This is a genomic window from Actinoplanes xinjiangensis, from assembly GCF_003148685.1.
GTDB lineage: Bacteria > Actinomycetota > Actinomycetes > Mycobacteriales > Micromonosporaceae > Actinoplanes > Actinoplanes xinjiangensis.
On record NZ_QGGR01000011.1, the window covers coordinates 1 to 111,814 of the forward strand.

Below are 111,814 nucleotides of genomic sequence, written 5' to 3' on the forward strand. Positions count from 1 at the left end.
GCCGCCGACACCGATCTCTGGTTCGACAACGTCTGGGTCACCGACTCCACCCCCGTCGAGTGCGGCCGGTCAAGACCGACCGTGAAACGCTCCGACCTGGCTGGCTGGGCCGTCTACGGCTACTGCTCGTCACACTCACGCTTCTTCTGGGGCCTGCGGCTCCACCTGATCTGCACGCCCGCGGGCTTACCGACCTCCTGGTCACTCGCCGATGCGAAGGCCGACAAACGGCAGGTCCTGGCCGCTGCTCTGGAAGAAGATCCCGGCCTGCTCGCCGCCCGCCCCGGTCAGCTGATCATCGCGGACAAGGGATACGTCTCCGCCGAACTCGACCGCTGGCTCGCCGAACGCGGCGCCCGGTTGCTACGGCCGTCCTACCGCAACCGCACCCCACGACCCGGCGAGCACCTACTCAAACCCGTACGCCAGCTGATCGAGTCGGTCAACGACACCTTGAAAAGCCAACTCGACCTGGAACTGCACGGCGGCCGCAGCATCGAAGGCGTCGGTGCCCGCGTCGCCCAAAGACTGCTCGCCATGACCGCCGCGATCTGGCACAACCGCGCCACCGGCCAACCCTTGACCAGGTCATTGATCGCCTACGACCACTGACTTGGGTTAGGACTTACTCGTCTAGGGTCGATGGCATGACGTCAACTCTTGCCACCAGTGCCTTTGAGTCGCTGCGCCTCGATGCCGTGGCTGATCAGGAGGCGCTGCGCCGGGTCTACGCGCTTCCCAGCGAAGCGGCTGTGCGGAAGCAGATGACCGAACTCACCGACCAGACCCGGCAGTTGATCGCCTGCTCTTCGCTGGTTCTGGTCGCGAGTGTCGACGCCGAGGGCAACTGTGACGTCTCTCCGCGCGGGGGTCCCGCAGGGTTCGTCGCGGTGCTGGACTCACGGACGGTGGCGATTCCGGACGCGACTGGTAACAAGCGTCTCGACACCCTGCAGAATGTCATCGCCACCGGGCGGGCCGGGTTGCTGTTCGTCATTCCGGGGCGCACCACGACGCTCAGGATGAACGGCCGGGCCTGCGTCTCCACCCGTCCCGACCTGCTGTCGCAACTGACCGCTGTGGGCAAGCCGCCGGCCAGTGCGCTGGTGCTGGGTATCGAGGAGGTCTACCCGCACTGTCCCAAGTCGCTGATGCGCGGTGGGGCGTGGAAGCCCGAGGAGTGGCTGCCGGCGGATGCGCAGCCGACCTCGGCCGAGGTGACGCTGGCTCAACTGCGGATACCGGACCTGACGATCGCTGACATCGAGCAGGTGGAGGCGGACGCGCTGAAATACCGGTACGAATAGCTGCCCGCCCGGCGGCGACGCCGACACCGCGGTCGCCCGCGGGGGCCGCTACCGTAGTTATGCTGCCGGACGCTACAGGATGTGATTCGCGGCTAGCGGTAGCGTGTGGTGAAGCGAGCCGCGGAAGTCCGCGACGAATTCCCGCGAAAGCGAGCACAACCTGCAATAACTCCGGTGATCGGCTCTTCCCTCAGCCGACGGAGTAGCGAAGACGAACCACGCCACCCGGCCAGATCTGCGACTCGGTCAGGCTCAGCGGCAGCGGGGCCGCCCCCGGCGCCAGCAACGGCGTACCCGCGCCGAGAGCGACCGGCGCCACCAGTAACTCCAGCTCGTCCACTTCACCGGCGGCCAGCAGGGCACGCATGACGCTGACGCTGCCCCAGAGAATGATCCGGCTACCGGCGTCGCGCCGGCTGCGGACGTGGTCGACCGGGTCGGGTACGACACGGGCCGGAGCGTGCCCGCCCCACGTCGCCGCCATCAGGGTGGTCGAGCACACCACTTTGGGTAGCGCGTTGACCTGCCGGGCCATCGGCTCGTCGTCGGCGGTCGGCCAGTATGCGGCGAACGACTCGTACGTGCGCCGGCCCAGCAGCACCTCGTCGATGTCGCCGAGCAGGGCGGCATTGTGGGTCTCCGAGGCGGTGAAGTCGGAGACGGCGGCGAACACGTCTGCCTCGCCGTTCACCCCGGCGAGGAAACCATCGACGGAAATCCACTGTTGGACGAGCAGTCCGCTCACGTGACATCACCTCCACCCGGGTCAACGCCGACGATAATCGTGATCGGGTCCGCCGGCATCCGGAGCGGGCCGAACTGGAATGATCCGAAGATGACCGCCTACATCTCCCACACCACGGTGGACTGCACCGACGCGTTCACTCTGTCCCGCTGGTGGCAGACCGTCCTCGACTACACCGAGGACCCCGACGACCCGAACGAGCCCGGCCACGAGGAATGCCTGATCTCCTCCCGCGACGGCCACCACCGTCTGCTGTTCATCGAGGTCCCGGACACCAAGCAGGTCAAGAACCGCATCCACCTCGACCTGCGCCCGGTCGCCGGAACCCGTGACACCGAACTCGCCCGTCTGCTCTCGCTCGGCGCCACCGAGGTCACCGACCTCCGCAAACCGAACGGCGGCGGATGGGTGGTCCTGGCGGACCCGGAGGGCAACGAGTTCTGCATCCTGCGCAGCGAGGCCGAGCAGGCCGGATAGCCCGACGAGCCCGAGATCTCCGGATGAGTCCGGCATCCGAGAGGCCCGGAGTAAGGGCGGAGAACTGAGACGGGCTGAGGGCGCAGCAGGGCCGACACGACCGGGCGGTCCGGTAGGGCAGAGACGGCCGGACGGCCGGGCCGGGCGGAATTGCCGGACAGCCCGGCCAAGCTGAACTGCCGGACAGCGAAACAAGCCGCGCCGACCGGATGGACGAGCAGACCGGCACCAGCGATCACCACCGGTGATCGCTGGTATGCCGACGACGAGGCATCCCTCCCGAACGCGGCGATGCTTGGCTGGACCGCATTGATCAATTGAGGCAGGACGTCCGGTAGGGACTGGGCCTCTGCCGTCACGGCAGCACCGGTCGGCGTCGGCGACTCGACCGGGCACTTGCCACCCAGGTCACGCCGGCGGTGCTGATTCAGCGGCCGCACAGGCGCGATATCGCGTCGAGCAGATCGGCCCCGGCCAGCGGCTTCTTCAGCAGCACGGCGCCATGATCAAGCCGTACCCGATCATCCATCGGCCTCGGCAGGTGCCCCGACATGTAGACGACCGGCAACGCGGGCGCGGACTCACGTATCCGCTCCACCAGATCCGGGCCACTCATCCCCGGCATCATCACGTCGGTGATCAGCAGGTCGACGGAGGGTTCCCGGTCCAGCGCCTCCGCGGGGGAGCACGCGACGCTCACGTCGAAGCCGCGGTTACGCAACATCTCGCCGGTGACCTCAGCCAGATCGGTGCAGTCGTCCACGACCAGGATCCGTAACCCGGCCGGCGGCGCGGCGTGCGGCGCCACCGGCGAACCGGGGTCGGCGGACAAGACCGGTGAGGCCTCCTCGGGCAGGTACACGTTCACGGTCGTACCCTGGCCCGGCACGGATTCCAGGCGTACGTGCCCGCCCGCGTCGCGGATGACGGCGAAGACGCTGGCCAGCCCCAGCCCGGTGCCCTTGCCGACGGGTTTGGTGGTGTAGAAGGGCTCGAACGCCCGTTTGAGGGTTTCCCGGTCCATCCCGACGCCGGAGTCGCTGACCGCCAGGCGCACGAACGGGCCGTCCAGCCTGCAGCGGGTGACGTCGACGTGCAGTTCCCCGCCGCCGGGCATCGCGTCGCGGGCGTTCGCGGCCAGGTTGACGACGACCTGTTCGAGCCGGCCGCGGTCGACGCGGGTCAGGCAGAACGGCGCGGCCGTGACGCGGAGGGTGATGTGGTCGCCGAGAGTGCGGTGCAGCATCGGCTCGAGTTCGGTGAGCACCTCGGCCAGGTCGTGTACCTGGGCGTCGCCGGTCTGGCCACGCCCGAACGACAGCAGTTGCTGGGTCAGTCCCGTGCCCTTGTCCACCGCCGATCCGATCTGGTTGGCCAGCCGCAGGGCCGGCGAGCCGTCGGGCAGCTCGTCGCGGAGGAGTTCGGTGAAGCCGATGATGATGCCGAGCACGTTGTTGAAGTCGTGGGCGATACCGCCGGCCAGCTGACCGAGGCTGTCGAGCCGTTGCATCCGGTCCACCTGGGTTCCCAGATCGCGTACGTGCCCGGTCAGGTCGGCGGCCCGGGCGGTCTCCAGCGCGGCGGCGATGTGGGTGGCGAGCGCGGCCAGTACCCCGGCGTCCGACGACGTGAAGATCCCCTCCGCGACCCGGCTGTCCAGGTACAGCACGCCGAGTATCCGGTCGCCGCGCAGCAGGGGCGACACCAGGATGCTGCGCAGCCCGTGTACGACGCTGCTCTGCGATCCCAGGACGGCCGCTTCGTCGGTGCTGGCGACGATGACGGGCTCGCGGCTGTACCGGGCCTGCTCCACGAGGGTGGAGCCGAACGCGACGAGTTCGTCCAGGTCGGTTCCGGCGGCGTCGCGGCCCCGGTACGGCACCAGTCTGTCGTCGTCGTCGGTGAGGAACAGGTAGGCACGTTCGGCGTGCAGGATCCGGATCGTCTCGTCGAGGATGACCTGGGTGAGTTCTCCCTGGTCGGTGATCCGGGAGGCGGCCAGGCCGAGGGTGCTGACGGCTTCGAGGCGCTGTTGGTGGCCGGTGTCGTCACGGGGTGTCGCGAGCCCTTCGGCCGGCAGCAGTTCGCCGAACTCGTCGCGGATCCACTGCGCCCGGTGCGGCCAGCCGTTGCGGGCGGCGAGGGCGAGCGCACCCGCGGCGGCCACGGCGGCGTCGTCCGGCCGGCCCAGCGTCTGCAGGGCGCGGGCCCGCAGCCGTTGTGCCTCGAAGGTGGCCAGCGGCGCGTCGGCCTCGCGCAGGGGCAGGCGGGCGGCGTCGAGCGCGTCGAGGGCCGGGCCGGGTCCCGTGCCGAGCAGCCGCAGGTGGGCCTCGGCGACCAGGGCATGTGCCCGCAGAAGCGTGGAGGCGGCGGCGCTGCGCAACACCGCGACGGCCCGGCGGGCACCGGCGAGAGCTTCGTCGCGCCGGTCCGGCTCGGCGGTGCGGCACTGTTCCAGCCTGCCGTACGCGACATAGGCGTACACCGATCGCAGCGGCATCAGCAGCATCCTCGGGTTGAGGTGCAGCTCGCCGAGGTCGTCGACGACCCGGTCGAAGCCGTCGCCGAGATCGCGCTGCTCGACGGCGACCTGGGCGCGGGCGAGCAGCAGCGTGACCCTGGGGCTGGGATGGCCGAACGCGGGCAGCCCGTCGTCGACGCCACGCAGCAGGGTGCCGGCCTCACCGGCGCGGCCCTGTCCCGCGGCTACGGCGGCGCCCGCCAGGATCAGGGCGTGTTCGGGCAGATCGGCGGCGGCCAGCCGGTTACGTCCTTCCCGGTAGAGGGTGTCCGCGTCGGCGGTCAGCCCGGCGAGCAGCAGCAACCACAGGGTGCCGCCGAGCATGGTGACGAATGTGGCGGCGTCGAGTCTGCGCTGCGGGTCGACGGTGTCGGCGAGGATGTCGCGGGCACGGCCCCGGCCACCGATGTGACGGCAGCTGGCTTCGGTGAGCGCCACGTACGCGATCACCGACTCCTCGCCCAGCAGCGCGGCCGCCCGCGCCGGACGGCGATAGCCGCCGAAGAGTCCGTGCAACGGGCCCAGGCTGAGGACCCCGGCGACGTCGGCACGGACCCGGACGTAGTCCTCGCACAGCCCGAGCCGCGCCACCGGGTACAGCGAGCGCAGCAGGTAGTTGAGCGCGAACACCGGGTCGAGGCCGAGGCTGGCCACGGTGCCGGCACAACGGTAGAGCTGTGCTTCGAGCCGGCACCGGGTGGCGTTCTCGCCGGTGGCGGTGCCGAAGCCGACGCCGGTGCGTTCGATCGCGAGGCCGGCGAAGAACCGCAGCAGCGTGCCGGCCACCAGCCGGGCCCTGCCCCGCGGCAGTCGCCGGCCCAGTTCGGTGAGGGCCCGGTGCACGGCCGCGAGGCCCGCCCCGGTGTCCCAGGTGTCCTGATGGACACGGCTGAGCTGCAACAGGATCCGGGCGCGGGCGACCGGACCGGACGCGCCCGGCAGCGCGGCGGTCAGCACACGTACCGCGTCGCTGAGGCGCCCCACCCGGTAGTAGGCACTGCCCAGCAGTTCGCCCACCGTGCTCGATCCGGGCGCCAGCCGGTAGGCGGGTTCGAGCAGGGTCATCGCCTGGGCCGGCGCGTTGTCGGCCAGGGCCAGCTCCCCGGCGGCGTGGCAGGCCCGTACCACCTGGTCCGGGTTCCGGGCGGGATGTCCGTCCAGGTGGTGGCGGGCGATCGCGAAGGCGTCGCCACCGGTCCGGTCGAGATGTTCGGCGACCCGCTGGTGGGCGTCGCGCAGCTGCCGCGGATCCGCGGATCGCAGCAGTGACAGGCGCAGGTGGTCATGGGCGAAGGCGTAGCCGTCGGCCTGGCGGCACACGGCGCGCTCGGTGACGGCCTCGGCCAGGCGCCGGTCGCAGGTGACCGGATCGACGCCGGCCGCGACGGCGGCCAGCTCGGCCGGAAAATGGGTGCCGATCACGGCGGCTGCGGCGAGCACGGTCCGGCACGGCACGCCGAGGCCTTCGACCCTGCGCATGACCAGGGCTTGGAGGTCGCCACCCAGGGCGATCCCGTCCAGGCCGTCGGTGTCCAGACGCCAGCCTCCCCAGTACGGGACGAGCACGCCCGAGTCGACAACCGCGTTGACGTACTCCCGCGTCTCGAGGGGGGTCGTCCCGGCGTGGGCGGCGAGCTGACCGACCAGGTCCGCGCCGAGGTCGTGCCCGGCGGTGAACGCGGTGACCAGACCGACCGGGTCGAGCGGGCCGAGCTCGATCCGGTCGGCCCGGCCGGACACCACGGCCGGCAGCATGTCGGCACCGGGTTGATCGACGGTGAGCAGCACCCGCAGCGGCACGTCGTCGATGCCCACGGTCAGTTGCCGCAGCACCGCGAGGGTGGCCTCGTCGGCGCGGTGCGCGTCGTCGAGGCACAGCAGCGCCCGGCCGGCGCCCAGCAACTGGTCGGCCGTGGTCGCACCGGCCTCGTGCAGCGGCGCGAGCGGCAGCGGATCCTCGGGGCAGGTGCCGAACAGCACCCGTACGCCGTCCTTGCGGGCCTGGTCGGCGGCCGCACGCAGCAGGCGGCTCTTGCCGGTGCCGCGGCCGCCGGCGATGACCGCGAACCCGGCGGTCCCGGCGTGCAGCGCGGTCAGTTCCCGGCGACGGCCGACCAGAGGCGCCGGGTGCGGCCCGTCTCCGGCCGGGCCGCCCAGGGCGGCGAGGAGGTCCGTGCCGCTCTGGTAGCGGTCGTCGGGGTTCTTGGCCAGGAGCCTGGCCACCGTCTCGGCCAGCGCGGCGGGCACGTCGGGATGCGACTCGCGGACGTCCGGCGGGACGGTGGTGGCATGGGCGCGCAGCAGTTCGCCGGCATCGGTGGCCGGGAACGGTGGCCGTCCGGTGAGACATTCGAACAGCACGCCGCCGAGGGCGTACAGGTCGCTGCGGGCGTCGACCGGCCGGTCCAGCGTGCCCGCCTGCTCCGGAGCGCAGTACCGCAACGTGCCGGCGTTGGTGCCGGCGGATGCGGTGGTGGCCCGTACGGCCATGCCGAGGTCGATGAGGCGGGCGGCGCCGTCCTGCTGGATCATGATGTTGCGGGGTTTGACGTCACGGTGCACGAGGCCTGCCGCGTGCAGCGCGGTGAGCGCCCCGGCGACGCTGATCCCGAGCCGGACCGTCCGGTCGGCGTCGAGTGGCCGGGCCCTCAGGACGTCAGCCAGGCTGGTCCCCTCGATCAGCTCCATGATCAGGTATGGCCGGCGGTCGGCGACACCGACCTCCTGCACCCGGGGCAGCACCGGATGATCGATCCAGGCGATCACGGCGGCTTCCCGGCGCAGGGCCGCGAACTCGTCGTCGCCGCCACCCGGGAACACCTTCATGGCCCAGACACGGCCGTCACGGCGCACCCGATAAACGATCGTACGGCCGCCTCTGTCCAGCTCTCCCAGTGTGGTCACGTCCGGTGGAGTGAGGCGGTTCATACCAGAAGCATCCGCCGTCCGGATCGGGTCCGGTGCAGAAACCGCGAACGAGGCGCCGCCTCGCCGCCTCGCCGCCGAGCGGGCGGGCCGGCTTCGGCTGGACGCCGAGGCCCGCCGGATCTACCACGAGGAGATGCGCGCGGCCGCCGAGGACGTGAACCGGCACCATCACTACGCGACCCTGGCCGGCCCGCCACGGGACTGACCACCAGCCGGCGCCGGTGTGGGGCAACCGGTATCAAGCGTCGCCGAGGGTGCTGAACTGGACACCCGCAAGTCGCCAGCCGTCGGCCTGCTCGATCCACGTCTGACTGACCCGGGACGTCGACGCCATCGCCTGACCGCGCCAGACGGAAGCGCTGTGCTGGACGTACCGGATGATCACAGCATGGTCGTAGGAGCTCACCTCGACGTCGGTGCTCCGCAGGTCGGTGTAGGCGAAGTCGACGAACTTGCCGAGCCACTGAGCCTTGTCGAGCACGTACCCCTGATCTCCGATGGATCGGAAGTCGTCCGCCAGCAACGCGTGCAGCGCACTGGTGTCGGCGTGGAACTCGGCCTGGGCGAAGGCCCGCTGCAACGTGAGGGCATCGAAGGTCACGGGGAGATTCTGTCCGACCGCGTGCTCGTACGGAATCGGGTCAGTGCGACGACGGTTTCAGGGTGAGGTACGCGAACCCAGGAACCCGCGGTGGCCTCTCAACCACATCCGGCGCTGCCGGTCGAGCGTGTCACGTACCGACGCCGCTTCGGGGTGATCCGCGTGGGACGCGAGCCACCGTTCGCCGTCCGCGGCGAGGCCCGACTCGAACTCCTCCCATTCCTGCGTGGTCGCCGTTTCGATGCGGAGGGGCCGCCCGCACCACGACAAGTCGATTCCCGGCGAAGATGCTCCTCGAAGGCGGCCGGTCTCGTGCCCGGCCCGGACGAATTCCGCCGGAGGTGTCGGATCAGGTGGATCCCGTTCGTAGCGTAGGCGGGAACGGACACCGGGTCCGGATGAACAGTGGGAGCGAACATGCCCGAGTACCTCATCTACTTCAACCAGCAGTGGGTGGGCGACCACACCGAGGAATGGTTCCGCGGGCGCGGTCCACTCGCCTCGGCGGTCGTCGACGAGATCAAGGCCGCCGGAGCGTACGTCTACGCCGGAGGGCTGGAGGAAGAGGACGGCCCGGTCTTCAGCGCGGACGCCACGAGCGGTGCGGTGATCTTCACCGATGGGCCCTACGTCGAGACCAAGGAGTTCCTGGGCGGGCTGACCATCGTGGACGTACCCGACGAGGAGACGGCCCGAATGTGGGCCGGGAAGATCGCGGAGGCGTGCGGCTGGCCCCAGGAGGTTCGCCGCTTCAAGCCCCGGCGCGGATCCCTGTGAGCTCGTCGCCCGCCGAGCCGCGCCCGGATCGAGGCGCGGCCGACGGGGCTTCGGTGGCCGCCACGGGATGACCTGCCCATCGGGCATCGCGAGGACGCCGGCGTGACGGCTCCGGGCGAGGCGCCCGGAGCCTCACTTCGCCATGTTCGCGACGGCTGCGTGCAGCCAGACCGAGGCCGGCGCGCCGGGCGTGTGCGGCTGTGGAACGCCGTTGACCGTGGCGGTCAGCGAGCTGTACCGGCCGAGCAGTTCGACGTGCCGGGCCACGTGCGGCCCTGGATCGGCATCGACGAGCCGGCGTCGGACGTCGGCGGTGTTCGGGTCGCCGGCCCGCGCTGCCATCCACGTCACCCACCGGCCTGCCAGCTCCCGGGCCCGGGGCGAGCCGGCCGGCACTCCGGCTTCGGCGGCGGCCTTGGCTTCGGTGAGGAAGGCGACCTGTTGCTCAACGTCGTCATCCGTCGGCGTGGTCTGCGGCCCGCGGGCCGCTGCCGGGGCGAAGGTCTCGGCGAAGAATCGGCGGACCGCCTCCCGGAACTCGGCGTCCTGCACCATGTCCGCGAGTTCGATCCATGCCTCGAGCTGCTCCGCGGTCGGCTCTGTCGGCAGGGTGGGCCACCACGGGCGCAGGTAGTCGACGAAGAAGCCCTGAACGTCGAGGCCGTCGGTGACATCGGTCCAGAACTCCTCGATGAGCTGGGCACGGTCGTCATCCGACATGGACACCAGCTTGTGCATCAGACTCACCTGTGCGGTCGTACTGCGTTGCCTCACGATGGTCCGCAGCACGGCCCGCCGAGCCTGGAAGCGGCTGAGCTGGTGTTCGACGAGTGCCAGGTGAGCCGTCGCGAGATCCGGCAGGGTGATCTGCTCTGCCAGCAACTGACGGATGTCGTCGAGACTCGCGCCCAGCTCCCGGAGAGTACGGACCAGCTCGAGCCCCGCGACGGCACGGATGTCGTAGTGCCGGTATCCCGCGCCGGTGCGGCCGGTGGGGCTGATGATCCCCGCGTCGGAGTAGAACCGGATCGCACTGACACTGAGGCCGGTACGCCGGGCGACATCCCCGATCGAATACATGTCCTCCATGGCAGGAACTATCGCGTCTCCAGCGACTTGAGAGTCAAGGCCGAGAACCCGTCGCGAGTCACCGGCATCGGATATCTGATGGACCGGCCGTCGATCACGGAGCAGCATGACGCGCATGTCGCTTCCCACCCCGACGTTGCACACCGCTCGGCTTCGGCTGCGTCCCTTCCACGACGGGGATGCGGACGCCCTCTTCGCGCTGCACAGCAGCGCCTACGTGCTCCGGTACTGGGACGCGCCGCCCTGGACCGAACGGGCACGCGCCCAGCGGTTCATCGCAGCCTGCCGACGGATGACAGACGAGAGCACCGGGGTACGGCTGGCCGTGGACCGTGTCTCCGACGGGGCTTTCATCGGCTGGTGCAGCCTCTCCCGCTGGAATCCGGACTACCGCAGCGCGGCGCTGGGCTACTGCTTCGACGACTCGGCATGGGGTCAGGGCTACGCGACGGAGACCGCGCGCGCCGTGCTGGAGTGGGCGTTCGACACGCTGAATCTGAATCGGGTCCAGGCCGAGACCGATACGCGCAACGTGGCCTCTGCTCGCGTGCTGGAGAAGCTCGGGTTCGTTCGCGAAGGGACGTTGCGGGAAGACTGCGTCGTCAACGGCGAGGTCTCGGACTCGTGGGTGTTCGGGCTGATCAGGCGCGAATGGCGGCCCTCGCGATGACACAGCTGAGCCGCTCCGGCTCCCCGTGGCATGACGAGGAGCCGGAGCGGCGTTGACTACTGCTAGGTGACGGTCAGCGTCACGGACCGGGAGACACCGGCAACGTTGGTGTTGCCGCCGCTGGTCACCACCCGCAGGTTCCAGCTACCGCGGGTGAAGGCCCGGCGAATCGAATAGGACCCGTTGGCCGCAATCGTGGCGCTCTGCAGGGTCACCCACCCACCGTTGGTGAAATGCTGCAGGTTCGCCTTCACCCCGGCTGTCGCCGGCGTGACCGTCCCGGTGAAGGTGACATTGGCGCCGGCCCTGGCGGACAGGGTGCTGGGCGTGAGCGTGACGGCATGACGCACCGTGATCGTCGAGACGGCCGACGTCGCGGGCCACCAGCCGACCGCCCCCGCCGGGTACGACACCCGGTAGGCCGTCGTCACGGTGGGGTTCACCGTGAGGCTCCACGCCCCCGTCGCGTCCGCCGTGATCGTGGAGACCCGCGTCCAGGTCGTCGCCGTGGGGGCCTTCTGCTCCACGTAGGCCCGCCCGGTCGCGAGCGGACCCGTGACCTGGCCGGTCAGTGTGACCGGGGCACCGTGATCGACGGTCGCTGCCGGCGGCGACAGCGTCAGCCCGGTCGGCTTGATCGTCACCGTCTTCTCGGCACCGTCGATCACCGTGCCGCGAGCACGAATACCGATCTCGTACGCCCGCGTCGGGTCCAGACCGGTCAGGGTGACCGAACGGGCCGTCGCCGGCAGCACCTGCTCCGAACCGGGAGTGACCCTGACGACGTAGCCGGCGACCGGAGGGCTGCCTGCGGTCGGATCGGTCCAGAACACGGTCGCACTGCCGCTGGCTTCACCGCCGTACACGTAGCCGACAGGCGTCGCGGGTACCAGCGGCGGCCCGACGGTGTACGGCAGGGCGAACGTCGCCGTCTCCCCATCGGGATCGGTCGCCGTGAACCGGATCGTCCCGGTGCCGGCAGTGCTCGGCGTGCCCCGCACGGTCACCCGGGTCGCCCAGTCGAAGTCGTCGTCGACGGCGGCGGTGGCGGTCAGGCCGTCGGGCAGCCCGGTGGTCTCCACGGTCACCAACTGGGTCTGGCCCAGAGCGTGATGGTCGGGGTAGTCCTCGAAGCGCAGCAGGAACGAGGTCTCGGCGCCGACGTTGAAGGTTCGCGGGGCGGGCAACAACCCGAACAGGGCCGGCGGTCCCGTGACGTACCAGGACGTCGCCTTCGGGCTGGTCCGGTTACCGTCCGGGTCGGTGGCGTGGATCTGGACCACGGTGGAGCCCTTGGTCGTCGGCACGCCGCTGATCAGGCCCTGCGGCGTGATCGTCAGGCCGGGCGGCAGCTCCTCCGCCGTCCAGACGATGGCCTGTCCCTGCGGGTCGGTGCCGGTCAGCTGACGCTGCACCGGCGTGCCGAGGTGCACCGGCGCGAGCGGGAGCGGGTCGACCACGGGCGCGGTGCCCGACGGCGGCACGGTGCCCGAGCCGTCCACCCCGACGGCGAGCCACGCGGCCTGCACCGCGGACCGCTCGGCACTGTCCGAGCCGTACAGGTCGGCCGCCGCCTGCAACGTGGCCTGACGCGCACCGACGAAATCGGTCGTCGACACCATGTAGGTGCTCAGGGCGCGGTACCAGATGGCGCCTGCCGCATCGTTGCCGATGCCGGTCACCGGGGCCGCACCGCCGCAGGGGGTGCTGCTGCCCCACCGCGTCGAGCCGCTGCCCACGGCCAGGTTGTAGAAGAACTTGTTGGCCACACCGGACGAGCGGTGCACGTCCAGGTCCTTGACTGAAGGACTCCAGCACGACGCCGACTTGAGGTTGCGGGTGGGCTCGTCCATCCAGCGTATCGGTTGCGGACCGGTCTTCTCACCGACCAGGTAATCGGGCTCGTCGGCCGGGTTGTTCGCCGCGAACTCGACGAGTGTGCCGAAGATGTCGCTGGTGGCCTCGTTGAGCGCCCCCGACTCGCCCTCGTAGACGAGGTCGGCGGTGCGGAAGGTGAGCCCGTGCGCCATCTCGTGTCCGACGACGTCGAGCGACGTGAACGCCGTCCTGCTGCCGTCACCGTCGCCGAACGCCATGCAGAGGCAGGTGTCGTTCCAGGATGCGTTCGCCAGGTCGACCTCGTCGTGGACGTACGCGGTGACGCCCTTGCCGTCGTTGTTGATGCCCTCGCGGCCGAAGGCGTCCTTCAAGTAGTCCCAGGTCCGCGCCATGCCGTAGTGCACGTCGACGCCCACGGTCGCCCGGTCGGCCATCGTGCCGTCGCCCCACACGTCGTCGGCATCGGTGAACGCCCGGGAGGTGGCCTCCGACGTCCCGGAGGCGCTGTTCAGCGCGTCCCGGGTCCGGTTGCCGCCCCGGTCCGGGTCGATCAGGGTGAAGGCGCCCTCCGCGGTACGCGTGGTGGACAGCTTGACCTCACCGCTGTGCAGTCCGTGCCCGGTCGCGGTGTCGCCACCCTTGGTCAGGTCGTACGTGCGCCGGGTACGGCCCGTGGTGGCGTCCACGATCACGACGAGATGGCCCGCGATCGTCACCTGCCATGCCAGCGCCGGCTCACCCCGGTGTGCGTCGACGACCAGCTGCGCCTGCGCCGGCCCGGTCGACTTCTTACCGGCCGTGGCGATCGCGTCGTTCTTCGCCACCGCAGGCGTACGGGAGACATCGACGGCCGCGTCCTGGCCCACCGTGGCTCCGGCGAACCGGCCCGCGCGGGTGGTGTGCACGACGAAGTCACCACCGAGCACGCGAAGGCCGTTCCAGGTGCGGTCGAAGCGGACGTGCCGGCCACCGTCGCTGTCGACGACGATGTCCTTGGCCTGGTAATCCTCACCCGCGACGGAGTGCACGGCCTTCTTGTTGCCCCGGACCACGTCGCGTGCGGCCGCGACGAATGCGGGCTTCGCGGCGGGCGGGACGGACCGGCCGACCCGGGCGGCGCGTCGCGGCCTGTGGTCATCCCGCACCGCGTCCCGCTGACCTGCCGGCGACGGCGCGGCCGACTCGGGCGCCGGGCCGGCCTCGACCGTTGCGGAACCGCCGGACGGCGAGGAGGCCGCGGCATGGGCTCCCACCCCGACCAGAGCCACCGCGGCAACCGTCGCTACTAACTTACGGACATGGCTTCGCCTGACCGTCACTGATTCTGTCCCCCGTCGTGATCGATGAAGGCGAATAGTAGGCGCTTCGGGGGGATCCTCGCGCGCCCGTTGGCCACATCGACGGGGCGGCTGCCTTGCCGAAAAATGAAGCTACCGGTAACGATCGGGGATGGTGAGTCCCGTCCGTTCGTCGTCCCAGGCCATGGAGATCAACTTCCAGCCTTCCGGTGTACGGACGAACTGCGTCGAGATCATGCCGCGGCCCGTGAACGGAGTACCGCCGAGCACACCGTGCTTGGTGTAAATGCTGAAGCGGTGCGCCACGTCACCGAATACCTCGGTGATCTCGGCGGTCTCCGACTCGTGGAATGCGCTGAGCTCACCCGAGTCGACGGACCGCTGCCTCGGCTCGATGAAATGTTGCACCGTCGTGATCTCGGGTCGAGCACCGCCGGCCTTGATGAGCTTGCCGTCCTCGATGAACAGCTCGTGGAGCACCTCGTATGTGGGGCGCTGCCCGGACTCGAACGACACCGCCGCGAAGAACCGGCGGATCAGGGTCTCGAGCACCGCCCGTACGGCTTGCGGGTCCTCGCCCTCGGCAGTCACGGGAACCCTCCAGAATGGGGGCCGGCACCGCGCAGCCCGGGTACCTCCAACGCGCGCACGGTGTAGTTCACCCCGGTCCACTCAGCATCGAAGCGTTGTGTCCCGCGGCCCAGCCGAGCTGAATGACCTGGCAAGATGTGTGGCGTGACGTATCAGGTACGGCCGCTCGAGCCGGGGGAGAAGCAGCTCGCGTGGGCCCTCGGGAGCCTCGCGTTCGGGTACCACGAGCAGCCCATGCCGGAGGACTGGGCCGCCGATTCCCCCGGCCGTCGGACGCTCGGCGTCTTCGATCCGGCCGGACGGTTGGTCGCCAAGGCGGTGGACCGCGAGCAGGGCCAATGGTTCGGCGGCCGGGTCGTGCCGACGAGCGGCGTCGCCGGCGTGGCGACCGCGGCCGAGTTGCGCGGGCGCGGCCTGGGCCGGCTCGTGCTGACCCGGCTGCTCCAGGGCGCCCGGGACCGCGGGGCGGTGATCAGCACGCTGTTCGACACGACGCCGGGGCCGTACCGGGCGCTGGGCTGGGAGGAGGTCGGCGCGCTGGTCTACTACACGGTGCCGACCCGGGTGCTGGCCGAGATCCGCCTCGATCCCGCGACGACACTGCGACCGGCGACCGAGGCCGACATCCCGGCCGTCGACGACATCTACCGCGCGGTGGCCCGGACGGGCACCGCCATGATGGAACGTTCCGGGCCCGCCTTCGCCGGGACCCCCGAGCAGCTGCTGGCCGACTACCACGGCTTCACCGTCGCCGTCGACGACACCGGCACCATCACCGGGTACGCCAGGTGGGATCGCGGCCCCGGCTACGACGCGAGCGGCAAGCTCAGCGTGGACGAAGTGGTCGGGCTGACACCGGAGGCGACACGCACGTTGCTGGCGATGCTCGGCGGCTGGGCTAGCGTCGCGCCGACGACCCTGATCCGGCTGGGCACCGCCGACCCGGTCTGGTCGCTGCTGGCGCGCGGCGACGCCAAACCTGAGTCCACACAACCGTGGATGCTGCGTGTCGTCGACGCCCCCGGCGCGATCGCCGCCCGCGGCTGGCCGCGCCACCTGACCGGCGAGGTCGACCTGGAACTGACCGACGACGTCTGCCCGTGGCATCAGGGCCGCCACCGGCTGGTGCTCTCCGGCGGCAACGCTCGGCTGGAACCGGGCGGCACAGGCGCTGTCCGGCTGACACCACGCGGCCTGGCCTCCTGGTACGCGGGCGCGGCTACGCCGCAGCAGCTACGCCGCAGCGGCTTCCTGACCGGCGGCGACGCCGACACCGACGAGCTGCTGCGCACCGCGACCGCCGGCCCGGCGCCGACTCTGCACGACTACTTCTGAGGGTCGGTACGGCTCGGTCGCCGACCACACACTCACACGGGCGACCCCGGCTGCTCCCTTCGAGCAGCCGGTGCGCCCGGACGCGCCGATGTGAGTTCATCCGCCCGGTCCTGGCCACCGAGATTGGACTCCGTGGACGGTGTCGGCGACCATCGGCCTGTGAACGCCGACCGGAGTCTTGTAGAACTGCAGATCAACGAGGTTCGGAACTCTCAGTGGACTGAAGCGACGGTGACCGTGCGAAACCTCGGCGGCCCGGTTTTTCGCGGAGCCAGATTCCACCGGGTCAACGACTCGGCAGAGCTGATCGACCTGGAGCTGACCCGAATCGTCTGGTACCAGAGAACGGTCGACGAGATCCCGGGCGGCCACACGGCCCTGATCACGCTCAGTGGCTCCGGCGCGCGCGTCCTTCGGTCGGGCACGCAGGCCGACGGCTGGCAGAGCATCGAGGGCCGCAACGGTTCCAGGCCTGGTGCGCCTGATCAGTGGCTGGGATGAGACCGGAACCGAAGGAAGCTCAGGTCAGGCTAGGCCTCGCGCTCCAAAGGTGGAACCGGCCGAGGATCTGGTGCCGTCTCAAGGACATGAAGGTCGCAAGTAGGTTGGCTTCGGTCCTGCTGCTCGCCACGCTCGCGTCGGCGTGCGGAGCCGGCCCCGAACCGTCTCCGGCTCAACCCGGCTCGAACACGGAGGTCGAACGCCGCGCCTCCCCGACGACGGGGGCCGGTGGCGATGCGGCCGTCTGGGTTCTCCAGGAGGGCTCGTCTCTCCAGAAGTCGTCCACCAGGTTCACGGCACTCGTCTCCCGTCTAGGTTGCAACGACGGCGTCACGGGCGAGGTCCTGGCACCGCAGATCCGGCCTGGTAAGTCCGAGATCATCGTGACTTTCACCGTCGTGCCGAAGGCGCCTGGACCCGCCAGTTGCCCCAGCAACAATCAAGTCGCCTACGAAGTCGATCTCCCCGAGGCGCTGGGGGACAGGGCGCTCATAGACGGAGAGTGCCTGCCGGGCAGGGAGGGGGCGACCACGTCTTTCTGTACCGCGGAAGCGACGCGATTCAAGCCACGATGAAAGTGTGGAGATCGACCCGCAGCTCGACGCACTGACACGCCGCCGATGGTCACCGAGGCCGGCGCACGTTCGGCCGAGCGTGCCTGCCTGTGCCCGCGCCGGAACATCTGGCGTTGCCGGTGTTCAATGGGTGCATGGAGTGGGCCGTACCGTTCGCCGTGATGTTGCCGTTGGTGCTGCTGGTTCTGGTGGTCGCCGGCGGCCGCCGCGGCACTGTCGATCGCCAGGCGCAGAAGCTGGCGGCAGTTGAACGCAAGCTGGACCTGATCATGGCACACCTGGGTATCCGCGAACCCGAGCCCGACGTTCCGGGGGCAGTCCTGCAGGAACTGCTCGCCGGCCGCAAGATCCAGGCGATCAAGGAATACCGGGATGCGACTGGTGTCGGCCTGAAGGAGGCCAAAGACGCCGTCGAGTTCCTCGCCAGGCAGCGTGGCCTCGGATGACAATCGCGGCAGCGCGAACGTCGCAGCCGTACATCCCGCCGGTTCCCACGCGTCAAGCGCGATCGGAGTCAGGACCGGATGCTGAGAGTGGTGCGAGTGATGAGCGGACGGTTCCACCGGGCCAGCAACTCGTTCGACAGGTCCGCGACCGCGAGCAGGCCCTGGTTCCTCGTTCGGACACCGGCGGCGAACAGGTTCTGCGGAACGGCGTCGGCGTCCAGAAGTACCCGCCAATCGTCCAGGTCGATTTCCAGGTATTCCAGACCGGTCAGCAACGCGACCTCACGCGGGTCGGCGAGACTGCCGGCACTGGCCGTCAGAGTCCGCAGCCGGGGTAATCCGACCAGGGGCGCGAGGCGGAACGGTCCAGCATTCGACGATCCTAGGCTGAGCACCTCCAGTTCGGAGTGAACGGGCAGATTCCCGTCCGTGGCGTGGACGAACACCGGGATCTGCTCATCGATGGAGCCGGGGTAGTCGTACTCACGCCCGCGCACCACCAGATCGGTGAGGGATTCCGCGATCGGTACGGCGCCGACGCTCTCCTCATGGCTGATCAGGATCACCTGTCCCCGGTAGCCGCGTGGGCCTGGGGTGAGGTCGATGGCGTACCAGTCGCCTCCACCGTTCCCGGCGAACACGATCCAGCCGGGTGAGCCGACCAGACCCTGCACCAGGTCGTCAGGTGAAGTGACAACGGCTTCCATGGCCGCGAACTCCCACCAGTGCGGCCGGGACACGGCGTCGGCGACGAAGACGCCGTCCAGCCCCAGCAACTCGAAGCCGAGCGCCTCGGACACACCCTCCAGGCGATCCTCCCGGCCGGCCCGGACCACGCGGTAGAGCGCCTTGAGCTCCTCGGGCAGGTCGACACCGAGCCGTGCACCGGCCGCGGCGATTTCCGCCTCGGTGGCACCCCGGACCGCCGGCAGCCGCTCTCGCAGGTGCCGTTCCAGCAACGCCGGATCGGCCGATGGAGACACCGCAGCCCCCGGTGTCGGCGATGGCTGGCGACGCCAAGGCTCCGCAACCGCGCCCTCGACCAGCAAGAGCGACCCCCCGTTGATGGCGAGACCGTCCACGGCAGGACCGTCCTCAATCAGATGCAGGTCAGACCCGTCCAGTACGAAAGAGACGTCCTCCCGACCGGCCTCAGCCAAGGCGCCACACACACGATCGACAGCCGCACGCTCGGTGTTCCAGTCGTGATGGGGCCCCGGGACGCTCCACCCATTCGAGCTGACATGGCCGCTCACCGGGCTGCCGGTGCCCTTGCGGGCCCGGATCAGCTGGATCAGCGGTTCCCACGTGGTCACGTCGTAGATCGAGGACATCGACCGATTATCCGGTACGGGTACAGACCCTCGACAGGGTGGCCGGCGTCCGGTCGTGGCCGATGAGAGGGTGCTGTCCGCGAGGGAACCGGCCGCTGCGACAATCGCGACGGTGGATACGATCGCGTTGCGAATGTCTGTTCACAACGGCAGTGAAGAGTTGCTCGAAGTGGTGTTGGAACCCTACGGCCGGGACTACTGGCTCCAACCTGGCGAGTCGTTGCTGGTTCACACCGCTCCTTGTGATGACCACGGAGCAGTCTGGCCAGGGACGGCCAAGGGTAACGAGCCCTTCGAGGTCGATTACCATCCCGGCCTCATCCGAGTGCACTTCAACGGTACCCACGGATGGGTCACCGACCTTGCCGACAACGAACTCGACTGCGGCCATCAGCGGCCATAGGGAAAAATGCGACGGGGCGACTCGCGAGTCGACTCCTCGTTAAGACGAATTGTCACCCATGGGATACTCCGTCAGTAAGGTGAACCGGTCTAAAAGGAGCGTCGCGAATATAGTGGAGCACTGGCGGATTCTATGGCATCACGATGATCCCGCCTGCCCGGTCGAGGTGTTTTCCGAGCTAGGCAACGATGGCTATGAGACGCGGAAGGTGCACATCTTCCGGGACGGCCGCCATGACTACGCAGATGAAACGCGTTGGACTAAAGATACCGAGCTGGGCGATCAACGAGTTGAAGAGGAAGACAAAGAGAGTACGCCGGAACTCGAAATGATGCGCGTCTCCAGCGAGCAATTCAACACTGCGTGGTGCCGTGCGCGCGAATGGAGTCAATAACCACAACGCGTGAAAGCTTGTGTGCTGCGGTCTCTTTGGGTGTGAACCCAACGGCACGGCTCGCATGAAGCTTGACTCATCGCGGCGATCCCCGGGACGACGTCCGAATCTGCCGCAAGTAGCTCGGGAGGCTCCATCGCGGCTGTCACGGACAGTAACCGATGTCGCAGCGGCGCTCGCAGGGCTGGCTACTCCGCAATGGCGATTCGGAGCCGGTCGAGTTCTGCTTCCGTGCCGATGGCCGTTCGATGCTCAGGGTTACTGGCGTACTCCTGGATGGCCCGGGCCAAGAAGGCGCCGTCAACGTTCCACGCTGTTATCTCGGGCCTTCGGCGGAGAAGGCCACGGCATTGAACCAATTCGGGATGGCGGTAGGTGAGCTTCACCTCTATCGGGTGAGAGGTCGTGGGTGGTTCCTCGGCATCCAGCGCTTCCCAGGGGACGAACAGCGATCCGGCGATTCTTCGATCATGTACTCCGTCCGGGCGTAGGTGTACTCCGGCGCCACGCCAGACAAGGCGGGCGACCAGCATGAGCGCGAGAACCCACAGCGTCGAAGTGAGGACGTCGAGCCACCACGGGTCGGTCTGCTGCGCAACGCGGTCGATGGTGGTGCTGAGCTTCTCGGTGACGAACGGTGCCACCGTCGTGAAGGCGAGGACCGGAACAGGTCCTGGGGGAGCCTCGAAGGCCCGCCTGTTCGCTGCCTGCACCAGGGCCGCCGGACGGTGTCGCATGCCGATCCACCACAGGAGGCCGGCGACCAGCGATAACGCCAAGGTGAAGGGAAACAAGGTCTTGCCGACCTCTCCGCCACGCGGAACGTCGACGGCGATGTAAACGGCGGCCAGCGCAAGTTCGGCGAGCACGATCCCCTTCTGCGCGCGTGCCAGCAGCGTGAACAGCGAGTTCAGCACGGTACGAGCCCTCCCGCGACGTCGCCACGGTAAGCCGCCGCCTCGGCATAGTTGATCAACACGGCGGAAGGGTAGCGGCTGGAGGGGGTGCGCAGAAGCCAGCCGCCAGCGGCCGGAGCAAGGGGCCTCATTGGATCGGAGCTGAAGGGATCCCGAATTCCCGGGGTTCGTCCAGCAGAATGACCGGTGTGGATGAGCAACGTGCGACGGCGTGGTCCGCTGACTCGGCCGCCCCCACCCCAGGCATCATGACCGGCCTGGGTGCCATAGGCCTGTCCGCGTCGCCCGGCGTACTCCTGCTCGCCTCGCTCTTCACGAGTTTCGCGTCGAGAATGTCCCGGGGCATGTTCCTGAGCCTTCTCTTCGTGGACGTCATTCTGGTGGCCGTACCCGCCGGCCTGGCGGTGTTGATGTGGTTCGGCCACCGCCGGAAACGGCGAGAAGTGATCAGGCTTCGGCTGAGTCATGCCGAGATTGCCGTGACCCGGGCGGACGGCACCACGGGCCGCTACCCCACCTCGGCGCTGACCGGAGTCCTGGCCGACCGCGAGCAGTGGACCGACGCCGTGTACATGACCACCACCGTGCTGGAGTTCCGTCGCCTGACGCTGACTTTCGGCGACGTGGCGGAGCAGACCCGGCCGGGCCGTGCCGAGGACGACAAATCCTTCGGCGCGATCCTCGCCGGACTGGGAGTGCCGATCGAGCGCGGCCTCTACATTGACTACGACACCACCGCCTGACGGTCACCGAGTCGTCGATCAGCCGACGTGGTGAGTCCACGACCACATCGCGGCGCGAACGAGACCACCGGCCAACACGGGCATGAGAAAGCCGAAGACGCCGGGTCCAGGCATGTGTACTGCCGGAGGAGGAGCGGCACCGGTCAGCCGATTGCCTCGACCGCCGGACCATGGGCGTCGGCTCGACGAACCCTGGAGCGGCGCAGCACCGCCGCCACGCCGTTGATGGCGGCGGCGTTGATCAAGGCTCCTATGGCAACGGACAGGACAAGCGGCAACCACCAAGGATCCTGCGTCGTCATGAGCACTGGCAGCGTCAGGATCACCCCCTCCATCGCATAAGTCCGGCGCTTCCATGAGGGTTCGCAGGCCGTCGGGATGACGGCTCGACCCGAGCGGTCGTTGACCGAATCCGGGTGACCGAGGCACTCATCCGCCGTACGGAGACCCAACCCGACCAGCCGGCGGGCCCTCAAGGCTGATTCGTCCCAGGGAAGGGGCAGTCGCCGTACCAGCTCACTTGATCGGTCCCGGCGGCAGCTGGGGCCCGGTTCCGGTGGTACCTGGACGGGGTTGTTGCACATGCCGTAGCGGCATGTGGTGAGGTCGGGGCACCACAGCACGAAAGGCCCTGTCTGCGATGTACCCCTCCTTCACGCCTCCCCGGCAGGTCAAGATCGGTGATGCCGCTGCGTTCGCCGGGATCACCCCACGCGCCATCCGCCACTACCACGAGATCGGTCTGCTGCCGGAGCCCGAGCGCGGCGGGGACGGCCGCCGCCGTTACGGCTATGACGACATGATCCGCCTGCTGTGGATCCGCAAGATGGCTGATGCCGGTATCAGCCTGGACGACATGCGGACCGCCTTCGGCGAAGCCCGGGGCGAAGCTGGAGACGAAACCCTGGACCAGGCCCCGGATATCGGGTCGGTCCTGAGCAGGCTGGAGGAGACCCTGGCGGCGCAGGAGGCCGCCATCAAACGCCGGCGCGCGGCTGTCCAGCGTCTGCAGGCGGTGGGTAGTCCGCTGGGGCTGCTCTCCGAATTGGTCACGGACCGGCTCAGTCACCTGCCCCCGGGCGCGTTGCGCCCCTCCGATCTGGACGCTCTGCTGGTCACAGAACGGATCTTCGGGCCGCTGGGCGCCGCCATCCAGGCGGGCACGTTCATCGTGCTGGCCACCCACCCCGACCTGCGGGCGGAGGAGGACCGTCTTGAGGCGGCCGAGGCCGCCCTCGACGACGGCGTCGAACTCGACGATCCGCGCGTCGAAGAGCTCGCCGTACAGCGATGCGCTCATCAGATGGCCCTGAATCGGGCCAGCGAGGCAGCTGGTCTCGACGCGGCCGAGGAGGAGATCTTCGAGGCCTACGACGCCGACCTGAAAGGGGAGGAGGGCACACTCATGAGCGCGGCCACAGCGATCACCAAGATGCCTTACGACTTCTCTCCTGCCCGGATGCGCTGCCTGGAACTCGCCGGACGGCTCTTCGGCGAGGCCCTTGCCGGCGCCCACTGCGCGGACAGCTGATCGCCTGTGCCCGGCACCGACTCGTACGTCGGGATTCCGGACTGGCCGCTGACAGCCGGCGCCGTTCCAGTGCTCGGCGTTTTGTCAGTCGCCTGGGTGTTCAGGGGCGGCGCTGTTGTTGAGCGTCGCCGCCTTCAGGATCAGCTGTGCTGTTGTACGGGTGCTCCACTCGAGGAGGCCGATCACCAACGCGATGCCGCCCCCGAGCACAAGGATCAAGAAGAGGATGTCGTCCTCCGGAACAAAGGCGGCTCCAGAGCCCAGCCACCATCCGGTCAGCATCAACGCCGCGCAGGCAGCGGGCTGTACCCAACCTGGCAACCTGTTCCACCAAGCGCGACGCAGGACAGCGCGTGACCATTGGCGAGTGACCTCGTCCACGGTCGGGTCCGGATGCCGCTGCCCCTGGTTTGCCCTACGAACAACTTCCCGTCGTGCTTCCAGCGGTAGCCGGCGGAACGCCTTCACCGCAGCCCGCCGTTCATCCCTGGTCAAGTCGTAGAGCGTGTCCGGCACCACGCCATGATGACAGCCTTGTCGCCGTCACATTCTCCCCGGCCAGGCAATGGCGGATCCACAAGGTCCACGCAGCGGTTCGATTCGTAGTGGCGACCGATGTTCGACCCACTGCGCCGTGGGGGGAGTGGTGACGAGGGATACGACGTACTACAGGGGATGGCTCCAGGACTGGTTCGGGCCGGGAATGCAGTCCCACACCTGCAGCCGTCGGCCGTTGGCCGCATCTCCGTGCGCGACGTCCAGGCAGCGACCGGAGAACGCGTTGCGGTAGCCGCCACCGACGCGCGTCCAGCGTTGTTGGGCCGCGCCGTTGCAGGCCCATACCTGCAGCTGGGCTCCGTTCCCGATGACCTCGGCCGGCTGGTCGAGACACATTCCGCCGATGCTCAGGGATCCGTCGGCGTTGTGGGTCCACTGCTGATTCGGTCCGTTCCAGCAGTCCCAGACCCGAACGGCGGCGGCGTTGCCGGCCGCGGGGTCCATGTCCACGCATTTGCCACCGCCGTTCCAGCGGATCTCACCGGATCCTCCGGCCGCGGGGCTCCAGGCTTTGTCGAGACGGTGGAAGGTCAGTGACACCAACCTGACGCTGCCGCCGGCCGCGTAGGCGGCGATGCCCAGACTGTCGGCCGCCGAGTTGAAGTCGGTGTTCTCGGTGTACGACAGCCGTCCGTCGTTGCCGAAGGCCTCGACCTGTCCGCGGTCGACCAGCACCCGCATCTTGATCCTGTTGCCGACGGGGGCGAGTGGCTTCCATTCCATCTGTTGCGCAACGCGGTGGTAGGCGATGGTCCGGTCGCTCGATCCGTCCGGGCGCTGGTGCAGCCGGAATCCGAACTCGGTGGCCGCGGCGCCGGTGAGGTCCCATTCCGAGATCAGTTCGTAGGTGTCCGCGGTGATGCCGTTCAACGGATCGGTGCTGTCGTTCGTCGTGATCGTCCGTGACCCCCAGGTCTGGGCGGGCCGGCGGATCGTGGCGATCTCGTCGACGGGAAGTCGGGTCACCCGGAGGCCTTCCGGGAAGGTGCGCAGCGACAGTTGTGCCGGGAACGACGCGTTACCGGTCCAGGTGGAGCCCCGGTTGCCGGGCTGCCAGAACATCTGAACCACCCGGTTCGTCGGAAGGTTCGTGAAGGTGAGCCCGGCATAGAAGGAGCCGTCGAATCCACCGCGTCCCTCGTCCATCCGCTGCGGCGTCGCGAATCCCGGGTCGGCAACGAATACGCCGTTGCCGTCGAGCGTGCCGACCACGTACTCGCCCTGAGCGTCGGTGAGAACCCATTTCTGGTTGCCGGCGTCGCCGTCGACCGGCAGGGGGAAGAGGTCCGGGCACTCGAACAGCCAGCCGGCACGGTATTCGCCGCGATATGTCCACGACAGCAGGTTGGTCGAGCTGTAGAACTTGCCGGTGTTGCCGCCGTCGTCGGCCCAGAAGACCATGCCCCAGCGGTTGCGGGCGGCATCCCAGAACACCTTGGGGTCGCGGCTCTCGTACGACGTCGAGATGACCTTCGCTCCGCTGTCGTACATCTGGAAGCGGTTGCCGCCGTCGGTGCTGTAGGCGATGGAGACGCCGTTGGTGTTGGTGTACAACAGGATGGGGTCGTGGTCGCCGCTTTTCAGGCCGGTCACGTTGCGGGTGTCGACCCAGCCGCCGCCGGAGAAGAGGGTGGCGTTGTGGACGCCCGGTTCGAGGGCGATCGGCTTCTGGGTCCAGTGCACCAGATCGGGGCTCGTGGCATGCCCCCAGTGCATGGTGTCCCAGTTCAGGCCGTGCGGGTTGTGCTGGTAGAACAGGTGGTAGGTGCCGCGGTAGTACAGCGGCGCGTTCACGTCGTTCATCCAGCCGCCTTGCGAGCTGAAGTGGAACTGGCCGCGTCGCGGTTCGTTGTAGTCGGTGGGGGCGTACGGGTACTCCGGATAGTCGCCGGGCAGCCCGGCCTGTGCCCGGGTGGCCGGGCTCGCGGCAACGCCGGCGAGCGCCGTGAGGGTGCAGAGGAGCGCGGAGATGAGGCGCCGCGCGATCCGGGGAGATTTGCGCATCGGGCTACACACCTTTGTTGAGCGAAGGGGACGGCACTTGCTCGTGGCGTTCAGGGCGGCCGGGCAGGGTGACATGTGGAGGCCGTCAACCTGCGCAGTCGAGGGGACGGCGCCCAGCTTCGCCGGGGCGAGACAACGTTATCTCGAAGTACACCGTCATCGTGCCGCAGAGTCAATGAGGAGTTTCCGCCGTGTTAACGCGGCGCAGGCGTGCGGGCGGTCACGATGGAGTCGTTCTCACGGGCACCCTCGAAGGCAACGTTGTCAGAGGGGCCGGTCCGACCGGCCGTGCAGCAGCTGCGGGCTCGGCGGTAGTTCACCGGAACCGCGGCGGATGAGGTCGGTGGGGATCCAGAACGTTCCGGGCTCGCCGGTGTGGCCGTCGAGGCGGCGGAACAGCGCCGCGGCGGCGGTACGGCCCATCAGCGCCGGATTCTGGGCGACCACGGTGACGGCGGGCTCGAGCAGGTCGGCGAGCGGGAAGTCGTCGAAGCCGATGAGCGCGACGGCGCGGTGCAGCCCGAGCCGGCGCAGGGCCCGTACGGCTCCGATGGTGACCAGGTTCTGGCTGCTGAACAGGGCGGTGGGCGGCGCGGGCCGGTGGAACAGGCTCATCACGGCGGTTTCGGCGAGGGCTGTCGTGTGCAGTCCGTGGGCGACGAGCGCCGGGTCGGCCTGGAGACCCGCCTCGGTCAAGGCGGCGACGTAGCCCTCGTAGCGGTGCTGTGCAGTCGATATGTGGTAGTGGTCGCCGAGGTAGGCGATGCTCCGGTGACCGTGGGCGAGCAGGTGCCGGGTGGCCTCGGCCGCTCCGGTGACGTTGGTGGCCAGCACGGTGTCGGCGGCGAAACCCTGCCCGGGCCGGTCGACGAAGACCACGGGCGTCCCCGGGGGGAGCTCGGCGGTCAGGTAGCTGTGGTCGCTGCTGACCGGCGCGATGATCACCCCGTCGGCGCGGCGCATGGTGAAGGTCCGGATGAGTTCGCGTTCCCGCTCCGGGTCTTCGTCGACGCTGCCGGTCAGGACCTGCAGTCTCCGGGCCCGCGCCTCGTCCTCGATGACCCGGTGCAGGGCCGAGGAGAACGGGTTGCTCACGTCCTCCAGCAGCAGGGCGATCATGTCGGTGCGGCGATCGCTGCGCCGTAGCGTGCTGGCGCCGATGTCGTGGCGGTAGTTGAGCGCCGCGATGGCGGACTGCACCTGAGCCGCGAGCTCGGGGTTGACGGTCTGTTCACCGTTGACGACCCGCGAGACGGTTTTGAGGCTGACTCCCGCGGTACGTGCGACGTCGTTCATGGTCGGCCGGGTTCTGCCTGGTCGTTCACCGTTGGGAGCCGACTCGCGGGGGGCTTGCACGTTGTTCCTCCTTGACGGCCACGGCCGATGACGAAGCCTAACCAAGTCTCCAAAAATGACAACGTTGCCCCGGCGTGATTCGGACTCGTGCGCGGGGGAAGGCAGGCGAACCCGCCCCTCGAAGCGGCTCGAGCTGGACTTCGGTGGCACGTACGCGCGTTAGTCAATCGAACCGACGTGTGGTGTTGACAACGTTGGAACTCATGACGTGTACTCCCAGACAACGTTGTCTCGGCTCTTGAACCGGGCCGGACGACACCCTCCCCGTCTCCCCTCTCCGAACCAGGAGCTGTCATGACTCATGCCCACACCAGCGGACGCAAGCGCACCGTCGCCGCTGCCGCCGCGGTCGCCCTCGCACTGACCACCGCGGCATGCGGCGAACCGCAGAGCGCGGGAGCCGGTGGGAAACCGGTCATCGGGCTGATCACCAAGACCGACACCAACCCGTTCTTCGTGAAGATGAAGCAGGGCGCCCAGGAAGCCGCCGGTCAGCAGACCGTCGACCTGCAGTCCTTCGCCGGCAAGCAGGACGGCGACAACGAGGCCCAGGTCCAGGCGATCGAGAACCTGATCTCCGCGGGCGCCAAGGGCTTCCTGATCACCCCCAACGACTCGAAGGCGATCGTCCCCTCGATCGACAAGGCCCGGCAGGCCGGCATGCTGGTGATCGCCCTGGACACGCCCACGGATCCGGCCTCCGCCGTCGACGCGACGTACGCGACGGACAACTACCAGGCCGGCCTGCTCATCGGCCGATGGGCCAAGGCGAAGTTCGCCAAGGAGGGCAAGCAGGCCAGGATCGCGCTCCTGGACCTCAACGCCAATCAGATCTCCGTCGACGTGCAACGCGACCAGGGATTCCTGGAGGGCTTCGGTGTCGACGTGAAGGACAAGACGAAGATCGGCGACGAGGACGACCCGCGCATCGTCGGCCACGATGTCACCGACGGCGCCGAAGAGGGCGGGCGCACCGCGATGGAGACCCTTCTCCAGAAGGATCCGTCCATCAACCTCGTCTACACCATCAACGAGCCCGCCGCCGCCGGCGCCTATCAGGCACTCAAAGCCGCGGGCCGGGACAAGGACGTGACCATCGTGTCCGTCGACGGCGGATGCCCGGGTGTGGACAACGTCGGAGCCGGCGTCATCGGCGCCACCTCCATGCAGTTCCCGCTCAAGATGGCGTCGATGGGCGTGGAAGCCATCACCAAGTTCGCCGCGGACGGTACGAAACCGGCGGCGACCGCCGGCAAGGACTTCGTCGACACCGGGGTCCAGCTCATCACCGACCAGCCGCAGAGCGGTGTCGACGCCAAGGACTCCGCCTGGGGCAAGCAGAACTGCTGGGGCTGATCCGCCGACCCGCTCCCGGATCGTCTTCCGTCCCCACAAGGCATGAGGAGTGCCGAGGATGACCACCTCGTCCACCGATAGCGCATCCACGTCCGTACCCGCGGCGAGCAGCACAACGCCCGGGCCGGCGTCCCTCCCCGACTTCGACGATCACCGCACGGCCTCGCCGCGGATACGCATCCAGCAGCTGCTGCACGCCAACCCGACACTGGGCCCACTGGCCGTACTCGTCCTGGCGATCGTCGCCTTCACCTTCTCGAACCCGCGTTTCTTCTCCGCCCCGAACCTGTCGCTGGTCCTGGCCCAGGTCACCGTGATCGCCGTCCTGGCACTCGGGCAGACCCTGATCATCCTCACCGCTGGCATCGACCTGTCGGTCGGCGCCATCGCGGTCTTCTCCTCCATCCTCATGGCGTCTCTGGCGGTCAAGGCAGGGCTGCCCGGCCCGGCCGCCCTGGCAACCGGCCTCATCCTGGGTACGGCGATGGGCGCACTCAACGGCTTCCTGGTCACCCGGATCAAACTTCCACCGTTCATCGTCACCCTGGGCACGCTGACCATCTTCTTCTCGCTCAACTCCGTGGTCAGCAACAGCGAGACCATCCGCGGCGCCGACATGCCCGCCCTGCTGACCTGGACCGGCACGGCCATTCCGATCGGGACGTTCCGCCTCACGTACGGCTCGATCATCATGCTGCTGCTGTTCGCTCTCGTACTGTTCGCGCTGCGCAACACCGCCTGGGGCCGGCACGTGTACGCCACCGGCGACGACGCCGAAGCCGCCCGGCTCGCCGGCATCCGCACCGGCCGCGTCCTGCTGTCGGTGTACACCGCAGCCGGCGCCCTGTACGCGATCGGCGCCTGGATCCTGATCGGGCGACTGGCCTCCGCCAGCCCGAACGTCGGCACCGACTACAACCTCGACTCCATCACGGCGGTCGTACTCGGCGGCGCCAGCCTGTTCGGCGGCCGCGGGGGAGTACTCGGCACCCTGATCGGCGCGCTCATCGTCGGCGTGTTCCGCAACGGCCTGCAACTGGCCGGCGTCGAGGTGGTCTGGCAGGGCTTCGCCATCGGTCTGCTCGTGCTGGTGGCGGTATCCCTCGACCAGTGGATCAGAAAGGTCAGGACGTGACCGGGACTCCCGCCACCGAGCCGGCCGTCACGACAGCAGAACCAGGAGGAACACGATGACCGCCGCCGACACCGCCGAGGCGCACCAGTCACCCGGTCCCACCACCGTCCCCGTTCTCCAGGCCAAGGGCCTGACCAAGAGGTACGGCCGGGTCGTCGCTCTCGGAGGCAGCGACCTCGAGTTGTACCCCGGAGAGATCCTCGCCGTCATCGGTGACAACGGCGCCGGCAAATCCAGCCTGATCAAGGCCCTCTCCGGCGCACTGGTCCCGGACGAGGGCGAAATCCACCTCGACGGACAGCGCGTGCACTTCCGCAACCCGATGGACGCCCGCAAGGCCGGCATCGAAACGGTCTACCAGACTCTCGCCGTCGCCCCCGGACTGGACATCGCCGACAACCTGTTCCTCGGCCGCGAACGACGTCGCCCCGGACCGCTCGGCTCGATCCTGCGGATGCTCGACCACAAGCACATGCGTTCCGAGGCCCGGCGGCACATGAACGAACTCGGCGTGGCCACCCTCCAGAACATCGGCCAGCCGGTCGAGTCGTTGTCCGGCGGTCAGCGCCAGGCCGTCGCGGTGGCCCGTGCCGCCGCCTTCGGCAGCAGAGTGGTCATCCTCGACGAACCCACGGCCGCGCTGGGCGTCAAAGAAGGCAACCGCGTGCTCCAGCTGATCCGCGACGTGCGCGACCGTGGTCTGCCCGTCATCCTGATCAGCCACAACATGCCGCACGTCTTCGAGGTGGCCGACCGGATCCACATCCAGCGGCTCGGCCGTCGCGCCACCGTGATCACCCCGCGGTCCCACTCGATGTCCGAAGCCGTCGCCATCATGACCGGCGCCACCGAACCACCACCGCCGGTCGCATGAGCGGCCCCGTCGGATACGCCGCCATCCTGGGCGAGGCACTGGTCGACCTGCTCGACAGCACCGTCGAAGGCGAACACGTCTATCGCCCGGCGATCGGCGGCGGCCCGCTCAACGTGGCCGTCGGCGTGACCCGCCTCGGCGGTGCCGCACAGTTCGTCGGCAGTCTCAGCGATGACGTGTGGGGCGACCGGATCAGCGCGTTCCTCACCGGCGCCGGCGTCGGAACCCAGGGGGTACGCAGGGTGCCGGCGCCGAGCAGCCTGGCGGTCACCACCCACACCGGAGCGGAGCCGGAGTTCCGGTTCTACGGCACACCCCCGTCGTACGCCCTTCTGCACCCCGGCGACCTGGACCTGCCACTGCTGCACGGCGCCGCCGTCCTCTACGCCGGCTCGATCAGCCTGCTCAGCGAACCCTTCCTCGACACCGCCAGGAAGGCCTGGGCGGTACCCGGCCCGCTGAAGGTCTTCGACCCGAACGTACGCCCGGCACTGGTGCCCGACCGCCCGGCCCTCGCCGCGCTCCGTGACCTCGTCGAGCAGTTCGCGGCCACCGCGGACCTGGTGAAGCTGAGCGAGGCCGACGGGCGGCTGCTGTACGACGGCGCCCCCGTCAGCGAGACCGCCGATCGGCTCCGCGCCGCCGGTGCCGCTGTGGTGGTCGTGACCCGTGGACCGCACGGCGCCGTGGTCGTCACCGACGCCGGCACTGTCGCCGTTCCCGCGCCGGTGGTGACGGCCGTCGACGCCACCGGCGCCGGCGACTCGGTCATGGCCGCCCTCATCGCGCACCTCCTCGCCGACGGGCCCGGCACCGGCCCGGCCCGTTGGGCGGACGCCGTCACCTTCGCCCTCACGGTCGCCGCACTGGTCTGCGAGCGACCGGGCGGCGCCGCAGCGATGCCCACCCGCGACGAAGTCGCCGCCCGCTGGGGCGCGGTGGTTTCAGGGCCGCCCGTGGTGCTGCAGTGACCGGATGAGCCAGTCGAAGACCGGTGCGATCGAGGGTGGGGCCGGCCATCCGTTGATGGTGGAGATGAGATGCCAGTACTGCTCGACCCGCGGGTCGTTGGCGACCTCCATCCGGGTCAGCAGGTCGGTACGGTACTCGGCGCTGTCGGTCTTCCCGAACGTGCCGGCGTAGCGGGCGACGAGTTCAGCGACGATCTCGGCGGCCGCTGCCGACGGTGGCTGGATCCCGGCCGTGACGGCTGCCGTCACCCGCTCGATGACGTGGTCGGTCAGCTCACGGTGCAGGCCGGTCCGGTCGCCATCGGCGCGTTCGGCGGCCTGGTGCTCGGCCATCCGGCGGATTCCGGCGCGGAAGTCGGTGTCCTGGACGAGCCGAGCGAGTTCGATCCACGCTTCGACCTGCTCGGCGGTGGGTTCGTCGGGCAGGTTCGGCATGGTGGAGCGCAGCAGGTCGACCAGCGCGGGGTTGGCGTCGACTGCACCGAAGGTGCTCTCGATGAAGTCGTGGACGAGCCGGTGCCGTTCGGCTTCGGACAGTTGCACGATGCGGTGCATCAGTTCGGTCTCCTTCGTACTGGAGTCCCGCTTCGCCACCAGGCGCAGAACCGCCCGGCGTACCTGCAGCACCTGAATCTGCACGTCGAGCGCAGAGGCATGGACGGCGGCCGCCTGCGACAGGGTGATGTCCTCGGCGAGGACCCGGCGGATGGTGGCCAGGTCGAGGTCCAGCTCAGTGGCTTGTCACTCGCGGCACTCCGGCAGGCCCCGAACGGGATCGGTGCCGGTGTCATGATCCGGATGCTCGTATGGTGGATCGATGGAGCATGTCGACGCCGGAGCATTGTCCGTCGCCTGTCTGCGCGACGGTCCGCGAGACGGTTGGCCGGTCATCCTGTCGCACGGATTCCCGTACGACGTCCACGCCTACGACGACGTGGTGCCCGCGCTGACCGCCCGTGGCGCCCACGTGATCCGTCCCTACCTGCGAGGCTTCGGGGCGACCCGTTTCCGGTCCGCCGACACCGTGCGCAGCGGGCAGCAGGCCGCGCTCGGCTCGGACCTGATCGCGCTGGTCGAGGCGTTGCACCTGGACGGCGTCATCCTGGCCGGGTACGACTGGGGTGGCCTGGCGTCCTGCGTCGCGGCGGCCCTGTGGCCGCGGCGGGTGGCCGGGCTGGTCTCGTTGGCCGGCTACGACATCATCGACATCGAACGGCAACGGCACACGTTCGACCCGGCCATCGAGTACGCGGTCTGGTATCAGCACCTGTTCCAGACCGAACGCGGTCGCGAGACTCTGACGGAACACCGCCGCGATCTGTGCCGGATGCTGTGGCGCCAGTGGTCGCCCCGATGGGATTTCGACGAGGACACCTTCACGCGTACGGCCGCATCCTTCGACAACCCGGACTTCGTCGACGTCGCCGTCCACGCCTACCGCCACGCGCTCGGACAGGCTCCCGGGGATCAGGCTCTCGACGACCTCGAACGCCGTCTCGCGGCCCGGCCGGAGATCGTCGTGCCCGCGGTGACGTTGGACGGTGCCACCGACACGCTCAAACCGGGCGGGACCGCCGACCACGCCCGCATGTTCCGCGCCCGTCACGAGCACCGGACGATCGACGCCGGCCACAACCTTCCCCAGGAAGCACCCGCGGCGTTCGCGGACGCGGTGCTGACCGTGCGGGACTGGCTGCAATGATCTCGGCAGGGCGGATCGGAGCGGTCCCGAATTGCGGGCGCACGGCATGGGACCATGATCCGAGTCGCCCAGGGCTGGAGGATGTGTGCCGTATTCGCCTGATCTCGCCGCGATCCTGAAGGAGGGAGCGCGGTTCGAGGCCGACGGTATCGCCTACGTCATCGAGCGCCTGCCGGTCGGCACGGTCGTCGCCCCGACCGGGGAGATCACCGCGTGCGACCCGCTGACCTGCGCGAACGGGGCCGAGGCGTTCACCGCCACGATCGCCCCGGGCAGGTACCCGTTGACCGCCTGGGTGGCCGTGGTCAGCCAGGACGGCGGCACGCCTGACCAGCGTACCGCCGCGTTGGAATTGACCGTCAGCGATCAGGCAGCGGTGCGCTGGGAGATGGCCCTCAACGAGGGCCAGGACGTCGGCGTCCTCGACGCCGACGGCTATTTCGGCTATCCGGTCGACGCCGGTGTCGGCACCCTCGCTGACCTGTCCGCCGTCGCCGCCCTGGCCGAATGGGATTACGACCAGCTGGAGGACGTCTACATCCCGGCGCAGATCCCGCCGGGCCCGGCGCCGATCGACGGCCTCGTCGACGAGGCCACCGGCGCGAACGTCATCACCGTCGCCTCCGGCTGGGGCGACGGCGTCTATCCGACGTTCGTCGGCTTCGCCGCCGACGGCACGGTCTGCGGTTTCGTCACCGATTTCCTCGTGGTCCCGGGCCTTTAGGGGTACGGACCACTGCCGCTCGTGCCGGGCCGGCCCGGCACGAGCGGCGCCGAGGGTCAGCCGACGGCGGTCGCCTCCAGTTCGATCATCTGTCCGGGGACCGCCAGCCGGTTCACACCCAGCATCGTCGTCGCCGGCGCCACCCCGGCGGCACCCAGTCGGGCGGCCAGCACGCCGTAGTGCGGAAACAGCGCGTCGACATCGGTGGTGTAGACGTTGAGGCGTACCACGTTCGCCAGGGACATGCCGGCCTCGCCGAGTACGGCCTCCACGTTGGCGAGACTCAGCGCCAGCTGTGCGGCCATGTCGCCGTCGTGCTGCGGCTTGCCGTCGGCGTCCATGGCGGTCTGGCCCGAGCAGTACAGGGTCCGGGTGTGCCCGGAGACCACCTCACCCTGGTGGAATCCCAGTTCCACCGACCACGGCCACGGGTTGATCGCCTCTCGTTGCACTGACACGTGCGCTCCGTTCGTTGGTTGACCTCGTGTGGCACCGAGCCTGGCGACAAATCACGACATCCTCTGTCGGGTATTCCGATACCGTTCGCGAATGCGTGCCGATCGGCTGGTCTCCCTGGTGCTGCTACTGCGCCAGCGGGGCCGGCTGACCGCGGACGTGCTGGCCCGGGAGCTGGAGGTGTCCACCCGCACCGTGCTGCGCGACATCGAGGCACTGTCCGCCGCCGGTGTCCCCGTCTACGCCGAGCGCGGCCGGCACGGCGGGTTCGCCCTGCTGCCGGGCTTCCGGACCGAGCTGACCGGACTCAACCACGACGAGGCCCTCGCCCTGCTGACCGCCGGATCCGGACCCGGCGGCCGGGTGCTCGGCCTCGGGCCGGCGTTCAGCTCGGCCCTGCGCAAGGTCGTCGACGCGCTGCCGGAGAACCACCGGGCCACCGCGAGCGACGCCGCCCAGCGGTTCCTCGTCGAACCGGAGACCGACCTGCTGTCACGCCGCCCGGCCGTCGAGGAGGTGCCGGGCACCACGATGAGCGAGGTCCGTCGGGCGGTGCTCGCCGGGCACCGGCTGCGTATCCACTACGCGGCGACCGGCCGGGCGGCACAGTGGCGCACGGTGGACCCGATCGGGCTGGTCACCGTTCGCGATCGGGCGTACCTGCTGGCCACCAGGGCGGGGGAGGACCGTACCTACCGGCTGTCGCGGGTGCTCGCCGCCGAGGATCTCCCGGAACCGGCCCGGCGGCCGGCCGACGTCGACCTCGACCGGGCCTGGCGGGACCGCTGCGCACAGTTCCTGTCCGACGGCCACATCAGCGTGCAGGTCCGCGTCGAACCGGCACGCCGCGAGGAACTGTTGACCAGCGCGGTCGCGGTCCGCGCCGAAGAGCCCGGCGCCGACGGCCGGCTGCGGCTGGAGGTGACGTTCCAGGACCTACGGCATGCGGTGTGGGCACTGTGGCAACTCGGGCCGGATGCGGAGGCCCTCGCCCCGCCGTCGCTGCGGGCCGCCCTGCGCGACCGTGCCGCCGCGATCGTCGCCCGCTACCGCGATCCCGCCTGATTCCGCCGGGCGTGCCTTCGGAGAGCAACCGGTTGCGTACCGAGGAGACGAGCGATCCCAGCTGATCGAACTTCCGTTTATGTCGATGAGCGGTCGTCGGAAGGGGTCAGTTCCCGGACCCGAGCGCTTCGGCTATCAGCACATGACGATCCGCTGGCGCATCCACGTTGCGAGGACTGTGCAAGCCGACACAGACGTAGCGACCTCCGTACTCGACCCAGGTGGGGGAACCCCAGAAACGACGGCTCGCGGTCAGTAGCTCGCCGGCGACCTCATGCCGATACTCCGGTCGGCCACCGACCTCGGTGAAGGCCGTGGCGACCGATTCCTCGGCGTCGAGCGGCAGGTCGGCATCGCCGACTGCGGGCAATAACAGCAGGAGGCGTTCTGCCTGCGTCCGTACGGAGTCCAGTTGAGCAGCGACCACGAGAAGCTCTCGCCATGAGAGGCCCGGTCCTTGGAAGCCCCCCTCCAGCGCGGCGAACGTGATGACCGAGTCGGAATCCGCAGGTTCAAGGAGGTAATCCCACCCCGAGTCACCCTCGAAGTTGCGAAAGAGAAGGTGCAAGCGGTGCCCGTGGGCGAGCTGCACCACCAAGAATGGCCAGCAGTCCGGACGGTGTAGTTCTTCTGCATACTCTTCGACGTCAGCGGGATCGACGTCGAAGGCCGTGGCGGCCGTGAAGGAACCACCGAACGTGAGCAGGAAAGCCGGCCAGAACAGGTCGTCATCCGGCTGCGGTCCGAGCTCGCTCAGCACTGCTTCGTCAGCCGGTGGCTGAAAGCTGCTCAGGTAACGCCGGAGAAACACTGCGACAGTCTCCCAGGCGCGTCCTACGACGCGTATCCGGATCTGCCGCTGCTAGCCGCTCGCGCCGACCGCCACCGACACTCCCGGCGGTGGGCCGTGACGGCCTCGACGATCCCGGCTGCACCGATGATTTCCGAAGGGATTCGCGGTCCATACGTTGACCGCGGGAGCAGATGATCTCGCCGGACCGCAGAGGAGATCCCAGACATGACGAGACCGCTTCGCTTCGGGGTCGTTGCCCCGCTCAGAACTGACCTGCCGACGTGGCTGGCCCAGGTGCGCCGCATCGCCGACAGCGGCTACTCGACGTTGCTGATGCCGGATTTCCCGCTGCTGCAACCGGCGCCGGGTCCCACGTTGGCCACCGCCGCGGCGCTGACCGACTTGCGAGTGGGCACATGGGTGTACGCCTCCCCGCTACGCCCGGCCTGGCTGACGGCGTGGGAGGCGCACTCGCTGTCGCAGCTCACCGACGGACGCTTCGAGCTGGGCATCGGCACCGGCCGGCCAGGAATCGACGACGAGCTCCGCGACAAGGGAATGCCTGCCGTCCCGCCGCGCGAGCGGCTGGCCCGGATACGCGAGACCGTCCGGAGGCTACGAGATTTCGACGGCCCCGACCGGCACACACCGGTGGCGATGGCCGTCCGCGGGCCGAAGGCTCGGGCGCTGGCGGCCGAGGCCGCCGACACGGTCACCTTCGTGCAAGCGCCGGATGAGTCCCGGACCGAGGTCACGCGACTGGCGCGCGACCTGCGCGCCGTCCGCGACGTCGAGCTCGCGAATGCCGTGTCGGTCATCGGCGACCGGGTCGCACCGCACATGGCGCCTCCCGACACCGACACTGCCGCAGCTCGCGCGGCGGACTCGTTGGTCACGCTTCCGGAGGATCCGGCGGCCGCCGCCGAGGAGATTCAGCGGCGACGGGAAGAGATCGGCTTCTCCTACTTCGTCATCGGCGCCGACTTCGCCGACACGTTCGCTCCGGTCGTGGCCAAGCTAGGCGGACGGTAGTTCACCGCTGAGGAATGATGGCGGCGAATACGCCGGTCCGGAGAGCCGACACCTGAACGCAGTTCCTTGTCGATGACGCAAAGGTCACGTACTCCGTCGTGCACGGCCCCCGCGCATACGACGTCCCCGACCAGAGTCTCGGCGCGTTCGGCACGGATGTTCAGAACGCTGTACTCGCCCCCTTCGCGGCCGTCGTCCTGCTGCCTGTCGTCCCCTGCATTCCTGCGAATGCAGCCGATGGTCATCGGCTGACGAGGGGACTCAGAAAGTAACGCTGTGTGGGCCCTTCACTGGCTGGGACGTCGCAGGCGTGAAGGACCACAGCTGGTTCATGACGTTCGGGTCGGTGTCGGCGGTGAGACAGTTTCGCACCTGGAGGACCACTCGCCAGGGAGGCGGGCCGGCGGCGTCGTTCCGTGCATCCAGGCACAGACCGGAATCCCGATTCCGGATCAGCATTTTAGTCGGTCCGAAGCTACCGGGATGAGAGAGCGTATCCCGGACATAGGACAGGGACCACTCGGCCGGCGAATACCCTTGCGAGCAACTCCACCACTGGATGATCGGCGTTCCGTTGGTCACGGTTCCTTCGCGCCAGTCGGTCCTCAAGCACTGCCCGGAATGCTGCGCCTTCAACCGGAAGAATCCATCCCCGCTATCGATTTTCTCGAACTCCTGGGAGGTGCCGGCGTTGTCCGGCCACAAGAAGACACCAGCACCGGCCTCGATGGAACCCCACATGACGTCAAGGCGAAGGTTGGGGCTGTACAGATTGGTGATCTCGACGAGAGTGGCCGTTTCGTGGTCCGTTCTGGCACTGGTGGCATGTGCCGGTGGTGCTGCGGTCGCCGCGATGAAAACGGCTCCGGCCGCAGCCAGCGCCACGGTCATCGTTCTCGTCGCCCGCTCGCCGAGCGGTTCGCACGTCCCGATCTCGCTATGCCGACGATCCGGGCGCATGGGCTGTGATTCCACGGTTCTCTCTCCAGCTCAGAGCAGGGCGGACGTCTTCACATCGTGCTCAGTCGGCGATCGCGCAGAGTTGACGGCGCCTATTTACCGTGTTTCCCCGCGCGTCGGTCTGCGCCACGGTAAGGCTTGGCCGGCACCCGTGTCCCGGAATCGGGTGCGTCATGGTGCGAACGACCTACCCAGCCCGGCTGGACTGCTCTCCGCGGTGACCGTCCGGGCAGGTTGCACCAACGCGAAAGTCACGCTCTCCTCCCGCGCCAACAGCTAGGCTCGAAGCATGCACTTGCGGCCCGCCGTCGCGCATCCTTGCAGGTAGAGGACGACGGCCCAGGGGACATGTGGAGCACCGATGCCCCAAACGCTCGAGATCGGATTGGTCGCGCGCAACGACCGGTATGACGACGACGATCAACGCTGGCTCGCGCAGACCGCGGCCCTCGTCCAGGACCTCCGCCGCGACACCGGCTCGGTGCGCCTGGACCGAACGCCGGTGCCCGGCATGAAGGGCGCCGCGGCCGATCAGGTCATCCTGGCCCTGGGCTCGGCCGGGGCGTTCAGCGTCGCCGTCCAGCTGATCAGCACCTGGCTGGGCCGGGACCGGCACCGCTCCGTGGAGTTGACCTTCACGGACGCCGAGGGCACGCCGAAGACCGTACGTGTCTCGGCCGAGAATGCCGGGTCCGACGCCATGGCACCGCTCATCATGGCCGCCTCGGAGCTCGCCAAGGAGCGGTGATGACGTACCGGGCGCTGCTCATCGGCAACAGTGTGTTCGAGGAGGACGCCGGCCTCAACCCGCTCAACGCCCCGACGAAGGACGTCGCCCGTCTGCACCGGGCGCTCGTGGACTCCGTGACCGGGCTCTTCGCCGAGGAGAACGTCCGGCTGGTGATCGAACGCAGCTCGCACGACCTGCTCGACGAGATCGACACGTTCTTCTCCTCGGCGCACCGGGACGATCTGCTGCTGTTCTACTACAGCGGGCACGGGCTGATCGACGAGCGTAACCAGCTTTTCCTGTGCGGGCGGAACACCCGGTCGGACAAGCTGTTGCGGACGGCGGTCAGCAACGTACGGGTCAACGAGTTCGTCGAGCAGTCGGTGGCCCGATGCACCGTGATCATCCTGGACTGCTGCAGTAGCGGCATGTTCAAGGGCGGCGATGTGTCCGCACCGCTCGCGGGTCCGGGCCGCTACGTGATCTCCAGCACGCGGGGCGCGGCGTTGGCCAACGACGCCGCCACCGCCACCGGTACAAGCTTGTTCACCGAACATCTCGTCACCGGTCTCCTCGGTGCCGCCGACGACCGGGACGGCGACGGCTACCTGGATCTGCGGGAGGTCTTCGACTACGTACGGGCGAGGCTGACCGCCACCACGAAACAGATTCCACATTGCCGGTTCGATGGCGACGCGGCGGTCATGCTGGCCAAACGGCCCGCCGCACCGGTTCCCGCCGACGCCGCCACCCCGCGGGCCAGTGATCCGACGTTCGTCCTGTCCGAGAACACCATCACGTTGCGCGATGTCGGCCCGGACGAGTGGCTCAGCCCGGAGACCATCGAGATCTACCCGCTCACCGAGGCCGAGCTGGACTGCACGGCCGAGAGCGATGCCACCTGGCTGAACACCGAGGTGTGCGGCGGGCGGCTGACGATCGAGCTGCACCCCGGCCCGGGTTACAACCGTGGCAAGATCCTCGTGCGGGACCGGAGGTCGGGTGCAACGCAAGTGGTGCGGGTGCACGTAGCCGTCGACCGGCGGAGCCCGGTGGCACCACCGCCGATGACGGACGAGCCGATCGCCCCGATGCCTCGTCCGTCGATGCCGGGTCCACCGGGCACGGACCTACCGCCTCGCATCCTGGCCCGGGTCCCGATGTCCCACGCCATCGAACCGCCGCACTCGCCCGCCGTCCACGCCACCCCCGAGCCGTACCCCGAGCATGGCGGACGGAAGAAGCGGTGGCTCGTCGCCGTCGCCGCCGCAGTCCTGCTGACCGTCGGCATGGTGGGGCTGCTGACGCTTCTGCACGACCCACCACAGGAAGGCACCATGTCGGTCCCCGATCTGTCCGGCCTGCCCCGGGCCAGCGCCGAGGCGGCGCTCCGGGAGGAAGGTCTGGAACCGAGCGTCGTCGTCGCCTCGTCGAGCTCCGCCTGCTCCCCGGGCACGGTCATCGCGCAAGACCCGTTGCCCGGTCAGCCGGCCGGCCGCGGAGCGCAGGTCAGCATCACCGTGTGCAAGGCGCCGATGACGCCGGTGCCCCCTCTCGGTCGCGACCGCTCGTCCGCCAGAGATGCGCTGCAGGCGGTCGGGTTGCACGCCGAATTCGAGTTCCAAGACAGCCCCAAGAAGGAAGGACAGGTGCTCTGGTCCCAGCCCGGCTCCGGCGTCAAGGTACAGGAGGGATCCACCGTCACCGTCTTTTTGTCCGATGGTGGAAAGACGTGCCGGAGAGTGGTTCCAAACGTAAAGGGAATGATGGCCGAGCACGCTGACGCGGCGTTGAGTGGCGCCAAGTTTGTTCCTCAGATTGAAGAGCGGACATCCGATGAGCCAGTCGGCACTGTCTTAGAGCAGAAAGCACCCGCTGGCGAAGAAGCCAAATGCGGCGCGACAGTGACTCTCATAGTGTCGGCTGGACCGGAAACGGCATCGTCCATACCGTTTTCTCCGTCCGGATAGCAGGGGTGGCTGAGTCCGATCGCTGCCACACTCTGGCCGCTCGTGGACCCGCCGACCAATCCGGACATCGGTGAGCGACAGACGCTGCCTCGGAACGGCCGTTCCCGCCGGAGGAGGCGAGCCGTGATCATCTTTGTCGTACCCCTGCCCTAGCATCCCGGTCATGGCAATTCCCGACCGCGTTCCCATCGCCTATGAGCCGGACTACCGCACCAGCTCGATCGGCACGTATGAGAACGGACAGTTCTTCGGCTCCGTCACGGCCACCCTCGAAGAGGGCACCGGGGCGACCGACTCGTGGCCTCACTACAAGCGGTGGTACGCCGTGCTGCACCGGTTCGACCCGGACGGTGCCCATACCGGTTCGCAGATCTGGTGCGCCGGCACCAGCGAAGACGAGGACGCCTCGATCGATCGCGCTCAGGCGCGTCTCGCCGGCTGGCTGGACGCCCTGCCCGGGCGCGTCTTCAGCGACATCGCCATCAAGCTGTTCCACGTCGACTTCGAAGGCCACACCTTCGGGCTGGTTGACCAGTCCGAAGACTATGACGGAGAAGATCACGCGGAGTTCGTACCTGACGACTTGGGCTTCGACCCGCCCTGGGACGGCTGCTACGACACCTGATGTCTTCCTCGATGGCGAGGTGCGCCGGGTTCGGTTGACGTCGGGTGACCTGGCATCCTGAATCGATGTCGGAATCTGCGCAACGGCAGGATGTCATCGGCCAGGTCGCGCGCCGGATTCCCGTACGCCGAGGTGGTGCCTGCCTTCGGGTCGCCGTCGACGGCCCGGACGGCTCCGGCAAGACCACCTTCGCGGATGAACTCGCCGCAGCGGTGCGTACGCTCGGCCGGCCGGCCGTTCGGGTGTCGCTCGACGACTTCCACAACGTCCGGGCCGTGCGCTACCGGCAGGGCCGCGAATCTCCGGAGGGCTTCTGGCAGGATTCGTACGACTATCAGCGGTTCCGGAGCGACGTTCTTGATCCCTTCGCTCCTGACGGTGCGCGACGCTATCGGCCGGCCGCGCACGATCTCGTCACCGATGCGGTTCTCGACCCGCCGCCGCGGACCGCGGTGCCCGGGAGCGTCCTGATCGTCGACGGGCTGTTTCTTCACCGCGACGAGATCGGCAGCGTGTGGGACCTGTCAGTGTTCCTTGAGGTCCCGTTCGACGTGACGGCGAAGCGGATGGCGCACCGCGACGGCACGAGCCCCGATCCCGGTCATCCGGGAATGCGACGCTATGTCGAGGCGCAACGCATCTACTTCGCCAGTTGTTCGCCGCAGCAACGGGCCGACATCCTGATCGACAACGAGGATCTCGGGGCGCCTCGCATCGTCCGGACGACGAACTGATCCTGCCGCCGGCAGCGATCGCGCCTTCGCCTCTGCAGGTAATGTTCGGCGTCGTGTGGAACGAGAAAGTGCTTGCCGGGCGGCCGGCCTGGCAGCACATCCCTTCAGGCGTGATCTTTCGGCAGGTTCCGGGCGGGACCTATCGCATGGGCCTGTCCGAGGCGGAACTGGCGGCGGTGCGCGCCATCGCGAGTGACGGAGGGGTCGAGGACACTCTCGAACCGTTCTTCGCCGAGGCCTGGCATTCCCAGCCGGTACGCGAGGTGCGCGTCGCATCGTTCCTGATCGCCCGGCACCCGTTGACGGTCGCTCAGGTTCGGCATTGGATGCCGGACTACGAGGACGACTACGCCGAGGCGGAGACCGGCACGGCGCGGCTCGAGGACGACCTGGACGACCTGCTCGAAGCCCTGCCGTTCCGGCTGCCCAGCGAAGCCGAATGGGAGTACGCGGCAAGGGCCGGCACCACCACCCTGACCTTCCGCGGAGACGGCAAACCCGGCGAGGAACAACTGCTCGACGACTTCGGCGATGAGCAGGTGACCGCGGCGTCGGAGAACGCTTTCGGTCTGGCGGCCATGGGATCGGCCGGCGAACTCTGCGCCGACGTGTGGATTCCCGGGTTCGCGGGCGCACCGGATGACGGCCGCCCCCGCACCGGGGACGGTCCTCGAGTGGTCCGTGGTGGTGCCGCCGACCTCTACCCGTGGCAGGGCTGTGACGAATGGCTGCTGCTCCTCGCCTCCACCCGGTATGAACAAGCTGACTTCACAGCGATCCGCCCGGTCGCACCACTGCCACCGCAGAAATAGATGAGAGCACCACGCCACGCCGAAGCCGGCCCCGTACGGCCCGGGATTCGCGGTCGAGGCTGCCGGTGCAGCACTACACTCCAGCCGTGCGTACAGTTTTCGCGTTCCCGGCGGGCAGTCGTGAGGAGACCATCGCACTGCTCACGAATTCTCTGCCACAGCAAAGTAATCCGTGGGTGATGAACGGTGCCTTGTACATCGACATCGAGGACGAAGGAAACGGGACTCTCTACGTCGACTGGGAAGCGGATGAACTCGCAGTACTCGATGCTGCCGTGGGGCACCGTCCGAGCTGGGCGGTACAGATCGACATCTCCGGGCGCGTGGACGGAACCACTGAGGTCCACCAGCTACTCACGAAACTTCTCGCCCGTGGTGGGGTCGCATTCGACGACTACACCATCCACGCCTGGAGCCTGCACGAGATAGAGAACGGATCCACCGTCGACGGTCTGCGCTTCTTCGACTTCAAAAAGCATCATGCCCGGACCCGCTCAGTCGACTGAGGCGCCCCGCTTCAACCGTCGCCTATGGGTTATGGCTGCTTCCCCAGGCCGGGAGACAGCCATAAACCACAGGTGGCCTCCCAGATCGGCCGAAGATGATCGCCCAGGTGTGCGAAAGTGCTCTAACGGCGTGGCGCGGAGGAGGTTCGACCGGTGAAACGGCGGCCCAGGCTCCACCGGCCAGGCGCCGCCAACTGAACCGGCTGAACGCGGCCCTGCCAACCGGCTGGACGTGTGGGCCGGCCAGCCCGCTGGACGTGTGGGCCGGCCAGCCCGCTGGACGTGTGGGCCGGCTCAACCCGCTGAACGTGGCCCCGCCTCAATCTGCCCGGTGCGGCGTCGGCGGCACCGGCCCGCCACCGGGCAGGACGGCGATGGTCACCGGGAGGCAGGCGGTCAGGGCGGCCAGCACCAGAAAGCCCGCCGACCAGCCATGACGTTCGACCACGACGCCGATCAGCGGCGCCGACGCCGCGATCCCGAGCGCGCTCGCCGAGTTGATCCACGTCATCGCCTGGGTGTAGACGTCCGGCACCGCAGCCCGTTGCAGAAGGATCGACCCGGGGATCAGCACCAGCGCCACACACCCACCCACCACCGCGTACCCGGCGAACATGACCGCGACGGCCGGCGTCAGGGACAGCATCGCGCAGCCCGCGACGAGAACCAGTCCGGCGGCGAGCATCACCCGCGCCGGCCGGGCCGGGGCCACCGCGCCGTAGATCAGGCCCGCGACCAGACTGACCGCCCCGGCAGCCGCGGTGACGAGACCGGACAGTGCCTCGGCCTGATGCGCGAACGCGAACGCGGTGATCGCCACCCCGATGCCACCGAAGAAGAACCCCAGGGCCAGGTTCGCCGCGAACAGGGCGGCGAAACCGCGGTTCAGTAGCCGGCGATCCACCAGGACCCCGCGCGACACCCCGCCCGGCACCGGTTCGGACCCGGAGTCGAGCAGCAGGCCGGTCATGCCGGCGACCAGCAGTGATACGGCCAGCGCCAGCCCGGACCACGGTGCCAGAACGGTACCGAGCGTCGTCACCAGCACCGGCCCGGCCAGGAACGCGGCATCGTTGACCGCGCCCTCCAACGACAGGGCCACCGTCAGGATCCCGGCCGTGCCGTCCCCGTCGCGCCGGGCGGCGACCCGCCGCCACCGAGCCGCGGACAGCGCCCCGACCGCCGGGACGGTCGCGCCCACCACCGCCGCCAGCGCGACCATCGACCAGGCCGGCCACGGACCCGCACACGCTACGATCAGCAGCGACGCGGCGACGGCGAACAACGCCGTCGTCACCGGCATCACCCGTCGTTGCCCCCACCGGTCGACCAGCCGAGCGATCTGCGGCCCGACCAGAGCTTCGGCGACGGCGAAAGCACCGGTCGCGGCGCCCGCCCGTCCGAACGAACCGGACGCGCCCTGCACCGCCCAGAACACGGCCAGCCCGGACATCGCCACACCGAGGCGGGCGACCGCGGCGGCGGCGAAGAACGGGCGGCCCAGCGACAGCGCCCCGCGATAGCGGGCCAACGGGGTGGCGGAGATTTCGACACGACGACGAACATGACCTGTACGCACAGCGGAACTCCAGCGGCATCACACCGCGAGCCGCCAGACAGGTCGGACTGGAACGTCAACTCGCACCGCGACCATACCCGGCCACCGTGGCTGATGTACCGATCGGCCCGGCCGCCGAACCGTGCAGTCAGATCAGCCGGAGCAGACCGGCCCTGGTCGGCCGGAAGCCGCAACCGTCGAGGTAGAACTTCTCCAGGTGCGGCTCGAAGTCGACATGCAGCCACTCGCAGCCGGCGGCGCGGGCCTCCGCCGCGGCGGCCGCGACCAGGCGGGCGCCGAGACCGTGGCGCTGCCGGTCCGGGTCCACCGCCGTGTCCAGGATGAACGCGTGACTCCCGCCGTCCCAGCAGACCTGCACGAACCCGGCCAGCCGGCCGTCCTCGAAAGCCCCCACCCAGGTCAGCGCGTGCCGTTCCAGCCGCTGCGACCAGGGTTGCACCACGGCCGGATCGGCGCCGAACGCCCGCGCATGCAGCACGCTCAACTCACGGTCGTCGACGGGGAACCGGCAAATCAGCTCGATCGGCATCACGCCACGGTAGAGGCGTTGCCGCCGACAGGCTCACACTCCGCACGACATTTGCGGCAAGGTATATGAATGACGTCCACGTTTCCCGGGCAGGTCGCCCGGACCCAGGGGTTCACACTCGGTCTCGCCCGTAACTTCGCCATCTCCCCGGACGGCTCGCGGGTCGTCTTCCTGCGGTCCGCCGGCGGCGAGGATCCGGTCGCCGGCCTGTGGATCCTCGACGTCGCCACCGGCGAGGAGCGTCTGCTGGCCGATCCGGCGGCGCTCGGCGCCACCGGCGCCGGACCGATGTCCGAGCGCGAACGGGCGCGGCGTGAGCGGGCCCGCGACAGGTCCGCGGGGATCAGCGCCTTCACCACCGATGCGGGGGTACGCACGATCGCGTTCACCCTCGACATGAGGCTGTATGTGGCCGACGTGTCCTCCGGCGAGGTCACCGAGGTCGGCGCGCGGGAGCCGGTCGCCGAGGCACGCATCGACCCGACCGGCACCTGGATCGCCTACGTCCACGAGGACGAGTTGCGGGTGGTCGGCCGGGACGGCAAGGACGACCGTCCGCTCGCCGAACCCGACGGCCCCGAGGTCACCTGGGGTCTGCCGGAACACGAGGCGTCCGAGTCGATGGACCGGTTCCAGGGCTACTGGTGGGCTCCGGACGGGCGGTCGCTGGTCGCCGCCCGGGTCGACAACTCGCCGGTGCAGGTGTGGTACATCAGCGACCCGGCCCACCCGGAGAAGCCGCCGACCGCGCTGCGCTACCCGGCGGCCGGTACCCCGAACGCCGACGTCAGCCTGCACGTCCTGGGCCTGGACGGCAGCCGTGTCGAGATCGACTGGGACCGCCGGGCGTTCGAGTACGTCACCCGGGTCACCTGGGACGCCACCGCCCTGCTGATCGCGGTCCAGAACCGTCCGCAGACCGTGATGCGGATCCTCACCGCCGACCCCGCCACCGGGCGGACCACGGTGCTGCGCGAGGACACCGACCCGCACTGGACCACGATCGTCTCCGGTCTGCCCGCCCACACCGCGTCCGGCGCCCTGCTGTGGACGGTCGAGGACGGCGACACCCGCCGGCTGACCGTCGACGGCGTGCCGGTGACCCCACCCGGCCTTCAGATCGACCGGGTGCTGTCGGTCGACGGCGACACCGTCCTGTTTGCGGCCTTCCAGGACCCGTCCTCCCGCGACCTGTGGACCTGGTCACCGGCATCGTTGCAGCAGGTCACCACGGTTCCCGGCCTGCACGAGGGCCGCCGCCGCGGCGGTGTCACCGTCGTGGAGGCACGCACCCTCGACGCGGAGACCGTCACCGTCGACGGCCGTCCCCTGCGCAGCGTGGCCGCCGTACCGTCGCTGGTCCCGCGGCCGCGGCTGCACTGGCTGGGTGAGCGCCGGCTGCGGACCGCGGTGCTGCTGCCGACCGGCTACACCGGCGGCACCCTGCCGGTGCTAATGGACCCCTACGGGGGCCGGGCCGCCCAGCGTGCCGTCGCCGCCCGGTCCCGCTACTGGGCGTCGCAGTGGTTCGCCGACCAGGGGTTCGCCGTCGTCATCGCCGACGGCCGCGGCACCCCCGGCCGTGGCCCCACCTGGGACCGGGCCCGCGGCGACGACCACCCGGCGCCCCGGCTCCAGGACCAGGTCGACGCCCTGCACGCCGCCGCCGGCCACTACGACCTCGACCTCAACCGGGTCGCCATCCGCGGCTGGTCGGCCGGCGGCTACCTGGCCGCCCTCGCCGTGCTGCGCCGTCCCGACGTCTTCCACGCCGGCATCGCCGGGGCCCCGGTCACCGACATGCTGCTCTACAGCTCCCACTGGCAGGAACGCACCCTGGGCCTGCCGGCCGAGAACCCCGGCATGTACGCCCAGTCGTCGCTGATCGACGACGCCCCGAACCTGCGCCGCCCGCTGCTGCTGATCCACGGCCTGGTCGACGACAACGTCCTGCCCGTACACACCATGAAACTGTCGGCGGCGCTGCTGGCCGCCGGTCGCCCGCACACCGTCCTGCCGCTGCCCGGCGCCTCCCATATGGGCGTCGTCGACGGCCTGTGGGAGTACGAGCTGGCGTTCCTGCGCCAGTCGCTGGGCCTGTCGTAATTGCGGTGCCCGCGGGGGAGTGCGGCGGTAGCGTGCCACGGCATGAACGTGACGCGGCTGCGGTGGACCGATATCCCGGACTCCCTCCGGAGCCGCGCCGAGGCAGCCGCCGCCACCCCGCTGCGCGAGATCGCCAGCGCACCCGGCGGATTCACCCCCGGCGTGGCCTCGGCGGTGGCCGGCGAGTCGGGTGCCCGGTTCTTCGTCAAGGCGATCTCGCGGGAGACGTCCGGCGTGGCCGGGTCCTACCGGCGTGAGGCGCTGCTCGCCGAGGCGCTGCCCCCGCAGGTGCCCAGCCCACGGCTGCTCTGGTGGCACGACGACGGCACCTGGATCGTCATGCTCTTCGAGTACGTCGACGGCCGTACCCCGCAGATCGCCGACCTCAGCCTGGTCATGGAGGCCGTCGCCGCGCTGGGCGTGACACCCGGCCCGCCCGCGCTGCCCAGGGTCGCCGACGAATACGCCGACGACTTCCACGGCTGGCGGGGCATCGCCGCGGACGGGTCGTGGCGGTCCGTCGTCACCGCCTACCCGGAACTCGCCGGCGCCTCGATCGAGGTGCTGGCCGCCCGGGAGGAACACTGGTCGCGGGCCGCCGCCGGTACCGCTCTCGTCCACGGCGACCTGCGGCTGGACAACATGATCCTCACCGACGACGGGGTACGCATCGTCGACTGGCCCAACGCGTGCACCGGCGCCGGCTGGTTCGACCTGGCGATGATGACCGCGAGCCTCGCGATGCACGGTGTCGACGTCGAAGCCCTGGTGGGCGGGCACCCGCTGACCCGTGACGTCGACCGGGAGGACCTGGACACCGTGCTGGTCGCCGCCGCCGGGCTGTTCGTCAGCCGTTCCCTGCTGCCGCCACCACCGACGGCACCGACCCTCCGCGACTTCCAGCGGGCCCAGGCGGAAGCCCTCCTGACCTGGCTGGCGGACCGCCGCCCGGACATCCTCAGCGATCGGACGTGACCATGACCCTCGACCTGTACGCGCTCTGCATCGACGCACGGGAACCCGCCCGGCTCGCCGGGTTCTGGGCCGCGATGCTCGGCTACCGGCCGGTGGACGACCCGTTCGACGGGGTGGTGATCGGCGCTGACGACGGGTTCCGGCTGCGGTTCCGTCCCGAGCAGGCACCGAAGACGGCCGCGAACCTGATGCACTTCGACCTGACCAGCACGTCGATCGACGACCAGGAACGAACCGTCGCGAAGGCCCTCACGCTCGGCGCCCGGCATCTCGACATCGGGCAGGGCGACGTCGACCACGTGGTGCTCGGCGATCCGGAGGGCAACGAGTTCGACGTGATCGAGCCGGGCAACAACTTCCTCGCCGGGTGCGGGTTCATCGGGGCGCTGGCCAGTGACGGCAGTCAGGCGGTCGGCTACTTCTGGGCGCGGGCGCTGGGGTGGCCGCTGGTCTGGGACGAGAACGAGGAGACCGCGATCCAGTCCCCGAAGGGCGGCACCAAGATCACGTGGGGCGGCCCGCCGCTGGATCCGCGTACCGGGAAGAACCGTCTGTCGTACGACCTGACCGGTTCTGACGACGGGGAGATCCGCCGCCTGATCGCCCTCGGCGCCACCCACCTGGAGGAGGGTCCCGGCTGGATCCGGCTTGCCGATCCGGACGGCAACGACTTCCGGGTCCTGGCCGGTCTGCACCGATGATCGCATCCGATTAGGATTCGCGTTCGATCGCGTGTCGCATCGGACGGGGGCGTCTTTCTTGAATTCCGCTTTGGAGCTGGCCGGGCTCGCCAAACACTTCGGTCCCAAGACCGCGGTCCACGACGTGACGCTGACCGTTCCGGCCGGCTCCTTCTACGGCCTGGTCGGACCGAACGGCGCCGGGAAGACCACCTCACTGTCGATGGCCGTCGGCCTGCTGCGCCCCGACGCCGGGCGCGCCCGGATCTTCGGCGCCGACGTGTGGGCCGACCCGGTCAAGGCCCGCGCCCAGGTCGGCGTGCTGCCCGACGGCCTGGCCCTGCCGGAACGGCTCACCGGCCGTGAGCTGCTGGTCTTCCAGGCCCGGCTGCGCGGCTTCGACAAGGCCACCTCCGCGAGCCGGGCCCACGAGCTGCTCGACGTCCTGGACCTGCTCGACGCCGAACGCACCCTGGTCAACGACTACTCGACCGGCATGCGCAAGAAGATCGGCCTGGCCACGGCGCTGCTGCACGGCCCGCGCCTGCTCGTGCTGGACGAACCGTTCGAGGCCGTCGACCCGGTGTCGGCACTGACCATCCGCGGAATCCTCCAGACGTTCGTCGCCGGCGGCGGCTCGGTCGTGCTGTCCAGCCACGTGATGGCCCTGGTCGAGCAGGTCTGCGACCACGTGGCGGTGATCGACAACGGCCGCGTCGTCGCCGCCGGCAGCCTGGCGGACGTGCGGGCCGGCGCGACCCTCGAGGACCGGTTCGTCGAACTGGTCGGCGCCGGCGCCGCCACCCGGAAGGCACCGTCGTGGCTGGCGTCCTGATCGCGATGCGCCTGCGGGTGCTCGCGCACACCCTCACCGGCTCCCGCGCCGCCGCCATGATCAGCGGCGGCATCGCCGGCCTGCTGCTGGCCGCCGGTACGATCGCGCTGGCCGGCAGCGACCTGGCCCCCGGACAGGTCCGCGGCGACCTGCTCGCCATCGTGCTGGCCTGCTGGATGTTCGGCTGGATCCTCGGCCCGGTCTACACCGGCGGTGGCGACGACAGCCTGCGCCCCGAACAGTTCTCCCTCCTGCCGCTGCGCCCGTTGCCGCTGGCGTTCGGGCTGCTCACCGCCGGGTTCGTCGGCATCGCCCCGGCGGTCAGCCTGATCGCGTTCACCGCCCTCATCGCCCACGCCCAGGGCATCGCCGCCGTCGCCGTCGCGGTGATCGCGGTCGTCCTCCAGCTGATCCTGGTCCTGATGCTGTCCCGCCTGGTCGTCGGCGTGCTCGCGGTCGCCGTCCGGTCCCGGCTCGGCGCGATCCTGGCCGCGCTCGTCAACGCCTCGATGGCCGTCCTGCTCAACCAGTCGTGGGTGCTGATCTGGGCGGCCGTCGACTCCGACCTGCTCACCTACGGTTTCCCGCCCCGGTTCTCGACGGTCCTGCACTGGCTGCCGTCGTCGTGGGGGATGGTGGCGATCGACGCGGCCGGCCGCGGTGACTGGCTGCTCGCCGCGGCTGCCGTCGGCGGCCTCGCGGCGCTGATCGGCGCGGCGCTGGCGGTCTGGGCCCGGTTGCTGGCCCGGCGCACCACGACCCGCGCCGGCATGTCGGCCGGTCGCGGTTCGCTTCTCGACAGATTCACCGACGGGGGTACGATCCGCGCCGTCGCGGTGAAGGAACTCCGCACCTGGTCGCGTGACCTGATGCGGATCCACTTCTTCTACTACTCGGTGTTCTTCGGGGTGCTCTACACCCTCGTCCCGCTGATCATCGACTGGCGCGGCATGCTGCCCTGGACCGGCGTGATCATCGTGGCGATGGCCGCCGCCACCTCGGCGAACCTGTTCGGCCTCGACGGCACCGCCCTGTGGCTGAACCTGGTCAACCCCGGCGGCGAACTGGCCGAGGTCCGCGGCCGCCAGCTGGCCTGGCTGCTACAGACCGCCCCGGTCACCCTGCTGATCACCGTGGTCGGCACGATCGTCGCCGGCGGTGACCCGCAGACGTGGGCGTGGGCGCTGGCCCTGCTGTTCGCCGCCCTCGGTGGCGGTGCCGGCCTGATCGTCCTGGTGTCGGTGTTCGCCCTGGTTCCGGTCCTGGAACCGAAGCGCCGCAGCGGCAATCCGCTGGAGGCCGGGCCGGTCTTCGGTCAGATCATCGGCACCCTGCTGCTGGTGTGCGTGACCACCGTCCCCGCCGTCGTGGTGGCGTGGGCCGGCACCCGATCCGGCCAGCCGCTGCTGACCTGGGCCGCGGTCCCGGCAGCCCTGGCCACCGGCGCCTGGTTCACCTGGTGGTGCGGCCGGGCGGCCGCCCGGCGTCTGCGCGCCACCGGCCCGGAACTGCTGGCCACCATGCGTTCCGGCGGCACGGTCACCGCCGTGGCCGTCCGGCCCGGCGCCGCCAAACTGCCGCCCCGGCTGTCCGCCCTGGTCACCACGATGTGGATCGCCTGCTGGGTCCCGCTGTTCCCGCAGGGCATCATCCCGCTGTGGATGATCTTCTCCGGTAGCGAGAACCGCCTGTGGTTCCTCGCCCTCTACCTCGACGACCCGTGGCGCATCCCGGTCGCGGCGGCGTTCATGCTGCTCGGGCTCGCCATGCTCACCGTCGGCACGGTCATCCCACTGCGATACGGCCGCCTTCAGAAGAGCGCCGCCCGGTGACGCCACCCCCGTCCGCCGTCCCGACCCGGTTCCGGCGATGACGTTCTCGCTGGCGGTGCCGCCCCTGTTCGCCGCCCTGGCACCGGCCCGCCGGGTCCTGATCGCGGGCGCCGGCGGCGGCTTCGACGTGTATGCCGGGCTGCCCCTGGCCCTCGCCCTGCGCGCGAACGGCGCCGAGGTCCACCTGGCCAGCCTGTCGTTCTCCCAGCTGGAACTCATCGACCAGGAATCGTGGGCGGACCGGGATGTCGCCGCGATCACCCCCGACACGGCCAGCCCCGACTGGTACTTCCCGGAACGCACCCTGGCCCGCTGGCTCGCCGCCCACGACATGCCGTCGACCGTCTACGCGTTCCCGCCGCTGGGCGTCCGGACCCTGCGGGCGGCGTACCAGATCCTGATCGAACGTCTGGACATCGACGCCGTGGTGCTGGTCGACGGCGGCACCGACATCCTGATGCGCGGCGACGAGAACGCCCTGGGCACTCCCGTCGAGGACATCACCAGCATCGCCGCGGTCACCGCCCTCGACGTGCCGATCAAACTGGTCACCTGCCTGGGCTTCGGTATCGACGCCTACCACGGCGTCAACCACGTCCAGGTCCTGGAGAACATCGCCGCCCTCGACCGTGACGGCGGTTACCTGGGTGCGCTGTCCATCCCCGGTGCCAGCCGCGAGGCCGTCCTCTACCGGGAGGCGGTCGCCGACGCGCAGGCCGCCACCCCGGAGCGCCCGAGCATCGTCAACGGCCAGATAGCGGCCGCCGTCGGCGGCGCCTTCGGCGACGTCCAGTTCACCCGCCGTACCAGCGGCAGCACCCTGTTCGTGAACCCGCTGATGGCCATCTACTTCACCGTCGACCTGGACAGACTGGCGGCCCGCTGCCTCTATCTCGACCGCCTCGAGAACACCATCAGCCGCCGCCAGGTGATCACCCGCATCGAGGCGTTCCGCAACGAGATCCCCACCACCCGCGTTCCGCGCGCCTACCCCCACTGACGGCACGCCAGGTCCCAGGCCCGTCCCGTCCGGCCCGATACCCGGCGCCACCGCGTTCGCGGACCTTAGAGTCGTTGACGTGAACGTGCGCGAGGCGAGGATCAACGCTGCTCGGATCCTGGGCAATGCCGCACTCGCCCTCGGTTTCGCAGTCGCTCTGGTGGCGTCCGTCTATGCGGGGGCACTGCCGTTGACGGAGTATTTCTTCGCCGTCCTGCTCGTGCACGTCGGGCTGGGGCTGCGCCTCGAGGCAGCGATCATGTATCGCCCCTGACAGATCCGACGGCGGTGTTGTCCGGAGTCAGTGGCGGACGAGCCCCTCCACGATGCGGACGCTCTCGGCGACGATCATCATCGGAACGGTCCCGGTGGCCGTCTCGGCGTCCCACGCGAACAGGTGATGGGCCTCGTCGTTCGTGACCTGGCGTGCGAACGCGTATTCCGCCGCCGTCGGGGTGCGGAAGACCGGGTGGTGGAACAGATCGGTGCAGGACACCCAGACGACGTCGGTGAACGTGACCTCGACGCTGTGGTGATAGGTCAGGTCGTTGTCCGCAACGAGGAGAAGGCCGGACACATCCCACCGGTCCACCTGCCAGTCCCACCACCGGTCGTTCAACGTCATCAGATCGTGCACTCCGAGATCATGCCGCACGGGCGCCGGTCCGGCCGGCGCCCGCTGGTGTGCCGCTGTCCGCGAGCGACCTCACCCATGATCGGCGGGCTGGTCCCGGCCCGCGGCGTTGTCGATGTTCAGCGCGCCGGCCGCGACGACCGCGCGGCTCATCGGACGGGTCAGTTCGGCGAGGCGGGCGCAGCCGTCGGCGCCGAGCACCTCGTACGCGGGGGTGGCCAGCCGATCGGTGGTCGCCTCGATCCACACCCGCTGTGCCCGGCCGGAGTCGGTGAGGGTCGGCACGTCACCGGTGATCAACCCGCGTTCCCGGAGCCGGTCGGTGGTCTGCTCCCACTGCTCGTCGCTCCATCCGCGGCTACGGCGCAGGAAGTCGACCGGCACCTCACCGGAGGCGGCGTGCAGGATCAGCGCCTCCAACCCGGTCAGGCCGGCGATCACCAGGGTGGCGACGTGCCCGTCGCCGCGGAACTCGCGCAACAGGGTCTGTGCGTGCCAGAGAACCAGGTGCGGCTCGTCCGGCCAGGGCAGGGTGGCGTGCGCGGCGAACAGCGGCCGGCCCTCGGGATGCGCGGTGGCGGCCTCGGCGGCGCGCCGGGCCGTCTCCGCGGCTTCGCGCATCTGCGGCGAGTGCACCGTCTCGCCCAGCGCCTGGCGCAGGGCCGCACCGGCGGCCTCCAACCGTGCCGCGAGTACGGCCGCCGGCGTCACCAGCTCCCACACGGCCGGCAACGCGCGGGCGACGAGGTCCGGGTTGAAGTTGAAGAATCCGGCTACGACGGGTCCGGGTCCGACGGGGCCCATGGCCGCCGCCCGGGAGGCGAAGTAACCGGCACGCCGGTCGATGCCCAGAGCCGCATAACGCTGATGGGCCTCGGGGGCGAAGTAGATCAGCCCGTGGAGCGGCTCCGCGGCCCGCCAGGCGCCGCGCACGACGGCCGGGTCCAGCGCGGACGACTCCTGCCAGCGGAGATCCGTCGTATCCGTCATGGCGCCACCTTTCGCCGACACTGTTACCGACGGGTAGCGTCGCACGCCGGCAACAACCCTGTCACGCATCGCGATCCCTCGATCGCCGCTACGGGAGCAATGGCAGATCCACGCAGGTCTCCGGAAGACCCGCGGCCGGCCAGGAGATCAGCAGCCGTAGGACGTCGCCGGCCGGGCGGGCCACGGTGTATTCGGCGAGGGACTCGAAGAAGTCGTCGCCGCCGGACGCCGCGGCCCCCTGCGAACGCACCCACACGGCCTCGCCGTCGTGCAGGACCGCGACGGATGCGCCGGGGATCGTGAATATCTCGTGCGGGATGCCGACGGTCGCGAGGCAGCCGAGTTCGAAGGACAGGGTGTCGCCGATCGCGGTGAGGCGGGTCAGCACGACGACCGCGTCCGCGCCGCGACTCAGGACCTGAGGCGGCGCGACGATCCGGCCGGTCTCGTCGTCCGGCTCGGCGGACGGGACGTCGTCGTCGCGGTAGCGCAGACCCGCCGGTGGCGGCGTGGTCCGTACCGGTGCGTCCCAGATGGAGACGGTGCCGCGGTCCACGGTGGCGCGGTCGGGCAGCGGCAGTTCGACGACGGTCTCCGGGAAACCGATCTCCGGCCAGGCGAGCACCAGCGACAACGCATCGAACACCGGCGGCAGCCGCACCGTCATCTGGAGGCTGGGGCCGTGCACCCCGCCCGCAGGGTCGCCGCTGGCCGATGAGGATCTGGTGGCGAACTCCCAATGGGCTCGGCCGTCGCCGTCGAGCCGGCCGACCCGCAGGTCCAGGCCCTCGTCATACTGCGGCAGCAGCCGGCGCGGAGAGGGCGGGCTTCCGGCGCGGATGTCGGCCTGGCGTTCGGCGGCGGTACGCCGGTCCAGTGAACGGCGGGCCATCAGCTCGAGCTCCAGGCCGGTGGGCCGGGAGATCGCGAGCAGGATGCCGACGGTCAGTTCAGGGCGTTGCACGATCAGCCCGCCGTGATGGGCGAGCACGCCCAGCGTCTCGTCCATCAGATCGCCTCCGGGAAGCGTGGCGCGGACCGGCCCGGCTCCGGGCGGAAACCGGTGTACGTGTCGTCGAACGGGAACGCGGCCGCCTCGATCGACTTGATCAGCCGCTCGCCTTCGGCACGCATCGGCGGGGCCTCGTCGGCGTCGAGGATCCGACCGGCGAACTCGTCGTCATCCTTCCACGTCCACGACCGCTGCGGTGTGGCGACGATGTCGAGGACGCGATCGGTGGTCTCCCGGTAACCGTTCGAGGCGGTAACGGTTCGAGGCGGTAACGGTTCGAGGCGGTAACCGTTTGAGGCCCGTCAGGCGGTGGCCAGTGCCTCGGTGGGGGTGAGCCGGGCCGCCCGCCGGGCCGGGTAGAGCCCGGCCAGCGCGCCGATCACCACGGCGGCCCCCGCGCCACCGGCCACACTCGGCAGGGGCAGCACCATCGGCCAGCCCATGACCAGCGCATATCCGGCGCCGACGGCGAGCCCGACGGCGACACCGGCCAGCCCGCCGAGCGTCGACAGGGTCACCGACTCGGTGAGGAACTGCATCCGGATCTGTCGTCGGGTGGCGCCGAGGGAGCGGCGCAGCCCGATCTCCTGGCGGCGTTCCAGCACCGAGATGACCATCACGTTGGCGACACCGACCCCGCCGGCCAGCAGCGCGACGGCTCCCAGCGCCAGGAACAGTGCGTCGAAGGTCTCCTCGGCGGCGGCCTCGGCCTCCAGTTCCCGGGCGGGGGAACTGACCTCCACCTCGGCCGGGTTGCGCGGGTTGATCGTGGCGGCCAGTCGGTCGTACACCTGGGAGATCTGGTTTTGGACCGTGCGGGTGTAGAGGGTGCTCGGGTGGCCGCGGAAGCCGAGATCAGCGGCGTAGGACCAGCCGATCAGCGCGGACCGGTCGATCTCCGGAGCCAGCGGCAGCGTGTCGAGGACACCGATGACCAGGAATGACCGCCCGGAGATCCAGACGTGCGCGCCGGCCGTGGCGATGCCGAGCCGGTCGGCGGCGACCGACCCGAGGACGACCGCCGGATAGCGGCCGGTGGCGGCGTTGAGGAACGTACCGGAGCGGACCGTGCCCTGCAGGGTGCCGAGCAGGTCGTCCCGGGCCGCGTGGACGGCGATGCCGCTGGTGTCGGCCGGGTTGATCCGGTCGTTGCGGCGTACCGTCGCATCGCTGACCAGGCCGATCGCCGACACGTCGGTGACACCGGGGATCCGGCCGACCATGCCCTCGGCGGTGCCAGGCAGGTCGGCGTCCTGCCCGGTGAGGCTGCGGCCGGGGGAGGCGGCGAGCAGGTTCGAGCCCAGCGCCCGGATGTCGGCGATCAGCCCGGCCCGGCTGACCGTGCTGATCCCGGCCAGACCGACCATGGCGGCCACGCCGATGGTGATGCCGAGCGCCGAGAGGACGGCCCGCAGCGGGCGGCCGCGCAGCCCTTCGAAGCCGGTGCGGGCCAGGTCGCGGGTGTGCAGCCGGGCGGGTTCGGGCAGGGCGACGCTCATGGGCGGTCTCCGGGGTCGGGGCGGCCGGTGTCGCGGTGGACGCGGCCGTCGCGGATCTCGAGGCGGCGCGGCAGGGCGGCGGCGACGTCCCGGTCGTGGGTGATGACGACGACGGCGGTCCCGTCGCGGTGCACGCCGGTCAGCAGGTCGAGGATGCCGGTGCCGGTGGTGGAGTCCAGGTTGCCGGTGGGCTCGTCGGCCAGCAGCAGCGCCGGTTCGCCGACGACGGCGCGGGCGATCGCGACGCGCTGCTTCTCCCCGCCGGACAGCTGGTGAGGCCGGTGATCCATCCGGTGGCCCAGGCCGACCCGCTCCAGGGCGGCCCGCGCCAGCAGGCGCCGCCGGTGCCGGGAACAGCCGTGATAGAGCAGGCCGGTGGCCACGTCGTCCAGGGCGGACAGGTGCGCGGTGAGGAAGAACTGCTGGAACACGAAGCCGATCCACCGGGCCCGGACCGCGGCGATCCGCCGGTCCGGCAGCAGGGCCACGTCGTGCCCGTGGATCCGCACCCACCCGCTGGTCGGGGTGTCCAGGGTGCCCATCAGCTGCAGTAATGTGGACTTGCCGGACCCGGACGGCCCGACGATCGCGACCAGCTCCCCGGCGTTCACCGCCAGTGACGCTCCGTGCAGGGCGCGGACCCCGCCGGGATAGGTGCGACCGGCGTTCTCGACCTCGACGACCGGTGTGCTCACGAGACCGGCACCCGCACCTTCGCGCCCTCGGCCAGCGCGCCGGTCACCTCGACCAGATCACCGTCGAAGATGCCCAGCGTCACCGGTACCGCGGTGACCGTGCCGTCGTCGGCGACCACGTCGACGGTGTAGGTCCGGTCGGCCGCGGCGAGCAGCGCGTTCACCGGGACGGCCAGGACATTCCGGTGCTCCTCGCTGGTGAACGCGACGGTCACCGGTGCGCCGTCCAGCCGGCCGGCATCGGCCGGATCGTCCAGGCTGATCAGGACGGTGACGGTGGCCGACTCGGTGCCCTGGCCGGTCTGGGACTGGGCGTTCGTCCGCTCGGCGGTCGCGACCGTGCCCACCTCGCTCACCCGGCCGGTCGTCGACGTGCCGCCGGGCAGCTCGATCCGGACCGGCGCGTTGCGCTCGGCCAGCTGCTGCGAGGCGACCGGCAGTTTCACCGTCACCTGACGGCCGGTTCCGGACGCGGTCAGCACCCGGCCGGCCGCCGGCGCGCTCGGGACGGTGTCGACCGAGGTGATCCGGATCGGACCCGGCATGACCACCACGTCATCCGGCGACACCGTGCCGGTCACGGTCACGCCGAGGTCGTCCTGCCAGCGCCTGATCGCCGCCCGGGTGGCCGGCGTGAACCTGGTGTCGACGGTGAGGTGTGCGGCGTACCCCAGGGACTCGAGGTTCTGTTCGAGGGTCCGCACATCGCTGCCGCGAGAGACCCCCATGCCGAGGGTACGAAAGAACGGCGCCCCACCCAGCAACAGCGGCACCGCCCGCCCGTCCACCCGGAACACCGCCCGGCCCCGCCCGACGACGTCGCCGGGCCCCGGCAGCCAGGTGATCCGCCCGGTGCCCGGCCCCAGCACCGTGAACGAGCCGGCATACCCGAGCGACCCGTCGGCCCGGGTCGCGGCGGACAGGTTCGTGCGCTGAACGGAAACGGTCGGCAGGGTCGTCGGTTCCTCGCCCGGCGGAGCGCTGCCGCACGCGCTCAGGGACAGGACCGCCGCTATCAGGTGAAAACGGTGAGACATGCCGCCGAGCGTGGTCGTCCACAGGTTTCGCGGCGGTGACCGCGACGAAACCCCCGGTCCTGTGAGAATCGAACGATGCGGATACTCGTGGCCGAGGACGAGCGGTTCCTCGCCGATCTGGTCGCCGACGGCCTGCGCGCCCAGGCGTGGGCCGTCGACGTCGCCCACGACGGTGCCGCCGCCCTGGAGCGGCTCGCCGTCAACGACTACGACGTGCTCGTCCTCGACCGTGACCTGCCCCGCGTGCACGGTGACGACGTGTGCCGCCGGGTGACCGGCCGCGGCGGCCCGGTGCGGATCCTGATGCTCACCGCCTCCGGCGAGCTCCACGACCGGGTCGGCGGCCTCAACCTCGGCGCCGACGACTACCTGGCCAAACCCTTCGCCTTCGAGGAGCTGGTCGCCCGGATCCGGGCGCTCGGCCGCCGCAGCGGCCGGCCCCTGCCGCCGACCCTGCGCCGCCACGGCATCACCATGGACACCGCCGTCCGTGAGGCGTCCCGTGACGGCCGGCCGCTGCGCCTCGCCCTCAAGGAGTATGCGGTCCTGGAGGTTCTGCTGCGCGCCGAAGGTGCCCTCGTCAGCACCGAGGAGCTGCTGGAACGCGCCTGGGACGAGCACATCGACCCGTTCACCACCGCGGTGAAGGTCACCATGAGCAAACTGCGCCACAAACTCGGCGACCCACCGGTCATCGTGACCGTCCCCGGCAGCGGCTACCGCCTGTGAGCGGCTCGGTCCGGACCAGGATCACCGTGCTCTACGGCGGCCTCTTCACCATCATCACGGCCGCGGTGCTGCTCCTGGCCCTCGGCTTCCAGGGCTGGGCGACAGCGATCGCGCTCGGGCGCGGCGGCGCGGTCTGCCAGGGCGCGGCCTGCGGCGCGCCACCGGCCGGGCCGTCGGCCGAGGACATCCAGGAGGGCGTCCGGGCGGGCCAGCGCCTGGTCATCCTGGCCGCCATCGCCGTCATCGCCGTGCTCGGGTTCGCCGTGTGCTGGTGGCTGACCGGCCGGCTGCTGCGGCCCCTGCACCGGATCACCGCGACCGCCCGGCGGCTGTCGCTGTCCACCCTGCACGAGCGCATCGCCCTCGACGGCCCCGACGACGAGTTGCGCCGGCTCGCCGACACCTTCGACGCCATGCTGGACCGGCTCGAAGATGCCGTCGACAGCCAGCGCCGGTTCATCGCCAACGCCTCGCACGAGCTGCGCACCCCGCTCGCCGTGCAGCGCACCGCCATCGAGGTCGGGCTCGCCGACCCGACACCCGCCCGGCTCGCCCTGATCCGCGCCGAGCTGCTGCGCAACACCCTGCGCTCGGAACGTCTGATCGCCGGGCTGCTGCTGCTCGCCCGGGGGGAGCGGGGGCCCGACGTGCGTACCTCCGTGGACCTGACCGCCGTCGTGGCCGAGGTCGTCGCCCAGAACCGGGGCGAGGTCACCGTGACGTTCCCGCCGCCCGGCCCGGTCGTCGTGCCCGGTGACGAGGTGATGCTCGCCCAACTGGTCACCAACCTGGTGCAGAACGCGGTCCGCTACAACGTGCCCGGCGGGACCGTCACGGTCACCCTGACCTCGGCCGCCCGGCTGACCGTCACCAACACCGGCCCGCTGATCCCGGTCGACCGGGCCGGCGAGCTGTTCGAGCCGTTCCGCCGTCTCGACGCCGACCGCACCGCGGGGTCCGCGTCGGCCGGGCTGGGTCTGTCCATCGTCGCCGCCATCGCCCGCTCCCACGGCGGGGCGGCCGCCCTGACGCCCAACCCGGACGGTGGCCTCACCGTCCGGGTCGATCTGCCGGCTCACCCGCCGGCCTTCTCCTCACAGTCGGCCTGAAGCTCCTTCAGATTCGCCGGTGCCTGCTGGTCGATCTGCAGCTGAGGGCGCTCCATCGTCGGATCGTCGACCTTGATCCCCTTGTCGCGCAGGCACTGGGCGACCTTGACGTACCTGTCCAGCTCCTCGGTGGACGGCTTGTCGTACATGCCGGGCGGCGCCACGTTGCGGCAGGCCGCCTCCGCCGCGGCGATCTTCGACCGATCGGTTCCCAGCGGCATGGTGTAGCCGTCGCCGGGGTTGATCTGGACAGGCAGGCCCTCCTTCTGGAGGCACTCCGCATAGGCGACCACCTTGGTGAACGGATCCGCCACCCCCGAGGGCGGCGTGTCCCCGGGCCCGTCGGGTTCTCCGGTGGCGGCACATCCGGACAGCGCGAACCCCAGTACAGCGACCACACCCACGAATCTCCTCATGCCGTCAGGGTGGGACGCCGCCGGTTTCGGCCCGGTGACCGCCGCGGGCGAAAACTCGATGGCTGCGCCGCGACACGGCGTGGCAAGATCTGCGGCGGGTCGCTAGCTCAATTGGCTAGAGCATTCGGCTGGTAGCACGTCCGCCCTCCGCCTCGTGCGGGTATGGGAGTGCTTCCTTCTCCTGATGGATCGAAGGGTTCGGGGTTCGAGTCCCCGGCGGCCCACTTCGAAAGCGGAACCACCGCCGGCGGGGGAGGGGCGACAACATGCACGAGAAGACGATCATCCACAAGACGCTCCGCGTGCCGGCCGGTACCGGGGCGGCCGGGGACGGTACGGCGGTGGCGCGGCAGCTCGACGCCGCTCTGCTCGACGTCGGGTTCGCGGCGTCCCGGGCGCTGCTCGACCACGTCGGCGGGCTCGCTCCGGCGCCGGCCATGGAACTCGCCGCGACCGTCGTGTCGGCGGTCCGGGAACTGGTCGGCGACCACGTCGCGCACAACACCTACTTCATCGGCTTCCCGGACGGGGTGCCGGACACCCTCGAATTCTGGACCGAGCGGCTGCAGGCCGCGGTGCTCGCCGGCGGCGGCGACGTCACGGTTCTCCCGGGGTGGCTCAACCTGCTGGACCTTCCGGGGTACGGCTCCTACCAGCACTCGTACGCCGAGATGCTGGCCGTCCACGACGAGCTGATCGCCTCGGTGGGCGACCGGCTGACCGTCCTGCACCTCGGCGACACCGCCGAGCGGGAGGCCCAGCGGCTGTACCTGGCGCTGGCCGGCAGTGTCACACCCCTCGGCGAGGCGGACCTCGCGATCCTCAGCGAACTGGCCGTGACCTGTGCCGACGGGCCGCAGCCGGAGGTGATCCCGGTGCGGGAGAACCGTGCCGTGCTCAACGGCATCCGGCTGGTCCTCGGCCGGCCGCTGGTCGCCGTCGACACCACCACCGACGTGCTGCGCCTGGCCTGCCAGGTGTCCGGCGGTGACGTGTCGCTGGCGGAGCCGACCCGGTTCCGTGCGTTCCGCCGCCCGGAGCGGCGGATCCTGCTGGCCGCCCTGGACACGGTGATCGGCGCGAGCCCGGCCAAGCTCGCCGACGTCGCCCGCTACGCGGAGCGGTGGAAGCGGCTCGGCGAACGGCTCCACCCGCACGAGTACGGCCAGTGGCCGCAGGCCCAGGCGGTGTTCGCGGTCGCGCGCGGCGAACGGCGGGTGCCGACGCTCGCCGGCCGGGCGGAGACCGCCATCCGCGACGGCCGGGTCGGCCGGGCCGCGACGGTGCTGTCGGCCGCTCCGGGTCTGCTGCTGCGCTCGGCCGACCGGCTGCTGCGCATCGCGCCGGAGTCCGAGCGTGCCGCGGTGATCGACACGGTGACCGGTGCTCTCGGATCGGCGTCGGGGCGGGTGCTGCTGTCGCTGCGCGAGCACGTCGGCAACCGGCGGACCCCCGACACCGCCCGGATGTACGTGAACCGGTTCCGCCGTTCCTGGGTCGGCCCGGACACCCGTGCCCCTCTGCCGGCGGAGCTGGTGGAGGAGCTGTCGGCGCTGCTCGACGACGAGATCAGCGCCCGGCTGCCGGAGTGGGAGCATCCGCTGCTGGTCGACCCGGACGTGCTGGACGTGGCCCTGCCGCTGTCCGGCAAGGCGTCCGAGAGCGGCTTCGCGGTGCTGCCACGAGGCTCGCGGGCGCCGGTCTCCGGTGAGCTGCTGCGGTTCTTCATGTACTGGCGGCAGACCGCCCGGCACACCGACTACGACCTGTCGATGCTGCTGCTCGACGAGGGCTTCCACAGCGCCGGCCAGGTGTCGTGGACGAATCTGCGGGGCAGCGGCATGGTGCACTCCGGTGACATCACCTCCGCCGAGAACGGTGCGACCGAGTTCATCGACGTGCCGCTGACGATCGAGGCGCCGTACGTGGTGCCGCAGGTCAACATCTACTCCGGTGAGTCGTTCGAGGAGGTGGCCGAGTCGATGTTCGGCTACCAGACACGCACGAAGGAGCAGAAGGGTGCCCCGTTCGAGCCACGGGCGGTGCGGGCGCGGTCGCAGATGCGCGGCCGGGGCCGGGTCGCTCTGCCGGTGGTGTTCGTCAAGGGCGAGACCGGTTGGCAGGCGTTGTGGCTGCACCTGTACCTGCACGGCCACCCGGCTTTCAACCGGGTGGAGGACAACACGTTCACCACGGCGCACCGGGTGCGTGCCCTGGTGGAGCGGCAGTACCTGACCGTGTCCTACCTGGTCGACCGGTGGCGGGCACGGACCGGCGTGACGGTGTGGGACGGAGCGCTGCCGGACGAGCCGGTCACGTTCGTCGGCGTCGAGGCGCCGGACGGTCTGCCGGAAGGGTCGGAGATCTACACGCTGGACCGGCTCAGCGAACTGATCCCCGGCTGATCACCGACCACCGAGGTCATGCGGGCGCTTCCTTCTATTTCCGTTCAAATCGGGAACCTCCGCCATGCGGGGGATCTGGCATACAGTGCCCGCGCTTCCCTCGGCCCGTGGCCGGCGGCTCATCGAGCCGCCGGCCACGACCTTCTCACGGCACCGGGACCGCCCGCCGGACGGTGAGCGCCCGGCCCAGCTGCCCGACGGCGTTGTCACCCCAGCACCACAGACTCCGATCGGTACGGATCCCGCAGGTGTGCGATCCACCCGGTGCCACGGTGCGCCAGGACGCCCTACCCGACCGGACCGGCTCGTCCCGGTCGGTGGCCGTGCCGTCGCCGAGCTGGCCCGCGTTGTTGCCGCCCCAGCACCACAGGCTCGCGTCGGTACGGATGCCGCAGTCCACCGAGGAGCTGACGGCGATGTCCGCCCAGTCCCGGTCGGCGGTGATCGGCCGCGGCGCGGCGAAGAGCGGGGTGACGCCGCCGCCCCAGCACCACAGCCGGTGATCGGTGTCGACGGCGCAGGACCTGACGTATCCGGCGTCGAGCGAGACGACACCGGCCAGGCCGACCGGCCCACCAGCCGTGGTGGCGGCGCCGTCCCCACGCTGCCCGAGGAAGTCCTCGCCCCAGCACCACACCTTCCCGGCCGTGTCGCGACCGCAGGTGTGCCGGTCGGCGGCGGTCACCTCCACCCAGGTCGTGGCGAGGCCGGTACGGACCCGGGTGAGCGGCAGGTCCCCTCGCGACAACCCGTCGGCGATCTGACCGTAGGTGTTGTCCCCCCAGCACCGGAGAGTGCCGTCGGTGCGGACGGCACACGCGTGCGACCCACCGACCGTGACACCCGTCCACCCGGCGCGGTCACCGACCCGCCGGGGCCGGAGGGCGGGACCGTCGGTGGGCACGTCACCCCAGCACCACAGCGTCGCGCCGGCCCGGACGGCGCAGGTGGTCCCGTTGCCGGCCGCCACCGACCGCCACGTCCCGCCGACGGGAGCGGGCGTCGCCCGGGGAACCATCCGGCCGTCGCCGAGTTGACCGTGGGCGTTGCCGCCCCAGCACCACAGCGATCCGCTCGTCCGAACGGCGCAGGTGTGCCTCTCCCCGACGGCGACGTCCGCCCAGTCCGTGCCGTCGCCGACCCGGACCGCGGAGGGCATGCTGGTCGACGGCACGAACGTCCCGTCACCGAGGAGACCGCCGAGGTTGTCGCCCCAGCACCACAGGCGGCCGGCGGTGGTCAGCGCACACGAGTACCGGAGACCGGCGACGACCGTCCGTGTGGTCAGGTCGGCGTTCACCGTGACCGGGCCGGACGAGCTCACCGTCGTGCCGTCGCCGAGTTCACCGTTGTCGTTCTCGCCCCAGCAGCGGGTCCGGCCGTCGGTGGTCACCGCGCAGGTGTGGTTCATGCCGGCCGCGACGGAGGCCCACGACGTCCCGGCTCCGGCCCGCACCGGAACGTCCCGGTCGACGACGGTGCCGTCGCCGAGCCTGCCCGCCTCGTTGCCGCCCCAGCACCACAGTGCGTGTCCGGTGTCGACGGCGCACGTGTGATCCTGGGTCGTGGCCAGGGCGGTCCAGGTCGCCGCGGTGCCCACCTGCACCGGTACCGTCCGGCTGCGCTGGTTCGGGCCGATGCCGAGTTCCCCGCGCAGGCCGAATCCCCAGCACCACAGCGTGCGGTCGGTCCGGATGCCACAGGTGTGCGACGCGCCGAGGTCGACGGCGGCCCAGGTCTGCGTCCCGATCCGGGTCGGGCTCCAGCGGTCGGTGCCGGTGCCGTCGCCGAGCATGTGGTTGGCGTTGGATCCCCAGCACCACAGGCTCCGGTCGGTGCGGATCGCACACGACGCCTGCGACGACGTACTGACCGAGGCCCAGATCGTCGCGGTGCCGACCCGGGCCGGCCGCGGGGTCGACGTGCCGGCGTCACCGAGCCCGAGCTGACCATAGGTGTGCGAGCCCCAGCACCACAGGCTGCCGTCGGTGCGGGTGGCGCAGGTGTGGGTCGTGCCCGGCGACACCGACGCCCAGTTCCGGGCGTCGCCCACCCGGACCGGCGCGCCGCGGTGCACGTCCGTGCCGTCACCGAGCATGCCGCCGAAGTTGTGACCCCAGCACCACAGGGTGCCGTCGCTGCGGATGGCACAGGTCGCGTCGCCGCTGCCGGTGGACACCGACGACCAGGTCATCGGCGTCGCCGCCCGTGCGGGAACGGCCAGAACCGTGAGCAGGCACAGCACCACCGTCAGAACGTGACGTCGCGATACCGGCATCGTCTTCCTCCCGGAAGGACTAGTTGATCTTCCTGTCCGGCTCAACGAGGCGCCGCGAGAACCGTGATCACGGCGGCGGTGACCGACCGCTTCCGCCCGAAAGGCGCGGTGTCGGGCGTGACGACCCGCCTGCGTCGCGTGGTGGCCACGGCCGGGTGTAGCTTCCGGGGGCGGTCCACGGCGTACCAGATGAGGTGGTTGATCTCATGTCGTCCGATCTTCATGCGGCATCGTTCGGGAGTGCCGCGGAGGCCTACCAGCGGGGTCGCCCGCCCTATCCGGCGGAGGCGGTGGCGTGGGCGGTGCCGCCGCGGGCCCGGCGCGTGCTCGATCTCGGCGCCGGCACCGGGAAGCTCACCCGGGCGCTGCTGGACGCCGGATTCGACGTCGACGCCGTCGAGCCGTCGCCTCAAATGCGCGATCAACTCGCGGTTTCCGCTGGTCAGGCTTCCATCTTCGAGGGTACGGGGGAGAGCGTCCCGCTTCCTGACGCGTCCGTGGACGCCGTCGTGTGCGCGCAGGCCTGGCACTGGGTCGACCCCGCGCGGGCCGTCCCGGAGATGGCCCGGGTGCTGCGGCCCGGCGGCACCCTGAGCCTGATCTGGAACGTGCGCGACCACACCGAACCGTGGGTCGCCGCCCTCGACGACGTGCTGCACCGGCACACCCGCGACGAGATCGACACCGCCCCGCGGATCGGCGGCCCGTTCGGTGACCCGGAGCGTGCCGAGTTCCGCTGGCGGCACACCCTCGACCGCGCCGAACTGCAGGACATGGTCGCGTCCCGCAGCTACGTCATCCTGCTGTCCGAACCCGACCGGCGGGCCCTGCTCGACAGCATTCTCGACCTTCTCGACCGGCACGGCCTGGGCGAGCGGTTCGAGCTGCCCTACGTCACCCGCTGCACCCGGGCCCGGCTGCGCTGACCGGCGCCGCCGGTCAGCGGCCGACCAGCTCGCCCACCTCGGTACGCGACGACACACCCAGTTTCCGCAGAATGTTGGACACGTGCACCGCCGCCGTCTTCGGGGAGATGTAGAGCCGCTGCGCCAGTTCGGTATTGGTCAGCCCGTCACTGATCAGCACCGCCACCTCCCGCTCGCGCGGGGTGAGCGCGGCCGGCCCGGTGACCGCCGGCGGCGCGTCCACCGGCGCCATACCCAGCTGGGCGCGCACCCGGTCGAACTGCTCGACCCGCCAGCCCCGCCACGCCGCCAGCAGCGCGGCGGCCGCCTCGATCTGCTCCTGCGCCTCGGCGCGCCGGTCGGCCGCCAGCAGACAGCGGGCGGCGCCCACCCGGACGGTCCCGCGGACCGCCGGCCCCAACGGGTTCGCCTCGGTGATCGACAGGTAGCCGGTCAGCGCCTCGGCATGGCGCCCGTGGGCCTCGGCGACCTGCGCCTCCACCAGAACCCGGTGCGCGTCCCACACCTCGGAGTCCAGCAGGACGGCCGCCATCCGGTCCAGATCACCGGCCGGCAGCCCCAGCTCCAGGGCCGCCGAGATCAGGTCGTGGGCCTGCTCCCCGCTGCGCCACGTCTGCCCCTCCAACGCGGTGACCAGCTCACCGAGTGCGGCTTCGGCCCGTGGACGGTCGTGGCGACGGCACGCCAGATGGAACGTGAGCCCCGGAATCACCGTCGGTGGATTGTTCGGCAGAGCGGCCAGATCGGTGATGAGCTGCTCGACCTGGTCCAGCTCGCCGGCCTCCAGCGACAGCCCGGCCAAAAACACCCCGTGGTAGTCGGCCCACCGCCCGCGCCGGCGCAGACTGCGGTCCTGTGCCCGGCCCTCCTGCAGTGCCGCGACCGCCGCGCCCAGGTCACCGGCCCGCAACGCCAGCCGCGCCCGCCCCTGGAAATAGGCGGCCACCGCTAGCGACTCGAACCCGGCCCGTTCGGCGTTGACCCGCATCCGCTCCAGGATCTCGGCATGCTCGGCCGGTGACGGCGGTTCCCCGTGCACCAGCACGTTGAGCGCCCGCGCCGCGAGCACCCACTCACCGGCCTGCTCCGCCTCGTGGACCAGCGCCGACAGGATCTTGCCACCGGCGGCGGCGGTCTGCGGCCAGTCCGCCAGCGCCGAACCCTTCTCCAGCAGCGCCGTCAGCCGCACGCTCGGCAGGTCGAACTCGTCGGCCAGCGCCAGCGCCCGGTCCGCCCAGAGCAGCGCGGTGTCGGTGTCGTCGTACAGATACGCCGACTGGGCGATCGCCGTCATCGCCCGCGCCTGCCCGGCGCCCGGCGGAAGCTGCGCGATCAGGTTCTCGATGTCCGCGGTCAGCGCCCGCACCTCGGCCGCCTCCCGCGACTCCCACGCCAGCCGGACCAGCAGATACAGCGCCTCCGCCTGATCCGACGGGTCACCGGCCCGCTCCCGCCAGCGCCGCCCGTACCGCAGCGCGTCGTCGAGCAGCCCGGCCAGCCACGCCGCCCGCGCCGCCGCCCCGAGCAGCTCGGGATCCTCCGGAACCTCGTCCAGACCCATCTCGGCCAACTGCAGCGCCTGATACGCCGAGCCGATCGACAGATACAGCGCCGCACCGTGCCGGGCCGCCGCGATCATGTCCTCGTACCGCCCGGCGCCGCGGGCGTGGTGCGCGACCATCGCCGGATCGGAGCCGCCGCCGCGCAACAGCACGTCCAGCGCCGCCTCGTGCAGCCGCCGCCGCTGCCGGCCCAGCATCTGCCCGGCGATCGCCTCCCGCACCAGTGCGTGCCGGAACGCGAACTCGTCCTCACCCGACTCCACCAGCACACCGCGCGTCACCAGGGTGCGCAGCACGGCGATCAGCTCGTCCTCGCCGGTACCGGTGACGTCGGCCAGCAGGTCGAACAGGATGCGATGGCCGAGCACGGTGGCCGCCTCGACGATCCGGTGACTGACCGGATCGAGATCCTCCACCTGGCGCCGCAGCACATCGGCGAGACTCCACGGCAGCGGCTGGTCGACGAGCGCCTCCAGGTCGTAGCCGGGCAGGGCCCGCAGAAGCTCCTCGAGGAAGAACGGATTACCGCCGGTGCGCTGGTGCAGAGCCGTCGCGGCCCGCAACGGGGCCGGTCCGCCGATGGCCGCCGCGAGCAGGGCCGCGGTCTGCGCCGGCGACAACCGATCCAGCCGTACGTGGGTGACGGCATGCCGTCGTTCGAGCTGGGCGAGCAGCCCCGCCACCGGCTGGCGCCGGGTCACCTCGTCCGGCCGGTACGTCCCGATCAGCAGCCGCGGCCCGGGCTGGTCGGCGATCCGCTCGAACAGGGCGGCACTCTCCGAGTCGGCCCAGTGCAGATCCTCGAAGACGATCACCGCCGGGGACCCGCCGATCAGGTCGGCCAGAATCGCCAGGCCGGTGTGCAGCCGCTCGACCGGGCTGCGCTCGGCATCGGACAGGGCGGCCAGCCGGGCGCCGTCGACCTCGGGCCGGCCGTCGATCGCGTCGAGCAGCACCTCGTACGGCCGGGCCAGCGACCCGGGCTCGGCCTGCCCGACCAGGACGATCGTCCCCGCCGGCACGATGTCGATCAGCTCCTGAACCAGCCGTGTCTTACCGATGCCCGGCTCACCGGCGATGATCGCCACCGCCGGCTCACGGGACTTCGCCAGCTGCGCCAGCCGGCGCAGCTCACCGGCCCGGCCGATCATCACCGGGCTGGCACCACCGCGGTTGGTTCGCACGACGCCAGGGTACCGGCGGGCCGTCCGCGCGCTCGACGCTCAGGCGTGCCCGGCCGGCACCTATCTGGACATCCCGTCGCGCCGCCCCGCCCGGCTCTGCGCCGACCACGGGAGGTGAACATCCGGTCACCCAGGGGCTGACAGGGTATGTCGCCCGGTCGTGTCGTATCGTCGGGCCGTGCCCGAATCTTCAGTGAGCCGCGACAGCGCGGCCGTCAAACGTGCCGTCGCAGGTCCGCCGCGTAAGAACGCCGGTGGGCCGCCACTGAAGACGAAGGCGGAGAAGCGCGCCGAGGCCAAGGTCAACCGGGCGCGCGCCCGGGCGATGCAGAAACGCCGGCAGGCACTGTCCGTCGCGGGCGCCGCGCTGGCCGTGGTCGCCGTCGTCGTCGGGCTGGCCCTGTGGATCACCACCACACCCACGACGGAGCCGACCTCCACCACCCCGGCCGCGAGCACCGACGCCGGTGCCGCCCCCGAGCCGAGCGCGGCGTTCCCGAACCTGCCCGCCGGTGCCGACCCCGCCCTGGCCAAGAAGCCGGCCACGACCGCCGGCACGGGCAAGGTCACCGAGCTCAAGGTGACACCCCTCATCGAGGGCACCGGGGCGGCCGTCGAGGCCGGTCAGACGATCGAGGTCAACTACGTCGGTGTCACCTACACCGACGGCAAGGAATTCGACGCGTCGTGGAAGCGCTCGGAGGCGTTCAGCTTCCAGGTCGGCGCCGGCAACGTCATCCCGGGCTGGGACAAGGGCCTGGTCGGCGTCAAGGTCGGCAGCCGTGTCCAGCTCGACATCCCGGCGGACATGGCCTACGGCGACAACCCGGGCGGCGGCCGCCCCGCCGGAGCGCTGCGCTTCATCGTCGACGTCCTCTCGGCGTCGTGACCGTCCTCTCGGCGTCGTGACCGTCCTCTCGGCGTCGTGACCGTCCTCTCGGCGTCGTGACCGCCCTCTCGGCGTCCTGACCGCCTCGCCGCGCGAGGCCGTCCGTTGGAGCAGTTTCGCGTAGGCGGGCGATCATCTTCGGCCGATCTGCGAGCCCACGTGTGGGTGAGGGCTGCTTCCCGGCCCGGGAAAGAGCCCTGACCCACAGGTGGACGATCGAATGGCCGCCGAAGTGGACACGCCGTCTCTGGTCGGGCCGGCGGCGGTCGGGGCTTGCGGCAGGAGGGGGTATGCCGGTGAGGATCCGCAGGACCGGTCCCGGTGACGTCGAGGCGATCGCCTTCGCCGAGGTCCGCCGTGAGGCGAACCGCAAGCCCGGCCGACTGGACTCCGTATGGCTACAGCGGCGGCCGGGCGGGCGCTGACCCTGTCACCGGAGCCGTGCCGGGTGTGTCAGGGCGTCGGCCCGGCGAGTCTCTGCACGGCGTCGGCCAGGTCGGAGACGGCACGCCGGCCGTCGAGTTCGACGGTGGCGCCGCGTCGGAGGAGAGGTTCGACGGTTCGGGTGTACTCGACGATCGCGGCCCGCTGCTCCGGGGTCCGGCCGTAGGGGTTCGCCCGGTCGGCGACCCGTTCCAGGAGCACCTCCACCGGTGCACTGAGCAGGACGACGTGGTGGAAGCGGTCGTAGAAGCGGCCCTGGTTCTCCACCGTCCCCGACACGACCAGGACGTCGTGCGAGGCCAGCAACCCGTCCATGCGTGGCTCGTCCCACGTGCCGTCGGGGAGTTCCCAGCCGTCGTAGTCGGTGTCGACGGCCGGCAGACCCCGCCGGCGCAGTTCGTCGAGGACGGTGCTCTTGCCGGCACCCGACATGCCGGTCACCAGAATTCTGGCCACGTACGCATGCTAATCGGACGACGCCGAAGGGAGCCGCACCGGTCCGTGCGGCTCCCTTCGCGTGGTGATCATCAGTGGGCCGGAACCACCACGGTCGGTTCGCGCGAGGCTACGGCGCCGGTGGGCCGTCCGCGTGCTTTACGTCCACGGCGGGCCAGCCGGGCGCCGGCGAGCAGGCGGTCCCGGTCGGCTTCGGCGATCATCTCGCGGGTGCGGTCGTGGGCCAGGTGGAGCATCAGATCGGGGTGGGCGAACATTGCCGTCTCCTTGTCGTCGTCGATGTATTGATCGTCGTCGGTAAGGAGGCCTGCCACATGGGCAGCGGTTACGTATCTTCGCAGCTCAGAATGGCTTAGGGAGGCTACTTAGGGCGGCCGCGACATACCTAGGCGATACCTAGCCGGCCGCGGCGGGGATCAGAACGAGCTGAAGCTGTCCACGTCGATCAGGGTCAGTACCTCGGTGCGCACGGCCGGGCACTGCGCCGCGACGGCCGCGTCCAGCACCGCGCCGTTCTCCGGCTTGCCGTGCGATGCGAAGAAGGTGGCCAGTCCGCCGGCCAGGTTGGCGTGCCGCCCGACGGGGCTGCCGATCTCCTTCAGCGCCGGGATCTCCCCTTCCAGGAAGGCGCAGACGTCCTCGGCCGGGTAGGAGCCACCACCACCGTCGGCGGCGGCGGTGGTGGGCTCGTCGGTGCCGCCGCATCCGGCGACGGCCAGCGTCACCGTGGCCACGGCGGCCAGCAGCAGGGATCGGGTGGTCTCAGTCATCGAGTGCCCTCCGGGCGGTGATCAGCCACAGGCCGGCCGGCAGGCGGTATCCGGTGCCGGCCGTGCGGAACCGTTCGAGCAGGTGTGCCGCCCCGGCCCGGGCGAGCCCCCGGCTTTCCGGATCGGCGTCGCGGTAGGCCGCACCCGCGGGGCCCACCTCGATCAGCCACTCGGTGACCGCGGCCGGATCATCCGGTGCGTTCAGCGTGACGTCGTACGGCCGCAGGTCGATGTCGGCGAAGCCGGCGCGGGTGAGCAGACGGGTCACCCGGTCCGCGTCGGCGAACGCGAACGGTCCCGGCTCGTCGCCGATCGGTAGCGGCGGCAACGGTCCCAGATGTGCCGCCGCGCCGAGGAGCGCCGCCGGCAGCCAGGGGTTCACCCGGCCGTCGCGGAACACCGTCGCGGCCAGCCGCCCGCCGGCCCGCATCGAGCGCCGGATCGTGGTCAGACCGGCGAGCGGGTCGGCGAGCAGCATCAACGTCATCCGGGAGTAGACGGCGTCGAACGGTGCGCCGGGCACGACGCCGAGGGTCTCGACGTCGCCGGCGACGAACCGGGGGCCGGTGCCGCCGGGCCGGGTGAACCGCTGGCGTGCGGTCGCGACCATCGCCTCGGCGAGGTCGAGGCCGACCGCGCTGCCCGACGCCGTGACGGCCCGGGCGATCTCGGCGGTCGTGCCGCCGCACCCGCAGCCGACGTCCAGCACCCGTTCGCCGGGCCGGGGTTGCAGCCGGTCCAGTGCCACGGCGCCCAGTGGCCGGCCGATCTCGTCGTGCCGGTCGGCCTGGTCGGCCCATCCCGGCGCGCTGCGGGTCCAGAAGTCGATGTTGCGGGCGCGCAGGGTGGTGGTGTCGGGCATCAGAACGGCATCTCGGTGCCGTCGACGCTCGCGGACCGGAACCCGGCGGCCTTCGCCGGGTCGAAGCCGTCCTCCTGGGCGGCCAGTCCGGCGGCGCGGACCAGTCGTTCCGTCTGGAACGCGCGGAAAGCGGCCTCGTCCTCCCAGATGTTGATGATGCGCCAGCCCTCGTCGGAGGGGCCGGCGACGTGGGCGAGCAGCCCCTTCGGCCGATCCGGACCGAGGTGTCTCTCCACCTGCCGGTACTCGTGCTCGCTGACTCCGGGCATGTCCTGAACGACGCCGTACGGCATTGGTGTCCCCTGATTCGTGGTCGATGGAAGCCATAGTCGATAGAGTGAGGCTCTATCGAATAGTGGACTACGCTGCACGCGTGGCTGTCAATCGCCGTTACGTCTCACCCCGTCGCCAGGAACAGGCCCGGCAGACCCGGCGGACGATCCTCGACGCGGCGGCCCGGCTCTTCGTGGACCCGGGTTACGCCGCCACCCCACTCACCGCCGTGGCCGCCGAGGCCGGTGTCGCCGTGCAGACCGTGTACGCGGTGTTCGGCAGCAAACGCCGGCTGCTCTCCGACCTGGTCGACGTCACCCTGGTCGGCGACGACGAGCAGGTCGCGATGGCGGACCGGTCGTTCGTCACCGACATCCGCGCGCTGACCGGGCTTCGGCCCAAACTGACCCGCTACGCCCGGCACCTCGCCGAGACCCACGCCCGGCAGGCCGACGTGATGCTGGCGCTGGCCGGTGCGGCGACCGCGGACGCCGACGCGGCGGCGATCTGGCGCAAGAACCTCGAGGACCGGCGTACCGGGATGACGATGTTCGCCGCCGACCTCGCCGTTACGGGGGAGGTGCTGGTCAGCCAGGAGCGGGCCGCCGACGTGCTGTGGCTGGCCCAGGACATCCGCAACTACGACTGGCTGGTCCGGGAACGCGGGTGGCCGGTCGAACGGTTCGAGCGATGGTTCGTCGACAGCGTCGCGGCCGTACTCGGCGCGCCGGACTGACCGACAGGGCCGGTCGATCGGGCGGCGCCGGGGGCACGCTGCCGGGAATGGAAGTAGGCATGTCCTTCCATTTCTAAGCTATACCGGAGGTGGGATCTTGCCGCAAGACCCGGGGGAGCGCGCAGAATCGCAGTCGTTTCTGCCCGCAAGGTGAGAGGACGGTCAGCGGTGACCCGCTACGTCGTGAATCTGGACGAGATCGACCGGGAACAGGTCGCGATCGCCGGAGGTAAAGGCGCACATCTGGGGCAGCTCACCCGGATCGGCGGCCTTCGGGTGCCGCCGGGATTCTGCGTGACGACCGCGGCTTTCGAGCGGATCGCGCCGTCGTTCGAGAAGGATCTCGAACGCCTGGAAAGGCTCGACCCGGACGACCGGGAGACGGTTCGGGAGGTCAGCGCGCAACTGCGGGAGACGATCGAGACGGTCACCATTCCGGACGATGTGGCGGCGGCGATCACCGGATCGCTGGAGAACGGTGCCTATGCCGTACGGTCCAGCGCGACCGCGGAGGACTCGGCGGCGGCCTCGTTCGCCGGCCAGCACGACACCTACCTCAACGTGACCGGGGACGCGGTTCTCGTACACGTGCGGCGGTGCTGGGCCTCGCTCTTCGCCGAACGGGCGGTCGCCTACCGGCTGCGCAACGGTGTCGATCACCGGACCGTGCGGATGGCCGTCGTCGTGCAGCGGATGATCTTCCCGCGGGCGTCGGGAATCATGTTCACCGCCGACCCGGTGACCGGAAACCGGCGGGTGACCTCGATCGATGCGGGCTTCGGCCTCGGCGAGGCACTGGTGTCCGGCCTGGTCAACGCGGACGTCTACCAGGTCCGCGACGGCGTGGTCACCGACCGGACGATCGCCGCCAAGCGGCTACAGATCCAGCCCGCACCGCAAGGCGGCACCGAACGGCAGGCGATCGACTCCGGACAGCAGAACCTCCCGGTTCTCACCGACGCCGAGATCGTACGATTGAACGCGCTCGGCAGACGGATCGAGGCTCATTTCGGCCGGCCGCAGGACATCGAATGGTGCCTGGACGACGCCGGTTTCGCGATCGTCCAGAGTCGCCCGATCACCACGCTGTTCCCGATTCCGCGGGCCGCCGACGATTCTCCCCGGGTGTACGTGTCCGTCGGCCACCAGCAGATGATGACCGAGGCGATGACACCGCTGGGCCTGTCGGTGTGGAAACTGACCTCGCCGGGGGAGATGCACGACGCGGGCGGCCGGCTGTTCGTCGATGTCACCTCACGGGTCGGGCCGGCGCTGCTGACGGCGTTGACCCAGTCGGACCCGCTGATGGGCGACGCCCTGCGAAGCGTCGTGGACCGCGGCTTCGTCCCGCTGAGCACCGACGACAACCTGCCGCACATTCCCCGGGACGCCGGACCGGACCCGCTCGACAACGATCCCGCGATCGTCGCGGACCTGATCGGGCACCGGGAGAGACTGATCGAGACGGTGCGACGCGACATCGCGCCGCTGACCGGCCCGGAACTGCTCGACTTCGTGCTGGCCGACGTGCAGAAGATCCGGCAGATGCTGTTCGAGCCCCGCAACATGCCGGCGATCATGGCGGGTATGCAGGCCACCTGGTGGCTCAACGAGCACCTGGAGCAGTGGCTGGGGGAGAGGAACGCGGCCGACGTCCTCACCCGCTCGGCGCCGGACAACGTCACCTCGGAGATGGGGATGGCGCTGCTGGACGTGGCGGACGTGCTCCGGCCGTACCCCCAGGTCGTCGATCTGCTCCAGGAGGACGGTTTCCTGGACCGCCTGCCGGAGGTGCCCGGCGGCCGTGCGGCGCGCGACGCGATCCAGGGGTTCCTCGAGGTGTACGGCATGCGCTGCGTCGGCGAGATCGACATCACCCGCCCGCGGTGGAGCGAGCAGCCGTCCGCGATCGTGCCGATGCTCCTCAGCAACATCCGCAACGCCGAACCGGGCGCCGCCGCGCGCCGTTTCGAGCAGGGCCGGCGGGAGGCCGCGGCGAAGCAGGCGGAACTGCTGGCGCGGCTGCGGGAACTGCCGGACGGCGAGGCCAAGGCCACCGCGACGAAACAGCAGATCGACCGGCTCCGCACCTTCATCGGCTACCGCGAATACCCCAAGTATTACCTGGTCAGCCGTTACTTCATCTACAAGCGGGCGCTGCTCGCCGAGGCCGGTCGCCTGGCCGGGGCAGGGGTGATCGCGGACCCGGAGGACGTCTTCTTCCTGACGCTGGAGGAGTTCCGGGACGTCGTGCACAGCCAGCGGGCCGACGCGGAGCTGATCCGGCAGCGCCGGGAGGAGTTCGCGCACTACCGGGCCCTGACCGCGCCGCGGGTGCTGACGTCGGAGGGCGAGGCGGTGCACGGGGCGTACCGGCGTGGTGATCTGCCGGCCGGAGCGCTGGCCGGCCTGCCCGTCTCGGCCGGCACCGTGGAGGGCCGGGCCCGGGTCGTCCTGGGCGTCGCCGACGCCGATCTGGAACCCGGCGACATCCTGGTCACCGCCTACACCGACCCCAGCTGGACCCCGGCGTTCGTGACGATCGCCGGCCTGGTCACCGAGGTGGGCGGCCAGATGACCCACGGGGCGGTGATCGCCCGCGAGTACGGTCTGCCGGCCGTGGTTGGGGTCGAGGACGCCACCACTCTGATCAGGGACGGTCAGCGGATCCGCGTACACGGGACGGACGGCTTCGTCGAGATCGTTTGACGGCCTCTGCGACAGTGGCCGGATGCCTGAACGCAAACCCCGCCGGTGGGTCCGTCGACTGTGGTTGACCGCAGCCGTGTTGCTGCTGGTGACCGCAGGTCTGTGGGTGGGTAACTCCTCGGTGCTGTGGGGCACCGGGGAGGGCCGGCCGTCGCTACTCGCGCACCGCGGGATCGCCCAGACGTTCCCGCTGGACGGCGTGCAGGCCGACACCTGCACGGCGACCCGGATCCATCCGCCGGACCACGGCCATGTGGAGAACACCATCGTGTCGATGCGGGCCGCCTTCGACGCGGGCGCCGACATGGTGGAGTTCGACGTGCAGGTCACCTCGGACGGGCAGCTGGCGGTGTTCCACGACTCGATCCTCGAATGCCGGACCGACGGGTCCGGGCGGGTCGCCGACCACACCCTCGCCGAGTTGCGCCGCCTCGACCTCGGGTACGGCTACACCGCCGACAACGGCGCCACCTATCCGCTGCGCGGCAAGGCGGTCGGCCTGATGCCCACCGCCCCGGAGGTGATCGCCGCGTTCCCCGACCGTGAGCTGCTGATCGACCTGAAGAACGACGATCCCGCCGACGGGGCCAAGCTGGCCGACCACCTGGCGACCCTGCCCGCCTCGCGGCTGGCGACGATCAGCGTGTACGGCGGCGACAACTCGGTGGAGGCGGTCCGGTCCCGGCTGCCGCAGATCCGGGCCACCTCGAAGGCGATCATGAAGGACTGCCTGATCGACTACCTGGCCGCCGGATGGACCGGCCACGTGCCGGACAGCTGCCGGCACACCGAGCTGCACCTGCCGCAGCGCTACGGGCAGTACCTGTGGGGCTGGCCCGATCTGTTCGTCGACCGCATGCGCGAGGCCGACACCCGGGTGATCCTGGTGGCCGGCGACGGTGACTGGTCGGAGGGCTTCGACCAGCCCGAGGATCTGGCGACCGCCCCGTCCGGCTGGTACGGCTGGTTGTGGACCAACCGTACCGACGTGATCGCCCCACTGACCCGGTAGCACCGACGGTGTTTGCGGCGGCACGGAGCGCGGGTAATCCGCCGGCATCGATGTGAGCCGTCCGTGCGACGGCCCGTGAGTCACGGGGGGAGCATCACATGGCTGGTGAAACGCGCAGTGCCGGGCCGTACAGCAAGGCGACCATGCGGAAGCTGGTGATCGCCGCGGTCGTCCTCGACGTCATCGTCGGTGCGATAGCGGTGAAGTACGCGATCGACGGGCATGCGGCCGCGCCGATGCTGCTGGGCCTCGCCGGAGCACTCATCGCGGTGCTCCTGCTGACGGTACCGCTGGCGAAACGGCGCGGGCGACTCTGAAACGACGAGGGGCCGGGCGATCGCCCGGCCCCTCATCATCGGTGGATCAGCAGTACAGGTTGCCGCCCGGGCTGACGCCCAGGATGCCGGTGAAGCGGTGGTACGCGTCGACGCGGCTCTGCACCTGGGCCGGGTTGCCGCCGTTGCACTCCAGCGAGCCGTTGATGCTGCGGATCGTCTCGCCGAAGCCGCGGCCGTTGACGATCGCGTCGTGCGGGGTCATGGTGCCCGGCCCGCGCTGGGTCATCCAGTACCAGACGGCGGTCTGGTAGGCGATCGACGACTCGTTCTTGACCCGGTCCGGGTTGTTGAGCAGGTCGATGCCGAGCGCGTCACCGGCCGCCTTGTAGTTGAAGTTCCAGCTCAGCTGGATCGGGCCGCGGCCGTGGTAGGCGCTCTGCCCGGCCGGGCACCCGTAGGGCTGGCTGCGGTCGCAGTAGAGCGGCCAGTTCGCCTGGTTGATCTCCTCGACGTAGACCAGACCGCCGGACTCGTGGTTGATGTTGGCGAGGAAGGCGGCCGCCTCCTGCTTCTTCACCGTGTCGCTGCCGGTGGTGGTGAACGCCGGGTACTTCTTCACGGCGTCGATCAGGCCGGCGTACGAGTAGAACGCGATCCGGTTCGGGAACATCTGGTTGAACTGCGCCTCGGTGACCGGGAAGCTGCCCGGGTTGGTGGGCGGGTTCGTGGTGCCGCCGCCGGTGCAGGTGTACGGCGACCAGTACCAGGTGCTGATCACCGGGTCGTAGCCCGGGTTCTCGTTGGTGGCCCGGTAGTACTGCCCGTTGGTGTAGCGCACGATCGACCCGGCCGGGTAGAACTGGCCGGCCACCCAGTTGGGGTGGTTGCAGGTGGCCGGCGGGTTGGTGGTGCCGCCACCGCAGGCGCCGTTGTCGGCCCACACGCCGGTGCCGGCGGTGCTGGGGGTTTCGCCCTGGGTCCACCACTTGGCGGTCCAGTTGCGCCCGCTGTGGGACGCCCGCTGCCCGCTGGTGTAGACAGCCGAGCCGCTGTACGCCGTGGTGCACGCCTCGGCGGCGTTCGACGCCGTCATGGGCAGGATCGCCACGGCGGCTCCGGCCACCGCGACGCCGATCGTCGCCAGGATCGATAACATCCGTTTTCTGGGCATGGTTCACCTTCCGTGCGCCGGGGGACGCATGGTGCGAGAGGGATGAGAGGTACATCGACTCAACTAGATACCGAGCCCGCTCGTCAAGGTATCTGTTAAGAAAGTTCAAGAATCATCGAGGGCTATCATCCGCCGATGACCGCCGCACCGCTGCCGGAGTGGGAGCGCCTCCGCGTCCTCCGGGCCGAGCACGAATTCGCCTCGGTCCGCAAGCAGACGCGGGTCGCGTACCTCCTCTGGGGCCTGACCGGTCTGATCGGAGGCCACCGCTTCTATCTCGGCGACACCGGGCGCTCGATCGCGATGCTGTTCACGCTCGGTGGCCTGGGCGTGTGGACGCTGCTCGACGTCTTCTTCGTCGGGCGGCGGGTGCACGCCGTCAACCGCGACCGCCGGGCGGCGATCATGGCGCGGTACGGGATCCTCGACAGCGGGTGTTAGGTTGTGCCGGTGAAATGGTGGGACGCGCTCTGGCGCCTGGTCAGCATGCTGGCCGAGGCCGCGGGCACGTCTGATCTGGCCGGCGGCACGACCGCCCTGGTCGGCGTCGTCCTGATCGCCGTCCTCGCCCGGGTCCTGCTGGCCCGCCCCGCACCCTCCCCGGACGGCCGGGCCGCCGGGGGAGCGCTGCGCAGCCGCTCCGAGCGAGCCGGCGTGCCCCGCCACCGTGACCCCGACGCGTCCGGGCGCACCCGCCCCCGAGGACCGACAGCGGCCCCCGCGGCCGCCTGACCTCGCAGCTACCCGTGTCGGGTGGCCGCTGCCGACCGTTCATCCGTCGCCAGCCGCCCCTGGGGGTTCCACCGTGTCCGTCATCTATTTCCTGATCTCCGCCGTCCTGCTGTTCTGGCACTCCGCCTGGGATGCCCTGCTCGGCGACCCGCACAGCCTCAGCACCGACTGGGCCTGGGTCCTCGGCATCGTCTTCCTGGTGCTGACCGTGCGGGTCGCGCTGTTCCCGCTCTTCCTGCGCCAGGTCCGGTCGCAGCAGGCCCTGCAACGGCTGCAGCCGAGGTTCCAGGCGCTGCGGGCCAAGCACCAGGGCGACCCGCAGTCACTCCAGCGCGAACTGACCGAGATGTATCAGCAGGAGAAGGTCAGCCCGTTCGGCGCGTTCCTGCCCATGCTCATCCAGTTCCCGATCTTCATCGGTCTGCTGCACGTGCTGCGCCACCTCAACCCGGCCATCACCGACGTCGCCACCCGCACCCTCTACGGCTGGTCGGAGCCGCAGTTCCTGGACGCGTCCGGCGCGCACCTGTTCGGTGCGCCGATCGCCGCGACCTTCCAGGCCGGCGGCACCGTCCAGATCGTCGCCGGTGTGCTGATCCTCGCCATGATCACGACCACGTTCCTGACCACCCGGATGTCGATCCTCAAGACCGGCTGGTCGGAGAACCCGCAGCAGCGCACCGTGCAGAAGATCATGCTCTACGGCATCCCGCTGTCGCTGCTCGTGTCCGGCCTGATCTTCCCGGTCGGTGTCATCCTCTACTGGACCACCCAGAACGTGTTCGCCCTCGGCCAGCAGATCTGGCTGAACCGCAGGTATCCGGCCACCGCGGTGGTCACGACAGACGGATAGGGTTCACCACGTCGGCGGTGATGGTCAGCAGCATGACCGCACCGCCGATCAGGACCAGCGCCATCGTCACCGGGTAGAGCCGGGTGAAGTCGATCGGCCCGGCCGCCGGCAGCCCCTGCAGCCGGCGCAGCGCGTCACGGGCCCGCTCGAACCAGATGACCATGACGTGCCCGCCGTCCAGCGGCAGCAGCGGCAGCAGGTTGAACACCGCCATGAACAGGTTCAGGCTGGCCAGCAGCAGCAGGAACACCGCCCACAGGCCCCGCTCGACGGCCTCACCGCCGAGCCGGCTCGCCCCCACCATGCTGATCGGGGTGTCCGCGCCGCGCTCGGCGCCGCCGATCGCCGCGACCACCGCGGGCAGGCGCTGCGGAAAGGCCGCCAGCTGAGCGAAGGTACGCCCGAACAGGTCACCGGTGAACGCCACCGTGGCGCCGGCCGCGTCCGCCGGGCCGTAGGTCAGATAGGCGGGCGGTGCCTGCGCGGTCGCCCCGATCACCCCCGCCTCGGTGCCGTCCCGGGTCACCCGTGCCACGTCCACGGTCAGCGTCAGCGTCCGGCCGCCGCGCTCGACGGTCACCGGTGTCGGCCCGGTGGAGGCCTGCACGGCGGTGAGCACGTCGGCCCACAGCGGCGTGGCGGTGCCGCCGACCGCCGTGATCCGGTCACCCGGCAGCACACCGGCGTCCGCGGCCGGGCACGTCGCGGCGGGGCAGGTGGTGGCCGCGACGACCGGCTCGGCGACCGGGTTCAGGTTGGGCAGACCGGTGCTGACCGCCATGCCGTAGAGGATCACCATCGCCAGCAGCACGTGCGTGACCGGGCCGGCGGCCATCACCGCGGTCCGTTTCCACGCCGGATAGCGCCACATCGCGCGGGGCCGCTCGTCCGGGGTGAGGTCGTCCAGCGTGGTCATGCCCGCGATCTCACAGAAACCACCGATCGGCAGGGCCTTCAGGCCGTACTCGGTGTCGCCTCTGCGGAACGAGAAGACCGTCGGGCCGCGGCCCACGAAGAACCGCCGGACCCGCATCCCGAAGGCGCGGGCGGACAGCAGATGCCCCGCCTCGTGCAGTGCGAGGGACAGACACAACCCGACGACGAACAGCGTGACCCCGACGACGTATGCCAGCACGCGGCGATCGTACGCCGTACCGGCCGCGTAGTATCGCCCCGCCGGAGCGAAGGGATGATCAAGGGCGCCCGCCCACCTGTACCTGGTACCTGAGCTGGAGCGGAGACCGACATGCCTGCACCCGCGATTCTCCGCGACGTGTTCCTCACCTACCGCGACCGCGACGGTGAGGAGGACGAGGGCTTCCTGTTCGAGGACCCGTACGGCCCGTTGCCCCGCCTCGACGTGTTCGTCTACCGCTCGGTGGATCTGACCACGTTCGCCACCATCGGCATGGCCGCCCAGCCGATGCCGTCGGCGCCGGGACCCGGCGGGGGAGGGCGGGCCGAGCTGCGCCTGGCCCGGCGCGGACGGTTGCAGCGTGCCGAGGAGCATGCCGTCGCGGTACGGCTGGCGAACCTCGCCGTCCACCCGTTCCTCACCGGCGACCAGCTCAACTGGGGTCACATGATCGGCCTCGGCGAGGAGTTCCCGGCCTTCCCCGGCCGCCGGTCGGTGTTCCTGTCCGGCCCGCTGACGCCGGAGGCCCTCGACTACGTGCGTACCGGCGAGGGCCCCGTGCGCATCCTCAACGTGGTCCCGATCACCGACGCCGAACGCGAACGCGGCCGGCTGATGCCCCCGCTCGCCTTCGCCGAGTCCCTGCTCACCCAGCGTGACCTCTGGTCGTGACCCGCTTGATGTGGGTGAGCTGCCAGGTCAGGTCCAGCGGCGCCCCGCGGTCGTGGTGGGCGGCCAGTTCCCGCTTGAGACCGAGGAACATCCACGCCCGGTAGACCGGCACGATCATCTCGCGTTCCAGCTCCGACAGCGGGCGCACCTCCTGGTAGCCGCGGATCACCTCGTCCTGGTAGCCGCGCCAGGACAGCACGAAGTCGGCCACCTGGAACGTGTGGTGGGACGCCTCGAAGTCGATCAGACCGGTCAGCCGGCCGCCGTCGTACAGCAGGTTCCAGACTGCGAAGTCACCGTGGATGACACTGCGGGGCACGTCCGGCTCCGGGTGCCCGGCGAACCAGCTCACGGCGTCATCCCGGCAGCGCCGCAGGATGCCACCCTCCTCCGGGTGCGCCGTCTCGTGCACCCGCAGCCAGTGCTCCAGCTCCGGATCCCCGACCACCGCGGCGGGCAGCGCGAAGCCACCGCGCTGCGCGACGATGCCGGTCGCCGTGGCCGCCAGGTGCAGCTCGGCGAGAAGCCGCCCGCGCGCCCGCCGTTCCTCCTGCGACGCCTGCCGCGGCTCGCCCGGCAGCCGGGCGAACAGCACCCAGGCCCCCTCCGGTACGACCAGCGGCTCCTCGATCGGCTCCGGAGTGGGCCAGCCCTGCGCCCGCAGCGCCGCCGCCACCCGCAGCGGGTACCGCCAGTCCTGCTCGGTGAAGAACTTGACGATCACCGGAAGGCCGTCACGGTCGGCCGCCCACGTGCCGTTCACCCGGTCGGTGAGCGCCCGGCGGTTCTCCAGCCGCCACACCGTGAACGGGGTCACCGGACCGCACCCATCCCGGCCAGGATGAGGTCGACGCCGGCCAGGAACCGCTGCCGGTCGTCGTGATCGCCCATCCGGCCCAGCGCGATCGCCCTGACCGGCCCCGATCGCCATGCGCCCACTACTCCTCGCCGGCCGCGTCCGCGTCGGAGCGGGTGTCGATCAGATACACCTGCTCGCCCGCCCGCGGATCGCGGGCCTGGAGCACGTGGAACATCGGTGAGAACGGGCCACCCAGGTCGACGACCGTCGCGCCCGCCCCGAGCACCCCGCGCACCAGGTGCGACGGCGCGGTCAGGTCGATCCGGGTCACCACCCCCGGGGTCACCCACACCGGGATCCCGGCCAGGAAGCCCGACACCTGCGCGTGGTAGTGCCCGCACAGCACGGCCCGGACGTCGCTGCCGGCCAGTACCTGGGCGAGCCGGTCACCGTTGCGCAGGTTGACGTCCGCCATCGACGGCGACGTACCGATCGCGATCGGCGGATGGTGCAGCGCCACCACGGTCCCGGCGGGCGCGGGCCGCGACAGGACCCCGCTCAGCCAGTCCAGTTGGTCCTCGCCCACGACACCGTGCACCGCTCCCGGAACCAGACTGTCCAACGTGACGATCCGCAGCCCGGCCACCTCACTGACCGCCGCCCGGTCCGGCCCGGACTCCCCGAGGTCGGCGCCGTCCGGGCCGAGGTGAGCACTCCCGAACACCTTCGCGAACGGCTCCCGGGCATCGTGGTTACCGGTCGTGTAGACGTGCGGGATCCCGCGCTCCCGCGCGAACGCGCCCACCCGCTGCAACACCGCGGCGCAGCCCTCGGCCGAACCGTCGTCGGCGATGTCCCCGGTGACCAGGACGACGTCGATCTCCTTGACGAACCGCGCGTCGTACAGGATCCGGTCCAGCGCGCCGGCCGCGTCGACCCCGTCCTCGTCGATGCCGGACCCGGTCACATGCGGGTCGGACAGATGCAGAATGCGATGGGTGGCGGTCACGGGCAGCTCCTCATCCGGTGATGGATGAGCACCCAGGCGGTCGATGCCCTTGACGTCACTCCCCGGTGGTGTCCCACCCGCGCCAGTCGTGTGCGACCAGGCTACCGCCCGCGGACGGTCGACGGGTCCCCGCCCGGCACCGACATCTTCACGTGGCCGAAAAGGACCGGCGATTCCGCGAGAATCGCTGCATCAGCGATGACACCCTCAATGAGGAGCTGGACCGCGTCACGGTACGTTCCAGGCCGTCAGCGTGAAGTGAAGTTTGCCGCGATTGTTCGCTATGGACACCTTGGTGACCGTCATGAAGACGATCTTCTGGGTCTGGGCCTCCCTTTCCGCCTGGCGGGCATCCGTCTCGAAACAGAGCGTCAAGCCCTTGACCGCGGTGATCGGGGAGTGTGTCGGCTGTGTGCGGATCTTCTCCAGACACTCGATCGGGGTGGCCGCGGGGCCGGAGACCTCAGCCTGGCGCAGATCCGACTGGATGGTCCCCGGACCGCATCCTGAATAGACGGCGTCCTCAGTGCCGGCACCGATCTGCGGCCTGTCGAAGTCGATCCCGATGGTGAAGTTGCCGTTGTCCGGGCAGCCCGGTGACTCGGCGATCAGGCGCTCGTCCTGGTAGGCCCGGGTGTAGTCGCCGACCGGGTCGATGGTCTCGGCGTTCAGGGGCTCGCCGACGACAGGCATGGTGGTCGGCGAGCCGGTCTGCGCCTCCGGTGCGGTCGTCGACGTCGGCGCGACACCGCCATCCGGTCGCGGCTCGGTGGAATCCGAGGTGCATCCCCCGGCACCCACACAAAGCAGGAGGCCCACAGTCCCGTTCACCACAGCGGTGGATACGTGTTTCCGTGGAATCCCCGGAGTCGGCATGCATTTCATGAATTGATTTCACCTCGTCAATGCGGCGTTAAAAAAGGTTACCGCCCCGCCAGGGCGGGCGCAGGTGATACGCAATTCCAGTACCGCGTGGCCCGCAACGGCAGTGGACACGTCCACCTCGGATTGCCCCGGGGTGAACGGCACCGAAGTCAGGGTCTTGTTGTCGCCGCGAACATCCAACCGGGCGATATCCCTGATCCCCGACGAGACGACACGACTGCGAAATCCCCCATAGCCGCGGGGGACGGCGAATCGGACCGCCCGCTCACGGTCCCGATCGGTGTTGGTGGCGCAGGGCAGATCGAACACCGAAGCCGCCGTGACCCTGATCAGGGCGGCTCCTGCTACCGGTTCGAGGTCCATCAATCGGACGTCTCCCTCCGGAGCCGGGAGCGGCACCGCAGCGGAGGCAGCCGTAACGGCCGGCCGCGCAGCCGGCGTCGTCGGGGTCGGCACGGGGGAAGCGACCGGATCCGGTTTGACCTCGAAGTCGAAGACATCGCGGCCCAGCGCGAGAACGGCGACGACCAGAGTGAGGAGACTCAGAACTACGGTCGGCCCCTTCCAATGCCATCGCTCAGGTGCCGGAGGCCCGCCATGCCGATCTGCTGCCGATGTTTCCATTCCGATTCGTTGCTCCCGTTCGCGACCATTCCGGCAGGGGAGTCGTCATGTCATCCCGGGCCTGGTGCGTACGATACCGGCCGGTTGCGGGTGGTCTGACCGCCGTAGCAATTTTCACCCTCCGGAATAATGTAGCGAACTGCCAGCAGCGATGAGAAACGGCTTTCCGCAATTCGCATTTCATCGGTAGCGCGGCAACCATGTCCATTCGCGGCGCGCCGTCGCACCCGGCAGGTGGGCCACACCGTGGGTGGGGGCGTCAGGTCTGGTCGACGATCGGGACGCCGGGTCCGAAATGGTTGACCGCCGCGGTGAGGCGCGCCTTGTCCAGGCGCCAGAACGAGATCTGGCGACTGTCGGAAACCGCTTCCTCGGACAGGTCCGCCCGTGCGAACGCCTTGTTCAGGCCTCGGAGGACCGGACTCTTCGCCGAGCCCGGCAACGGTGGTGCACCGGCGCGCCGCACGACGCCGATGTAGCGGACCGAGGTCCACCACTTCCCCTGCCGCCAGAGAACCACGCCCTCGATGTCCGACCACGGCACGAGCGCGGAAGTGCTGGCCGGCCACGGCGGTATGTGGCCGAGAGTAATCCCCTCCGCGGTGACCGCCAGGGCGACCCGGCGGCTCACCCAGGCCGTGATCGACAAGAAGATGTACATCGCGCCGAGCGCACACCCGAAAACGCCGACCAGCCGCTTCTGCCCGTCGACGACCGCGATGGCCCCGACGGTGATGAAGACGAGGCATGCGGGCAGCAGGATCAGGTCTCGTGGTGTCCAGCCGAATCGGGCCACGTAAATATGATCGGGCACCCCGCCAGACTGCCAGGTCGGCCATGGAGATGACAGTCCCGGCCGCTGGACAGCAGATGACCCCGGTGATCAGCAGGCCGGCGAGGATGGCCATTTCACGCGCCGAGACGGTACAGGGTGAGGGCGGCCAGCGAGGGGGCGTCGACGATGGCACCCGTACGGATCATGGCGGTGATCTCCTCGTCGGTGAACGCGCGGTGGACCATGTCCTGCTCGGACGCCTCACGGTCGGGTTCACCCTCGGCCAGACCGGAGGCCAGGTAGACGTCGAAGCCCTGCGTGCAGTACCCGTAGGCCTCGTAGAGATGTCCGAGATGGATCATCTCCTCGGCGCGCAGCCCGGTCTCCTCGGCGAGTTCCCGCCGGGCCAGCGCCACCTGATCGCCGTCGGCACCGGCACCCCAGCTGCCCTGCGGGAACTCCCACGCCCGCCGCCCGACCGGGTACCGGAACTGCTCCACCAGCCAGAACCCGTCCCGCCAGCGGGGCAGCACCAGCGCGAAGTCCGGTTTCTCCACCACGCCGTAGATGCCCGCCGTGCCGTCCGGGCGGCGGACCTCGTCCTCCCGTACCGTCATCCATGGGTTGTGATAGACGACGCGGCTGCTCACCTGTTCCATGGAAGACTCCGATGCTGTTGACGATCTCGGGATCGAGTTGTTCCGGAAAGACGACCGTCGTCCGCGCCTGCGGCCCGGTCGACGGCCTGGTGTGGCACGACTTCGACGAGATCGGCGTGCCGGCCGGCGCGGACGTGGTCTGGCGCCAGCGCAGCCTGGAGCAGTGGATCCGGCGGGCGCTGCGCTATCAGGCCGACGGCCGGGACATGCTGCTCACCGGCCAGTCGCCGCTCGGCGAGGTGCTGGCCTGCCCGTCGGCGACCGCCCTGAACGGTGTCGCCGCGTGCCTGCTCGACGTCGACGACGAGGTGCGTCGGCAGCGCCTCACCCGGCGTGACCCCGGTAAGTGGGACGCCCGGGCGACCGAGGCGTTCCTCGGCTGGGCGCGGTGGCAGCGCGCGCATGCCGCCGACCGTACCCACCGGCCGGAGGCGATCACCGCCGGTGGATGGGACCGGATGCGCTGGGAACGCTGGAACGACCTGCCGCACTGGGCGGTGACGGTGATCGACACGACCGGCCGGACGGTCGGGGAGTCCGCCGCCGACCTGCGCCGCTGGATCGACGGTCATCGCCGCCCGGCGAACCACGACATCGCCTGACCGTGCCCGCGGGCCCACGCCAGCGGCACACCGTCGAGGGCGACCACGTTGTGCAGCGTGTCGTCCGGGGCGGGCGGCAGGCCGTCGAACGGGACGACGCCGGGCGCCTCGACCGAGATCCGATGGCCGGGCAGCGTACCCACGAGTCGCTCGAACGCCCGCCGCCGTTCGTCGGGCACCTGGTACAGCACGGAGGTGTGGAAGACGACGAGCGTCGCCCCGGCCGGTGCCTGCGCGGCCAGGGCCGGCAGGTCGTCGACGAGATCGCCGCGGATCAGGTGCGGGGGATCGGCGGCGGCGATCGCGGCGGCCGCCCGCAGGCGCTCCCGGCGATGTTCGTGTTCCGGCCAGATCAGCGCGTCCAGCCACGCGATGTCATCGGCGTCGCTCACGCGCAACGGGTTGAGGTCGAGGCCGGCCCGCCACACCACCTCCGGTAGCCGGGCCGGCGGCTCGGTCCCGGTCAGCTCGCACGCAAGGACCGGACCCGCGGTCCCGAGCAGCCGGTCCCCGTAGCGGTAGGTGTACCGGTCCGGATAGAGACCCAGGCCGGCCGACGCGCCGACCTCCAGCAGGGCGAGTGGTTGCGGCAGCCTCTCCAGTACGGGCACCAGCACCGCGCATCTGCCGGGCTCGTTCGTCTGGGTCGCCCGGACCCGCAGGTTCGCCGCGATCCGATCCCAGTGGGCCACCGTGAAGTCGTGGAACGCCGCCGGATCACCGACCGGGCCACCGAGCAGCCGCACCACAGCGAACAGCAGGTTCGGCTGCCGCTTGCCCTCGGGAACCGTCGCCAGCAGCTCGAGGATCGTCTCGTCGGCGGCCACCGCGAGCGACAGCCGTTCATAGACGGGAGACACCCCGCGCGCTTCCCGGGCGGCGAATTCGGCATAGGTCGCTGCGGTACTCATTCCAGCGATCTTGGCACAGTCGCTGCGAAACCGGGCTCCCGCATGATCACCTGGAACCGGCGGGCGGGCGACCTCGGCTACGCCGCCCGGACCGTCATTCATCGCGTCGCCAGATTGATCGGCCACGGAGATGACCGCCTATCCGACCGGAGTCCTCCGGCCCGCGTCCTCGCGGGCGGTGAGCGGCCCGTTCAGGGCGTGGACGACGACGGTCGCGACGGCGGTGACCGCGGCCAGGGCCAGCCACGGCACGGCCGGGCCGCGGGCGTACAGGGTGGTGAAGAACGCCGGGGCCAGAATGCTGGCGAAGGCGAAACAGTACTGGTAGATCGCCAGATAGCGGTCCCGCTGGCCGGGCGGCGCGGCCGCCGCCGACAGGGCGTTCGACAGCGGTGCATGGACCAGGTCGGCGGCCGCGAAGAAGATCAACCCCACCAGGAGGTACGGGACGAGCGCCGCCGCGGGAACCCGGATCGCCGCCGCGTACAGCAGCGCCCACACCACCCACAGCACGCCGGCCAGCGCGAGTCCCCGCGGTCGTGACAGCGGCCGCACCAGCCGTACCGCCAGCGCCTGCCCGGACGCGAGCAGTACCGTGTTCGCCGCCAGCAGCGGGCCGACCAGCCAGTCCGGGGCGGGCAGCGCCTCGATCAGATACACCGGCAACGCGATCCCGATGAACACGCTGCACAGAGCGAACACGCTGTTCACCGCGATCAGCAGCAGGTAGGGCCGGTCGCGCAGCATCGTCCGGTAGCCGCCCGGTGCCGGGCCCTCCGGCAGTGCCCGGCGGTCGCGGGGCACCACCAGCAGCAGCGCGCCGGAGAGCAGGAAGGTCGCCGCGTTGAACAAGACCACCGGCTGGTACCAGCCGTACGCCACGACCAGGCCACCGAGCAGGGTTCCGGCACCCATCGACGCCATCTGGATCATGCCGGTGAGCGCGTAGCGGCGGTCCGTGCGCTGCCGGTCCTCACCCGGTTCGGCCAGGCCGGCGACCACCGAGAAGAACGACGACCAGAACAGCCGCTGCCCGACCGAGGCGAGCACGGCCACGGTCAGCACCCCGGCGGCGGAGTGCGCCCAGCCGTACGCCGCGAACGCCGCACCCTGCACCACCTGCGCCACGATCACCCGGTCCAGCGGCCGGAGCCGGTGCGCCACATGCCCGACCAGCAGCGGCACGGGCAGGGACGCGACCGCGGCCGCGCTCAGCAGCAGGCCCACCGTGCCCAGCGACAGCCCGGTGACCTCGGTGAAGTACAGCAGCGACACCGGCAGGAACAGGCCGCTGCCGAACATGTCGACGGCGAGGGCGCAGGCGAGCGGAATCAGTCGTCGGCGTTCGGGCATCCGGACTGTCTAACAGAACCGGCCCATCGATTCCGCTGGATTATCATGCGGCCGGCGCGCCCCACCGGTCCGGGGTGCCGATCGGGCGCCGGTGTCCCGCCCTACGATCGTCGGCATGGCGACGCGGCTGGTGCAGATCAACATGAAGGCGAAGGACGACAACGCGCTCGGCGGGTTCTGGGCGCAGGCGCTGGGGTGGGCGGTCTCCAGCGAGGGACCCGGCGTGACCAACCTCGAACCGGAGGGCTTCGACTATCCCGACCCGGCCGCCGTCTGCATCGACCTCATCGTCTCCGCGGAACCCAAGACGGTCAAGAACCGGGTGCACCTCGACCTCGCCGCCACCTCGCCGGCGCACCGGTCCGACCTCGTCGCGCGCCTCACCGGCCTCGGTGCGACACCCGTCGACGTCGACTCGGGCGACGTCGGGCGCACGGTGCTGGCCGACCCGGAGGGCAACGAGTTCTGCGTGCTGGACGCGCTGTACGAACAGACCGGGCCGATCGCGTCGGTCGTGGTCGACTGTGCCGACCCGCGGGCCATGGCCCGGTTCTGGGGCTCCGCCATGGACTGGAGCGTGCACAGTGTGACCGGCGACGAGGCGGTGCTGCGCTCCGCCGCGGGTGTCGGGCCGTACCTCCGGTTCGTCCGTGTGCCCGAGCCGAAGACCGGGTGGAACCGGGTGCACCTCGACGTCCGGCCGTACCCGGGTGACGACCCGCAGGCCGAGGCGGCGCGACTGCGTGCGCTCGGCGCCACCGCCGTCGACCTCGGTCCGGACCCGGTGCCGTGGACGGTGCTGGCCGATCCGGAGGGCAACGAGTTCTGCCTGCTCGCCCCGAGCTGACCGGAACGCCGAGGGCCGGCCACCTGCGGTTGGCAGGGAGCAGGTAGTCGTGCATACTTGACGCATGCCTACAGTCACTAGTCTAGATCGCGCGCGTCTGCGGTTGTACGGCGCCCATGAGATCCGCCTGCATTTCGGCGGCATCAGCCGGCAGCGCGTCTATCAGCTCACCAGCCGCACCGACTTCCCCGAGCCGGTCGCCGACCTGGCCCAGGGCAAGGTGTGGCTGGCCGACGAGGTGGAGGCGTGGCGTGCCGCCCGCCAGGCCGTCATCATCAAACACCGCCGTCAGTGACCGGCGCCGTCAGTGACCGGCCGCGCGGAGAGTGCCGCCCGGGTCACCGGGGCCGGGTCTTCTTCCAGTCGTAACCGACCGTGTCGGACTCCTCGGTGTCGGCCCGCCGGCACACCTCACGCACCACCGCATCGACACTGGCCCGCTCGTCGGACCCGATCATCGGTACGGCCCACCCGCACCCCGCCAGCTCGAAATGCTGCTGCCAGCCCCGCCAGGCCCGCAACTCCGCCAGCCGCAGCGACGTCGACCCGCCCATCTCCCCGTGGCCGCCGTTGATGGACTCGCCGATCAGAAACGGCCGCGCCCCGAACGGCACCACACACACGTAGTAGACGTGATGGGTCGGATGCTCCGGCGTCGGCGCCTGATTGCGGTACGCCACCCGCAGCAGCTGATTGTCCCGGTCCCGTCCCTTGATCGGCGTCGACGCACCGTACAGATACTCCGACTCCAGGGCCAGCCCGCCGCGCCACCACACCCGCCGCGCCCCGAAGTCCAGATGCTTGAACCGTTCCGGCGACGCGAGCGCCGACCAGTCGCGTTCCGGCCGCTCCCGCTGCAACCGGGCCACCGAACAGTCGAACAGCCGGACCTCGCCCGGCTCGAACTCCAGGGCGAGCTGCCATCGCTCCGTCGGAACGACCCGGGTCAGCGCTGGAATGGGCACGCGGCCATCATTACACCTCGAAAACCAGTGGCGCGCCGGTGCGGCAGCCGCGTAGTTTCCCGGCCGCGAACACCGTCACTTCGAGGAGGCCGTCATGGACACCGATTACGACGCCGAGGCGTCCTTTTGAGCCGACCAGCAAACGGCGTAGGGGGTTCCCTCTAGCGAGACGCAGGTCAAACGCGGCGACCGTACGGTCGGCGCCGACACCGAGCTGATCGAGAAGCTGGGCGGGAACGACCCGTGCCCGTGCCGCTCCGGGCGGCGGTTTCCGCCGGTGCTGCCGACGCGGCGGCCGGTATGACGACACCAACGGGCACTACTACGTGCGGGACTGATCGATGAGATGGCGTCGCCTCGACGGCGGCGCCATCGCCCTATCGGCCGGCCGACGGGGCGACGACCACCGTGGTCTGCGGATCGTGGGCGATCCGTGGCGGCCCGGCGGCGATCAGGGTGGCCCGGGACCACGGCTGTTCGCGCAGCAGGAACGGCAACTCCTCCCGCATCCAGTTCGCCACGTGCTCGCGGTGCTCCGGGGAGTCGCCGTCGCGGGCCAGCAGCAGGCGGTCCTGGTCGTCGAGGTCGCCCTGGAGGTAGATCGAGGCGTCCAGCCATCGGGCCAGCTCCTCGCGGATGACACCGGTGCCCTCCACCCAGACGAAGTCCAGACCGGCGGGAACGGTGATCGATCCCGGTCGCCCGTGGCTGATCCACGCGTCGGGCCGGTGATCGACCGGCTCCCCCCGGTGCAGCGGCTGCAGGACGTGGCCGGCCAGCAGGGGGCCCCAGTCGAAACAGGCATGGTTCCAGGCGACGTCGTCGGTGTGCACGACGGCGGAGTTCGGCACCGCGTCACGCAGCCGGGCGGCCAGTGTCGTCTTGCCGGCGCCGCCGCGGCCGTCGATCGCGATCACCCGGGGCCGGCCGCCGACGCCGGGGGACGCCGCGCGCAACGAGGTCACGACGTCGGTCAGGGGAACCACCCGCCAGCCGGTCGCCTCGATCTCACCGGGATGCAGGCGCATCCGACTGTCCCATGCGTTCGTCGCCGGTGTCGAAGAACGTGTCCAGGTATTCGCGGGCCGGCAGGGCGCTGGTGCGCATCAGGGAGAACACCTCGGCACCGTGGCCGGGGACGTCGTACAGCTGGAAGGCCTGGATCAGGCCGGTGAAGGTGCACAGATCCGCGGCGTAGTCCTCCGCGTCGCCCTCGGACAGTGCGATCGCCGTCTCGAAGTCGGGCGCATGCCAGAGCGTCACACGTTCCTCATAGGTCGGCGTCTCGGCGAGCCCGTGGAACTCGAACACACATCGAGTGCTGTACCAGTTGTTGTCGGCCACGAGGCCAGCATGGCGTACGCAAACCGGTGTCGCTGCGGCGAGGGGGGCGGTATGAAGTAGCGGTGAGTGAAGAACATCTGCCGGGCGGTAACACCGTCGGGGCGGTACGGATCGGTGACGTCGTCCACAAGCGGGCGTTGCCGGAGGTGTTCTGGAGGCGGCCCGGCGCGGCACGGTAGGGTGCCGGAGCCCTCATCGGCTGCCTCCGTGCGGTGTGATGGGTTAGCCTCGCCGCAACGACACCGCTCGATGACCACACGCTGTGCCCGGGAGCGCTCCCGGGAGCTCTACCAGGAGGGACGTTCCCATTTCTGACGTAGCGTCGGCCCGCACGGACAGAGCGGCGGACGACAACCCGGAACCGGAGATCCCGCTGAGCCGGAGAGCGCGGCTGCGTGCCTCGGCCGTCGCCGCGGCGCCCGCGATCGGCCTGTACCTTCTGCTGCGCCTGACCAGCCTCGAAGTGATGCACGTGCTGGCCAGTCACGCGCACGCCCTCGACCCGGGCCGGCAGGTCTACCCGGACGGAACGATCAACAACCAGTGGCGCGGCTTCACCTCGATGTGGGACGCGCTCGTGTCCTGGGACGGGCGCTGGTACGCGAAGATCGCCGGCAGTGGCCTGGGCGGGCCGGTCGGTGCGGTCGACGAGGACGGGGTGCCGTACGAGCTGCGGCTGGCGTTCTTCCCGCTCTATCCGTGGCTGGCGCGCCCGCTGACGTACCTCCCCTTCATCTCGCCGGCCACCGCCTGCCTGATCGTGTCGTTCGTGGCGGCCATCGCCGCCGCCTGGGGTCTGTATCTGATCGGACGGCACGTCCGCGGTCACCGGGTCGGCCTCATGCTGGTCGCCGCCTGGGCGCTGGCGCCGGCCGCGATGACGCAGAACGGCGCGTACACCGAGTCGCTGTTCACCGCCCTGGCCGCGTGGGCGCTGTACGCCGTACTCAAGGAACGATGGTTGATCGCCGGTCTGCTCGCCGGGGTGAGCGGTCTGAGCCGGCCGACCGCGACCGCGCTGATCGGCACGGTCGGCCTGGCGGCGCTGGTCGCCGTCTTCTCGCGGCGCGGCGGATGGCGGCCGTACGCGGCGATGGCGCTGGCGCCCGCCGGCCTGCTCGCCTACTTCGCGTTCGCGTCCGCCCGGCTCGGCGGGTTCGACAGGTACACCAGCATCCACGACAACACGTTCGGCGCCCGCTGGGACTACGGCGAGAACACCTGGAACATGTCCACCGACATCCTCATCGGGGTCGACGGCGACAACGCCGACAAACCGATCCGGGTGCTGTCGCTGCTCATCCTGTTCGGGTTCGTGGTGATGTTCGCGCTGCTCATACCGCGTGCCCCGTGGCAGCTGACGGTGTTCGCCGGCGCGATGCTGGTGCTGGCGACGCTGTCGCACACGCACATGTCGATGGCCGGCCGGCATCTGTTGCCCGCGTTCCCGGTGCTGCTCATTCCGGCGTTCCTGCTGGCCCGCATGTCCAACCGGGACCTCTGGATCGTGCTGGGCGCGGTCTCTCTGTTGTCCGGCTGGTATGCGGGCTGGCTGCCGTTCATCTCCGGCCAGGCCATCTGACCACCGGTCACCGGTGACCGGCCGGCGCCGGTAAAGGCCGCGCGCCGACCGGAGGCGACATGCCAGGATGCGCCACATGTCGATTCGCGCGTTGACGTTCGGGGCGGTGGCGCAGGCCTATGAACGGTTCCGGCCCGGATACCCGGACGAGCTGTTCACCCTGGTGACCGACTACGCGGAACGACCGGTCCGCAACGCCCTGGAGATCGGCGCGGGGACCGGAAAGGCGACCCGGCTGTTCGCCGGGCGGGGAGTCGCCGTCACCGCCACCGAACCGGACGCGGCCATGCTCGCCGAGTTGCGCAGACACGTCCCGGTCACCGTCTCGCCGGTGCGGGCGGCGTTCGAGGACGTCCGGACCGGGGAGCGGTTCGACCTGGTCTTCGCCGCCGCCGCCCTGCACTGGACGCGACCGGACGGCCGGTGGCCGCGGGTCGCCGGGTGGCTGCGGCCCGGTGGGGTGTTCGCGTCGTTCGGCGGGCCGATGCAGTTGGCGGATCCGGCGGTGGAGGAGGCGGTCCGCACGGCCCGGGCGCCGTTCCTGGACAGCGACGAGATCCCGTCACCGGACGGCACGCCGGCGGAGGAGCCCATGCAGTGGCCGGGCACCGAGTTGCGGCAGTCGCCGTTCTTCACCGACGTGCGGCAGCACGTGGTCGAACGGCGCCTGACGATGAGCGCCGCCGACTTCACCGGTCACCTCTCGACCGTCTCGGCCTACCTCGAACTACCGCCCGCGACACGGGGGCAGGTGTTCCGCCGCATCGAGCAGGTGCTGCCGGAGACCGTCGAGCTGACCGCCGACATCATCGTCCACCTGGCCCGGCGGGTGGGCCGGGCGGACGGCGACGGACCCCGGAGCCGGGTGCCGGACCACCCGGACCGGTGACTTGCCCGCAGTGACGGGCGGAGGACCGGGGCGCCGATCGTAATTTGATCATCGTGAACGAGGTCCGTGCCATCCCGATGCCGGGGCCCGGGGCCGACCGCGTCGCCGTCCACGGGGCGGGACTGGCCGGGCTGACCTGTGCCCTGCTGGCGGCCCGCGACGGTTTCACGGTGACGCTCGTCGGCACACCGTCCGCGCCCGTGCCCGACCTGGTCCTCAACGAGGCCACGATCGCGGTGCTGACCCGGGTCTGGGACGACCCGGAGGAGCGGCTGCTCGACGGCGGCCACCAGCTCACCGGACGGTCGGTCCGCTGGGGTCGCGACGCCGCCCCGGTGCAGGTCCCGGCATCCGCCGTCGTCGTCGACGGGCAGCGGCTCGTCGACGCCCTGGAACAGCGGCTGCCCACCGCGGTACGGCGTGCCGAGGTGGCGCCGGCCGCGGACTGGACGGTCCGCGCCGCGGTGCGCCCGGCCGGTAATCCACCGGTCGGGCGGCGGGTCCTGCTCGCCGGTCACGCACCGATGCCGTCCACCGCGGTCAGCCGGATGGCCACCACCGGGCGGGGCTGGGTCGGCGTCGTGCCGGTCGGGAACGGGCGCGGACTGGTGCAGGCGATGACACCCGTACCCCCGGATGATCCCGCCGGGTTCCTCGCCGAGGAGATCGAGGCCGCCGGGCTGGGCGGGTTCGTCACCGAACCGCCGCCGCAGGTCACCGTGATGCCGGCGGCGCCGTGGCTGTCCCGCCAGCGGGCAGAGCCGGGACGGCTGCACATCGGTGGCGCGGTGCTGCGTCTCGATCCGGTCAGCGGATCCGGCGCCGGGCACGCGCTGCGCACGGCGATCCTCGCCGCGGCCGTGATCCGGGGGATCCGCGACGGGCACCCCGCCGCGGACCTCCTCGGGCATTACCACCGGCGGCTCGGAGCCGCCTTCCACGACCACCTCACCGGGTGTGCGGTCCACTACCGGGCCGCGTTCGACAGCCCCGAATGGACGGGGGAGCTGCACATCACCGCGACCGCGCTGACCGGGCAGGCGGCCCAGCTGCACACCCGGCGGGCTGGCCCGGTGTTCACCGGGCGCCGGGATGTCGCAGCAATGACATAGCCGCCTTGCCGGCGCCGTTGAGGGCGGCCGTGCGCGGGTCGGCCGCCCGGTGCACCCGGATACCCAGCCGCGCGGACACCGCCTCGACCAGCCCCGGATGCAGAGCCCCGTCGCCGACGAGCAGCAGCCCGTTCTCCGGCGGGTCGACGTCCAGACTGTCGACGTGCGCGGCGATGTGATCGACGATCACGTCCACCGTCACGTCGCTGGTCAGGTCCCGGGTGCCGATGTCGCTGCGGCGGGCCTCGACGACCCGCCCGTAGTCCAGCACGGCGACCTCGGTCAGCTCGGCACCCACATCGGCGACCAGCAGCATCCCGGCCGTCTCACCGGCCCCGATCGCGGCCGCCCGCACACTGTCGATCAGCAGTACCCGGGACGGCTCGAACACCGCCTTCAGCACCCGTCGCGTCGTCTCCTGATCGTCGCCGGACGCCAGCACCGGCCGGCACGCCACCACCACGCCACCGGACGGCACCGGCTGCGCGAACGTGCCGACCAGCTGGGACAGCATGGCCACACACCCGTCGAAGTCGACGACCCGGCCCCGGCGTATCAGCGGGCCGGCACCGTCGCACCGACCGCTGACCACGCCCTGCTGGGCGGTCCACACACCTGCGATGTCACTGCCCAGATCGACAGCGATCGCGGACGCCATTTTCGTCACCCAACCTGCTTCTGCTGGCACGGAACACAGAACCGAGCGTGCGGCAGAATCTCCAGCCGCTCCGCCGGGATGGCCCCCGCGCACCCCTCACACTGCCCGTAGGCGCCCTCGGCGATTCGCCGCAACGCCCCGGTCACCTGTTCAACGCTACGTCGGGTTTCGGCGAGCAGCGCATCCCGGGTGTGTGACTCACCGGGATCGCCGGTGTCGGCGCTCATTTCGGTGAGTTCCTTGAGCCGGGCCGTCTGCCGGTCCAGCTCGTCGGTCAGTGCAGCGTGCACCATCGGGAAGCGGCTGTCGATGTCGATAGTCACGGGATTCCTCCGGAAAACAAAAAAGGCCGAAGCTGATGAGCTTCGCCCTGGGCGGTCGTGGGTGAGAAAACGCCTCCGCCGGTGGGCCGCGACCGTCCGGTGCGGTGACCGGACGGTGGGCAGCACACGCAGCCGTCACCGCGGTGACGGCCGGCGCGCACGACTCCACCGGAAGCATCCAAACACCATAGGCCGCCCTTCGCGGCCTGCCAAACGGTTACCGGACGGGGTCGCGGCCCAGCGCCGCGAGCAGGCGTTCCAGCGGGGTGGCGGCCTCGGTCACCGGCACCGCCGGGCGGAACGGGGCGCCGGGGGAGAGGCGCTGATCGTCGTCGGGCACCGCCAGGGCGATCGGCAGGGTGGCCGCGACCAGCTCCGGCGCGGGATCGAACGGCACACCGCGCGCGACCGCGACGTCCCACCCGTGCACCACGTAGTCGACGAGGTGGAAGCCGACCGCCATCCGCGCCGGGATGGTCCGCGGTGTGATCTCCGGCATGGTGAACAGAGTGTCCTCGGCGGTCGCGAAGGCGGTCAGCACGTCGGCGGCGGCCGTGCGGTATCCGGCGACCGGGTCGTCGGCCGGCACCGGCTGCCACGGCTGCGGGTCGGCGCCGTGCCCGGCGGCGGCCGCGGCGAAGCCACGGTGCTGGGCGGTCATGTGGGCGATCAGGCCGGCGAGGTCCCAGCCGGCGCATGGCGTGGGGCGGGACAGGTCCTCCGCGGTGACCGGGGCGAGCAGATCGATGCTGAGCGTGACGGCTTTGCGGTCGAGGTCGAGCAACTCCGCGAAATCAGTATGCATGCGCCTATCATGTGCACATGCTTATCGTCTGTGCAAGCCGGTATTCTCAACGCCGTGACCAGCTCGCGCCCCGACCTAGCGGCGATGATCGGCCCGCTCGGGCGCACCCTGTTCGCCCTGGAAGCGCCCATCCTCGACGCACACGGCCTGGCCATGTGGGCGTATGCGGTGCTGCTCAACCTCGACGACGAGCCGGTGCGCACACAGACCGCCCTGGCCGAGGCGATCGGCGCCGACAAGACCCGCATCATCAAGATCCTCGACGACCTGACAGCCCGCGGCCTCATCGAACGCCGGCCCGACCCCACCGACCGCCGCGCCCGCCTGCTCTCCCTCACCGCCGAGGGCCGCCGCCTCCGCGACGCCACCCAGGCCGCCATCCAGGCCGCCGAGGAGGAGCTGCTCAGCCGACTGACGCCGGCCGAGCGCGAGACCTTCCTCCAGGCACTGCAGAAACTCCTCTGAGTCGGCCGTCCCGCAGTCCCAGGCAGAAACAAGACCCCTCAGCGGTACGCCCGAACCCGCCCCGCATCCCCGCAAGAGGCCGGCACGCGCGGACGAACCTATTCCGGGTGGATGCGCCGGGCCTCGGCGTGGGCGGCGGCGATGATGCCGTCGGCCTCCCGTCGTGCCTCGGCCCGGTGGTCCTCGGCCTGTTCCTCGGCCAGTCTCAGGATCTGCTCGACCCGGGTGCCCAGACCCGACAGGGCCGGCCGGTCCGGGGCCCCCGCGTCCTCGATCAGATCGCCGCCGCCGCGGGTCAGTGAGCCCGCCACCGCGAGGAGCAGCCCCACCACGACGGCGCCGATCGCGAACGGCATCGACTGACGCCCGGCGGCCGATCCGGCGAGAGCGCCGCCGCCGACGGCGAACAGGAACAGGCCAGAGCCCTTCATGCCGCAACGGTACTCAGCGAGCGAAACGTGTCGACAGCGGCTCACCCGGTGTCCCGGCTGTCTCGTCAGGACCGGGTGCGGGTGAGCAGCCAGCCGGACATGGCCCGGACGCCGTGGCCGATGGCACTCTCGTCCGGCCGGAAGGTGGCGAGATGGGGATAGCTGGTCTCGATGCCGCTGTTCGGCGCCTGGACCCCGAGAAACGTGTAGGTGCCCGGGATCCGGTTCAGGAAGTGCGCGTAGTCCTCCCCGCTGAACGGGATCGCCGCGTGCAGCGGCACCACCCGCTCGGTGCCCAGCGTGCGCCGCAGATGCCGCTCCAGGGCCTCGCCCTCCCGCCGTGGCGCGTGCATCGCCGGGAACGGGTCGGCCGGGAAGTCCACGGTGGCCGGGCCCGCCGCCCGGGCACGGCGCCGGATCTCGGCCCGCACCTGCGTGTAACGGTGCTCCGGCCAGCATCGCGACGACACCCGCACGGTCGCGCCGACGGCCTGGGCCTGCACGAAGACGAACCGGGCCAGCGGTCCACCGGGGGTCTGCAGATCGGCCCGCAACTGCTCCAGGGCGGCGGGATCGGCCGGGCGCTTCACCGTACTCATGGCGTTGATGCTCCCGGCCAGCCGCTGAGCGCGCGCCGGGGCATCGGCGCCGGTGAGGACGATCTGGCCCTTGTCCTGGCCGGGCAGGCCGATGCCGGCGATCGTCGCGAACCGGCCGACCGGGAACGGGCCGCAGTGCAGCGCGTGGATCTCGCTCGGCCGGGTGGCCGTGAGGACACCGTCGGCGATCATCGCGGCGGCGCCGGTCAGGCTCTCCTCGGCCGGCTGGAACAGCAGCACCACCCGGCCGGACAGCCGCTCCCGCAGCCGGGCGAGCACCTCGGCGATCCCCACCCCGATCGTGGTGTGGATGTCGTGACCACACAGGTGTGACGGGCCGGTCGCGCCGCCGGCCCCGTCGTCCGGGCCGACCGCGTCCATGTCCGCCCGGTACGCCACCGTCCGGCCCGGACGGGCCCCGGTCAGGACCCCGACGACACCGTGCCCGCCGACGCCGGTCGTGACGTCGAGCCCCGCCGCACGCAGGCGCGCCGCCACCACCCCGGCGGTCCGCCGCTCCTGACCGGACAGCTCCGGATGGGCGTGCAGGTCGCGTCGCAGCGCGATGAGTGAGCCGTCCAGCCGGGCGGCCTCCCGCTCCACGGCCAGGGCTCCCCGGTCGGTCGCCGAGGCCGCCTCGGTCGACGTGAGCCACATCCCCGCGGTCGCCGCGACCGTTCCACCGAGAATGGCGCGCCGGCTGATCGTTTTACCTTCTGAGCTTCGCACTGTTCCTCCCCCGCCTTGTTCGACGTGGTTCAGCCTCTCGCGATCCGCACCCCGGCACGATGGGACAGACTCCCGGCCGATGGTGGTGCCAGCACCACCAAAGCCGACGGCAGGATCTGCAATGTTCGTGTCGTTGCCGCCACGAGAGGGGACGGCCACGATGAGGACATGCAGCGGCGGATCGTCCACGTGGTGTTCGACGGGTTCCAACTGCTCGACCTGGCCGGGCCCGCCGACGTGTTCGCCGCGGCCACCCTGCTGGCCCGGACCGGCGGCTACCGGATCGAGGTCGTCGCGGACCGGGGCGGGCCGGTCACGGCCAACACCGGGATCCGCGTCGACACCACGGCGCTGGCCGACGTCGACGGCGAGATCGACACGTTGCTCGTCGCCGGCGGTCTGTCCGTTCCGGAGCATCTGCGTCACCGGGAACTGACCGGGCACCTCAGCCGGCTCTCGGGGCTTGCACGGCGTACCGCATCGGTCTGCAGTGGGGCCCTGCTCCTCGCCGAGGCCGGACTGCTCGCCGGGCGCCGGGCCACGACGCACTGGCTCGCCGCGGGCGAGCTCGCCCGGCGCTACCCGGACGTCACCGTCGACGCCGACCGGATCTACCAGCGCGACGGGCCGGTGTGGACGTCGGCGGGCGTGACCGCCGGCATCGACCTCGCGCTGGCGCTGGTCGCCGACGACCACGGCACCCGCCTGGCGCACGACGTGGCCCGTGGGCTGGTCGTCTACCTGCACCGGCCGGGCGGGCAGAGCCAGTTCAGCCCGGCGATGCGGGCGCCGGCCTCGCCGGACGAGGCGATGCGGGAACTGCAGACGTTCATCGACGGCAACCCGGGCGCCGACCTGAGCGTGCCCGCCCTGGCCCGCCGGACCGGCCTCAGCGAGCGGCACTTCGCCCGGGTCTTCACCGAACGGGTCGGCACCTCACCGGGCCGCTACGTGGAACGCAGTCGCGCCGACGCCGCCCGCCGTCTGCTGGAGACCACCGACCACCCCCTCGACCGGATCGCCCGGGAGACCGGCATCGGCGCCCCGGAAACGCTGTTCCGGGTGTTCCGCCGCCTCTGGCGGGTTGCGCCCGGCGAATACCGGCGCCGGTTCACCACCACATCGTCCTGACAGGAGCTTTTCCATGCACGTCGCGATCCCGCTCTATCCCCGGTTCACCGCGCTCGACGCGGTCGGCCCGTACACCGTCTTCGCCTTCGTCCCGGGCTGGCGGGTCACCTTCGTCGCCGCCGCACCGGGGCCGGTCACCGACGACGTCGGCAGCCTCACCCTGCACGCCGAAGCCGGCTACGCGGACCTGGCCCGGCCCGACATCGTGATGGTCCCGGGCGGCGCCGGAACCCTGGAGGCCCTCGGCGACCGGGCGCTGGTCGACTGGATCACCGAGGCGAGCCGGCACACCCGGTGGACGACGTCGGTGTGCAGCGGCTCGTTCCTGCTCGGTGCGGCCGGCCTGCTCGCCGGGCGCCGCGCCACCACCCACTGGGGCTGGCTCGACCGGCTCACCACGGTCGGCGCCGTCCCGGTCAGCGAACGCATCGTCCACGACGGCGACATCGTCACCGCCGCCGGCGTGTCCGCGGGCATCGACATGGCGCTGTTCCTGGTCGGCCGCGCCGTCGACGACCGGACCGCACAGGCCGTCCAGCTGGCCATGGAGTACGACCCGCAGCCTCCGTACCGGTGCGGCTCCCCGGCGACCGCCCCGGACGGGCTCACCGCGACCGCGCTGAGTCTGATCAGCTGACCTCGCGACGGTCCCGGTGGACCACCGCGACCGTGCACGCCGCATGCCGCAGCACGTGCTGACTGATCGAACCGAGCAGCAGCCCGGCGACCGGCCCGTGCCCGCGGCTGCCGACCACCAGCAGCTGTGCGGCGGCGCTCGCCCGCGCCAGGGCCGCCGCCGGATGTTCCAGAGTGTCCTCGACATACACGGTCAGGCCGCGGAACCGCTCGCGGACGGCGACGAGCGGATCGTCCGGCGTCTCCCGCTCGGGGGCGGCCCGGATCACCCGCAACGGCACCTGCCGGGCCGCGGCCTGCCCGGCGGCGAACCGGAGCACCGGCGCCGTCAGCGCGGAGCCGTCGGCGCCGGCGACCACCGCGGCGTCCTGCTGCGGCATCCCGCGGACCACCACGACCGGGCAGCGGGCGTGCGCGCTGACGGCCGAGATCACCGAACCGAGCAGCCCGGCGACGACGCTGTGGCCGTGGCCGCCGAGCACGATCATGCCGGCGTCCCGGGAACGGTCGATCAGGGCCGCGGCGGCGTGCCCGCGTACCGCCCGGGTGGTCACCGCGACCGCCGGGTGCGTCTTGCGGACCGTCGCGACCGCATGCTCCAAGGTCTCCTCGATGACGTCGGAGACCGTCCGGTCCGGGCGCAGCAGGGGCAGCGGAACCATCGGCGGCGCCGTCGCCGGCCACTCGTCGGCGTGCAGCACCTCGACCGGCGCGCCGGTCCGGACCGCCTCGTCGCGCGCCCACAACAGCGCCGCCTGCGAGTACGCCGACCCGTCATATCCGACCACGATGGTGCCCATGGCTACGAACCCCCTCCTCACCCACGGCAATCCCAGCCAGCATCGGACAAATCCGGCTGTCCCGGCAGGGCCGAAAGACCCGTCCGCCGGGGTTTCCCCCGATGCCGCAGCGGAGAGGCTATGGGCTAGCGGCGGGTGTACCGGTGCTTGACGCCCCGGGGGAAGAACTCCGGATCGTCGGCGGGCCGCAACTCGACCCGTGGAGTCCGGTTCCCGGTGGGCACGTAGTGGGCGAACTCGCTGTTCAGCCGTAGCAGCTCGGCCCGGATCGACTCGGCGGCCATCCGCTCGCGCTCCGGTGTGCCCTCGGCGCCGGGGGCCAGCTCCACCACCACCGACAGATGCCGGTCACGGTCGTCGTCCTCGATCGTGCTCAGCACGAAACGGCCGGTGGACCAGGCGCTGATGTCGGGGCGTTCCAGGCCGACGGTGACGTTCTCCGGGTACACGTTCGCGCCGAAGTACGACACGGTGAACAGCGAACGGCCGAACACGTACACGAACGGCAGGTCCGGGCCGTCACCCGGATCGAAGCCGTGCTCCCGGCACACCGCGATCAGATCCGCCTTCGGCAGCACGCCACCGTCGTCGGCGATGTGGTAGCGGACCAGGGGAACCGTGCCGTCGGCGGTGAACACCAGCGTCCCGTCCGGTGCCGTCTCGAACAGCCGGGCCGCCGGGTCGTACTGCACCAGCGTCGGCAGGCGGGACTCACCGAACAGTTCCGCGGCCACCTCGGGCCGCCGGGACAGGAAACGCCTCACCCGTACGCTCAACGGGGTCTCGTTGCCCAGCACCCCCGCATCGGCCGTGCCGTAGAGCGACGCCACGCCCGTCTCCGGATCGTCGATCCCGGCCCGCGCGGCGACCAGGTCCCGCCACTGCTCGCTGAACACCTCACCGGCCAGCACCAGTTTGATCCGCAACGACGCCCAGTCCACGCCGCGGGCCACCCCGGCGTCGATCACGTTCTTCACGAACGGCGGATAACCCAGCAGCACCGTCTGCTCGAAATGCCCGCCCAGCTCGCCGACGACCCGCAGGATCTCCTCGATGTCGTTCCCGGGCGCGGCCACGGTCACCGGGAGCTGCCGGCACGCCGCCACCGTGTACATCCCGCCGACCCAGTTGCCGAGCGCGAAACACACCACGGCGAGGGTGCTGCGCTCACCGGCGCGGAACCCGTCCCGGAACACCTGCGCGAACCGGGCCGTCACCGGAACCTCGTCGGCGACGGTCCGCGGCCACACCGTCGGGCGGCCCGACGACCCCGACGACACCGCCACCGTCGCCGCGGCGTCCAGCCGCCCGTCCCGGCACCGTTGCGGCAGGTCGAACCGCTGGTGATAGTCCTGCTTGGTCATCAGCGGGATCTGGGCCGGATCGGTCACCGACGCCGGGTCGACGCCCCGCTCGCGCAGGAACAGGGCGTACGCGGGCACGGTCTCGGCGGCGTCGCGGAACAACTCCAGCACCTGCATGGCACTCAGATTAGACGGGCCTGCGAGGGCCGGACCCCGGTCTGGCAGCATGATCGGGTGCCCGAGTCACCCGCCCTCGCCCAAGTCCGCCGGCACGCCGGGACCCTCGCCGACGCCGGCGACCTGGACGGTGCCCAGGCACTGCTCGAACGCGCCATCGAGATCGGCCGTGCCCAGCTGGCCCAGGGCGACACCGAGCTGCTGTCCACGATGCGGCAGCTCGCCGAACTCCACATGCGTGCCGACGACCCGATGTCGGCCCGGCGGGTCCTCGAGGAGGCGATCGAGGTCGGCCACCGCCTCGACGAGTCGGATCCGCTGGCGGTGCTGCTCGCCTACGACCTGGCGGTGGTCGCCGAGGAACTCGCGAACCGGCACGTGGCCCGCTCGCACTACGCGAAGGTCGCCGCGTTCGGCCCGGCCGCCCTCGGCGAGGATCACCCGGCGGTGACCCGGGCCCGCACCTACCTGGGCCCCGACCAGCCCGCCCCGGCTGCTCCGGCCTTCGAGGCACCTCCGGCCTTCGAGGCGCCGGTCCCGGTCACGACTTCACCGGCGCCGGCGCCGGTTCCGGATCCTGCGCCGCAGACGCCGCCGCCGATCCTGGTCCGAGAGTCGACCGTGGAGCCGCCGTCCGGGCCGGTTGCGTTCCCGTCCTCCGCTGCGGCCACGGTGCGCACGTCTCGCAGGTCCTGGGTGTTCGCCGCGGTCGCCGCCGGTGTCGCCGCGATCGCCGTGGCCGCGATCCTGATGCGTCCCGGCGACGAGAGCGAACCCGCCGCCGCGGTCGCCGGTGCCGTCCAGGCCGCACCGGCGACGGTCACCCTGCACGACGCCGGCGGCTCGGTGATGGTGCTGTGGAAGCCTCCGAACGACAGCGTCGCCCGGTACACGATCACCGGTGGCCCGGCCGGTGCCGCGCCGCAACCGCTCGGCGAGACCGGCGGCGACACCAGCGCCTACCAGGTCCAGGGCCTCGATCCGGCCCGCGACTACTGCTTCGCGGTGATCGCCGGATACGACGGCGACGGGTCCGCCACCTCACCGCAGGCGTGCACGTCACGCACCGCGCCGCCCTCCGCGCCGACCCCCTCCGAGGCCCCCTCGCGTACGGCCGGAGCCGCCCCCGCCACCAGCAGACCCACGAAGGCGGCGCCGGCCACGACGACAGCCGCCGCCACCACGAGGACCAGGATCGCCGCCCCGGCCGACAACAGCACCGTCGCCTGGCCGTTCGACGCCAGGTTCACCGTGTCCGCGTCCGACGCCACCGCCTCGAAAACGGTCCTCGCCCTGTCGATCTGCGTGGCCGGCCGCTGCTACCTCGACGGCAAGGTCGACCTGTACGACGGTGCCGCCGCCCCGTACACGGTCTACCTGGGGTCCACGAAGCCGGAGGGATCCGGGGTGGCGTGGAGCCTGCGCCTGGACCGCCTGACCACGTCGGCCTACCGGACCCTGATCGCCGAACGCGACGCCTCCATCGCCGCCGGAACGTGGGGCGACACCAGTACCCGGATGAACGCCCTGAACCGCACGCCGGTCAGCACCCTGACCGTGACGAAGGGAAGCTGACCGGCCCTGTCCCGACGGGCGTCCACGTGGTGACATGGAGTCCGGAGACATCGGCGGACGTTGCCGGTGTCCCGGCCTTCATCGGAGGTGACGTGACCATGGCCGCCGTACTGTTGCTGTTCGCCGTGATCCTGCTGATGAAAGTGGTGGGCCTGATCGTCCTGTCCCTGGCCGACCGCCCACCAACCCCGCTGCCGTACCTCGACCCGTGCCTCGCCCCGCTCCTGGACCTGCCGGTGACCGCGCCGGCCGACCCCGAACGGGCCCTGCTGGCCGACCTGCGGTCCGGCCGGATCAGCCGCCACGACTACCGGACCGCGATGGCCGCCCTGGCCGCGAGCGAGGCCCGGGCCCACCCGTTGCAGACCCCGGCCGGACCGGACTCCTGACCCGGCCGGGGACGGCCGTTGGTCCTCCACGGGCGGGTCCTCGGGTCCTGCCGGACGGGGCGGTGCGCGCCTAGCGTCGGTACCGGAGGGATCGAAGATGAGGATCTGGCATGTCAGTGATGTGATGACCGCGGACGTCGTCACGGTCGGCCCGGCGACGCCCTACCGGGAGGTGGTCGCCCTGCTGGCGGCCTACCGGATCAACGCGGTGCCGGTCGTCGACGCCGATCGGCGCGTCCTGGGGGTGGTGTCCGAGTCGGACCTGCTCCGCAAGATCGAATATGCGGGGACGGATCGTCCGCAGTGGTTCGAGCTCCGTGGCCGGGCGGCCCGCCGCAAGGCCGGGGCGCTGACCGCCGGCGAGCTGATGACCGCACCCGCCGAGGTGGTACTCGCGACCACCGGCATCCGTACGGCCGCCCGCCGGATGGACGAGGCGCACGTCAAACAGCTTCCGGTGGAGGACCTGCTGGGCCGGCTGGCCGGCATCGTGAGCCGCAGCGACCTGCTGAAGGAGCACCTGCGCCACGACGACGACATCCTCGCCGACGTGCGGGCCGCGGTCGGGGAGGCCACCCTCACCGAACGTACCGGCAGTGTCGGTGCGGTCGTCGACCACGGCCAGGTGACGCTCTCCGGCCGGGTCGAGCGCTGGTCCACCGCGGTCCTCGCCGAACGCCTGACCCGGATGGTCGCCGGTGTGGTCTTCGTGGACTCCCGGATCGCCTTCGACGTCGACGACCACGACCTGGCCGACCCGGTCCCCGCCTACTTCGTGGCCTGACCGGGACCCCCGACCCTCACCCCAGGCGGGTGAGGGTCTGGTTGCGGGCGTGCCGGAAGATCGTCGACGTACGGAAACCGACCACCTCACGCCGGCGGCTGAGCGTGTTGACCAGGAACAGGTGCAGGTCCTCGATGCTGCCGACGCCCACGTGCAGCACGAAGTCGTCGCCGCCGGCCAGCACGTAGACGGCCATCACCTCGGGCATCGCCAGGGCCTCCCGCTCGAACGTGTCGATCACGTCGGCACTGAGCGGCCGGACCTGCGCGGACACCAGCGCCTGCACCCGCCGGCCCAGCGCGGACAGGCTCACCTCGGCCCGGAAACCGGTGATGACACCACGCTGCTCCAGCCGCCTGATCCGCTCGGAACACGTGGACGGCGCGGCGCCGACGATCTGCGCCAGATCACGCAACGGGATGCGCGCGTCCCGCTGGAGTTCGTCCACGATTTGCTCATCGAGCCGATCCATGTTCGCAGTTTCCGCCATGGATCGAACATACCTCGGCAACGTTTGACCCGCGTGATGGCTCCGTCCAGGATTCGGCTCATGGATCGAACGCAACTGGGTCATGAGGAAGTCCGGGCCGTCCGCGGCGTGCGTACCGGGGTGACGGTCATCGTGGCGGTGCACTCCACCGCGCGGGGTCCGGCCATCGGCGGCGTACGGATCAAGCCCTACCCGTCCTGGCGCGACGGGCTCGACGACGTGCTGCGCCTGTCCGAGGCGATGACCATGAAATGCGCACTCGCCGACCTGGCCCACGGCGGCGGGAAGACGGTCGCGGTGCTGCCACCGGACGGAGTGGATCCCCGGCGGCGCACCGACCTGATCACCGACATCGCCGAGGCGATCGACGGTTTCGACGGGCGCTACCGCTGCGGCCCGGACATCGGCTCCACGCCCGACGACATGTCACTGATCCACCGGCTGGCCCGCGGCAACGCGTTCTGCCGGCCCGAGGCCGAGGGCGGCAGTGGCAACTCCTCCGCGGCCACCGCACGCGGGGTGATCGCCGCGCTGCGCGCCGGGCTGCGCCACCGCCACGGCGACGACCGGGTCAGCGGCCGGCGGATCGGCGTGATCGGGTACGGGCACGTCGGCCGCCTGGTGGCCGGCGAACTGATCCGCTCCGGGGCGACGGTCCTGATCACCGACGTCGACTCCCGCCTCGCCGGGCAGGCCGAGGCGGGCGGGGCCCGGTGGACCACCGCGGACCTGCTGACCGAGGAACTGGACGTGCTGGTCCCCGCCGCGACCGGCGGCCTGCTCACCGACCGGGCCGCGCGGACGTGCCGGGCCGGACTGATCGTCGGCCCCGCCAACAACCAGCTCGCCGACGACCGCGCCGGCGTCGTGCTGCACGAACGCGGCATCACCTGGGTCCCCGACGTGCTCGCCTCGATCGGCGGCATCGTGCACGCCGTGTCCCGCGAGGAGACCGGCCTGGACGACACCGCCACCGCGGCCCGCGTCGACCGGATCGGCGAGAAGACCACCGCCCTGCTCGCCCACGCGGCCGAACACCGGATCACACCACTGGCCGCGGCCCGGCGGATGGCGGCCGCATGACACCGATCGGGCGGATGGCTGCCGCATGACGAAGGCCCGGCAGATCGTGGCCGCATGACGGCGGCCCGGCCGCGAGAGCCGGCGATCAGACCTACTCCGGCTCCCAGGCCACCAACTGCTCGAGGACGACACGGTTGCCGTCGATCTTGAGCGAATCCAGCGGGATCCGGCCGTAGAAGTTCAGGACCAGCTCCTCGGCCGTGGCCTCGACCGTCACGTCGGCCGGTGCCGGCACATGGTCGACCCGGGCGCCGTCAGCGGACAGGTACAGCGTCCAGGACGGCCCCTCGGCGGCGCGGAAACGGATGACGGCCGGGTCGTGCGGCCACCGGCTGGCGGTCGCGACGCAGGTGGTCAGGAACTCGTCGACACCGTCCAGCGCCACCTCGGCCGACAGCGGCTCAGCGGCACCCGCGGTGAGCTGGGCGTCGTACGTGTGGACCGCGAGCTGCTGCACCTGGTGCCGGGCGACGGCCCCGCTGGTCTGCGGCGACTGGGAGGTGGGCCACCACGTCCAGCAGCCGGCGTCGGGCCCGGCCGCCCGCAGCGCGGCCGTCAGCCGCTGGGTGGCCTCGGCCAGCCAGGCCAGCAGCTCCGCACGGTCGCGCGGAGCGTCGGAGGTGTTCCACTCCGACCGGTCCGGGGGCGCGTCGGCCGGCCCGGCGGCCACGGTGGCGGCCCAGCGGTGACGGCCCTCGCCGATGTGGTGCGCCAGATCGGCGAGCGTCCAGTCCGGACAGGTCGGCACCGTCGCGTCGAGACTGGGCGCCGCGGCGATCGCGGCCCGGAAGGCGGCCGATCGTTCGTCGAGCAGGCGCAGGAGGTCGGAGAAGTCCAGGTTCGTTGACACCCGGGATGTCTACCACCCGGTCCAGAGATCGGACAGCGAATTACCCGTCGGGTCGCGCACCGAGTCCTCCGTGTTCTGGTCCCGACCAGACCGACCTAGCCACGGACGATCACCTGACCCAGCTCCTGGGTGCACCTGGTCAGCGCCACGTAGAGACCGTTCCACCCGCGCGGACCGGTGGCGATCCCGTCCGGGTCCACAACCAGCGTCGCGTCCCACTCCAGACCCTTGGCCTGGGTCGCGGTCAGCACCGGCACGTCCGTCACGACGGCCCGGAGTGCCGCGATCCGGTCCTCGGGCGCGATCACGCCGACCGTCCACCGCCGCTTCAGATCCGCGACGGCCCGTTCCACGGTGCCCGGCAACTCCGCGGCGGTGACCGTGACCTGCCACGGGTCGATGCCCGACGAGCGTACGGCCGTCGGCGGTTCGTTGTGGCTGCCCGCCCGCGCCAGAACCGGCCCGGTGAGGGCCATCACCTCGCGCGGGGTGCGGTAGCAGACGGTCAGCCGGGCCGCGGTCCACCGCTCGCCGAGGACCGCACCGACCGCCTGCGCCCAGGTGGTGTGCCGGTGCGGTGCCTCCGCCTGGTCGATGTCGCCGACCGCGGTGATCGACCGGCTCGGGCAGCGCCGCAGCACCATCCGCCACTGCATCTCGGACAGTTCCTGCGCCTCGTCGACGACGACGTGCCCGTACACCCACTCCCGGGTGCGTCGCGCCCGGTCGGCGGTGAATTCACCCTGCGGCACCGGTGTCCCGGTCTCACCCAGCAGTTCTGCCACCGCGTCCAGCAGTGCGACGTCACTCGGCGCCCACGCCCGCGGCTCGGCGGCTACGGCGGCGATCTCGTCCGCGGACAGCTCCGGCGCGAACCGGGCCAGGCGCTGCGCGTCGCCCAGCAGATCCCGCAGCACCGCCTCCGGGTCGAGGGTGGGCCACCACGACTCCAGGAACCGGGCGATCGTCGGATCGGCGGCGATGTGGTCCCGCAGTTCCTCGATCTCCTCCTCGGACATCAGCCCGTCGACGTCACTGCCGGTGTGGTGCGGGTCGACGGTGCTGGGACCGAACCGGGCCAGGATGTCCTCGTACCCCTCCTCCATCTGCTCCAGCATCGTTGCGCGCTGCTCGGCGACGGCCTCGGCCAGCAGGTGATGGACCTGTCCGGCGGCGATCGCGCGGGCCTGGTGGTACGGCCGTCCCGGCACCGGGTCCACCTCGACCGGATGGAAGTCGCCCGCCCACCGCAGTTTCAGCTGCCGTGCCTGCGGCACCAGTGACGTCACGTACCGTTCCAGGACCGCCTGCCACAGCGCCCGCCCCTTGATCTCGGCCGTCCGCCGGCTCTCCGCCCGGCCCACCGACACACCCGGCACCAGCGTGTCGCAGGTCGCCGACACCACCGCCGTCTCCCCGAGAGCCGGCAGCACCTGCCCGATGTAGTCCAGGAACCGCGCCGACGGCCCGACCACCAGCACCGCCCGCTCCGCCATCCGCTGATGCGTGAACAGCAGATACGCCACCCGGTGCAACGCCACCACGGTCTTGCCGGTGCCCGGTCCACCCTGCACGATCAGCGGCCCGGACGCCTCGGCCCGCACGATGTCGTCCTGCTCCCGCTGCAACGTCGCGACCGCCGCCGACATCCGGCCGGTCCGCCGCGCGCCGAGCGCCGCCAGCAGGGCACCCTCGCCGACGAGTTCCGCCTCCACCGACCCGTCCAGCGGTTCGTCGTCGACCCCGACGACCTTTCCCGCGGCGGTACGGATGTGCCGGCGCCGTGCCTGCCCCTGAGGTTCGACGGCGGTCGCCGTGTAGAACGGCCGGGCGGCCGGGG

The 111,814-nt window shown here is 70.7% G+C and carries 117 protein-coding genes, 1 tRNA gene, 2 pseudogenes and 1 riboswitch (1 of these 121 cut by a window edge); of the genes and pseudogenes, 63 read left to right on the top strand and 57 right to left on the bottom strand.

What is annotated here, in order from left to right; genetic code table 11:
• Both BC793_RS23990 and BC793_RS23995 read left to right on the top strand, forming a co-directional pair.
• Positions 1–612: transposase (locus tag BC793_RS23990; RefSeq protein WP_109595868.1), on the top strand; the 612-nt coding region annotated here is incomplete at its 5' end.
• Between the two features lie 35 nt (positions 613–647).
• A complete protein-coding gene (locus tag BC793_RS23995; protein ID WP_109595869.1) occupies positions 648–1,307 on the top strand; it encodes an MSMEG_1061 family FMN-dependent PPOX-type flavoprotein in 660 nt (219 codons plus the stop codon).
• 190 nt (positions 1,308–1,497) lie between these two features.
• On the opposite strand, the gene BC793_RS24000 is transcribed toward BC793_RS23995, so the two are convergent.
• On the bottom strand, positions 1,498–2,052 hold the full coding sequence (locus BC793_RS24000; protein WP_109595871.1) for a dihydrofolate reductase family protein: 555 nt from the start codon (positions 2,050–2,052) through the stop codon (positions 1,498–1,500).
• Positions 2,053–2,142: 90 nt separating this feature from the next.
• Here BC793_RS24000 and BC793_RS24005 point away from each other — a divergent pair, with 90 nt between their 5' ends.
• Positions 2,143–2,529, top strand: coding sequence for a VOC family protein (locus tag BC793_RS24005; protein WP_109596412.1), 387 nt, complete (start codon positions 2,143–2,145; stop codon positions 2,527–2,529).
• A 427-nt stretch (positions 2,530–2,956) separates the two neighbouring features.
• Here the strand turns inward: BC793_RS24005 and BC793_RS24010 are convergent, their stop codons facing one another.
• Complete coding sequence (locus tag BC793_RS24010) at positions 2,957–7,978, bottom strand: protein kinase domain-containing protein (RefSeq protein WP_109595873.1); 5,022 nt, start codon at positions 7,976–7,978, stop codon at positions 2,957–2,959.
• Between BC793_RS24010 and BC793_RS24015 the strand changes: the two genes are divergently transcribed.
• The gene (locus BC793_RS24015) at positions 7,965–8,183 is read left to right on the top strand and encodes a hypothetical protein (RefSeq protein ID WP_109595875.1); all 219 of its coding nucleotides are present in this window, start codon (positions 7,965–7,967) and stop codon (positions 8,181–8,183) included. The genes BC793_RS24010 and BC793_RS24015 overlap by 14 nt on opposite strands.
• Before the next feature lie 33 nt (positions 8,184–8,216).
• Here BC793_RS24015 and BC793_RS24020 read toward each other — a convergent pair whose 3' ends face one another.
• Positions 8,217–8,579, bottom strand: coding sequence for a nuclear transport factor 2 family protein (locus BC793_RS24020; protein ID WP_109595877.1), 363 nt, complete (start codon positions 8,577–8,579; stop codon positions 8,217–8,219).
• A 417-nt stretch (positions 8,580–8,996) separates the two neighbouring features.
• On the opposite strand from BC793_RS24020, the gene BC793_RS24030 reads away from it, so the two are divergent.
• Positions 8,997–9,356 (top strand): YciI family protein, encoded by a 360-nt coding sequence (locus BC793_RS24030; protein WP_109595880.1) that lies wholly within the window; start codon positions 8,997–8,999, stop codon positions 9,354–9,356.
• 132 nt (positions 9,357–9,488) lie between these two features.
• Here BC793_RS24030 and BC793_RS24035 read toward each other — a convergent pair whose 3' ends face one another.
• The gene (locus BC793_RS24035; protein WP_239170343.1) at positions 9,489–10,562 is read right to left on the bottom strand and encodes a MerR family transcriptional regulator; all 1,074 of its coding nucleotides are present in this window, start codon (positions 10,560–10,562) and stop codon (positions 9,489–9,491) included.
• Here BC793_RS24035 and BC793_RS24040 point away from each other — a divergent pair.
• Complete coding sequence (locus tag BC793_RS24040) at positions 10,561–11,115, top strand: GNAT family N-acetyltransferase (protein WP_109596414.1); 555 nt, start codon at positions 10,561–10,563, stop codon at positions 11,113–11,115. The genes BC793_RS24035 and BC793_RS24040 overlap by 2 nt on opposite strands.
• A 62-nt stretch (positions 11,116–11,177) precedes the next feature.
• Here BC793_RS24040 and BC793_RS24045 read toward each other — a convergent pair whose 3' ends face one another.
• Both BC793_RS24045 and BC793_RS24050 read right to left on the bottom strand, forming a co-directional pair.
• Positions 11,178–14,222 (bottom strand): M4 family metallopeptidase, encoded by a 3,045-nt coding sequence (locus BC793_RS24045; RefSeq protein ID WP_146246406.1) that lies wholly within the window; start codon positions 14,220–14,222, stop codon positions 11,178–11,180.
• Positions 14,223–14,384: 162 nt separating this feature from the next.
• On the bottom strand, positions 14,385–14,843 hold the full coding sequence (locus BC793_RS24050; RefSeq protein WP_109595884.1) for a DUF4440 domain-containing protein: 459 nt from the start codon (positions 14,841–14,843) through the stop codon (positions 14,385–14,387).
• 144 nt (positions 14,844–14,987) lie between these two features.
• Between BC793_RS24050 and BC793_RS52365 the strand changes: the two genes are divergently transcribed.
• From BC793_RS52365 to BC793_RS24070, 3 genes are all read left to right on the top strand, one after another.
• Positions 14,988–16,178, top strand: a complete 1,191-nt coding sequence (locus BC793_RS52365; protein ID WP_158319339.1) for a GNAT family N-acetyltransferase — start codon at positions 14,988–14,990, stop codon at positions 16,176–16,178.
• A gap of 159 nt (positions 16,179–16,337) precedes the next feature.
• The gene (locus BC793_RS24060; protein ID WP_146246407.1) at positions 16,338–16,679 is read left to right on the top strand and encodes a hypothetical protein; all 342 of its coding nucleotides are present in this window, start codon (positions 16,338–16,340) and stop codon (positions 16,677–16,679) included.
• A 709-nt stretch (positions 16,680–17,388) separates the two neighbouring features.
• Positions 17,389–17,700, top strand: a complete 312-nt coding sequence (locus tag BC793_RS24070; protein WP_239170342.1) for a ribosomal protein L7/L12 — start codon at positions 17,389–17,391, stop codon at positions 17,698–17,700.
• Between the two features lie 68 nt (positions 17,701–17,768).
• On the opposite strand, the gene BC793_RS24075 is transcribed toward BC793_RS24070, so the two are convergent.
• Positions 17,769–18,683 (bottom strand): SMI1/KNR4 family protein, encoded by a 915-nt coding sequence (locus BC793_RS24075; RefSeq protein ID WP_203896380.1) that lies wholly within the window; start codon positions 18,681–18,683, stop codon positions 17,769–17,771.
• A gap of 463 nt (positions 18,684–19,146) precedes the next feature.
• On the opposite strand from BC793_RS24075, the gene BC793_RS24080 reads away from it, so the two are divergent.
• Positions 19,147–19,437: a hypothetical protein gene (locus BC793_RS24080; RefSeq protein WP_146246408.1), complete on the top strand. Its 291-nt coding sequence runs from the start codon at positions 19,147–19,149 to the stop codon at positions 19,435–19,437.
• A gap of 112 nt (positions 19,438–19,549) precedes the next feature.
• On the top strand, positions 19,550–19,831 hold the full coding sequence (locus tag BC793_RS24085; protein ID WP_109595895.1) for a DUF6881 domain-containing protein: 282 nt from the start codon (positions 19,550–19,552) through the stop codon (positions 19,829–19,831).
• A gap of 188 nt (positions 19,832–20,019) precedes the next feature.
• On the opposite strand, the gene BC793_RS24090 is transcribed toward BC793_RS24085, so the two are convergent.
• Positions 20,020–20,748, bottom strand: a complete 729-nt coding sequence (locus BC793_RS24090) for a hypothetical protein (RefSeq protein ID WP_109595897.1) — start codon at positions 20,746–20,748, stop codon at positions 20,020–20,022.
• Between the two features lie 188 nt (positions 20,749–20,936).
• On the opposite strand from BC793_RS24090, the gene BC793_RS24095 reads away from it, so the two are divergent.
• Positions 20,937–21,491 (top strand): hypothetical protein, encoded by a 555-nt coding sequence (locus BC793_RS24095; protein ID WP_146246409.1) that lies wholly within the window; start codon positions 20,937–20,939, stop codon positions 21,489–21,491.
• Between the two features lie 143 nt (positions 21,492–21,634).
• Here the strand turns inward: BC793_RS24095 and BC793_RS24100 are convergent, their stop codons facing one another.
• Positions 21,635–21,817, bottom strand: a complete 183-nt coding sequence (locus BC793_RS24100) for a hypothetical protein (RefSeq protein WP_146246410.1) — start codon at positions 21,815–21,817, stop codon at positions 21,635–21,637.
• Positions 21,818–22,131: 314 nt separating this feature from the next.
• Between BC793_RS24100 and BC793_RS24105 the strand changes: the two genes are divergently transcribed.
• Entirely contained in the window at positions 22,132–23,022 is an 891-nt protein-coding gene (locus tag BC793_RS24105; protein WP_109595902.1) for a MerR family transcriptional regulator, read from the top strand.
• An 84-nt stretch (positions 23,023–23,106) separates the two neighbouring features.
• On the opposite strand, the gene BC793_RS48965 is transcribed toward BC793_RS24105, so the two are convergent.
• The 3 genes from BC793_RS48965 to BC793_RS24120 all read right to left on the bottom strand — a co-directional run bounded on the left by BC793_RS48965 (position 23,107) and on the right by BC793_RS24120 (position 26,880).
• Positions 23,107–23,538 (bottom strand): hypothetical protein, encoded by a 432-nt coding sequence (locus BC793_RS48965; protein ID WP_146246411.1) that lies wholly within the window; start codon positions 23,536–23,538, stop codon positions 23,107–23,109.
• A gap of 150 nt (positions 23,539–23,688) precedes the next feature.
• Entirely contained in the window at positions 23,689–25,584 is a 1,896-nt protein-coding gene (locus tag BC793_RS24115) for a ricin-type beta-trefoil lectin domain protein (RefSeq protein ID WP_109595906.1), read from the bottom strand.
• Between the two features lie 264 nt (positions 25,585–25,848).
• Positions 25,849–26,880 carry a LacI family DNA-binding transcriptional regulator gene (locus tag BC793_RS24120; RefSeq protein ID WP_109595908.1) on the bottom strand — a complete coding sequence of 344 codons (1,032 nt, stop codon included), beginning with the start codon at positions 26,878–26,880 and terminating at the stop codon, positions 25,849–25,851.
• A 354-nt stretch (positions 26,881–27,234) separates the two neighbouring features.
• Between BC793_RS24120 and BC793_RS24125 the strand changes: the two genes are divergently transcribed.
• From BC793_RS24125 to BC793_RS24140, 4 genes are read left to right on the top strand one after another with little or no spacing between them, the layout of a single operon-like run.
• The gene (locus BC793_RS24125) at positions 27,235–28,296 is read left to right on the top strand and encodes a sugar ABC transporter substrate-binding protein (RefSeq protein WP_109595910.1); all 1,062 of its coding nucleotides are present in this window, start codon (positions 27,235–27,237) and stop codon (positions 28,294–28,296) included.
• 58 nt (positions 28,297–28,354) lie between these two features.
• Positions 28,355–29,431 carry an ABC transporter permease gene (locus tag BC793_RS24130; RefSeq protein ID WP_109595912.1) on the top strand — a complete coding sequence of 359 codons (1,077 nt, stop codon included), beginning with the start codon at positions 28,355–28,357 and terminating at the stop codon, positions 29,429–29,431.
• Positions 29,432–29,486: 55 nt separating this feature from the next.
• Positions 29,487–30,305: an ATP-binding cassette domain-containing protein gene (locus BC793_RS24135; protein WP_109595913.1), complete on the top strand. Its 819-nt coding sequence runs from the start codon at positions 29,487–29,489 to the stop codon at positions 30,303–30,305.
• Positions 30,302–31,276, top strand: coding sequence for a carbohydrate kinase family protein (locus BC793_RS24140; RefSeq protein WP_109595915.1), 975 nt, complete (start codon positions 30,302–30,304; stop codon positions 31,274–31,276). Before BC793_RS24135 ends, BC793_RS24140 begins: the two co-directional genes overlap by 4 nt.
• Here the strand turns inward: BC793_RS24140 and BC793_RS24145 are convergent.
• Complete coding sequence (locus BC793_RS24145; RefSeq protein WP_109595917.1) at positions 31,250–31,915, bottom strand: hypothetical protein; 666 nt, start codon at positions 31,913–31,915, stop codon at positions 31,250–31,252. The two genes, BC793_RS24140 and BC793_RS24145, sit on opposite strands and share 27 nt — an antisense overlap.
• A gap of 178 nt (positions 31,916–32,093) precedes the next feature.
• Between BC793_RS24145 and BC793_RS24150 the strand changes: the two genes are divergently transcribed.
• The gene (locus BC793_RS24150; RefSeq protein ID WP_109595919.1) at positions 32,094–32,978 is read left to right on the top strand and encodes an alpha/beta fold hydrolase; all 885 of its coding nucleotides are present in this window, start codon (positions 32,094–32,096) and stop codon (positions 32,976–32,978) included.
• Between the two features lie 85 nt (positions 32,979–33,063).
• Positions 33,064–33,702: a DUF4241 domain-containing protein gene (locus tag BC793_RS24155; protein WP_109595921.1), complete on the top strand. Its 639-nt coding sequence runs from the start codon at positions 33,064–33,066 to the stop codon at positions 33,700–33,702.
• A gap of 56 nt (positions 33,703–33,758) precedes the next feature.
• On the opposite strand, the gene BC793_RS24160 is transcribed toward BC793_RS24155, so the two are convergent.
• Entirely contained in the window at positions 33,759–34,160 is a 402-nt protein-coding gene (locus BC793_RS24160; protein ID WP_239170341.1) for a RidA family protein, read from the bottom strand.
• Positions 34,161–34,251: 91 nt separating this feature from the next.
• On the opposite strand from BC793_RS24160, the gene BC793_RS24165 reads away from it, so the two are divergent.
• Positions 34,252–35,223 carry a helix-turn-helix transcriptional regulator gene (locus BC793_RS24165; protein ID WP_109595925.1) on the top strand — a complete coding sequence of 324 codons (972 nt, stop codon included), beginning with the start codon at positions 34,252–34,254 and terminating at the stop codon, positions 35,221–35,223.
• 106 nt (positions 35,224–35,329) lie between these two features.
• On the opposite strand, the gene BC793_RS24170 is transcribed toward BC793_RS24165, so the two are convergent.
• Complete coding sequence (locus BC793_RS24170; protein ID WP_146246412.1) at positions 35,330–36,034, bottom strand: hypothetical protein; 705 nt, start codon at positions 36,032–36,034, stop codon at positions 35,330–35,332.
• A gap of 207 nt (positions 36,035–36,241) precedes the next feature.
• On the opposite strand from BC793_RS24170, the gene BC793_RS24175 reads away from it, so the two are divergent.
• A complete protein-coding gene (locus tag BC793_RS24175; protein ID WP_109595929.1) occupies positions 36,242–37,048 on the top strand; it encodes an LLM class flavin-dependent oxidoreductase in 807 nt (268 codons plus the stop codon).
• A gap of 261 nt (positions 37,049–37,309) precedes the next feature.
• Here the strand turns inward: BC793_RS24175 and BC793_RS24180 are convergent, their stop codons facing one another.
• A complete protein-coding gene (locus tag BC793_RS24180; protein WP_158319340.1) occupies positions 37,310–37,939 on the bottom strand; it encodes an RICIN domain-containing protein in 630 nt (209 codons plus the stop codon).
• 430 nt (positions 37,940–38,369) lie between these two features.
• Between BC793_RS24180 and BC793_RS24185 the strand changes: the two genes are divergently transcribed.
• The 6 genes from BC793_RS24185 (at position 38,370) to BC793_RS24210 (ending at position 43,385) form a co-directional block, all read left to right on the top strand.
• Complete coding sequence (locus BC793_RS24185) at positions 38,370–38,756, top strand: effector-associated constant component EACC1 (RefSeq protein ID WP_146246414.1); 387 nt, start codon at positions 38,370–38,372, stop codon at positions 38,754–38,756.
• Positions 38,756–40,708 (top strand): caspase, EACC1-associated type, encoded by a 1,953-nt coding sequence (locus tag BC793_RS24190; RefSeq protein ID WP_109595935.1) that lies wholly within the window; start codon positions 38,756–38,758, stop codon positions 40,706–40,708. The genes BC793_RS24185 and BC793_RS24190 overlap by 1 nt, the downstream gene beginning before the upstream one ends.
• Before the next feature lie 163 nt (positions 40,709–40,871).
• Positions 40,872–41,333 (top strand): hypothetical protein, encoded by a 462-nt coding sequence (locus BC793_RS24195; protein ID WP_109595937.1) that lies wholly within the window; start codon positions 40,872–40,874, stop codon positions 41,331–41,333.
• A gap of 116 nt (positions 41,334–41,449) precedes the next feature.
• Positions 41,450–42,067, top strand: a complete 618-nt coding sequence (locus BC793_RS24200; RefSeq protein WP_239170345.1) for a nucleoside/nucleotide kinase family protein — start codon at positions 41,450–41,452, stop codon at positions 42,065–42,067.
• A gap of 41 nt (positions 42,068–42,108) precedes the next feature.
• Positions 42,109–42,879: a formylglycine-generating enzyme family protein gene (locus tag BC793_RS24205; RefSeq protein ID WP_373871256.1), complete on the top strand. Its 771-nt coding sequence runs from the start codon at positions 42,109–42,111 to the stop codon at positions 42,877–42,879.
• A gap of 86 nt (positions 42,880–42,965) precedes the next feature.
• Positions 42,966–43,385: a hypothetical protein gene (locus tag BC793_RS24210; RefSeq protein ID WP_146246415.1), complete on the top strand. Its 420-nt coding sequence runs from the start codon at positions 42,966–42,968 to the stop codon at positions 43,383–43,385.
• Positions 43,386–43,704: 319 nt separating this feature from the next.
• On the opposite strand, the gene BC793_RS24215 is transcribed toward BC793_RS24210, so the two are convergent.
• Entirely contained in the window at positions 43,705–44,964 is a 1,260-nt protein-coding gene (locus BC793_RS24215) for an MFS transporter (RefSeq protein WP_146246416.1), read from the bottom strand.
• A gap of 127 nt (positions 44,965–45,091) precedes the next feature.
• On the bottom strand, positions 45,092–45,493 hold the full coding sequence (locus BC793_RS24220) for a GNAT family N-acetyltransferase (RefSeq protein ID WP_109595945.1): 402 nt from the start codon (positions 45,491–45,493) through the stop codon (positions 45,092–45,094).
• Between the two features lie 69 nt (positions 45,494–45,562).
• On the opposite strand from BC793_RS24220, the gene BC793_RS24225 reads away from it, so the two are divergent.
• From BC793_RS24225 to BC793_RS24255, 7 genes are all read left to right on the top strand, one after another.
• Positions 45,563–47,599 carry a S9 family peptidase gene (locus tag BC793_RS24225; RefSeq protein WP_109595947.1) on the top strand — a complete coding sequence of 679 codons (2,037 nt, stop codon included), beginning with the start codon at positions 45,563–45,565 and terminating at the stop codon, positions 47,597–47,599.
• Positions 47,600–47,641: 42 nt separating this feature from the next.
• Complete coding sequence (locus BC793_RS24230) at positions 47,642–48,574, top strand: phosphotransferase (RefSeq protein WP_109595949.1); 933 nt, start codon at positions 47,642–47,644, stop codon at positions 48,572–48,574.
• A gap of 2 nt (positions 48,575–48,576) precedes the next feature.
• Positions 48,577–49,275: a VOC family protein gene (locus tag BC793_RS24235; protein WP_109595951.1), complete on the top strand. Its 699-nt coding sequence runs from the start codon at positions 48,577–48,579 to the stop codon at positions 49,273–49,275.
• Positions 49,276–49,333: 58 nt separating this feature from the next.
• Entirely contained in the window at positions 49,334–50,089 is a 756-nt protein-coding gene (locus BC793_RS24240; protein ID WP_109595952.1) for an ABC transporter ATP-binding protein, read from the top strand.
• Positions 50,074–51,921 carry a hypothetical protein gene (locus tag BC793_RS24245; protein ID WP_109595954.1) on the top strand — a complete coding sequence of 616 codons (1,848 nt, stop codon included), beginning with the start codon at positions 50,074–50,076 and terminating at the stop codon, positions 51,919–51,921. Before BC793_RS24240 ends, BC793_RS24245 begins: the two co-directional genes overlap by 16 nt.
• Before the next feature lie 37 nt (positions 51,922–51,958).
• Entirely contained in the window at positions 51,959–52,921 is a 963-nt protein-coding gene (locus tag BC793_RS24250; RefSeq protein WP_109595956.1) for a DUF1152 domain-containing protein, read from the top strand.
• Between the two features lie 79 nt (positions 52,922–53,000).
• On the top strand, positions 53,001–53,195 hold the full coding sequence (locus BC793_RS24255) for a hypothetical protein (RefSeq protein WP_109595958.1): 195 nt from the start codon (positions 53,001–53,003) through the stop codon (positions 53,193–53,195).
• Between the two features lie 27 nt (positions 53,196–53,222).
• On the opposite strand, the gene BC793_RS24260 is transcribed toward BC793_RS24255, so the two are convergent.
• The 7 genes and pseudogenes from BC793_RS24260 to BC793_RS24285 all read right to left on the bottom strand — a co-directional run bounded on the left by BC793_RS24260 (position 53,223) and on the right by BC793_RS24285 (position 58,788).
• A complete protein-coding gene (locus BC793_RS24260) occupies positions 53,223–53,558 on the bottom strand; it encodes a hypothetical protein (RefSeq protein ID WP_109595960.1) in 336 nt (111 codons plus the stop codon).
• 69 nt (positions 53,559–53,627) lie between these two features.
• Positions 53,628–54,545, bottom strand: coding sequence for an SCO6745 family protein (locus BC793_RS24265; RefSeq protein ID WP_109595962.1), 918 nt, complete (start codon positions 54,543–54,545; stop codon positions 53,628–53,630).
• Positions 54,546–54,633: 88 nt separating this feature from the next.
• Complete coding sequence (locus BC793_RS24270) at positions 54,634–55,554, bottom strand: hypothetical protein (RefSeq protein WP_109595964.1); 921 nt, start codon at positions 55,552–55,554, stop codon at positions 54,634–54,636.
• A pseudogene (locus BC793_RS53025) lies at positions 55,554–55,790 on the bottom strand (DUF402 domain-containing protein); the annotation flags it as partial. The pseudogene BC793_RS53025 and the gene BC793_RS24270, both read right to left, overlap by 1 nt.
• A gap of 69 nt (positions 55,791–55,859) precedes the next feature.
• A complete protein-coding gene (locus tag BC793_RS24275) occupies positions 55,860–57,056 on the bottom strand; it encodes an ABC transporter permease (RefSeq protein WP_109595966.1) in 1,197 nt (398 codons plus the stop codon).
• Positions 57,053–57,751: an ABC transporter ATP-binding protein gene (locus BC793_RS24280; protein WP_109595968.1), complete on the bottom strand. Its 699-nt coding sequence runs from the start codon at positions 57,749–57,751 to the stop codon at positions 57,053–57,055. The genes BC793_RS24275 and BC793_RS24280 overlap by 4 nt, the downstream gene beginning before the upstream one ends.
• Entirely contained in the window at positions 57,748–58,788 is a 1,041-nt protein-coding gene (locus BC793_RS24285) for a peptidoglycan-binding protein (protein WP_146246417.1), read from the bottom strand. Before BC793_RS24285 ends, BC793_RS24280 begins: the two co-directional genes overlap by 4 nt.
• Before the next feature lie 75 nt (positions 58,789–58,863).
• Between BC793_RS24285 and BC793_RS24290 the strand changes: the two genes are divergently transcribed.
• Both BC793_RS24290 and BC793_RS24295 read left to right on the top strand, forming a co-directional pair.
• Positions 58,864–59,517: a response regulator transcription factor gene (locus BC793_RS24290; RefSeq protein ID WP_109595972.1), complete on the top strand. Its 654-nt coding sequence runs from the start codon at positions 58,864–58,866 to the stop codon at positions 59,515–59,517.
• On the top strand, positions 59,514–60,626 hold the full coding sequence (locus BC793_RS24295; RefSeq protein WP_109595974.1) for a sensor histidine kinase: 1,113 nt from the start codon (positions 59,514–59,516) through the stop codon (positions 60,624–60,626). Before BC793_RS24290 ends, BC793_RS24295 begins: the two co-directional genes overlap by 4 nt.
• Here BC793_RS24295 and BC793_RS24300 read toward each other — a convergent pair.
• Positions 60,593–61,042 carry a hypothetical protein gene (locus tag BC793_RS24300; protein ID WP_146246418.1) on the bottom strand — a complete coding sequence of 150 codons (450 nt, stop codon included), beginning with the start codon at positions 61,040–61,042 and terminating at the stop codon, positions 60,593–60,595. The genes BC793_RS24295 and BC793_RS24300 overlap by 34 nt on opposite strands.
• Positions 61,043–61,138: 96 nt before the next feature.
• On the opposite strand from BC793_RS24300, the gene BC793_RS49710 reads away from it, so the two are divergent.
• Both BC793_RS49710 and BC793_RS24305 read left to right on the top strand, forming a co-directional pair.
• Positions 61,139–61,266 (top strand) — tRNA-OTHER (locus BC793_RS49710).
• Positions 61,267–61,308: 42 nt separating this feature from the next.
• Complete coding sequence (locus BC793_RS24305; RefSeq protein WP_109596051.1) at positions 61,309–63,447, top strand: TerD family protein; 2,139 nt, start codon at positions 61,309–61,311, stop codon at positions 63,445–63,447.
• 145 nt (positions 63,448–63,592) lie between these two features.
• Here the strand turns inward: BC793_RS24305 and BC793_RS24310 are convergent, their stop codons facing one another.
• The gene (locus tag BC793_RS24310) at positions 63,593–65,725 is read right to left on the bottom strand and encodes an RCC1 domain-containing protein (protein WP_109596053.1); all 2,133 of its coding nucleotides are present in this window, start codon (positions 65,723–65,725) and stop codon (positions 63,593–63,595) included.
• Between the two features lie 206 nt (positions 65,726–65,931).
• On the opposite strand from BC793_RS24310, the gene BC793_RS24320 reads away from it, so the two are divergent.
• Positions 65,932–66,651, top strand: a complete 720-nt coding sequence (locus BC793_RS24320) for a class I SAM-dependent methyltransferase (protein WP_109596057.1) — start codon at positions 65,932–65,934, stop codon at positions 66,649–66,651.
• A gap of 13 nt (positions 66,652–66,664) precedes the next feature.
• On the opposite strand, the gene BC793_RS24325 is transcribed toward BC793_RS24320, so the two are convergent.
• Positions 66,665–69,397, bottom strand: a complete 2,733-nt coding sequence (locus BC793_RS24325; RefSeq protein WP_239170339.1) for a helix-turn-helix transcriptional regulator — start codon at positions 69,395–69,397, stop codon at positions 66,665–66,667.
• A gap of 178 nt (positions 69,398–69,575) precedes the next feature.
• Here BC793_RS24325 and BC793_RS24330 point away from each other — a divergent pair, with 178 nt between their 5' ends.
• Complete coding sequence (locus BC793_RS24330) at positions 69,576–70,286, top strand: FKBP-type peptidyl-prolyl cis-trans isomerase (RefSeq protein ID WP_203896379.1); 711 nt, start codon at positions 69,576–69,578, stop codon at positions 70,284–70,286.
• Positions 70,287–70,576: 290 nt separating this feature from the next.
• Positions 70,577–70,711 (top strand): hypothetical protein, encoded by a 135-nt coding sequence (locus BC793_RS52375; protein ID WP_275416261.1) that lies wholly within the window; start codon positions 70,577–70,579, stop codon positions 70,709–70,711.
• A 28-nt stretch (positions 70,712–70,739) separates the two neighbouring features.
• Here BC793_RS52375 and BC793_RS24335 read toward each other — a convergent pair whose 3' ends face one another.
• The 5 genes from BC793_RS24335 to BC793_RS49715 form a co-directional block, all read right to left on the bottom strand.
• Positions 70,740–71,186, bottom strand: coding sequence for an AAA family ATPase (locus BC793_RS24335; protein ID WP_109596059.1), 447 nt, complete (start codon positions 71,184–71,186; stop codon positions 70,740–70,742).
• 71 nt (positions 71,187–71,257) lie between these two features.
• Positions 71,258–71,500: a hypothetical protein gene (locus tag BC793_RS24340; protein WP_239170338.1), complete on the bottom strand. Its 243-nt coding sequence runs from the start codon at positions 71,498–71,500 to the stop codon at positions 71,258–71,260.
• Positions 71,501–71,602: 102 nt separating this feature from the next.
• Positions 71,603–71,956 (bottom strand): hypothetical protein, encoded by a 354-nt coding sequence (locus BC793_RS24345; protein ID WP_109596063.1) that lies wholly within the window; start codon positions 71,954–71,956, stop codon positions 71,603–71,605.
• A complete protein-coding gene (locus BC793_RS24350; protein WP_158319341.1) occupies positions 71,949–72,818 on the bottom strand; it encodes a class I SAM-dependent methyltransferase in 870 nt (289 codons plus the stop codon). Before BC793_RS24350 ends, BC793_RS24345 begins: the two co-directional genes overlap by 8 nt.
• On the bottom strand, positions 72,818–73,111 hold the full coding sequence (locus tag BC793_RS49715; protein ID WP_158319342.1) for a hypothetical protein: 294 nt from the start codon (positions 73,109–73,111) through the stop codon (positions 72,818–72,820). The genes BC793_RS24350 and BC793_RS49715 overlap by 1 nt, the downstream gene beginning before the upstream one ends.
• An 80-nt stretch (positions 73,112–73,191) precedes the next feature.
• Between BC793_RS49715 and BC793_RS24355 the strand changes: the two genes are divergently transcribed.
• The 4 genes from BC793_RS24355 (at position 73,192) to BC793_RS48970 (ending at position 77,865) form a co-directional block, all read left to right on the top strand.
• Complete coding sequence (locus BC793_RS24355) at positions 73,192–73,827, top strand: TetR family transcriptional regulator (RefSeq protein WP_239170337.1); 636 nt, start codon at positions 73,192–73,194, stop codon at positions 73,825–73,827.
• 168 nt (positions 73,828–73,995) lie between these two features.
• Positions 73,996–76,536: a rifamycin-inactivating phosphotransferase gene (gene rph, locus BC793_RS24360; protein ID WP_109596067.1), complete on the top strand. Its 2,541-nt coding sequence runs from the start codon at positions 73,996–73,998 to the stop codon at positions 76,534–76,536.
• A gap of 22 nt (positions 76,537–76,558) precedes the next feature.
• Positions 76,559–77,548: a glycerophosphodiester phosphodiesterase family protein gene (locus tag BC793_RS24365; protein WP_109596069.1), complete on the top strand. Its 990-nt coding sequence runs from the start codon at positions 76,559–76,561 to the stop codon at positions 77,546–77,548.
• A gap of 98 nt (positions 77,549–77,646) precedes the next feature.
• Positions 77,647–77,865, top strand: a complete 219-nt coding sequence (locus BC793_RS48970) for a hypothetical protein (protein WP_146246420.1) — start codon at positions 77,647–77,649, stop codon at positions 77,863–77,865.
• Positions 77,866–77,911: 46 nt separating this feature from the next.
• On the opposite strand, the gene BC793_RS24370 is transcribed toward BC793_RS48970, so the two are convergent.
• Complete coding sequence (locus BC793_RS24370) at positions 77,912–78,982, bottom strand: glycoside hydrolase family 19 protein (RefSeq protein WP_373871255.1); 1,071 nt, start codon at positions 78,980–78,982, stop codon at positions 77,912–77,914.
• Between the two features lie 150 nt (positions 78,983–79,132).
• Here BC793_RS24370 and BC793_RS24375 point away from each other — a divergent pair, with 150 nt between their 5' ends.
• The 3 genes from BC793_RS24375 to yidC all read left to right on the top strand — a co-directional run bounded on the left by BC793_RS24375 (position 79,133) and on the right by yidC (position 80,582).
• The gene (locus BC793_RS24375; RefSeq protein WP_109596073.1) at positions 79,133–79,438 is read left to right on the top strand and encodes a TM2 domain-containing protein; all 306 of its coding nucleotides are present in this window, start codon (positions 79,133–79,135) and stop codon (positions 79,436–79,438) included.
• A gap of 9 nt (positions 79,439–79,447) precedes the next feature.
• Complete coding sequence (locus BC793_RS24380; RefSeq protein ID WP_239170336.1) at positions 79,448–79,729, top strand: DUF6412 domain-containing protein; 282 nt, start codon at positions 79,448–79,450, stop codon at positions 79,727–79,729.
• A 73-nt stretch (positions 79,730–79,802) separates the two neighbouring features.
• Positions 79,803–80,582 carry a membrane protein insertase YidC gene (yidC, locus tag BC793_RS24385; protein WP_109596075.1) on the top strand — a complete coding sequence of 260 codons (780 nt, stop codon included), beginning with the start codon at positions 79,803–79,805 and terminating at the stop codon, positions 80,580–80,582.
• Here yidC and BC793_RS24390 read toward each other — a convergent pair.
• A complete protein-coding gene (locus tag BC793_RS24390; protein ID WP_203896385.1) occupies positions 80,566–81,714 on the bottom strand; it encodes a M50 family metallopeptidase in 1,149 nt (382 codons plus the stop codon). The genes yidC and BC793_RS24390 overlap by 17 nt on opposite strands.
• Positions 81,715–81,828: 114 nt before the next feature.
• On the opposite strand from BC793_RS24390, the gene BC793_RS24395 reads away from it, so the two are divergent.
• Positions 81,829–82,389 carry a suppressor of fused domain protein gene (locus BC793_RS24395; RefSeq protein ID WP_109596080.1) on the top strand — a complete coding sequence of 187 codons (561 nt, stop codon included), beginning with the start codon at positions 81,829–81,831 and terminating at the stop codon, positions 82,387–82,389.
• Here the strand turns inward: BC793_RS24395 and BC793_RS49720 are convergent.
• The 7 genes from BC793_RS49720 to BC793_RS24425 all read right to left on the bottom strand — a co-directional run bounded on the left by BC793_RS49720 (position 82,364) and on the right by BC793_RS24425 (position 87,140).
• A complete protein-coding gene (locus tag BC793_RS49720; protein WP_158319344.1) occupies positions 82,364–83,206 on the bottom strand; it encodes a phosphotransferase enzyme family protein in 843 nt (280 codons plus the stop codon). The genes BC793_RS24395 and BC793_RS49720 overlap by 26 nt on opposite strands.
• Positions 83,203–83,328, bottom strand: a complete 126-nt coding sequence (locus BC793_RS52380) for a hypothetical protein (protein ID WP_275416260.1) — start codon at positions 83,326–83,328, stop codon at positions 83,203–83,205. The genes BC793_RS49720 and BC793_RS52380 overlap by 4 nt, the downstream gene beginning before the upstream one ends.
• Positions 83,328–84,197 (bottom strand): metallophosphoesterase family protein, encoded by an 870-nt coding sequence (locus tag BC793_RS24405; protein WP_109596084.1) that lies wholly within the window; start codon positions 84,195–84,197, stop codon positions 83,328–83,330. The genes BC793_RS52380 and BC793_RS24405 overlap by 1 nt, the downstream gene beginning before the upstream one ends.
• Positions 84,198–84,220: 23 nt before the next feature.
• Positions 84,221–84,297: riboswitch (ZMP/ZTP riboswitch) on the bottom strand.
• A 128-nt stretch (positions 84,298–84,425) separates the two neighbouring features.
• Positions 84,426–85,016, bottom strand: a complete 591-nt coding sequence (locus tag BC793_RS24410; protein ID WP_146246421.1) for a hypothetical protein — start codon at positions 85,014–85,016, stop codon at positions 84,426–84,428.
• 75 nt (positions 85,017–85,091) lie between these two features.
• On the bottom strand, positions 85,092–85,445 hold the full coding sequence (locus tag BC793_RS24415; protein ID WP_109596088.1) for a hypothetical protein: 354 nt from the start codon (positions 85,443–85,445) through the stop codon (positions 85,092–85,094).
• Positions 85,446–85,965: 520 nt separating this feature from the next.
• Positions 85,966–86,502, bottom strand: coding sequence for a hypothetical protein (locus BC793_RS24420; protein WP_109596090.1), 537 nt, complete (start codon positions 86,500–86,502; stop codon positions 85,966–85,968).
• A 113-nt stretch (positions 86,503–86,615) separates the two neighbouring features.
• Positions 86,616–87,140: an NUDIX domain-containing protein gene (locus tag BC793_RS24425; RefSeq protein ID WP_109596092.1), complete on the bottom strand. Its 525-nt coding sequence runs from the start codon at positions 87,138–87,140 to the stop codon at positions 86,616–86,618.
• Positions 87,141–87,151: 11 nt separating this feature from the next.
• On the opposite strand from BC793_RS24425, the gene BC793_RS24430 reads away from it, so the two are divergent.
• A complete protein-coding gene (locus BC793_RS24430) occupies positions 87,152–87,742 on the top strand; it encodes a hypothetical protein (RefSeq protein WP_109596094.1) in 591 nt (196 codons plus the stop codon).
• Here BC793_RS24430 and BC793_RS24435 read toward each other — a convergent pair.
• Positions 87,709–88,653, bottom strand: coding sequence for a DUF2332 domain-containing protein (locus BC793_RS24435; RefSeq protein WP_109596096.1), 945 nt, complete (start codon positions 88,651–88,653; stop codon positions 87,709–87,711). The genes BC793_RS24430 and BC793_RS24435 overlap by 34 nt on opposite strands.
• Before the next feature lie 138 nt (positions 88,654–88,791).
• Positions 88,792–90,006 carry an MFS transporter gene (locus BC793_RS24440; RefSeq protein ID WP_109596097.1) on the bottom strand — a complete coding sequence of 405 codons (1,215 nt, stop codon included), beginning with the start codon at positions 90,004–90,006 and terminating at the stop codon, positions 88,792–88,794.
• Positions 90,007–90,121: 115 nt separating this feature from the next.
• Between BC793_RS24440 and BC793_RS24445 the strand changes: the two genes are divergently transcribed.
• Together BC793_RS24445 and BC793_RS24450 are read left to right on the top strand one after the other, a co-directional pair.
• Entirely contained in the window at positions 90,122–90,853 is a 732-nt protein-coding gene (locus BC793_RS24445; RefSeq protein ID WP_109596099.1) for a VOC family protein, read from the top strand.
• A 64-nt stretch (positions 90,854–90,917) separates the two neighbouring features.
• Positions 90,918–91,148, top strand: coding sequence for a helix-turn-helix transcriptional regulator (locus BC793_RS24450; protein ID WP_109596101.1), 231 nt, complete (start codon positions 90,918–90,920; stop codon positions 91,146–91,148).
• A 43-nt stretch (positions 91,149–91,191) separates the two neighbouring features.
• Here BC793_RS24450 and BC793_RS24455 read toward each other — a convergent pair whose 3' ends face one another.
• The gene (locus BC793_RS24455; protein ID WP_109596102.1) at positions 91,192–91,818 is read right to left on the bottom strand and encodes a hypothetical protein; all 627 of its coding nucleotides are present in this window, start codon (positions 91,816–91,818) and stop codon (positions 91,192–91,194) included.
• Positions 91,819–92,044: 226 nt separating this feature from the next.
• On the opposite strand from BC793_RS24455, the gene BC793_RS52850 reads away from it, so the two are divergent.
• The gene (locus tag BC793_RS52850) at positions 92,045–92,122 is read left to right on the top strand and encodes an SEC-C metal-binding domain-containing protein (protein WP_428839528.1); all 78 of its coding nucleotides are present in this window, start codon (positions 92,045–92,047) and stop codon (positions 92,120–92,122) included.
• Positions 92,123–92,195: 73 nt separating this feature from the next.
• On the opposite strand, the gene BC793_RS24465 is transcribed toward BC793_RS52850, so the two are convergent.
• Together BC793_RS24465 and BC793_RS24470 are read right to left on the bottom strand one after the other, a co-directional pair.
• On the bottom strand, positions 92,196–92,846 hold the full coding sequence (locus BC793_RS24465) for a uridine kinase family protein (protein WP_109596104.1): 651 nt from the start codon (positions 92,844–92,846) through the stop codon (positions 92,196–92,198).
• A complete protein-coding gene (locus BC793_RS24470; RefSeq protein ID WP_203896378.1) occupies positions 92,827–93,162 on the bottom strand; it encodes a hypothetical protein in 336 nt (111 codons plus the stop codon). Before BC793_RS24470 ends, BC793_RS24465 begins: the two co-directional genes overlap by 20 nt.
• 448 nt (positions 93,163–93,610) lie before the next feature.
• Here BC793_RS24470 and BC793_RS24475 point away from each other — a divergent pair, with 448 nt between their 5' ends.
• From BC793_RS24475 to BC793_RS24485, 3 genes are all read left to right on the top strand, one after another.
• The gene (locus BC793_RS24475) at positions 93,611–94,744 is read left to right on the top strand and encodes a glycosyltransferase family protein (RefSeq protein WP_282959001.1); all 1,134 of its coding nucleotides are present in this window, start codon (positions 93,611–93,613) and stop codon (positions 94,742–94,744) included.
• Positions 94,745–94,820: 76 nt separating this feature from the next.
• The gene (locus tag BC793_RS24480; protein WP_109596108.1) at positions 94,821–95,633 is read left to right on the top strand and encodes a class I SAM-dependent methyltransferase; all 813 of its coding nucleotides are present in this window, start codon (positions 94,821–94,823) and stop codon (positions 95,631–95,633) included.
• A gap of 53 nt (positions 95,634–95,686) precedes the next feature.
• Complete coding sequence (locus BC793_RS24485) at positions 95,687–96,745, top strand: FAD-dependent monooxygenase family protein (protein ID WP_146246422.1); 1,059 nt, start codon at positions 95,687–95,689, stop codon at positions 96,743–96,745.
• Here BC793_RS24485 and BC793_RS24490 read toward each other — a convergent pair.
• From BC793_RS24490 to BC793_RS24500, 3 genes are all read right to left on the bottom strand, one after another.
• Positions 96,711–97,403 carry a rod shape-determining protein gene (locus BC793_RS24490; protein WP_109596112.1) on the bottom strand — a complete coding sequence of 231 codons (693 nt, stop codon included), beginning with the start codon at positions 97,401–97,403 and terminating at the stop codon, positions 96,711–96,713. The genes BC793_RS24485 and BC793_RS24490 overlap by 35 nt on opposite strands.
• A gap of 5 nt (positions 97,404–97,408) precedes the next feature.
• Positions 97,409–97,726, bottom strand: a complete 318-nt coding sequence (locus BC793_RS24495) for a TraR/DksA family transcriptional regulator (protein WP_239170335.1) — start codon at positions 97,724–97,726, stop codon at positions 97,409–97,411.
• 217 nt (positions 97,727–97,943) lie between these two features.
• Positions 97,944–98,531, bottom strand: coding sequence for a TIGR03086 family metal-binding protein (locus BC793_RS24500; protein ID WP_109596114.1), 588 nt, complete (start codon positions 98,529–98,531; stop codon positions 97,944–97,946).
• Positions 98,532–98,585: 54 nt separating this feature from the next.
• Between BC793_RS24500 and BC793_RS24505 the strand changes: the two genes are divergently transcribed.
• Positions 98,586–98,996, top strand: a complete 411-nt coding sequence (locus BC793_RS24505; RefSeq protein ID WP_239170334.1) for a MarR family winged helix-turn-helix transcriptional regulator — start codon at positions 98,586–98,588, stop codon at positions 98,994–98,996.
• A gap of 110 nt (positions 98,997–99,106) precedes the next feature.
• On the opposite strand, the pseudogene BC793_RS50285 reads toward BC793_RS24505, so the two are convergent.
• Both BC793_RS50285 and BC793_RS24515 read right to left on the bottom strand, forming a co-directional pair.
• Positions 99,107–99,250, bottom strand: a pseudogene (locus tag BC793_RS50285) (cell division protein DivIVA); the annotation flags it as partial.
• 242 nt (positions 99,251–99,492) lie between these two features.
• Positions 99,493–100,755: a M20 metallopeptidase family protein gene (locus BC793_RS24515; RefSeq protein ID WP_239170333.1), complete on the bottom strand. Its 1,263-nt coding sequence runs from the start codon at positions 100,753–100,755 to the stop codon at positions 99,493–99,495.
• Between the two features lie 168 nt (positions 100,756–100,923).
• Between BC793_RS24515 and BC793_RS24520 the strand changes: the two genes are divergently transcribed.
• Together BC793_RS24520 and BC793_RS24525 are read left to right on the top strand one after the other, a co-directional pair.
• Entirely contained in the window at positions 100,924–101,886 is a 963-nt protein-coding gene (locus tag BC793_RS24520; protein ID WP_109596122.1) for a GlxA family transcriptional regulator, read from the top strand.
• Between the two features lie 13 nt (positions 101,887–101,899).
• The gene (locus tag BC793_RS24525; protein WP_109596124.1) at positions 101,900–102,523 is read left to right on the top strand and encodes a DJ-1/PfpI family protein; all 624 of its coding nucleotides are present in this window, start codon (positions 101,900–101,902) and stop codon (positions 102,521–102,523) included.
• Here the strand turns inward: BC793_RS24525 and BC793_RS24530 are convergent.
• A complete protein-coding gene (locus BC793_RS24530) occupies positions 102,516–103,322 on the bottom strand; it encodes a universal stress protein (protein ID WP_109596126.1) in 807 nt (268 codons plus the stop codon). The genes BC793_RS24525 and BC793_RS24530 overlap by 8 nt on opposite strands.
• Positions 103,323–103,447: 125 nt before the next feature.
• Positions 103,448–104,803: a phenylacetate--CoA ligase family protein gene (locus tag BC793_RS24535; RefSeq protein ID WP_109596128.1), complete on the bottom strand. Its 1,356-nt coding sequence runs from the start codon at positions 104,801–104,803 to the stop codon at positions 103,448–103,450.
• 57 nt (positions 104,804–104,860) lie between these two features.
• Here BC793_RS24535 and BC793_RS24540 point away from each other — a divergent pair, with 57 nt between their 5' ends.
• The 3 genes from BC793_RS24540 (at position 104,861) to BC793_RS24550 (ending at position 107,551) form a co-directional block, all read left to right on the top strand.
• Positions 104,861–106,378 carry a fibronectin type III domain-containing protein gene (locus BC793_RS24540; protein WP_109596130.1) on the top strand — a complete coding sequence of 506 codons (1,518 nt, stop codon included), beginning with the start codon at positions 104,861–104,863 and terminating at the stop codon, positions 106,376–106,378.
• Between the two features lie 98 nt (positions 106,379–106,476).
• Positions 106,477–106,767 (top strand): hypothetical protein, encoded by a 291-nt coding sequence (locus tag BC793_RS24545; protein WP_146246424.1) that lies wholly within the window; start codon positions 106,477–106,479, stop codon positions 106,765–106,767.
• 97 nt (positions 106,768–106,864) lie between these two features.
• Positions 106,865–107,551 (top strand): CBS domain-containing protein, encoded by a 687-nt coding sequence (locus tag BC793_RS24550; protein WP_109596133.1) that lies wholly within the window; start codon positions 106,865–106,867, stop codon positions 107,549–107,551.
• 16 nt (positions 107,552–107,567) lie between these two features.
• Here BC793_RS24550 and BC793_RS24555 read toward each other — a convergent pair whose 3' ends face one another.
• Entirely contained in the window at positions 107,568–108,023 is a 456-nt protein-coding gene (locus BC793_RS24555; protein WP_109596136.1) for an Lrp/AsnC family transcriptional regulator, read from the bottom strand.
• Between the two features lie 78 nt (positions 108,024–108,101).
• Here BC793_RS24555 and BC793_RS24560 point away from each other — a divergent pair, with 78 nt between their 5' ends.
• Positions 108,102–109,124: a Glu/Leu/Phe/Val dehydrogenase dimerization domain-containing protein gene (locus tag BC793_RS24560; protein WP_158319345.1), complete on the top strand. Its 1,023-nt coding sequence runs from the start codon at positions 108,102–108,104 to the stop codon at positions 109,122–109,124.
• Between the two features lie 91 nt (positions 109,125–109,215).
• Here the strand turns inward: BC793_RS24560 and BC793_RS24565 are convergent, their stop codons facing one another.
• The gene (locus BC793_RS24565; RefSeq protein ID WP_109596140.1) at positions 109,216–109,974 is read right to left on the bottom strand and encodes a maleylpyruvate isomerase family mycothiol-dependent enzyme; all 759 of its coding nucleotides are present in this window, start codon (positions 109,972–109,974) and stop codon (positions 109,216–109,218) included.
• A 95-nt stretch (positions 109,975–110,069) separates the two neighbouring features.
• Positions 110,070–111,814 carry the 3' portion of a HelD family protein gene (locus BC793_RS24570; RefSeq protein WP_109596142.1) on the bottom strand. It continues 316 nt past the right edge of the window, so 1,745 of the gene's 2,061 nt are visible here — the last part of the coding sequence; its start codon lies beyond the right edge, outside the window — the gene reads right to left on this strand; the stop codon is at positions 110,070–110,072.

What these genes read in the sequence shown, in the direction of transcription:
- BC793_RS23995 (WP_109595869.1), top strand. Translation starts at nt 648, where the DNA reads ATGACGTCAACTCTTGCCACCAGTGCCTTTGAGTCGCTGCGCCTCGAT.
- BC793_RS24005 (WP_109596412.1), top strand. Translation starts at nt 2,143, where the DNA reads ATGACCGCCTACATCTCCCACACCACGGTGGACTGCACCGACGCGTTC.
- BC793_RS24010 (WP_109595873.1), bottom strand. Translation starts at nt 7,978, where the DNA reads ATGAACCGCCTCACTCCACCGGACGTGACCACACTGGGAGAGCTGGAC.
- BC793_RS24030 (WP_109595880.1), top strand. Translation starts at nt 8,997, where the DNA reads ATGCCCGAGTACCTCATCTACTTCAACCAGCAGTGGGTGGGCGACCAC.
- BC793_RS24040 (WP_109596414.1), top strand. Translation starts at nt 10,561, where the DNA reads ATGTCGCTTCCCACCCCGACGTTGCACACCGCTCGGCTTCGGCTGCGT.
- BC793_RS24035 (WP_239170343.1), bottom strand. Translation starts at nt 10,562, where the DNA reads ATGCGCGTCATGCTGCTCCGTGATCGACGGCCGGTCCATCAGATATCC.
- BC793_RS24070 (WP_239170342.1), top strand. Translation starts at nt 17,389, where the DNA reads ATGGAGTGGGCCGTACCGTTCGCCGTGATGTTGCCGTTGGTGCTGCTG.
- BC793_RS24105 (WP_109595902.1), top strand. Translation starts at nt 22,132, where the DNA reads ATGTACCCCTCCTTCACGCCTCCCCGGCAGGTCAAGATCGGTGATGCC.
- BC793_RS24115 (WP_109595906.1), bottom strand. Translation starts at nt 25,584, where the DNA reads ATGCGCAAATCTCCCCGGATCGCGCGGCGCCTCATCTCCGCGCTCCTC.
- BC793_RS24120 (WP_109595908.1), bottom strand. Translation starts at nt 26,880, where the DNA reads ATGAACGACGTCGCACGTACCGCGGGAGTCAGCCTCAAAACCGTCTCG.
- BC793_RS24125 (WP_109595910.1), top strand. Translation starts at nt 27,235, where the DNA reads ATGACTCATGCCCACACCAGCGGACGCAAGCGCACCGTCGCCGCTGCC.
- BC793_RS24130 (WP_109595912.1), top strand. Translation starts at nt 28,355, where the DNA reads ATGACCACCTCGTCCACCGATAGCGCATCCACGTCCGTACCCGCGGCG.
- BC793_RS24135 (WP_109595913.1), top strand. Translation starts at nt 29,487, where the DNA reads ATGACCGCCGCCGACACCGCCGAGGCGCACCAGTCACCCGGTCCCACC.
- BC793_RS24140 (WP_109595915.1), top strand. Translation starts at nt 30,302, where the DNA reads ATGAGCGGCCCCGTCGGATACGCCGCCATCCTGGGCGAGGCACTGGTC.
- BC793_RS24150 (WP_109595919.1), top strand. Translation starts at nt 32,094, where the DNA reads ATGGAGCATGTCGACGCCGGAGCATTGTCCGTCGCCTGTCTGCGCGAC.
- BC793_RS24165 (WP_109595925.1), top strand. Translation starts at nt 34,252, where the DNA reads ATGCGTGCCGATCGGCTGGTCTCCCTGGTGCTGCTACTGCGCCAGCGG.
- BC793_RS24175 (WP_109595929.1), top strand. Translation starts at nt 36,242, where the DNA reads ATGACGAGACCGCTTCGCTTCGGGGTCGTTGCCCCGCTCAGAACTGAC.
- BC793_RS24180 (WP_158319340.1), bottom strand. Translation starts at nt 37,939, where the DNA reads ATGACCGTGGCGCTGGCTGCGGCCGGAGCCGTTTTCATCGCGGCGACC.
- BC793_RS24185 (WP_146246414.1), top strand. Translation starts at nt 38,370, where the DNA reads ATGCCCCAAACGCTCGAGATCGGATTGGTCGCGCGCAACGACCGGTAT.
- BC793_RS24190 (WP_109595935.1), top strand. Translation starts at nt 38,756, where the DNA reads ATGACGTACCGGGCGCTGCTCATCGGCAACAGTGTGTTCGAGGAGGAC.
- BC793_RS24195 (WP_109595937.1), top strand. Translation starts at nt 40,872, where the DNA reads ATGGCAATTCCCGACCGCGTTCCCATCGCCTATGAGCCGGACTACCGC.
- BC793_RS24205 (WP_373871256.1), top strand. Translation starts at nt 42,109, where the DNA reads ATGTTCGGCGTCGTGTGGAACGAGAAAGTGCTTGCCGGGCGGCCGGCC.
- BC793_RS24220 (WP_109595945.1), bottom strand. Translation starts at nt 45,493, where the DNA reads ATGCCGATCGAGCTGATTTGCCGGTTCCCCGTCGACGACCGTGAGTTG.
- BC793_RS24225 (WP_109595947.1), top strand. Translation starts at nt 45,563, where the DNA reads ATGACGTCCACGTTTCCCGGGCAGGTCGCCCGGACCCAGGGGTTCACA.
- BC793_RS24230 (WP_109595949.1), top strand. Translation starts at nt 47,642, where the DNA reads ATGAACGTGACGCGGCTGCGGTGGACCGATATCCCGGACTCCCTCCGG.
- BC793_RS24235 (WP_109595951.1), top strand. Translation starts at nt 48,577, where the DNA reads ATGACCCTCGACCTGTACGCGCTCTGCATCGACGCACGGGAACCCGCC.
- BC793_RS24250 (WP_109595956.1), top strand. Translation starts at nt 51,959, where the DNA reads ATGACGTTCTCGCTGGCGGTGCCGCCCCTGTTCGCCGCCCTGGCACCG.
- BC793_RS24265 (WP_109595962.1), bottom strand. Translation starts at nt 54,545, where the DNA reads ATGACGGATACGACGGATCTCCGCTGGCAGGAGTCGTCCGCGCTGGAC.
- BC793_RS24270 (WP_109595964.1), bottom strand. Translation starts at nt 55,554, where the DNA reads ATGGACGAGACGCTGGGCGTGCTCGCCCATCACGGCGGGCTGATCGTG.
- BC793_RS24275 (WP_109595966.1), bottom strand. Translation starts at nt 57,056, where the DNA reads ATGAGCGTCGCCCTGCCCGAACCCGCCCGGCTGCACACCCGCGACCTG.
- BC793_RS24285 (WP_146246417.1), bottom strand. Translation starts at nt 58,788, where the DNA reads ATGTCTCACCGTTTTCACCTGATAGCGGCGGTCCTGTCCCTGAGCGCG.
- BC793_RS24290 (WP_109595972.1), top strand. Translation starts at nt 58,864, where the DNA reads ATGCGGATACTCGTGGCCGAGGACGAGCGGTTCCTCGCCGATCTGGTC.
- BC793_RS24300 (WP_146246418.1), bottom strand. Translation starts at nt 61,042, where the DNA reads ATGAGGAGATTCGTGGGTGTGGTCGCTGTACTGGGGTTCGCGCTGTCC.
- BC793_RS24305 (WP_109596051.1), top strand. Translation starts at nt 61,309, where the DNA reads ATGCACGAGAAGACGATCATCCACAAGACGCTCCGCGTGCCGGCCGGT.
- BC793_RS24310 (WP_109596053.1), bottom strand. Translation starts at nt 65,725, where the DNA reads ATGCCGGTATCGCGACGTCACGTTCTGACGGTGGTGCTGTGCCTGCTC.
- BC793_RS24320 (WP_109596057.1), top strand. Translation starts at nt 65,932, where the DNA reads ATGTCGTCCGATCTTCATGCGGCATCGTTCGGGAGTGCCGCGGAGGCC.
- BC793_RS52375 (WP_275416261.1), top strand. Translation starts at nt 70,577, where the DNA reads ATGCCGGTGAGGATCCGCAGGACCGGTCCCGGTGACGTCGAGGCGATC.
- BC793_RS24345 (WP_109596063.1), bottom strand. Translation starts at nt 71,956, where the DNA reads ATGACTGAGACCACCCGATCCCTGCTGCTGGCCGCCGTGGCCACGGTG.
- BC793_RS24350 (WP_158319341.1), bottom strand. Translation starts at nt 72,818, where the DNA reads ATGCCCGACACCACCACCCTGCGCGCCCGCAACATCGACTTCTGGACC.
- BC793_RS49715 (WP_158319342.1), bottom strand. Translation starts at nt 73,111, where the DNA reads ATGCCGTACGGCGTCGTTCAGGACATGCCCGGAGTCAGCGAGCACGAG.
- BC793_RS24365 (WP_109596069.1), top strand. Translation starts at nt 76,559, where the DNA reads ATGCCTGAACGCAAACCCCGCCGGTGGGTCCGTCGACTGTGGTTGACC.
- BC793_RS48970 (WP_146246420.1), top strand. Translation starts at nt 77,647, where the DNA reads ATGGCTGGTGAAACGCGCAGTGCCGGGCCGTACAGCAAGGCGACCATG.
- BC793_RS24370 (WP_373871255.1), bottom strand. Translation starts at nt 78,982, where the DNA reads ATGTTATCGATCCTGGCGACGATCGGCGTCGCGGTGGCCGGAGCCGCC.
- BC793_RS24375 (WP_109596073.1), top strand. Translation starts at nt 79,133, where the DNA reads ATGACCGCCGCACCGCTGCCGGAGTGGGAGCGCCTCCGCGTCCTCCGG.
- BC793_RS24395 (WP_109596080.1), top strand. Translation starts at nt 81,829, where the DNA reads ATGCCTGCACCCGCGATTCTCCGCGACGTGTTCCTCACCTACCGCGAC.
- BC793_RS24415 (WP_109596088.1), bottom strand. Translation starts at nt 85,445, where the DNA reads ATGGACCTCGAACCGGTAGCAGGAGCCGCCCTGATCAGGGTCACGGCG.
- BC793_RS24425 (WP_109596092.1), bottom strand. Translation starts at nt 87,140, where the DNA reads ATGGAACAGGTGAGCAGCCGCGTCGTCTATCACAACCCATGGATGACG.
- BC793_RS24430 (WP_109596094.1), top strand. Translation starts at nt 87,152, where the DNA reads ATGCTGTTGACGATCTCGGGATCGAGTTGTTCCGGAAAGACGACCGTC.
- BC793_RS24435 (WP_109596096.1), bottom strand. Translation starts at nt 88,653, where the DNA reads ATGAGTACCGCAGCGACCTATGCCGAATTCGCCGCCCGGGAAGCGCGC.
- BC793_RS24440 (WP_109596097.1), bottom strand. Translation starts at nt 90,006, where the DNA reads ATGCCCGAACGCCGACGACTGATTCCGCTCGCCTGCGCCCTCGCCGTC.
- BC793_RS24445 (WP_109596099.1), top strand. Translation starts at nt 90,122, where the DNA reads ATGGCGACGCGGCTGGTGCAGATCAACATGAAGGCGAAGGACGACAAC.
- BC793_RS24450 (WP_109596101.1), top strand. Translation starts at nt 90,918, where the DNA reads ATGCCTACAGTCACTAGTCTAGATCGCGCGCGTCTGCGGTTGTACGGC.
- BC793_RS24465 (WP_109596104.1), bottom strand. Translation starts at nt 92,846, where the DNA reads ATGCGCCTGCATCCCGGTGAGATCGAGGCGACCGGCTGGCGGGTGGTT.
- BC793_RS24480 (WP_109596108.1), top strand. Translation starts at nt 94,821, where the DNA reads ATGTCGATTCGCGCGTTGACGTTCGGGGCGGTGGCGCAGGCCTATGAA.
- BC793_RS24490 (WP_109596112.1), bottom strand. Translation starts at nt 97,403, where the DNA reads ATGGCGTCCGCGATCGCTGTCGATCTGGGCAGTGACATCGCAGGTGTG.
- BC793_RS24500 (WP_109596114.1), bottom strand. Translation starts at nt 98,531, where the DNA reads ATGCATACTGATTTCGCGGAGTTGCTCGACCTCGACCGCAAAGCCGTC.
- BC793_RS24520 (WP_109596122.1), top strand. Translation starts at nt 100,924, where the DNA reads ATGCAGCGGCGGATCGTCCACGTGGTGTTCGACGGGTTCCAACTGCTC.
- BC793_RS24525 (WP_109596124.1), top strand. Translation starts at nt 101,900, where the DNA reads ATGCACGTCGCGATCCCGCTCTATCCCCGGTTCACCGCGCTCGACGCG.
- BC793_RS24530 (WP_109596126.1), bottom strand. Translation starts at nt 103,322, where the DNA reads ATGGGCACCATCGTGGTCGGATATGACGGGTCGGCGTACTCGCAGGCG.
- BC793_RS24535 (WP_109596128.1), bottom strand. Translation starts at nt 104,803, where the DNA reads ATGCAGGTGCTGGAGTTGTTCCGCGACGCCGCCGAGACCGTGCCCGCG.
- BC793_RS24545 (WP_146246424.1), top strand. Translation starts at nt 106,477, where the DNA reads ATGGCCGCCGTACTGTTGCTGTTCGCCGTGATCCTGCTGATGAAAGTG.
- BC793_RS24550 (WP_109596133.1), top strand. Translation starts at nt 106,865, where the DNA reads ATGAGGATCTGGCATGTCAGTGATGTGATGACCGCGGACGTCGTCACG.
- BC793_RS24555 (WP_109596136.1), bottom strand. Translation starts at nt 108,023, where the DNA reads ATGGATCGGCTCGATGAGCAAATCGTGGACGAACTCCAGCGGGACGCG.
- BC793_RS24560 (WP_158319345.1), top strand. Translation starts at nt 108,102, where the DNA reads ATGGATCGAACGCAACTGGGTCATGAGGAAGTCCGGGCCGTCCGCGGC.